The sequence below is a fragment of the Streptomyces albidoflavus genome (genome assembly GCF_000719955.1).
Lineage (GTDB): Bacteria > Actinomycetota > Actinomycetes > Streptomycetales > Streptomycetaceae > Streptomyces > Streptomyces albidoflavus.
In genome coordinates this window covers 1-86,038 of sequence record NZ_JOII01000028.1, presented here as the reverse complement: position 1 = coordinate 86,038, position 86,038 = coordinate 1, and the positions used below count along the sequence as shown (strand labels likewise).

Here is an 86,038-nt window from a genome sequence, read left to right as displayed (position 1 = left end):
TCAAAATCCGCGGCTACCGCATCGAACTCGGCGAAATCGAAACCGCCCTCACCACCCACCCCCACATCCACGAAACCCTCGTCACCACCCACCAGGACCACGACGGCCACCGCCGCCTCCTCGCCTACCTCGTCACCGACACCCCCCTCACCCCCTCCCAACTCCGCACCCACCTCACCACCACCCTCCCCGACCACATGATCCCCGCCCTCTACATCCCCCTCGACCACCTCCCCCTCACCCCCAGCGGCAAAGTCGACCGACGAGCCCTCCCCCAACCGGACACCCAAACCGAACCCACCAACACCACAGAACACACACCACCCCGCACCCCCACCGAACACCTCCTCGCCACCACCTGGGCCACAGTCCTCGGAACCGAAGAAATCGGCATCCACGACAACTTCTTCGACCTCGGCGGCGACTCCATCCTCTCCATCCAGGTCATCTCACACGCCCGGCGGGCGGGTCTCCAGCTCACGTCGAAGCTGATGTTCACCCACCAGACGATCGCCGAACTGGCCTCGGTGGTACGGCATGCCGAGCCGGAGACGAGCGGCGGCGACGTGGCGGAGGCGGTGGCCGGGAGCGTCGAACTCACCCCGGTCCAGCGGTGGTTCTTCGACGGACACACCACGGACCCCGACCGGTACGCGATGTCCGTGCACGTCGCCCTGGCGCCGGACACCGACCCGGGGGTGCTGGCACGCGCGCTGGAGGCGATCGTCGACCACCACGACGCCCTGCGCATGCGGTATTCGCCCGACGGCGAGGGCGGCTGGGCGCAGGAGTACGGCGAGCGCCCTGACGGCCTGCTCACCGTGCGGGACATCCCGGCCGACGGCGCGGAAGCCGCCCTGCACGACGCGGCCGACGAGGCCCAGCGCGCCCTGGACCTGCGCGGCGGGGCCCTGGTGAAGGGCGTCTTCCTGCGCACGGCTGGGGCGGACAGGCCGCCCGGGCTGTTCCTGGCCGTCCACCACCTGGTGATGGACGGGGTCTCCTGGCGCATCCTCCTGGAGGACCTCGCCACCGCCTACGCCCAGCTCGCCGAGGGGCGCCCCGCCGATCTGGGCGCCCGGACCAGCAGCTACCAGCACTGGGCGCGGCGGCTCACCGATCACGTGCGCTCCGGCGCGCTCGACCACGAGACCGGCTACTGGCGCAAGGCGTCGGCCGGCGCCGTGGACCTGCCCTGCGACGGGCCCGCGTCAAGCACGTACGGGGAGGTCGCGGCCGAGTCCGTCGTGCTGGACCGGGAGACGACCGAGGCCCTGCTGCACCGGGCGCCGGCCGCGTTCCGTACCCAGATCAACGATGTGCTGCTGGGCGCGCTGGGGCGGGTCCTGAACACCTGGGCGGGCGGGCCGGTCACGGTCGCGCTGGAGGGCCACGGCCGGGAGGAGCTCTTCGACGACGTCGACCTCTCCCGCACGGTCGGCTGGTTCACCACCATCTATCCCGTCACCCTCGTCGTACCGGACGGCCCCTGGGGCACGGCGCTGAAGGCGGTCAGGAAGACCCTGCGCAAGGTGCCCGTGCGTGGCATCGGCTACGGCGCCCTGCGGTACCTGCGGGAGCCGGACCACCCGGACCGCGTCGCGCTCGCGGCGGCCCCGCCTCCGCGGATCAGCTTCAACTACCTGGGCCAGTGGGACAGCGCCGACGGTGGCGGCGGACTCGTCCGGGACCGCCTCGACGCCCTCGGCGCCGACCAGGCGCCCGGGGAGAGCCGCCCCCATCTGATCGACGTGGTCGCCGCCGTCAGCGACGGCCAGCTGCGGATCGAGTGGATGCACGCCCCCTCGGCCCACGCCCCCTCCACCGTCCGCCGCCTCGCGGACGACTTCGCCACCGCCCTGCGGCAGATCGCCGCAGCGGCCGGAAACTGACCGACCTACCGGAAGGCTGCTGTTGTGGCTCGCTACGTCTTGACTGACGCCGAGAAGAACGAACTGGCACGGATAGCGGACGAGTTCCTCGCCGCGCACCCCGTCTGGGCCCCCCTGGAGTACGTGGACGACATCCGTGTCGAGGCCGAACGGCTGCCGGTCGGCGTGCGCCGGTTCCTGGCGGGCGCCCGTACCGCCGAGGACGCCATCGTCGTGGTCTCCAACCTGCCGGTCGACGAGGACCTGGTCCCGACCCCGTCGAGCTGGCAGGTCGCGGAGAAGGAGGGAGCGGCGGTCCGCGAGGAACTGGTGCTGCTGCTGGTCGGTTCCGTACTGGGCGACGCGTTCGGCTGGAACAACCAGCAGAACGGCCGGCTGGTGCACGACGTCTGCCCGTCCAAGGGCCAGGAGAACTCCCTGACCAGCGCGAGCAGTCAGCAGCAACTGACGCTGCACACGGAGGACGTGTTCCACTCCTGCCGGGGCGACTACGTGGCCCTGATGTGCCTGCGCAACCCCGACGCGGTGGGCACCACGGTGGCACTGGTCGAGTCGGTGGAGTTCGAGGAGCCGCTGCGCGAGGTGCTGCACCAGAACCGGTTCCGGTTCTTCCCCGACGACTCCCACCAGGTGGTGCCGCTGCACACCGCCGAGGCCCCCTCGGCGCTGGAGGAGCGCCCGCACGAGGTCGCCTCCGTCCTCTTCGGCCCCGAGGACGCGCCCTACCTGCGGATCGACGCCGACTTCACCAGCCCGGTCCCCGGCGACCGTGAGGCCGAGCAGGTCATGGTGCAGGCCGCCGAACTGCTCGCCGACGCCGCCGAGCGGGTGGTGCTCGCTCCCGGGGAGGCCGTCTTCGTCGACAACTACAAGGTGATCCACGGCCGGGACACGTTCACCCCCCGGTACGACGGCACGGACCGCTGGCTCAAGCGCACCAGCCTGGTGCGGGACATCCGGCGCACCTACGTGCGGTCGAAGTCGCGCTCCCGGCTGCTCGGCTGATGCCGGGCGGGACCGCGGAGGGGAGCCGCAAGGGCGGCTTCACCCTGCTGTGGGTGAGTTCGGCGTTCGCCGAGTTCGCCTACAGCACCTCCCTGATCGTGCTGCCGCTGATCGTCCTGGCGCTCACCGGCTCGCCCTCGCAGGCCGGGATCATCGGTTTCGTGGACGCGGCGGCGATGCTCCTGGCGGGGCTGCCCGCCGGGGCCGTCGCCGACCGGTTCGACCGCAGGACCGTGATGCTGTGGTGCCAGGCCGCGCTCGTCGCGGTCTTCGGCTCCCTGGCCCTGCTGCTGTGGGCGGACGCCGTCTCGCTGCCGGCACTGATCGGCCTCGCCCTGGTCAACGGCGCGGCCACCGCCCTGACGATGGCGGCGGGCGACGCCATGATCCCGAGCCTGGTGGCCCCCGAACGGCTCTCCGACGCCGTCGCGATGAACGCGGCCCGGACGTACGCGGGTCAGCTCGCCGGTACCTCGGCGGGCGGGTTCCTGCTGGCGCTGAAGAACGCCTTCCCCTTCGTCGTGGGGTGCCTGGCGCACCTCGCCGGTCTGGTGCTGCTGCTGTTCCTGAAGCGGCAGCCGCCGGCCCGCCCGGACGGCGACCGGGACCAGACGGACGGGCGGGGACTGCTCGAAGGGGTCCGCTGGATCATGCGCCATCCGTTCCTGCGGGTGGGACTGGCCTGTGCCACGGCGACCAACTTCTTCTTCGGCGTCATCTACTTCATCGTGATCGCGTCGGCGCAGACCAGCGGGATGAACACCGGCCTCATCGGCCTCATGGCGGGGCTGCTGGGCGTAGGCGGCCTGCTGGGCGCCCTGGCGGCCCCGCTGCTCCAGCGCCTGCTGAGCGGCGCCCGCCCGGTCTACGTGGTGCTGTGGGCGTTCGCCGTGCTCACCGTGGGGATCGCGGTGCTGCCCGGCAGCTGGACGCCGGGAGTGCTGCTCGGGGCCGTGGCCTTCGCCGCGCCCACCGCCAACGCGTTCTTCACCACGCAGCAGTTGGCGCTCACCCCGGACAGCCACCGGGGCCGCGTGGTCAGCGCCGCCGCCGTCGCGAGCGGGGGCGGCGGCGCGATCGCCCCGCTGGCGGGCGGCATCGTGCTGGACCTGGCCGGCCGCTCGGCCGGGCTGCTGGGCTGCGCGGCCGTGATGGCGGTCATCGCCCTGGTGACCACGCTCAGCCCGGCCCTGCGCGACGTACCGGACCCGGTGGCCGTCGATCCTCCCTCGAACCCCCGGCCGGACTCCCAAGTGGAACCTGGCCCGGGTCCGGGCCGCGGCCCCGGGAACGAGCCGGAATCGGATGCGTACGCCGATTCGGGGACGGAAACGGAATCCGCGCCGGAATGCGGTGCCCGATCAGCGCGTGAAGTAAGCCCTGTCCCCGGAACGGGACGGGGCTCAGAACAGCGGCAGGAAACATCACCGGAACCGGCACCCGACAAGGTGTGACCTCGCGGTCCGCCGGTTCCTCCCTCCCCTCCCCCGGACGAACAGGTAAAGACAGCTCACCATGACCATTGATCTGGCCAATCCCGACCTCTACACGACGGACGCCCGTTTCGAGATGTGGGAGGAGTACATCCGCTCGGACGCGAAAGTCTGGAGCGATCCCGGAATTTCCCCGTCCGGTTTTTGGTCCGTCTTCTCCCACCGCGACGTCTCCGCCGTCCTCTCCCCGAAGGCGCCTTTCACCTCCGAGTACGGCATGATGATCGGATTCGACGCCGAGCACGCCGATCATTCCGGCGGGCGCATGCTGGTGGTGAGCGAGGGCAACTGGCACTCCGTCCTGAAGAGGCTCATCGGCCCGTTCCTCTCCCGGCTGCGCGCCCCCGAGCTGCGCTCCGTGCTCCACGAGGAGGTGCGCGAGATCGTCGAGCGGCTCCGCTCGCAGGAGACCACCGACATCGCGCTGACGGTGGGACCCCGGCTGCCCGCCGCCATCGTCTGCGAGGTGATCGGTGTCCCGCTCAGCGAGCGCGAGCACCTGATCCAGCTCACCAACCACGCCTTCGGCGGCGAGGAGAGCAGCTTCGACAAGATGACGCCCGCCGAGGCGCACACGGAGATCCTCTTCTACTTCCACGAACTGATCGAGCGCCGCCAGAAGGAGCCCGGCACCGACCTGGTCAGCGCGCTGCTCGCGGACGGGCGGCTCAGCACCGAGGACGTGCTGATCAACTGCGACAACGTGCTGATCGGCGGCAACGAGACCACCCGGCACTCGATCACCGGTGCCTTCCACGCCTTCCAGGCGTTCCCGGGCGCCCTCGACACGCTGCGCGCCGACCCGGAACTGGCCGACCGCGCGGTCGAGGAGGTGGTCCGCTGGACCTCCCCCGCCGCGCACGTGCTGCGGGTGGCCACCGAGGACTGCGAGATCGGCGGCCAGCAGATCCGCGAGGGGCAGGCGGTGGTGGCCTGGCTGGCGGCGGCCAACCGCGACGAGCGGCTCTTCGCCCACCCGCACCGCTTCGTGGTGGACCGCGCCCCCAACCGCCATCTGGGGTTCGGCACCGGCCCGCACCACTGCCTGGGCGCGGCGCTGGCCCGGCTCGAACTGAAGGAACTGCTGACCCAGCTCGCCGCCGAGGCGAAGGCCGTCGAACCGCGCGAAGAGGTGCGCTGGATGCGTTCGAACCTGGTGCAGGGATACAGCGGTCTGGAGGTCTCCATGCGGTGGCGCTGACACTACGCGCGTCGATATAGTCTCGGACCGATCACTGGGGGGAGTGCTTCGTCATGCTGGAGATATGCCTGGGCGTCGAGGATCTGGCGCGTATTCGCATCATCGGAACTCTGGGTACCGCCTTCGAGACTCATCTGGCCTGGGGGCAGTTGGGAAAACAGCAGCGGGACGCCCTTTCCGAGTGGCGCCGCACCGCGCGGATCCGATTGCGAAGAGCGGGCGCCACCATGGCGAAGGCGCGTTCCGCCTCTCTGGTGGAAACGCTGACCTCGCCCCTTCCGCACGAGGGGGACGTGTTCCACAAGATGGCGGTCGAGCCGTTCTGGGACAGAATTCAGCGGTTATTGAAAGCTGAACGAGATTCCTGCGGCCGGGAGATGCTGGCCGGAGGTGTCGAGCACGTCCTCAACAATCGCCACAGCGCCATCCGGTGGGAGGCCCCCGTGCTCCGCGTCGCCAACGGACGGCCGCCCCGGCGCACCTCCCTGACCGGCCAGGGCCTGACGCTCGTCCCCTCCCTCTTCGCTCCGCACCCGTTCCTGCTCGACGACAGCGTGGGCTGGCACGGACTGCCGATCCTGGTCTACAACATCGCCCCCGACACGGAGCCGGCCGCCGCGCTGTGGCAGAGCCAGGAGGGCGAGTCGGCCCTTCCCGCCCTGCTCGGCCGGACCAGGGCGGACGTCCTGGAGGCCCTGCGCGAGACCCGCTCCACGGGCCAGGTCGCCGACCGGGTCCACATCTCCAGCCCCTCCGCCAGCAAACACCTCACGATCCTGCGCCGCGCCGGCTTCGTGTCCACGGAGCGCCGCCAGAACCTCGCGGTCCACAGCCTCACCCCGCTGGGCGAGGCCATCCTCGGCTGAAGAAACGGAAGCTCCGGCATGCCCACATCCGCCCTCACCCGGTACACCAAGCCCCTCGCCCCCACCCGCCGCCTGGTCTGCTTCCCCCACGCGGGCGGCGCGGCCAGTTTCTACCGTGACTGGCGCCGGTGCGCCCCGCCGGAGGTGGAGCTGATCGCCGTGCAGTACCCGGGCCGCGAGAACCGCGTGCGCGAGCCGCTGGTCGCGACGATGGAGGAGCTGGCGACGGCGCTCGCCGAGGAGTTGCTGGCCCTCCCGCCGCTGCCCACCGTCTTCTTCGGCCACAGCATGGGCGCCGCCGTCGCACACGAGACGCTGCTGCGCGTCGAGCGTTCGGGTGCCACCCACGTCACTCGTCTGTGTGTTTCCGGGCGGGCCCCGCGGCGCTCCCCACGCACCTCCGCACGGACGGACGAGGAGGTCGTGGCGGCCGTCCTGGCGCTGGGCGGCACCCACGCGACGGTCTTCGAGGACCCGGAGCTGCGCGAACTGCTCCTGCCCATCATCGCCAACGACTACCGCCTCATCGACGCCTACCGCCCGGCCGCCGGAACACCCCAGCTGCGCGCGGCCATTCACGCTCTGACCGGCGCCGACGACCCTCAGGTCACCCCGGAGGAGGCCGGACAGTGGCGCGCCGTGACCTCGGGCCGCTTCGCCCTCACCGTCCTGGACGGCGACCACTTCTACCTGGTCCCGGAGGCCGAGCGGGTCGCCCGCGCCGCCCTGGACCCGGAACTGCACGTACCGGTTTAGCGGAACGGGGATGGTCGGGAGAAGCTCCGGGCCATTCGGAGGGGTGCCGGATGTCCTGATGAGCACCGGAACCGGAACCTTGTCCCATGGCCCGGAACCGATGCGTCCTCATCCTGACCCTGCTCCTGTGCACCCTCGGCCTCGTCGCGGCCACGCTCCCGCCACCCGAGGAACAGGCCCGGCAGGGGGCGGCCCGCCACGCCCACGCGCTGCGCACCACCGACCCGGCCGGCGACCTGGCCGACCTGCGTCCCCTCGGGCGGATGGTGGGCGACGCGAAGGTGGTGGGTCTCGGCGAGGCCACGCACAGCTCGCACGAGTTCTTCACCATGAAGCACCGGGTGCTGCGCTACCTGGTCGAGGAGAAGGGCTTCCGCGCCTTCGCCCTGGAGACGGCCTGGAGCACCGGCCTGCGGCTGGACGCGTACGTACGCACCGGCGAGGGCGACCCGCGCCGCATCATGCGCGAGGAGTTCCAGGACACGTACGCCTGGTGGAACACGAAGGAGTACCTCGCCCTCGTCGAGTGGATCCGGGAGTGGAACACCGACCATCCGAAGGACCAGGTCCGTTTCCTCGGCGACGACTTCGCCTACGCCGGCCCCGAGCTGTACGACCGCGTCCTGCGCTACGCCGCCCTCCACCAGCCCCGCCTGCTGCCCCGTCTCGCCGAGCTGTACCGCGGCCTGCGCCCCACCACCTCGTCGGGCACCTACATGAAGGAGTACCTGACCCGCCCCCTCCCGGAACGCCGGGCCCTCGCCACCCGCACCACCGCGGCCCTCGCCCTCCTCACCCGCAACGCGCCGTCCTCCGGCCCGGCCGCCGAGGCGCGCGCCTGGGCCCTCCAGCACGCCCGCGCCATCGACCAGACCGCCCGCGGCTACGCCTTCGACTTCGAGGACCCCGAGGACCTGCGCGCCTCGATGGGCTACCGCGACCAGCTCATGGCGGACAACGTCGCCTGGTGGCACGAGCAGACCGGCGACAAGATCCTCCTCTCCGCCCACAACAGCCATCTCGCCTACCGCTCCGCCGACCCCCGCTACCCCAAGATGCAGGGCGCCTTCCTCCGCGACCGGCTCGGCACCGCCTACCTCAGCGCCGCCATGACCTTCGGCACCGGCTCCTTCAACGCCACGGGCCGCGACGGCGCCACCACCCTCCACACCCTGAAGGCCCCCGCCCGGAACACCACCGAACACTTCCTGAACAGCGTCACCCCCACCGACTACTACCTCGACCTCCGCACCGCCCCCACCCCCACCCGCACCTGGCTCTCCACCCCCCGCCCCACCCGCAACATCGGCACCGCCTACCCCGAACCGCCCCAGAAGGTCGCCCCGGCCCACTCCCACGACGTGGTGATGCACCTGCACCGGGTCACGGGGGCGGGGTTGCTGGCCACACCTGAGTGAACGGAGGGGGGAGGGCGGTGACACGGAAGGTGTTCCAGACGGAGTTCACGCCCCGGCTCCACGTTCCCGGAGTGATCCGACCACCTCGAGGACCCTTCGGTCAGGAGTTCTTGGCCGCAGGCTCCAGAATCGCCACGCACTCCACATGATGCGTCATGGAAAACATGTAGAGCCAAAAGCAGGTTAATGAAAACCGCAGGTCAGAGACACGTGGTGCGCAAAACGGACTCAAGATCCATGTGCACTACGTGCGCCATGGGCGCTACGCGCGGCCTTTCGACGCACGCGTACTGCCCCTCGACGGCCCGGATGCCGCCACCAAGCGGGGCGAGCTCGCGAGCGTGATCTTTTCGCCGGACGGCGAAGGCTCGCCGAGACTGCACAACGCGACCACGAGGTCCGCAAGCCGCTTGTGACGCCGGCCTTCAAGTGATCGCCTCGGCCGCCTGCCCGCCAAACGGTCACGCCCGGCTCGCCCTGGCCCGCACCGACGACCTCCGTGTGATCACCTCGGCAGCCGCCTTGGTCGAAGTGGCCCGCCCCCGCATCAACCGCCCGGCCCCGGAGTGGACACTCTCCCGCCTGGTCGTGGAACCGATCACCGAGCCGATCGCCCGCCACGCCGCCATCCTGCTCGCGCCGGCCCGCACGGCCACAAGTACGCCATCGACGCCATACTCGCCGCCACCGCACTGGCCTCACCAGGGCCGGCCACGATCCTTGCTTCCGATCCTGAGGACCTCACAGCGCTGTGCCGCGGGCACGCCACCGTCATGAAGGTCTGAATCCCACCGCCGCTCACGTTCCTGCACAAGCGGATGACTTCCGTCCCAGATGAACACGTTGACGACGTCAACGCCCAACACTTACCGCGTGTCTGCAATGGCGTGTACGGTTTCCGTATGAGGGATGACGCGGATGCAGTAGACCCTTTGATCACCGGGGCCGAGATCGCTCGCATCGCGGGCGTGACACGAGCCGCTGTGTCGAACTGGAGACGCCGCCACAAGGACTTCCCCGCCCCGGCGGGAGGCAGTTCAGGCACACCTCTGTTTTCCCTTACCGATGTACGGGCATGGCTCGCGAACCAGCGGAAGAGCCATGACGTGTCCGACGAAGTCCGGCTCTGGCAGGCGCTCCGCGCGTCGTTCGGCGATGACATGATCAGCGGCCTGTCTTCGGTCGCAGCTTTCCTTTCGACGGGAAATCCGTCTGGTCTCGACTCCGCAGCGGCTGCGATCGTCGCCTCGTCAGCACAGAGCGCCACACCAACCGACGTGGCCGACGGACTCGTCGAACGCTTTCAGGATTCGGCGCGTCGCAGCGGCTCGGATCAGGTGACCTCGGCGAGGATCGCCCGGGCGGTCGCTCACTTTGTGGGCCCTTTACCCAAGGGCACCACCGTCTTCGATCCCGCCTGCGGGATCGGGGTCCTTCTCATGGTTGCGGGGGACGACGGCAGTACGGTCATTCGCGGGCAGGAGATCGACCCCGCAGCAGCACGGTTCGCGGAACTCCGAGCCAAGTTGAGCGGCCGAGCCGATGCGGTGATCCAAGCGGGTGACTCGCTGCGGGCGGATGCCTGGCCCTCGCTCCGCGCCGACCTCGTCGTGTGCGAGCCTCCCGCCGTCGGCCCGGACTGGGGGCGCGAGGAACTGCTCCTCGACGCACGATGGGAGCTTGGCACCCCCTCCAAGGCGGAGGGGGAGCTCGCCTGGCTCCAGCACTGTTACGCCCACACCGCCCCTGGCGGCCGCACGGTGATCGTCATGCCGTCATCCGTGGCCTACCGCAAGGCTGGACGCCGGATCCGGGCGGAACTCGTACGGCGGGGAATCCTCGCCCACGTCATCGCGCTACCGGGTGGAGTCGCCTCCTCGCACTCCGTCCCCGTACTGCTCTGGATCCTCCGCCGCCCGAAACCGGACGACACGGCTCCGTCACACGTCCGCATGGTCGACCTGACGGGCAACGATCCGGACGGACCACTGGAACCCACCAGCGACCAGGTCGCCGACATCCCCCTCATCGACCTCCTCGACGAGACCGTGGACCTCACGCCGAACCTTCACATCCACCGTTCCACCCAGGACTTCCGGGCGGAGTACTGGTCCCTGCGCGAAGAGATCGAGCAGCAGCTCCAAGCGCTGGGCGCACTCCTGCCGGCCTTGCGGGAAACGGCGGGAGAAGACTCTCTGGACACAGCCACGGTCAGCCTCGCGGATCTGTCCCGAGCGGGACTGATCGAGGCGGGCGCCGGCGGCCCCCAATCCCTGAGTCCTCAACTCGATACGGACTACCTGCGCGGCTTTCTTCAGAGCGCGTCCAACGTCCGCCGCTCGACCAGTACCAGCGGAACGCACCGTGTGGACGCGCGGGCGGCCCGCATCCCGCAGATGGCGGTCGCCGACCAGCGTCGCTACGGAGCCGTCTTCCGTTCTCTCCAAGAGTTCGAGGAACGCGTCGCGAGTCTGGCCGAACTGGGGAAGGAGGCAGCCGCTCTGGCCCGGGAGGGGCTGACCAACGGAGCCCTTGCACCTCCTGCGGACGATTCCGGCGAGTGACCCGTCGGCCGGTCAGGGGAGTTCGGAAGGCAGGGGCACGAACGGGCTGGGCTTTCCGCTCCAGGACACGTGCAATGCTTCCCTGGCCCGTGTGCAGGCGACGAAGAGCAGGCACCGCTCACGCAGCAGATCGGCCTCGTTCTGCAGCCTGTCCGTCGCGGCCGCGGTGACCTCACGGGCGAACGGGAGTGCGCCGTCCGAAACCCCGAGTACACCGACGCCACGAAACTCCAGCCCCTTCATCGCGTGCATCGTCGCGAGGCGCACCCCTGCCGTTCCCGCCCCCGGTCCCTCCTTGACCCGGACCACGGGAATGCCCCGAGCCGCGAGCCTGTCGTACACCTTGTCCAGGAGCAGGTGGAAGCGGGCGCACACCCCGATCTCCTCGGGGCGCATGCCTTGGCCGATCCACTCCTCGATCCGCTCGACGATCGCGTCCACTTCGACCTGCTCGGAAGCATGACCTCTGGCGTGAGGGCGTCCTCCGTGGAGCAGTGAGCGGTAACCGAGGAGGCTGTCCGCACCGTCGCCCCCGAGATCCTCGACGTCCATCTCCTTCAGAATGCCGGTGGACCAGCCGAGGATCTCCTCCGTACTGCGGTAGTTGATCCGCAGCCGACCGCTCCGGCCGGTCACCGTGATGCCCAGTGAGGCCAGGGAGACCCTGGAATCGTAGATCCGCTGATGGGGGTCACCGGTGATGAAGAGGTCGTCGGGTCCACGGCCCACAGCTGCCCGCAGCACCCGCCATTGGGCTGGATGCAGGTCCTGCGCCTCATCGACGACCACGTGGTCGTAGTCGTGGCCGTCCGAAGCGACCTTCCCTTCCAGCAGCCGTGCCGCCTGGGCGCAGACATCGAGGTGGGTGCGGCCGCCTCGGGCAGCAAGTTCGGCCCGGAAGAGCTCGACCGCCTCCCAGACGCGCTCTCGCTGGGCTACGGGCAGCGCCGAGCCGCGCCCTCTGCGCACCGCGCCCCGGTAGGCGTCGAGCGTGCCGATGCCCTGGGCGAGTACGACGTGGCGATATTCCTGGGCGAGGAACTGCTCCGGCCACGGAAGGCCGAGGCGTTTGCCGACCCGCTGCCAGATCTGCCGCTCCTCACGGTCTCCGACAAGGGACGGCGTCCGGCCGCCGGCTGTCTGAAGGGCTCGGTGCGCGTAGGCGTTCACTGTCGTCACGTCGACCCTGCGAAGCTGCGCCTCATCGCCGTCGAGCAGCAGGGCGAGGTTCTCGCGCAGGCTCGCCGCGAGAGCGTTGGTGTACGTGGTGAGCAGGACCCGGCTGTCCTCGGAGCGGGACAACAGGTGCTTGACGCGATGCAGGGCGACGACAGTCTTGCCCGTGCCCGGGCCTCCGGTCACCTGCGCCGGTCCGCCGTAGGACACGCGGTAGGCGACGCGACGCTGGGAGGGGTGGAGGAAGACCCGCCAGGCCGCGAAGGGCTTCTCCAGGATCTCGGCCAGCTCGTCCGGCCCGGTCACGAGTGTGATGCGGCTTGTGGTGTGGAGGATCGCCGACGCGAGGTCGTCCGCGGGGTCCCCAGGAGCGTCGGCGGGCCGCCGTGCGGTGACGACGTCGCGGTAGACCTCTTCGGGGCTGAAGCCCTCCGCGAGGTACTGGAGGACTTCGAACTGGTCCTCGGGAAGCAGGGTGCCGAACGCGTCCAGCTGGGCCTGGTCCGTGATGGTACGCACCGCCCGCAACACCTGCGCGTCGATGCCGAGTTCCCGCAGCACGGTGTCCGAATGGGAGGCGAAGAGCAGAGTGGGGGCCACTGCCGCCGCCTTCTCCAGGGCCGGCGTCAGTTGCTCGATGGCGACGACGTTGCGGACCTCCAGGCCGCGGGTGGCGGTGTTGACCGTGTAGAGCCGCTTGGCCGCCCAGCTGTAGGCGTCGTCGTGCGGCACGACGTTGACGAGGAGGAAGACATCGCTGCCGTCGTTCGGGGCGAGGACCACTCCGCGCCAGAAGTCGTTGATCCGGATGGTCCTCATCCGTGGATCGCGCGCCTTGTCCACCGACTCCAGGTGAAGCCCCTTGTCGGCGTGCAGTTCCGCGACGGTGAGCTGTTGGAACTTGGTCATCGCCTTGCGCACTCCGGCTTTGACGGGCTTCTCCAGCACGTCGTAGCTCTCCCAGAAGCTGTTCGCGAAGGCGAGCTGGGGCACGGTGGGCTCCTTACCTCGTGGCGTGCGGCGCGGCCGAAACGATCTTAGGGGGATGCGAGGCCCGCGCCCTCGGCCATCAGGTGGGCAAGGTCCCGGACCGTCCCGAGCAGTTCCGCCGGCGTCCCTTCCAGGTCCAGGACGTGCTGGTGGATGACGATCCCCGCGTTCCGGACACGGTGGGAAGCGTGAAGCGCGCCGCCCCTGGCGTAGATCAGATGCCCCTCGGGAAGACCCAGCGCCGTGCAGTAGGCGAGCATCTGGTAGAGGTCGGCGTCGGGAAGACCGTCGGGCTTCTGCGCCTTGTACTTGGCGTCGGCCACGTTCAACGGGCGGCCGTCGTCCCCGTACCGGAGGAGATCCGGCCTCATGCGGATGGTCCCGTCCGCGTCGAGATGCACTCCCTTGGCCTGGAGCGCGCAGTGTCCGCCATGCGCTGTGAGGGCCTCACGCAGGGCCACGCAGACGAAGTCCTCGAAGAGTTTGTTCATGTCGAGCAGGAATCCGTCGACGGTGACGTCACCCGGCAGGTGCTCGGGCGACTCGCGGCGCAGGACGGTCTCCGCCAGCCGCAGCGCGGGCTGGTAGCGGAGGTTCAGTCGACTCGGCCGCCACCGGGGCGGAGCGGCGCCGCGCAGCAGGGGCTCGGCGTCGATGAGCCGGGCCCGTTGGTGCTGGAGGGACCGCCGTACTCCGGCCGGGACGCGGGGCAGGCTCAGCAGCCGCTCGGTCGCCGCCCGCAGCAGCCGGTTCTCGGGTATGTCGGTGGTGTACTCGTCATAGGCCACTTCCAGGGGAAAGAGCCGTCCGTGGTGACGGCGCACCTGGTCGGTCTCCCTGAGCCGACCGCGAAGGACAGGGGACGCCTCTTCCGTGTGCCGGTACCCCTGCAGCACTCCTTGCCTCAGGGCTCGCTCCTGCGCCCTCTCGTAGGTCTGGGCGAAGAAGGGAACCAGTTCCGTGTGCGCCGACACCTCCACCGTGCCCTCTTGGTGGATCCGCGGGTTCAGGGCGTACCCCAGGAGGAAGAACAGATGGGCGATCGGCACCTTCGGGGTGATCCTCAGGGTGACGGGGTCCTCCCCCGGGGCCCTGACCACGAAGGCTCCGACCTTGCTCCCCGCGCGCAGCCGCCATCCCCCGGTCCGGTACGGGTCGGGCGCCGCGTCCACGATCCGGGAGGCGGCGAGTGCCCGGCCGATGGCCGCCGGCAGGTCATGGGTGGTGTGCGGGGCGTGTTCGACGAGCTGGATGCCAGTCACGCGTCGGTCTCACCCGGGCCGGCAGCCGGTGCAATGTTCGCGCGAAGGGCTTCGAGACCGTAGGTCTTGGCAATGTCGATTCCCTCTCCGTAGTGATGCTCCTCCAGGAGCGGAAGGATCTTGGTGCGCCAGGTGCGGTCGAGGCCGCCTTCCCGGTAGACCGCCTTCTTCATCAGGTACGAGGGGCCGATACGGAAATCGGGGTCGTCGATGCGGGAGTTGAGCGCGTCCAGCAGGTCCGCCGGCTCGGGGCCGCGGTCCTGGGCGGCGAGCCAGCGGCGCAGCAGCCCCTGGGTGGGCTCGGTACGCGGCGAGAGCTCCACGAAGGCGAAGCGCCGTCGCATGGCCGCGTCGACAAGGGCGATGGAGCGGTCGGCGGTGTTCATCGTGCCGATGACGAAGAGATTGGACGGGAGGGCGAAGTCGTCGCCCGAGTAAGTCAGGCGGACCGACTTGTTCCGGTACTCCAGGAGGAAGTAGAGCTCTCCGAAGACCTTGGCCAGATTCGCACGATTGATCTCGTCGATGATCAGGAAGTGCGGGATGTGGCGGTTTCCTTCGCGGGAGGCGAGGTCGGCGAGCTCCCGCAGCGGGCCCGCCGTCAGCCGGAAGGCGACCTCCCGGGTGTCGGGGTCCTCCTTCGGCCGGAAGCCTTCGAAGAAGTCCTCGTACGCGTACGACGGATGGAACTGCACCAGCTTGACCCGTTCGGGCCCGCCTCCGAGGAACTCGGCGAGTTTGAGGGCCAGGTGGGTCTTGCCCGTGCCCGGCGGTCCGTACAGCACCAGCTGCCGTTCGTCCCAGAGGAGGTCCTTCACCTCGCGCAGCCACTCCACGTCGTGGACGAGCAGTTCGTCGGCGAGGGCCTGGCCCGGCTCGGGAAGCTCCAGCTCACGCCGGGCCGCGAGGGCCGGGACGGTCTCGCTCGGGTCGCGTTCCCGGGACACGGCCTCGTCGGCGAGCTCCTCGTCGGTACGGCCGAGTCCGTCGATGAGGGCCTGCACGGAGGTGAGGTCGACGACGTCGTGCTGCGCCGAGAGCTTCTGCTGGAGTTCCTCGGGAAGCTCGTCGTAGGCGTACCCGCTGCTCTGCCAGTCGACGGGGCGGCGCAGGTTGGAGCGGCCGCCTTCGGAGGCGGTCTGCTCGACCGTTCCGGTGATCTCACCCACGTACAGGCGGCCCCCGGAGATGCCGCACACCGTGTCGCCCGGCTTCATCCAGGAGAGGAACGCGTACAGCTCGTCGACGAGCTCCAGCTTCTGGTTGTAGGTCGCCGTCGTCCCGTAGTCCTCCTCGACGAACGCTCTCAGCCGCTCCTTGCTCGCCCCCTGCGCCACTCCCTGGCGCAGCCGCGAGGCCGACAGCGTGACCCTGCCCTCGGGAAGCCAGAGCCGGTGGACGAGGTCACTGCCCGCCACGTTCGAGCCGCGCACGAGCCAGGCCCGGTTGGGCCCGGAACGCATGCCCTCCATGAAGTCGGACAGCGGTGTGCCCGCCTCGGTGCGCCACTCCTCCCAGCCGTTGCGCGGGGCGCCGACGAGTATCTCGGCGGCGGCGGACGGCGATCCGCACTCGACGTCAGCGGTCAGCTCCAGCCATCCGGGCCAGCGGTCGGACGGCGCGAGGACTCCGGCGGCTCTCAGCTCCTCGCGCCGCTTGAACGTGCCGCTGAAGTGCTTGGGGAACGACGGCATGACGTGCTCCCGGGCCGGCGAACCGGTCCGGACCAGGAACTTGCGGCTCCCGTTGGTGCCGACGGCGTCGAGGAGGACGCCGACCGCCCGCCCGATGCCGTCCCCGCCGGGCAGCCGCAGCCGGAACTCCGGGTACTCGGCGGGGTTGCCGCTGTCCTCGTTCACGCACACTCCTGGTTCACGTACGTTCCTCGTTCCCGTGAGTCCTTGGACACGGGCAGGGCATATGCCCGAAGGCCGGTGCCGAGAAGGACCTTAGCCCCGCTCCGTACCTCAGGTGAGGGTGTTGGTGAGGTGCGGCCCGATGTATCCGATGAAGATCCCGTGCTCGGCGCGGGCGGCGTCGTGGTAGTGCAGGCGTGGAGCGACGGTGTTGCCGCCGCCGATCCTCACGTGCGCGCCCATGAACAGCCGGCAGGCGGGATCCACGTATTCCGGGACGGGGAAGGTCCGTTCCTTGCGCCAGACGGTGTTCGTCTTCACCGTCCTGGACTCGTCGCGCACGACCTTACGGGGCGATATCGCGTGCCTGCCGCCCGGAGCGTCCTCGCACCACTGCTTGAAGTCACGGAAGGCCGCGCCGTCGGCGGGGGCGTCGACCGAGACGTCGGCGTAGTCCCGAAGCGCCAGCAGTGCGTCCCAGGCCATACGGACCCAGGAGGAACCGTACGCCTGGTCGTCCAGTTCCAGGGTGATCTTCCTGGCTCCGGTGAAGTGCACGCGAGGCATCTCCTCGATCCGTTCCAGGATCTCCGCGAAGGACTCGGGGACAGCGGGACCGCCGTCGTCCGGGGCGTACGCGGCTTCGGCGGCGCCGAGGGCGAGCAGGCGCTTCTGCACGGTGACGAGCTGGACCCGGGTCTCATGCAGTTCCCGGTACTGCTCGTCGTACTCGGCGATCAGCGTGATCTCGTCGCTCCTGGCGCGCTGGAGTTCGTTCTTCAGGTCCCTGATCTCGTCGGCCCGTACCCGCTGCTCGCGCCCGGCTTCCTCGAGGATCTCGAAGAGGGCGTGGTTCTCGTCCCTCAGCCGCTCCAGCTCGGAGCTGCCCGAGCTCTCCTTGGTACGCGCGCGCAACACGGGTACCGCGTCCAGCTCGGGCGGCAGTGGCGCCCGGGTGGCGAGGCCCTGGGGAAGCTGGGCGAGCAGGCGGCGGGCCCGGGCCGGGTTCTCGGCGACGACCCGGTGCGACATGACGCGGTGGCGCTGGCCGTCGGCCGCCCAGGCCGGGTCCACACCGGGAAGGAAGGTCCGGATGCCGCCGCCGTACACCCGGTGGTACTCCATGAGCCGGTTGAAGCGGTTGTCCGCCCCGGGCGCGAGGGCGTAGAGGATGGCGAGGCCGGCCAGGGGACGGACCAGCGGGTCCAGGGTCCGCTCCAGCCAGACATCGAAGTCGGCCCCGTTCGGGGCGGTGGCCATGACGATCGGCAGACGGCGCTCCGCGTCGCACAACTCGTCGATGACGGAGTCGATGTCGGCCGCCTCGACGACCTGTGGCATCCGGGTCACGTCCGCGAGCCCGTCGCGGGCCTGGAGGACGTCCAGCAGGCTTGCCGCGAGGCGGGGGGTCTTTGCGGGCGTCGGCAACGTGTCCGGATCGTCGGGAAGGTGCTCCACGTCCAGCTGTACGCGGGTCGGCCGGCTCTCCGTCTGCCTGATCACCAGGGTCGTCTGCCAGGTGCCGTCCGGGGCGGTCTCCCGGAGGCGCCAACGCCCGTACGCCCCGCCGGTGCCGGTCGCCGAGTCGTGGTCGAGCGTGACTCCCCGGGCTATCTCGTTGCGTCCCTCCGCGAACGCCTGGATGTCGTAGTTCTTGGGCGGTTCACGCAGCCAGTCCCGGAGCCGGGCGTCGACCTGCGCACCGGTGCTGACGTAGTCGAGGCCGCTGGTGACGACCATGCGGTAGCGGCGTGTGTCCATGCCGTGGTCCTTTCGGTGCACCGGTCAGGCTTCGGTCCGCTCGGGTCCTTGGCGGAGGGCGGCGAGCAGTTCGACGACGTCGTCGTGCCAGGCCCTGACCTCGCCCGGGGTGGGCGGGAGTTCGTACGTGTGGTGGTGGCAGGCCGCGCTGAGCGCGGACCACACGGCGTACCACTGGCGGGCCACGGAGCACGGGGCGTACCACTCCAGACAGAGCGCCTTGGTACGGCCACGGCTGTGCGCCATGGCGGGACTGACCCGCCGCCAGAAGCCGTCCATGGCCTCGTCCAGGGCCAGCCGGAGCAGGGCGGCGGCGGCTCGGGCGCGGAGTCCCGGCGCGAGGGTGTGGGGAACACCGGGGGGAGGGAGGAGCAGATGACGGGCGGCCGCGGCCAGGTCGTCGGGGGTAAGGGTCATCGGCCGCGCACCGCCTTCGCAAGGCGCTCGGTGTCCCGGACCAGGTCCATGCGGTCGCCGATCGGGGTGAGGAGCTGGTGGGCGCCGGCGTTGCACCGTTCGATGAGCGCGCGGGCCCAGGGGCCGTGGTCCTGGGCGACGGCGGCGAGGACCTGGGCGGGTTCCATGGTGCTGTCGTAGAAGGCGAGCGCGGCGAGTTCGGTGAGCTTGTGCGCCTTGCCGATCCTGGCCTCGATGTCGGCGTGGCCGTGGCCTTCGGCCCGCAGGCGGCGCCGTGCGGGTTCCAGGCAGGCGGCCTCCAGGGCGCCACGGCACATCTGGGGCAGGACCCGGTCGGCGACGTCCTGCGGCACGTTCGGGTCCTTGGCGACGGCCCGGGCCTCGCTCAGCGCGAGGGAGACCGGGTCGTCGGTGCGGGTGACCTTGACGACGGAGTCGGTCTGCCGGGAGACCTGCATGATCGTCGCGGGGATGCGCAGGTGGCGGATGGCCTGCTGGAGGCGGGTGTCGTGAGTGAAGACGATCACCTGGCGGCGCTGGGCACAGGCGTGGAGGACCCGCGCGAGCCCCTCGACCTTCTCCGGGTCCATGGACTGCACCGGGTCGTCGATCACCAGGAACCCGAAGGGGCTGTCGGGGTGGGTGGCGCGGGGGAGGAACAGCGAGAGGGCGAGCGAGTGCAGTTCACCCTGGCTCATCACGCCGAAGGCGGGCGCGTCCATGGCGTCCACGGACACGTCGAGCTTCACCTTGCGCTGGTTGGCCGTCCCCGTGAGGCCGATCGAGCCGAGCGTGACGCTGCTGCGCTCGCAGAGCAGCTTCCAGATGGTCTGCGACTGGTCGGCGAACGGGCGCAGCCGCTCCTCGCGGAGTTCGTCGGTGACCTTCTTGAGCCAGGTCTGCGCGTCCTTGAGTCGCTTGCCGAGCGATGCGGCCTCGGCGGCCCGGTCGGCGACGGCCAGCCATTCGGCGAGGCGCACCCCGAGCGGCCGCCAGCCGGCGTCCTGCTCGGCGAGCAGGCGGGCCGCCTTCTCGCTCTCCTGCCGGCAGGCGTCGGCGAGGGCGGCCGAAAGGCGCTCGACCTGATCCGCCAGCGGGCGGGGGTCGGTCGCGCTCCGGCACAGGGACCATTCCCGCCAGAGGGCGGCGAGCGGCGAGTCCTCCGGCCGGAGCCATACGGGGACGGGCTGGACGAGATCGTGGACGGCGCGGATGGCGCCGCGCAGGTCGTCGCGCGCGGACTGCGCTTCCGCGGCTTCGTGCTGGAGCCGTTCGACCTGCTCCCGGGCGCGCACCGCCCAGTCGTCGTCGAGCAGTCCGGGCGTGTCGCAGACGGGGCAGTCGGCGGTCCGCGCCCGCCGCCGGTGGTCGAGCGCCCGCTCCAGGAGGTCGGAGAGACGACGGGCGTCCTCGGCGGAGCCGGACCGCGCGTCATCGGCCCGGGCCGCGGCTTCCCGCAGCCGCGTCACGGCACCGCTGATGTCGCTCAGATCAGGCCCTTCGAGGGTGGAGAGCCCGCGCAGCCTTTCGAGTTCGGCGGTGTCGCCCTCGGGCCGTGCGGCAAGGAGGGTGCGAACGCGTTCGCGGTCCGGGCGGCGTGCGGAGAGAACCTCCACGGCCGCGACGGCCCTCGGGTCGCCGGAGCCCCGCAGTTCGGTGAGGACCGCGGCTGCCAGATCGGTGGCCTTCTTCTCGCCGTCCTTGATCGCCTTGAGGCGGGCTCCCGCCTCCTTGTAGGCCTCGGAGAGCTGCTCCAGGCCGAGGATCTGGGCGAGTCCGTCATGGAGGGCGGTCATGGGGCCGTTGATCACGGCGCCGAGTTCGCTGTACGAGAGGAACGGCCGGTACAGCGCGAGCTCCTCCGCGCCGACGACCTCGCCCAACTCTCCGCCGGGCAGGCCTGGCCGGTGGACCGCCACCCGTGCGTCGCCCAGCCCGTCGCCGTGCCAGCTCCTGCGGACGGTGACGGGCGTGTCGGCACCGTCACGGCGGCACTCCACCTCCACGCGGGGAGCCGCCGGATCGTGCAGATTCCGCCACCCCTGCCGCCAGATCTGAGTACGGTCCTGCCAGCGGAAGTTGTCGCCCGTCAGTGCCATCTCGGCGGCCTCGGCGAAGCTGGACTTACCGGAGCCGTTGCGTCCGGCGACCACGGTGAGACCCGGTGCGGGGGTGAGGCCGAGCATGGTCTCCGGGCCGATGCCTCGCCACCCGGCGGCCGTGATGGAGCGGAGGAAGAGAGGACCGGTTCGGGAGGCGCTTCCGGCCCGAGTCCCGGGGAAGAGGTCGCGCAGCAGATCCGCCGTCTCCGGCTCCAGGCCGGCGGCGGCCAGGCGCTGGAGGACGAGGTCACGGAGGGAGGGGTGGGGCTGGTCGCTCACGGTGTGGCTCCATGCACGGGAGGCGGCGGGTGTGACGGCGAAGTCCGAACCCGGGAGCCCCAGAGTGGCGCAGATACGTTGACGTCGTCAACGGATATTTCCCGCCAGACTTCATGCGAATCTGTGTACGATTGCGGATCCGGGCGGCATGAGTGACAGTCAGACGGCCGCACGGCCCCACCTCTTGAGGAGAAGCTCAACCGTCATGAGACTTACGGACCAGCTGACCCTGCGGCGGTCAGGCACCCGCGCAACGCGCCACGGAGCCACCTGCTCCGGATCCACGGAGAACGGGACCGCCGTGGAATGGCGTCTCGTCCTGCCCGGTCGCCCTCAACTCACCCTGCACGACACCCGCTGGGACAACGGTGAGCGGGACCTGGTCCTCCACCAGCCGTCGGTGGTTCCCGAGATGCCCGCCCTCCTGGCCAATCTGCACGGCCGCCGCCGCGCAGGCATCGAGGCCGTGCCCGCCGGAAGGGGTCGCCTGCGCCTCATGGCCTGGACCGTCATACCGAGGACCGGCTCGGACCGGGCCGGCTTCAAGAAGTCCCTCACCACCGCGCAACTCGCCACGCAGTGCGGGCTGTCGCTCCTGCGGACGCTGACGAGCCGTCCCGGCGTCACGCTGGAACCCGCCTTCGACCGGGAGGACCTCCCCCTGGTCGATCTGGAGCACCCTCAGGATGTGAAGCCCCTCCAGCACGCGCTGTACTTCCCCGTGGACGACGACGAGACGCCGGTCATGGCGTACGCCATCACCCGGGTCATGCCGACGCTCCGCGCGGTGGACTGGCTGCCGCCGTCGCCCGCCTTCTGACGTCTCGGGCCTCGCCCCCACATGTCAGTGCCACCCTCTAGCGTAGGAGTCCGAGCACCACCCCTGTCGACGTGCACTCGGGTGGAGACGGCAGGGGAGGACGACATGGCGCGACGGATGGCGGACGAGACGTTCCGTACCGACCAGGAGCGGAACCGGTACGCGGCGCACGTCCGCGCGATCAACGAGCTGGTCGACGGCCTGCGGGACCAGGACGGCAGGGGCTGGATGCCGTACGTCGCTCCTTGGCACGGCGGAACCGAGGCGCGCGTGCTGTCCGTGCTGCGCGATCCGGGGCCCAAGACCCAGGACGGCACCGGCTCGGGCTTCCTGTGCACGGAGAACGACGACCCGACCGCCGAGCGTCAGTGCCGGGCCTTCGAGCAGGCCGGCATCGACGCCCGCGACGTCACGCCCTGGAACGCCTACCCCTGGTACATCAACCGAAAGCCCGACGCCTCCGAACAGAAGGCCGGCGCCGAGGCCCTCGTGCGCCTCCTCGGACTGATGCCGGACCTCCGCGTCGTCCTGCTCCAGGGCGGCGACGCGCAGGCCACCTGGCGGCGGCTGGAGAAGGCGTACCCGACCCTCGCCGCCCAGGAGCGCTTCCGGGTGGTGCGTACGTACCACCCGGGCCGGCAGGCACTGTGGTCGCCCGACCCCGAGGTCCGCGCGGCGCGCGAACAGCACCGCGAGGACGCGCTCCACCAGGTGGCCGACATACTCCGGGCCTGACAGCGCCGAAAGACGGTCTCCCGTCCGCCTCGGTCGGCTCACGGCCCGCACCGGCTGGAACCACGACGGGGACGACGCCATCGGCTGTGAGTCGGCATGGACGCGCGGCGCACCGCCCGGCGTGGGGGCGGCCACCCGGAGGGGGTGGCGGGGGCGGTGCGAGAGTCAAGGCCAGGTGCGCTCGATACGGTCCGCTCGGACGGCATAGGCGGCGGGGCCGCCCCTTTCGACCGCCCGGTGGATCGCCTCGCGGCAGATGTGGAGACGCTCGACCATCTCCAGGCTGCGGAGCTGTTGGTTGTCCAGATAGAAGAGTACGGCCGCGTGCTCGTGGACCGGCCGAATCTCGCGGTCGCGTGTCTTGATCCGCCCGTCTTTCGACAGAGGCACCCACCCCTGGGCGAGCCCGTGGAGGATCCACTCCTCGTCCGGTACGTCCTGGGCGTCGCCCACGAAGACCTCGCCGATCCTGTGCACGGTCCATCCACGGGCACGCAGTTCCTCGGCGACGCGCCGTCCGAGGTTGCGGTCGAGGAAGAACTCAGGCGGCAAGGCGCACCACAGCCTGGCGGACCGCGTCCACCTGCTCCGGCTCCATGTCGTACTCGTACGCGATGTCCTCGACGGACTCGCCGGCTTCCCACAGGTCGGTCAGCGCCTTCACCGGCACCCGGTTGGCCTCGATCACCGGCAGGCCGTGCCCGAACCGGGGGTCGATCACGACCGGCACGGAGGCCGGGTACTGCCGCAGCCGGAGACTGGACGGGAAATCGTCCCCCGCGTCCCAGGACAGGTAGCGCAGGTAGTCCGCGACGACCTCCCGGATCGGCGCCTGCCCGTCACGGGCCCTGCGCAGGTCGTCGGGGGCGTGCTCGATGAAGATGTCCACGCCGTCCGTGGCGATGCGCCGGGAGACAAGGCCATACGGCGTGTCGAAGGCCGCCCGCACCGCCCCGGCAGCCTCCCTGATCTCGCTCATCCTGAGCCCGAGGTCCCGCAGCGACCGCAGGACGTACGCCTCGGCCACCGCCACGAACGGCACCGAGGGCTGTCCTCGACGCACGGGCTCGACACTGTGGACGAGCGGCGCTCCGGCCGCCCTCCCCTGGAGCCAGCTGTGCAGGGTGGAGGAGGGAATCTGGAGGTAGGACGACGTCTCGGCGGGTGTGAGAAGCCCGTCCGTGAACCTGTCGATCATGGCTGCCCTCCTCCCGGCCGTCCTCGGATACTCGAATCCTTCCACACCGAGCCTGCCCGCGCGGCTCTGTGCGCACCCTCCCCCGGGCTGCTCGTCGGTGGTCGGCTGTCGGAGTACACCGGACGGCCACGGTCGAGGCGATCAACGGGTTGGGGGTCCGGGTTCGTGACTTCGGGCGGCACCGCCCGGCCCGATCTCGGCCCACGCCGTCTTGCCGCTCGGCGGGTACGGCTCCACGCCCCAACGGTCGGCCAGGGCGGCGACCAGGAGGAGCCCTCGGCCCGACGCGGTGTCGGAGGGGATGCCTCCGGCGCCTGGCGATGGGGTGGGAAGCCGTTCGCCGCGCGGGTCGGTGACCTCGATGCGGACACCGCCGGACGCCGCCGCGCAGGTGAGGGCGACCCGGAAGTCACGGCCCTGGACACGGCCGTGCAGGACGGCGTTGGCCGCGAGTTCGGCGGTGATCTGTACCGCCCGTTCGGCCACGCTGGGTGACACCTCCCAGGCCGTCAGCCGCTCGGCGACGAGCAGGCGGGCGAGGCGGGCACCGCGACGGGTCGAGGACAGCTGCTGGGCGAACGTCCGTACGGTGGAGTGCTGGTGGGGCGTGATCGCGTACATGAGGCCAGCGTGGCGGGGGCGCGGGAGCACGCGCCAGGAGCGAGACCCGTACGCTGCGTCAGCGTACGGGCACATGCGGTAGACGGTACGGGGGCGTACGCGTCACGCTGAGTGCTGTCGATCGCCGGGTCGGCGGTCGAGGTACAGGTGCGTCGGGAGGTGGCCGCGGGTGGCTGAGGACGTCGAGATCGTGACGGACGGGGCGGACGAGACGGACGAGCAGGGCCGGGAGCCCGATCCGTCGGACAGCCTGCGGACCTTCGGGGCCGTCGTCCAGGCCCTGCGGGAGCACTCGGGGCTCAGCAGGGCCGAGTTCGCGGAGATCGTCCGGTTCTCCAAGCACACGGTGGAATCGGTGGAGTTGGGGCGGCGGATGCCGGACGAGGCGTTCGTCGAGCGAGGGGAAGGGGCCCTGGGGAACACGGGGGCGCTGCGGAGGTCCGCCCCGTTCCTCACTCGCGCCGAGGCGGGTCTCGCGGTGTGGTTCCGGCGATGGGCACGCCTTGAGAAGGTGGCGGTCAGCCTGTACACGTACGAGTGTCGGCTCGTGCCGGGGCTGCTGCAGTCGGAGGCGTACGCGCGGGCGGTGTTCGAGGGCACCATCCCGTTGCTGACCGATCGAAAGCTGGACGTACAGCTCGCCGCGCGGCAGAAACGCCAGAGGATGTTGCGGGAGCGGCCGACTGTGCCGTTCAGTTTCATCGTGGAAGAGCACGTCTTCCGGCGCCGGTTCGGCGACACGGAGGAGATGCGGGAGCTTCTGGATCACGTGTTGGAGGCGAGCGCGCCGCGCAACGTGACGTTGCAGGTCATCCCCCTGGACGCGGGTTTGCACGCGTGCCTGGACGGGCCTGTGCGGCTTCTCGAGACCCCGGATGGGCGGCGGCTCGGGTACTCCGAGGGGCAGCAGAACGGGCGGCTGATCTCCGACCCGAAAGAGGTGAGTCTGCTCCACCAGCGCTATGACACACTGCGCTCACAGGCCCTCAACCCCAAGGAGTCGCGGGGCCTGTTGGAGCGTCTGCGAGGAGAGCTATGAGTACGACCGGACTCGCCTGGTTCAAGTCCAGCTACAGCGGCAGCCAGGGCGACGACTGCGTCGAGGTCGCCGTCACCCCGCGGGCCGTCCATATCCGGGACTCCAAGGACGTGGAGCGCCGGCCGTTCGCGGTCGGCCGTGAGGGCTGGACGCGGTTCGTGCGGTACGCGGCGGAGGACTGAGCGGCACGCCCGCCCGGTGTCACGCGGGAGCCGCCCGTCGCCGTACGCGGCGGGCGGCTCTTCGGCTCAGAACAGTCCCAGGCCCTCGCCGCCGGGGTCCACGACGACCGGCCGGGGCTGGGCGGGGAGGCCGTCCAGGCGGTCGGGGCCGGACGCGGCGGCCACGGCGGGGGCCGTCTCGGCGAGCCAGCCACGGAACCGCTCGGCGGCCTCACGGTAGGGGACCCGCGCCAGGACACGGTGCTCGCCGGCGGGGCAGAAATCGACCGTGACCGTGAACAGGCAGGACCGGGGCGCATTCTGACTACCCGCCCAGGACACGCGCAGGGTGCCGCAGGGCTCGCGCCCGCGCGGGGCCCGGTGGGTCGGGCGCAGCGGCCGGCAGGCTATGAAAGCGGTCCACGCGGCGAGGTGCGGCAGCGGCAGGGTGGTACGCGCGCGGCAGCCGGTGCAGCGGTGCCAGTGGCGAAGCCAGTCGTCGGCGTCGGTGTGGAAGAGGCGGGTGTAGCGGTTCGCGACGCGGACGTCGTTGGCGTACAGATGATCGGGGCGTTCCCGCGTGTTGCAGGACTGGCAGACGGGGGCGCGGACGTAGCCGTGCTCGTGGCAGTGGTCGAGCACTGCGGCGGGCGCGCCGCCGCAGACGGCGCACACCCACTCGGCCACCTTCCTGGCGATGCCAGGCTTCCTGCTGAGCACCGAGTACAACTGGCCTTCGAATTCCTTACCGTACGGGCGCGGTGAGGCGGCGGGGCCCTCAGGGCTCGTCGCGCGCCGCCCGTCTGCGTCCCCGGCCCGCCGAGGGCGGGAGGGCGGCTCGGCCACGGCCGTACCCGTCTCACGGGTCCGCGCGGCTCGCAGCCACCGCGTCTCGGCGTGCTCGGCCGCGTCGAGCAGCCTCACCACCCCGCGCGGCAGCCACACGTCCGCCGGGTCCCGTCGGGAGCGTGCTCCACGAGTAGCCGTCGCCAGTCGATCCCCGCCAGATGACACGGCCGGCCGTCCTCGTGCCGTGTCCCGCGCCCGGAGCCGCCCGGCTCCCCCAGTTCCCCCGCGACGCGCCACCGCCAGCGCAACGGCGTCTCCTCGTCGCGCTCCGGCTCCGGCGCTCCGCGGAACGGGCCGACGCGGACCAGGTCCCGCCGATCCATGACCACCGCGTTCAGTTCCGCGGCCGCCCGGCGCACCTCGCGCTCCGCGACGCCCCACCGACCGCCGCCCACCCTGACCGTCGCGACCACGCGGCTCCCGAGCAGGACGTACCCCGTCCGGGCACGGGCGGGCGAGCGGGTGAACGCCCCGGAAGCCGTCGGCACGGCACCGCCGGCCGTCAGCCCGACCCACAGCGCGTCGGCGGCGTCCAGGGTGATCAGGCTGTCCGTACGGCCGGGCACGACACGCTCCGTCATACCGACAGGCTAACGGCGCCAACACGCCGACGGGTCCGAGCGCCCCGGCCGGGACACCTGGTCGCGGTCAGCGGGGTTCGCATCGGAACCTGAGCGCCTGTCCCGGCGGCCGTGGTCACGGGGCGCGTTCACCGCCGGGACCACGGTCCGTCAGGTCAGCGGGTCGGCCCGACCAGCTTCTCGGCCTCGTCGCGGAGGCCCTTGATCGCCGTCAGGGCCGCTTCACGCTCGGCTTTGATGTCCGAGCCCCGCTTCGTGAGACCGCTGAGCGACCGTTCCACCTCGGTGATCCACTCGCTCAGGTACCGCTCACCGGCATCGGTGAGAGCGGTCCGCTGTTCGCGCGCTTTCTCGTCGAAGTGATCCTTGATCTGCTTCCGCCGTTTGTTGAGCGCCATCCACTTGCTCTGGTCCTGCGCGACGCTCGTCAGGTCCATCAACGGCCCCGTGACTGCCAGCACCCACTGCACCTTGCGGGCCGTACCGGCTACCTTGCCGGCCGCCTTGGTCTTGCCCCACGGTTTGAACTTCTCCGCGCCGTTGGTGACTTTCCCTCCGGCGTCGAGAATCTTCCGGCCCACCCGGTTCTTGCTGAGCTTTTCCACGACGGCGGAGGCCGCGCTTCCCGGCCCGATACCGCCGTCCGCGATCTTCCCGATCCACTCGCCCGCCTTCTCGGTACCCACCTTCGCGGCCTTCTTCGCCGCTTCCTTGACCCCCTGTGTCAACGGTGGCGTGCCATCCGGGGACCCGTCGAACGTCGTCTCGCGTGCTTCGAGGTCGTTCCCCCAGGATTCAGGCTCGGGCACACCGGTTCCGTACTCGGCGACCAGCGCGTCGAACGCCGTCCTCACCGACGAAGAGAAGCTCGCGTCGAACTCATTGCTCGCACGCTCCAGTTGCTCCTGGACGGCACGAGTGACGCGGTCGGGGACGACCCCGTCCTTCTCCGAGACGCCGGCAGCGGCCCGGTCTCCGGCCGTCGTGATTCTGGAAGCGACGACTTCACTACCTCTCAACAGGGCGCTCAGCGCACGCTCCTTCGTCCGGTAGATCGACTCCTCGACCTTCTTCGCGCTCTCCGCGGCATCGAGTTCCTCGCCGTCCAGCACCCACTGCCGCTCGGCGTCCGCCAGCACTCGAAGGAGTTCGAAGGCCTGAGCCTCGGGCCGGACACCGCTGACACCTGGCGCGGTCATTCTCCGCAACTCGGCCGCCAGAGCGTCGATACCGCTCTCCGCGACAAGCCACTGTCGCTGATCGGGCGGGAGAGTGGGGTCATGGAGCGCGTCGATGTAGTCGCGTGCGTCGGTGGGGACGATCGGGACGCGGTCGGCGAAAGGCCCGAGGCGCCCGCGGATCTCGTCGAGGACGACATCGCGATCGCTGTTCTCGGCGTTCATCTTGTTGACGACGACCACACTCCGGTCAGCGAACCCGTCAGCGTCGAGAGCCCGCAGAATCGTCCTGGTCTCTGCTTCGCCCGGCAGTTCGCTCGTTGTCACGATCATCAGCGCGTCCGCACCACGAACGCCGCCCCGCGCCGCATCGGCGTGCCCGTCGACACCCGACAGCGTCCCGGGCAGGTCGACCAGCGTCGCTCCGTTCCACTCGTACGACGTCGCCTCGTGCGTCTTGGGCGCCGCGTCGACGAGATCGACGATGTCGGCCGACGGGAGCCGGAGCAGTGCCGCGACGAGCGTGGACTTCCCCGCGCTGTACGGGCCCAGCAGTGCGATCCGCAGCGGGCTCGTGTCCGCACGAGGCAGGCTCGTGGTCAGGGCGCGAGTGCGAGGGTGAGCGCCCAGGACCTCTTCGGCACGTGCGGCCAGCGCGAGTACGAGAGCGCTTCGGCGCCCGTCGATCGTGGGCGCGTCGACCGGACCACCGTCAGCCATCTGTGTTCCCTTCGGTTCCTTCGAGGGTGCCGAGCCATCCGAGATCCGCGCGGATCTCGATCCGTTCGGTGAGGACGTCCACGAACTGGTCCCGCAGACACGACCGCACGCCCGCGACGCGGGACGCGTCGGCCCAGACACGAAGTTCGACTCCCGGTGTCCGACGTGCCCGACGGATCGCCGCCGGGTCCCCTCCCGCGAGAGCCAGGAGCCGGCGCGCCAGGACGAGGTCGATCGCGTCGAGGGCGGACCGCACGGCCGTCCGCAGCCCGCAGAGTCGCTCGAACCGCTCCCGCGTGACCCTGATGTCTGCGGACCGCGCCTCGAACCGGGCATCGATCTGAGCCGTCGCGTCATCGGTGATACGAGCCGACCATGCCACAAGTCCGTCGAACAGGTCATCGAGGCAGGCCTCAGCCTCGGTCGTGGTCGTGCTGGTCCACCCGTCCTTCGCCCGCCGCGCGCGGGCAACCTCACCGCTCACCGCTTTCGCCGCTCCGGCCAGGCCCTCCACCGCGTAGACCAACGTCGCCGCGGGAGGAGGGACCGCGAGCTTCTTAGGGATCCCCTTGGCGGCGACGGAGCTCAGAAGGGCCGTCGCCGCCCCCTTGACGGCCGCCGCGCCCAGGCTCGCGGCCTGCTCCTTCAGATCAGGACGCGGTCGTACACGCGGCTGCGCGTCGTCCTGATGGTCCGTGGCGCTCGCCCGCACGCGCAGAAGCATCCCCCGTTTCCGCGCCTCCTGCTCGAACGTGTCCCCGAGACCGGAGAGAAGACCCTCCAGGTCCAAACCGGTGACGAAGTCGCTCCACCGCTGCGCGTCAGCCACGCCGCCCAGGTCCCGAACCACCTCCGACACCCGCTCCTTGGCGCGGTGGCGCTCGGCTTCGAGTAGGTCACGCGTGTCCCGGCCCGCTGTCCGGAAGGCTTCCAGCGACTCTGCCCGGTCACGCGGCGTCGAGCATGCGAGTTCGGCAAGCGCGAGATCGATCCCGGGGAGTTCCTCGATCAGCCGGTCGTGGAACGCCGCGAGCGGCGCCCGCACGTCCTCGGCCAGGCGAACCGCACGAAGCGGAATCGCACGCTCGGCCAGGAGCCGGGTGAGGGACTGCTCCAGCTCGGGCAACCTGCTCGCCCGAAGGGCCCTGTCCCCCAGCTCGCGGTCCGCTGTGGACAACGCTTCGTGCGCGGCACCGGAGTGGACCGGGAGGACGACGGGCGACGTGACGCCGACCGCTGCGGAGACCTGCTCGATCCGAACCGTGTGACCCGTCGCCGACGCGAACTCTCTCTCCGGATCCTTGGCGAAGCGTTCAAGACGGTGCGGTTCGTCGACCTTTCCCTTCACATTGACGACAGCGAGCAGAGGTTTGCCCGTGAGGAGGAGTCGCTGGAGCTCGGCGGACTCCTCCTCACGTAGCGTGTCGGCGTAGTTCCATATCACCGCGTCGGCGCTGTCGCACGCGGCCCGAGCACGCGTGGCGTCGAGGTCGTCGTCCTTCGCGGCGACGCCGGGCGTGTCAAGGTACGTCACAGAGCCGACGTGGAACGCGGAGGTCTCCCGCGTGGTGCGGTGCGCCCCTCGCCCGATCCCGGTCCGGTCCGCCTCACGGGTCAGCGCTTTGCGCAGCGTGGTCTTCCCGGACTTGGTCCTTCCGGCGATGGCCACGCGCAGCCTGCCTCTCGCCGTGGGCATGACCCGTACGGCATCGCGCAGTTCGCGTTCGAGCGCTCCGATGCGGCGGATGACCCCGACGAGGTCCTCGCTCTCGATCGCGTGCGCGGAGTACGGCGCTCGCGAAGGACGGGCCTCGGCCTCCTCCCGGAGAGCGGTCTGGATGTCGCGGTAGGCCGACCGGCTCGTGTCCACCGCCCCGGACGCGAGTTCGCCGACCAGGGCCCCGAGGGCCTCGCGGAGATTCGGTTCGGTTCGCCACAGGTCCATGGCCGCCGCCACGCGGTCGAACGACTCGACGTTCTTCGTGTACCAGGACTCGAACGCCCGCAGTTCGTTGACGTCGGTCCGGGAGGCGACCGCCAGCAGCCCCGCCGTGAGCCGTGCGGCCGAGCTCGCGGCGGGCGCGGCCGGAGACACGGCCGTGTTCACGGGCGCCGTCGCGAGCCCGTGCTCGATCACCGCCCGCACGCTGTCGTCCGCGAGCATGTCCACCGTACTTCCGGACACGGCACCGGTGTCACGGGCCTCGATCGCCCAGAGCAGGGCGGCGCGCCGCTCCGATCTGAACCCGAACCGCGCGTCCGGTGCGAGCCAGCGCCACCACTGCGGCCGCTCGGACAGGACCGCCTCGTACGACTCCTCCGCTGCGACGAAGTCCCGCGCCTTCTCCAGCAGCGGCACCAGATCCCCGTTCCGTAGATCCCGGGCCGCCGCGGCACTGTGCCTGAGCACGAGCTCGCGCGCCTCCGCCGCCTTCCGGCCTCCTCGTCGACGGCTCAGGTCGGCCAGCGCGGGTTCGATGTCGATCTCACGGATCGAGCGCCAGATCTCCTCCGGCCATTCCCGGTCCGCACGACGGCACGGCTCCAGGACTTCGGGCAGCAGCCGTTCCGCGGCCGCCACCGCCGCGGCGTCCGCCCGAAGCGCTTCCACCGGCACGCCCTCCAGCGCCTGGAGATGAGTCCGCAACCCTTCCAGCCGCTTCAGTTCCCGGAGAGATCTGCCCCCGTCCGGCGCCGGAGCCCGGCCCCCAGCCATTGTCAGGCGGGCCAGCTCGTGCTCCTCGACGCACGCCGCCACCGCGTCGGACACCCACGGAAGCGTGCTCCCGGACGGCGGCAGGCCGGCACACCCGCGCGCCTGGGCGACCGCGTCCACCTCCTTGGCGAATCGCTGGAGTGCGGCCGGTCCGACCATGGCATCCACCCCCAACGGCTCGAGCAGCAGCGCCAGCATCTCGGCTCTGAGGCTCGTCCTGTCGTTCACCGCCCCGCCAGTCATCACTACTCCTCGTGAGGGCGGTGGTACCTGAACTCGGGCAGTGGATGTGGGCTCGGAGGAATCAGGGCCCGCGACTGCTGGAACGTCTCCGCTCGTACGATCCGATGACGGGGTGGTACGCAGGTGCGCGGCGTGAACACCCACATGACCTGGGTCAGGGTGGCCCCGAGCACCCGCTCCTTGTCCCGCAACCAGGGGTACCTGCCTTGCAGTTCGGTGTAGTTGTCGTTGGTGACGACGATTCCGTCCGTGTCCTGCGCGATCGCCGTGACCAGCGCGTCGCCCTTGCCCTCGGTTCCGGCCGGGGGCTGGATGAGGTTCCCTGTGGCGAGCGCCGAGTCCACCGCGGCGCGTTCCTCCTCCGCGACCTTGTGCCGGAAGGTGGCGTCGACGACCACGTGGAGCACGGCATCGGGATACCGCGATGCCAGGGCGTCGCGCGCGGACAGCAGTTGGGCGTAGGACGGCCGGTCGTCCCTGCCGTATACACCGGGTCGTCGGGGCGACCTGCCGATCCACGCCAGGTTGGAGCCGTCGACCACGAGCGCCTTGGAAGCCGAGCCCGCGGATCGCCTCCGCGTCTGCGTCGGCAGGAGCGTGGTGACCGTGTTGCCCGCGAGCAGATCATCGAGTTCCTTGCGCACGGCCGGCGTCGGACCACCGGAGCTGAAGCTCTTGATCTCCTCGTTCAGCACTTCCTCGCCGGTGCGCTCAAGGGTCGCCTTGACGTGCAGGAGCCCGTTGGTGTCGTACGTGTACTCCAGCAGGAAGCGGGAGTCCTCGCGGGCCCGGGGATTCTGGTAGGTGAGGCGGAGGTCCGTCAGCTGCACGTTGTCAGCGTGGTCGAGGGGACGGTCGGGGTCTCCTTCCCAGATCTCCACGGCAAGGCTGCGTGCGTTGTCCCGGCGAGGCGTGTAGCTCTTGCGCTCCTTCCACGGCAGGGGTGAGTTGCGCGGGATGATCTGGCTGAACGCCCGCTGTCCGGTGTCGTCCGTGACGACCGTGCCCAGGGCGTGACTCGTCGCCACCTGGATCACGCCATCAGCCTCCCCCGACAGCACGGCTGCCGCGATGGAGGCGCCGCGGGCGACCGCAGTCATGGGATCGCACAGATCGACCTCGACGGGCTGCTGCTGCATGACCTCGGCGACCGCGGCCCGCACACTCGGGATCTGGCTCGTGCCACCGATCATCAGCACCGCGTCCACGTCCAGAGGAGCCATGTGGAGGTCGGTGAGACACTGCTGAACCGGCGCGAGAGCGCGGTCCACGAGGTCGGTGATTGCGTCCTCCAACTCCCCCTGCCACACCTCGACGGTGTCGCCGTCCGGAGTCCTGATGGTGACGGACTCCTCGGAGGACAGGCGGATCTTGCTGCGCTCCACGTCCAGCCCGAACTGCCGCTCCTGCGCGGGCGTCCACGCCGATCGCGCCGGAGCCCGTTCGAGGACGAGGTCACGCAGGCGACGATCGATCTCCAGGCCCCCCAGCTCGGTCACGCCCCGTGAAGCGAGCTCCTCGAAGAACCCGTCCTGGTAGTCGAGCACGGTGACGTCGATGGTGCCGCCACCCCAGTCGAAGACCAGGATGGTTCGAGCCTCTCGCAGCTCGTGCACGTACGAGATCGCTGCCGCCGTCGGCTCGTTGAGCAGCGCCAGGACCTCGATGCCGGCGAACCGCGCGGCGGCGCGCGTGCGGTAGCGGGCGGCGCCCGTGGCGTTGGCGGGCACGGTGATCACGGCCTGGTCGATGGCGGTGAGGTTGTGCTCCGCTCCCTTGCGCATGGCCTGGAAGACACCGGCCGCCACCGTCGTGGCCGCGAACCTGCGGCCGTGGATCGTGACGTACTCGTCGCTCTTGAGCAGTCGTTTGCAGGCCTCGGCCGCCTCTTCGGAGCGGAGCTTGGCCTCCCAGCCGAACAACGCTCCCCGGCGCAGTGAGCTCATGCCCACCACCGACGGGAAGAGGTACTCGAAGCCGGGGTGACGCCAGTCGGCGTCGATGTGGTGGGCGTCCAGTGACAGCACGTCGACGTCATCGCCCAGCCATTGGGCCACCACGGAGTTGGTGGTACCGAAATCGATCCCGGTCGCGGTCACACGCCCTCCCCGTTCGCGGCGTCGTCGCCCCCGGCTGAGTAGCCTGCTCCGTCCGGGCCGGGCAGGCGGCGCAGCTGCCCGGCGAGCACCAGTTTCCCGGTGGCCTGGTCCACATAGGCCGGGCGCAGCACCTCGAACGCCTCACCGTCGCCTTCCACCACCACGAAGAGCTCGTGCTCGCCGTCAGGCGCGTCCACGCACCGCACTCCCTGGTCCAGCAGGGCGGCACGGATGCCCCTCCGCAGCGAGTTGGCGTTCTGCTTGGGCGCGCCGGCGAGCAGATCGACCTCGACCATCCGGGCCACGTACTCCTCCCGGGAGCGGAACGCCTCCAGAACAGCCTGGCGCAGGGCAGCCGCCACAGCGGTCTGCGTCGGCCTCTCCTCTTCCGGGACAGCGGCCAGGAGCTCGGTCGCCCGCTCGGTGAAACGTGCGAGCAGCATGTGGGGGCTGAGCAGTTCCTCGGGGCGGTAGGTGCGCGGGGAGTCCGCGGAATGTTGCTGGGAAGCCCGGGGAGAAGCGACAGGGGCGTCCGCCTCCGCTCGCCGCTTCTCTTTACGATGCTTGAGGCCGTTGTTTCCCTTGGGAGGAACCCGCTTGGGGCTCACCAGGGTCTTCCGCTGGCTGCGGGGCACCTTCTTCACGGTGTGTGCGTCCTTGCGTTGCGATCGGGGCGCCGGGGCGCGTTGAGTAGGTGGGGCAGCAGATCCGCCACCGCCCGCTGCCGCACGAGCCCCAGGCCTTCGGGAGAGTGAGATGCCGTTCGCCTGGTCAGGGGGGTCAGGGGCGGGACCAACGTGACCGGCACCTCGTCCGGAAGCTCGAACACGTCCAGGTCGAGCGGCAGCACGAAGAAGCCAGACCAGTCCTCGTCACGCTCGGCGTCCCTGATGCGTTTCATCGCGCTGTTGAGCTGCGCGCTCATGTCCACATCACGCACATGCTCCCGGCGGAGGTCCCGGTACCGGGTCGTCCAGCTCGGTGCGCCGTGCGGCAGCCCGAGGTCGAGATAGGGGTTGGAGGCCGCCGGTCTGTCGTTGCGCTGAACCGCTTGACGCCGGCGGAGCATACGAAGGTTGGACTCGGCCCGCTCGTGCGCGTCGCGGATGCCCTCCAGGACCAGGGCCGCCGCATCGAGTTCCTCTTGGAGCAGCAGCGTGTACGCGTGGAAGTTGAGGGCCTCGGCCCGGCAGGCCGGGTCGGCGGCCTCGTACGTCACCAGCTTGTCGATCTGAGCGGAGGCACGTGCGAGGTCGTTCATGCACAGCAGGTCGTAGGCCTGACGCAGGGCCATGAGTGCGTGCAGCGGCGAGCGCGACGGGTTGACGGCCGCCTTGGGCTCCCACAGAGCGAAAATGAGCCGCCACAACCCCTGGTCCTCCCATATGTCCCGGTCCCAGTTGCCGACCGCGACCCCGTCCAGGAGCCGGCGCAGTCGGAGCACCAGGTCACGTGGCAGCTCCCGTTCCAGCTCCTTCACGACCGAGGCGTCGCCGTCGGCGACCCGCTCCAGGAGGTCGTAGACGTCACCGGCCGAGGGCAGCGGCTCACCCCCGGCGAGGAAGGCGTTCCGCCGCTCCCGGGCCGTCCATTCCAGCGCGGTCGCCTGCTCGGCGGTCACCTGGTCGGGGACCAGCCGGGCCTTGAGGTACGCGTGATCCGTCTCCTCGGCCCGGTACTGCCAGGGCTGGTGCTCGGGGCCGACCACTCCGGCGTCGATCAGGTCGTCGAGGACGCTCAGCGGTATCCAGGGGAGCACCCGCGGCAGCATCCGGGACGGGAAGGCGGCCGTACTCTCCGCCGCGAACGCGGCGAGGAGAGCGAACGCCCCGGAGGGGTCCTCGCTCCCGGGGACAGTGAGCCTGTCATCGCCAGCCGTCAGCGCGGTGAGCCGTTGCTCCCCGACTTCGGACAGCCAGAGGAAGCCGCCCGCGTGAACCTCCGTGAGCGTCGCGGCGACCGCGGCCGGGTCGGCCCGTTCAAGGACGGCCCGGACAGCGGGCAGCAGCCGGTCGTCCGGCTCGTCGCGCAGCGCGTCGGCGAGTGCGTCGTGCGCGGCTTCGTGGGCGAGGTCGGCGAGTTGCCGGAGCATGGTGTGGGCTCGCGTCACCGCCTGGGCTCCGAGCACCCCCACCTTCCGCCATCTGCGTACGGTGAACCCGTCGATCCCCGAGTCCGCGCTCTGGGCATCTCTGCGCTCCCTGAGCGCCCTCAGCCGCTCCCGCTCCCGTGCGACCGCCGCGGTCCGCGACCTGGGCACCGACTGCCCTGCGCCGCCGGCCGGCGGCGGACTCGTCACTCTCCGGTTCCTTCGTGGCGGGGGCCATGGCCCGGGGGCGGGGTGAGGGTGGAGGTGTAGTTCTCGCCGTCCACGAGGGGCGTGGTCAGGCTGACGCCGGCCGCCGCCATACGGTCGTACTCGGCGAGGATGAGGTCCTTGGTGCGGTAGGTGCCGTACTTGGCCTCGTCCTTCCGCTTGACGATGGGGAAGGTGTCGAGGATGTAGTCGACGTCGTCCCGGTTGATCCCGTAGAGGTGGAAGAAGAGGGCGTCGAGCTCGGCTCGGATGACGGTGCGGCGGTCTTCGTTCCAGATGAAGGGGGCGCCGATGTCGCCGAGGTCGCGGGCGAAAGGAGTCAGGTCGTCGGCGGTGCAGGTGAGCTCAGCCACTCGCTGCCTGATGAACGCCGCGTGCTCAACCAGATCCCCTGGAGCAAGGACGGGGAACTGGTTACAGATGAAGAAGTTCAGGTGGACACCGCCGACCTTGAGTCGAGCCGCGTAGTCCAGAACATACGAACTGAGGCAGGCGAGAAGTTCCGCCACTCGACTCGTCAGCCCCTCACTGACGATGGACACGGGAAGGCTATTGGCAGCGGCCGAATCAGGGATAACGCTCACAATGACAGTGCGCTCGTTAGTGGAGCTCGTCACGTCTCTCCACCCCAGATGCCACTTCTGGCGCCATCCCCTGTTGTCTAGCTTGTCTCGAACCTCAGGCTCGGCAACCCAGTTGTTGGGAATGACGGAGCGCATGCGATCCTTCCACGCTTCCTCGTTCAAGTACTCCGGCTGGTTCTGGCGCTGGGCAGCCGTTTCGCTTCTCACGACGTCTGCCGCGCGATGGTTGTAGAAGTCAACCATCTTGGCTTCGTACAGGGGCAGCATCCTGGCTTCCCTCTTGGCGAAGACGTTGCCGCTGAGGTGCCACTCCTCAGACTCCAGGTCCTCGCGGGTGTGGAAGAGGTGCGAGTCGTGGGACATGTCGAACATCCTCAGGAACGACACGCCCCACGGGTTACCCTTCGGGTCGTCTCCCTTGATCAGGATCGGGACACGGCGGTAGATACCCAAGGTGATCTCGGCGTCGCGGCGGGAGCGGAACACCGGGCACGTGCCCGTGTTCGGGTTGAGAAGGGTGATCTCCTCCGGTGTGAGCGTGAACGCCTTGTCCGCCTCGTCCAACTCCGCCGGGTCGTGGAGGAAGAAGGCGAACCGAGCGGCAGGCTCGCGCAGTGCCCGGCCCGTCAGGGACAGGATGCTGAACTTCATACGGGAGTCCACGTCCGGGAACAGGCCGGCCCTGTTCTCGAAGTCGTACAGCGCCGCAATCGAGCCCTTCTGCACCAGGTTCTTGAAGAAGTACTGCGTCCGCGCGTCCGTCGCGATGCCCGTCGGCACGATGACGCCGACGCGGCCCCGCTCCCCCATCAGTATCCGGTCCGTCTCCGCGAACACCGCGTACAGGTTCAGGTTGCCCTGGCCCGTCAGCGGCACCCGCTTCGACCGGCGCAGGAAGTGGCTCTCCGCGTAGACGGCCCGCTTCGCCGCCGCGTACTCGCCGTACAGCTCCAGCGTGTCCGGGTCGTCCTGGAGCTTGGTGATCTGCTTCTTGCGGGCGCTCGCGTTCGAGATGGCGGCGATCTCCGGGGCGCGCTGCGCGAAGAACTCCTGTTCCTTCAGCTCCACGCTGTCCCACGGCGGATTCCCGAGCACGCAGTCGAAGCCGCCCGCCCAGCCCGTCGCCTCGTCCACCGTCCCCGTGACAACCCCGTCCGGAACGGAGAACACCTCCGGGAACTCCAGGTGCCAGTGGAAGAAGTGGTACTGCTCCCGCAGGCGCACGATCTCGTCGTGGGTGGCCTTCGAGGCGCTGGACGCGTCCGGGTCCTCCAGGGAGCGGAAGACACCGTGGGTGACCGCCCTGGGAGCCTCCGGGGTCTTCAGCCACATGAAGGCCGCGCACCAGGCGTCGGCGAGGTGGAGGGCGTTGAGGTAGTCGGAGGACTTCTCCCACTGTTCGTAGGCCGCTGCCTGGCCCCGGACCTCACGCAGGTTGCCTGAGGGGGCATGGGTGATCCGGCGCATGCCGGCCGCGAGGGTCGTGTTCGCGACCTTCACGCCCTCGTCCTCCATGTCAAAGAGGGTGAACTGGCCCTTCCGCTCCTCGGCGTTCATCTTCTCCAGCGACTTGGCCTGCTTCTTGTCGTCGCCCTCCGTCGCGATGAACGCCTCGTCCGGAATCCCGCCACGCAGCAGCTTCGGCGTCGCTCCGATCAGCGCGTTGCCGTGCTTCACGTGGGCGTCCAGGAAGCCCAGCGGCTTGCCCGGTTCCAGGGCCTCCAGCCACAGCGACACCTTGGCCAATTCGACGGCCATCGGGTTGAGGTCGACGCCGTAGACACATCGCGCCACGACCTCGTGCAGCGCGTGGCGGACGGCCTCAAGCGTGGGCTCCGGGTTACGTTCCCGTACCGCCGCCACCCGCTTCGCGATCCGCCGCGACGCCGCCACCAGGAAGTGGCCCGAGCCGCAGGCCGGGTCGCAGACCGTGAGGGAAAGGAGTTCGCGGACGATCGCGTCCGACGGGTCCGGGTCACCCGCCGCGCTCGCCGTCTGCTCGCCGCGCTTGACCGCGTCGTCCAGGACCGGGTCCAGGGCGGAGTCCAACAGGCACTCGATGAGCGAGGACGGGGTGTAGTACGAGCCCGTCGTCTTCCTCGTGTTGCCGGCCAGCTCCACCAGTTCGAAGTTGCGGTCGGCCGCGCTGTGCTGCGGGACCAGTTCGAGCAGGGACTCGTAGATCGAGCCCAGTTCCTCGGCGTCCAGGTGGCGGTAGTCGACCGTGCGCCACCGCCGCGAGCCCGCGTCCCGGACCTGGGAGAGGTGGCGTACGGCCGTGAGGAGGTACTCGTTCGAGAGGGACAGGCCCTTCAGTGGGGCGTCCGTCTCCGTCTCGTCGAAGATGCCGCCGAGGCCCGGCAGGCCCAGTTCCGGGCGGCCGTTCTCGTCGCCGAGGGCGTCCAGGACGATCCGGAGGGCCTGGTAGAGGTCGCCGTGGGCGGTGCCCCGGCGGCGACGGGCGTGGGCGCGCAGGCGAGCCGAGGAGAAGTACGACGCATAACGCTCCCGCGCCTGCTCCGTCGCCTCCTTGCCGTGCAGGACATCGCGGTCTTCCGCCACGAAGACGAACAGCAGGCGATAAACGAGCCGCAGCAGCGCGCCGTGGAGGGCCTTGACGTCCGTGTCCTCGCGCAGGGCCGTGTTCGCCGGATGGCGCAGGAAGCCCGTGCCCAGGGTGGTGATGGCCTCCTGGACGCCCTTGCGGAGCTGGTCCAGGGCCCGCGTGCCCGACGCGATCGCCTCCGTACGCCACTTCTCCAGCCAGCAGGCGGACGGCGCCGCGCCCTCCGCCACCGCGAAGCGGGAGACGTGCAACAGGCGGTACAGGAGCACGAAGTCGCTGAAGAGTTCGCCGTCGAAGATGGCTTCGAGGTCGAACTCGACGTACGAAGCGGTGGCGAGCGCGCTGGAGTCGCGCAGGATCCGGAGCCGGCGGCCGTTGGTGAGGACGCCCCACAGGTGGGCCTCGGTGCGGTTCAGGCACTCCTGGACGAGGGACTGGGGCGGGACCGTGCCCGCGCCGCCGGTGCGCTTGTCCAGGTCGGCGTTCCAGGCCGTCATGTGGAGGAGGGCATGGTTCCAGCGGTGGCTGATGGGGAAGACGCGGTCGGGGTCGCTGTCCGCCGGGATGCCGGTGGCACCGATCGGGGTCAGGCGGCCGAAGCCCAGCTCGGCGAAGAGCGGTTCCAGCCACTGGGAGACGGCCAGGCCGGTCGGGTCGGCAGGGGTCTCGGCGTCCGGGGCGACCGGCAGTTTCTCGCGCAGTTCGCGCCAGACGGACTTCAGGTAGTCCCAGTGGCGTTCGGCCTCGTCGCGTACGGAGCGGGCGCCGATGACCTGGTAGTCGGCGGGAGCGGAGCCCTTGACGTCCTTGCCGTCGGCGATGCGGAGCAGCATGTCAGCGGGGAGCAGGCCGCCGACGGTGTGGACGGCGGAGAAGACCTGGTTGCGGGTGGTGGCGGACATCAGACGGCGGCCTCTCCGGACGCGGCGGGCAGGTAGACGTAGACGCCGAGGACGTCGGCCGGCTTCTGGGCGGTGACCCGCAGGCCCCGGACGATCTCGTCGGAGGCGCGGCGGACGCGCCGGTGGGACTCGTGGAGTTCGGTGGCGAGGGTGCCGCCGAACTGCTCGAGGTGGTCGGTGACGGCGGGGAGCTGGCCGAGGACGCGGGTCACCATGGCCTCGCCGTGGTCGGGGTCGACGCTGTCGGCGGCCTGGGCAGTGAGGAGGGCATGGGCCTGGTCCTCGGGCAGCCACACGGCGTTCTTCGGGGAGCCCTGGAAGGCGAGGAGGCGGGCGTCCTCGGCGACGAGCTGCTTCTCCCCCTGCCGGGAGGGCAGCGTGAGGTGGAAGCGGTAGCGGACGAGGAGCAGGGTCGTGCGGGTGTCGACGGCGCGGGTGGCGACGACACCACAGCGGCGGGCCGGGCGGCGGCCGTCGGCCTGGCTGTCGAGGGCGGAGTTCAGGACGTGGGCGGCGATGGCACCGACGACGGGGTCGGTGCGGACGAGGGCGGCCTCGCCCCGGGCCACGGCCGAGGTCGTACGGAACGGGATGGGGCGGGCGCCTTCGACGGCGGTGGCTCCGACGACGGGGGCGAGGGCGTCGCGCAGGCCGGCGGAGGTGCCGCTGACCTCGGCGGTGAAGTCGCCGGAGCCGTCGCCCGCCTCCACCAGGTGGGCTTCCAGGGCCGCGAGGGAGGTCCGTACGAAGTCGTTCACCTCGTCGGCGCGGCCGAGGGTGTCGCGGATGGCGAGGACCTCGCGGGCGACCTCCTCCGGGTGGATGGAGCGCTGGGCGAACCGGGAGCGGGAGCGGGTCTCGCGTTCGGCGGCGGACTTCCAGTCGGCCTCCAGGTCGGCGAAGCTCTGCTGGAAGGAGTCTGCCTCGAAGAGGGTGCCCTGCTCGCCCTCCCGGCCGCGCAGCAGCAGCCACTCCACGATGGCGTCGGTGACGCCGGAGGAGGTCTCGTCGGGGACGGAGACGGAGATGCCGAGGTCCTTCTTGATCTGGCGGTGCTTCTTGATGAGGACGTCGAGGACCTTGCCGTCGATGCCGTTGTCGCTGCCGTACAGGGTGATGACCCGGACCTCGTCGCGCTGCTGCCCGTAGCGGTCGACGCGGCCCTCGCGCTGGTCGTGGCGGGTGGGGTTCCAGGCGAGGTCGTAGTGGACGACGGCGTCGAAGTGGTGCTGGAGGTTGACGCCCTCGGAGAGGCAGTCGGTGGCGACGAGGACGCGGCGGGCGGCGGGGTCCTGCCCGGCCTCCTCCGCCAGCTCCTCGATCCGCTCGATGCGCTGCTGGGGCGAGAGGGTGCCGGTGACGGCGCGGAAGACGGTCTTCTTGCCGAGCTTGCCGCCCAGGTGCTCGGCGACGTACTCGGCGGTGGGGATGTAGCGGCAGAAGACGATCGGGTGGTAGCCGTCGGCGAGCAGCGCCTTGAGGTGCTTGACCAGGGCCTTCAGCTTGAGGTCGCCTTCCGGGCCCTCCAGGGCGGCGGCCCGGTCGGCGAGTTCGGCGAGGCGGGCGCCCGCGTCGTCGGTCTCGGCGCCGGGGGCCACGTCCATGCCCTCCAGGCTGTCGCTGTCGGCCGCGTCACGGGTGAGGGGCGCGCCGAAGCGGTCGGCTTCCTCGGCGCTGGCGGCGGCCGCGGCGGCGGAGCGCGTACGGAGGGTCTGGGCGGCGGCGCGCGGGGAGGAGACGAGGGAGCGGAGCAGGGCGATCGCGGACCACCAGGCGATACGGGCCTCGCGCTTGCCCTGGCTGCCGGCGGCCTCGACGCGCTCGCTCGCATAGGCGATGGCGTCGTCGAGGAGGGCGCGGTAGGCCGGTGAAAGCTTGTAGGTCTCGTCCTTGAAGAAGCGGTCGGACGGGAACGCGGTCCGCTCGGCCAGGCTGTCGTCGCCGAGGCCGTCCTCGGTCGTCAGGTACTGGCGTACGTCGGCGCGCTTGCGCTGGACGAAGTGCTGGGCGAGGAGTCGTCGGCCCCGGTCGGAGTCCAGGTCCGTGCCTGCCAGTTCGGGCCTGACCAGGCCGAGAAGGTTGCGGAAGGCGGACTCCTTGCCGCTGTGCGGGGTGGCGGTCACGAGGAGCAGGTGACGCTCGGCGTCCTCGGCTACGCGGCGCAGCAGCTCGTAGCGGAGCTGGTTCTGCGTGGAGGTGGTGTCGTCGGCGACGACGCAGGTGTGAGCCTCGTCGACGATCACCAGGTCGGGGCAGTGCTTGACGAAGTCGTCGCGGTGGCGGGTGGACTTGATGAAGTCGGTGGAGACGATGACGTGGGGGTACTTGTCGAAGAGCGACTGCCCCAGGTCCAGGCCGCGCTCCAGGCGGGAGACGGTGGAGGCGAGGACGAGTTCGGCATCGAGGCCGAACTTGGTGCGCAGCTCCTCCTGCCACTGCTCGGCGAGGGCCGGTGAGCAAAGGACGGCAAGGCCGCGTGCCTCGCCCTGGGCGAGGAGTTCGCTCGCGATGAGGCCGGCCTCGACGGTCTTGCCGATACCGACGTCGTCGGAGATGAGGAGCCGTACGGTGCTCTGCCGCAGCGCCATGAGGAGCGGGACGAGCTGGTAGGCGCGGGGTTCGACGGCGATGCCGGCGAGGGAACGGAAGGGGCCGGCTCCGGAGCGGAAGCCGATGCGGAGGGCGGAGCGCAGCAGCCCGGCGGCGCGGTGGTCGCCGAGGTCGGCGGCGGACGGCGGGGCGAACTCGGCGCCTCTGACGTCCTCGAAGGCGGGGAAGACGGCGGCGATGTCGTCGTCGGAACCGCCGAGCGGGCGCAGGACGAGCATGTCGGGGGCGCTCTCGGGGAGCACGACCCATTCGCGGCCTCGGGCGGTGACCAGGGAACCGGCGGAGTAGGTGAGCGTCATCGGGTGAGTCCTCGGGGTCCTCGGGTGGTCGGTCGGTTCCGTGGTCAGGAGGCGGCGGGGCCGCCGAAGTAGCGGGCGTGGCGGGCGACGACGGCGTCCCAGTCGGCGGGGTCGGCTGGGAAGCGGACGACGCCCCAGCCGGCGTCGTAGAGGCGCTCCTCGGCGTCCTCGTCCCGGGTGGCGTCCTCCTCCCTGTCCGGCCCGTCGACGAAGACGGCGAGGTTGACTCCGGGCAGGTGGTAGACGAAGTCGGGGAGGGCGGTGCCGACGAGGGTCTGGCCCTCGTCGGGCAGGCGCAGGCCATGGTCCCTGAGCCAGTTGACGAGGGTCTGCTCCAGGGGAGTGTGCGCCATGTCGTCGGCGTCGTCGGCCGGCGTGTCGGCGAGCTTCGGGGCCGTTCGCCCCAGCTCCTCGACGAGCCGCCGGTGCTGCTCCGTCGGGGACTCGCCCCGCCCTTCGGGCTCGGACACGGCGGAGGCGAGGCGGCGCAGCAGGTGGACGACGGTGTGGCGGTCGATGGCCGCGTGGTCGAGCTGGTTGCCGTAGGTGAGCAGGCAGTCGTAGCAGCCGCGGGCGCAGTGCTGCTTGGCCTGGTCCACTCCGTGCTCGTCGAAGTGGCAGATCTCCAGGGCGCGGAGGGCGGCGACGGCGAGCGCTCCGGGCTCGGCCTGGAGGCGGCGCAGGACTCCGGCGCCGCCCTCCGCGGCCTCGGTGAGCAGGAAGCGGTTGCGGGGACCGTCGTCGGGCGGGAGCAGTTCGCTGGTGAGCTCGGAGTCCTCCAGCTCGAACGCCGCCTCGACGCCCCGCTCCAGGGCGTACATGAGAGTGAGGGCGATGGGTTCGGGCAGCGGCTCGTCGAGGGTGACGACGAGGATGTTGCGGCGGTCCTCGACGAAGGGGACGACTCGCTTCCTGCGGCGCTTCTCGTTGCCGTCCGGGTCGATGACCGGCATCTCGCTGGAGTCGCCGGACGCCTCGGCGGCATCGCGTTCGTTCATCCAGTGGCCGCTTGCGGGGTCGAGCCAGTAGCCGTCCTGCTCGTTCTCCTTGGCGCGCAGCCGTCCCTTGTTGGTGATGCGGACGGTGGCCGAGTCGCCGTACGAGATCGTGGCGAGACTGCCCGCCGGGTCCGAGACGTGGGCGTCCTGGCGGCCCTTGCGGATGCCGTGGTCCTGGAAGCGGTACGAGATCTCCAGCCGGAATCCGGCCCTGCGGCGCTCCTCCTCGTCGGAGGAGATCCGCTCCCGGCGCTGGGTGTAGACGGTGTGCAGGTGCAGCAGGTTGTAGGCGGCGGCGCCGAGCGGCTCCTTGCACATGTCGCAGACGTCGGCGCGCTGCTCGGGATCGTGGTGGTAGCCGCAGTGCTTGCAGCGGGTGGCCGCGGTGGTGGCGATGTCACCGGAGGAGTCCGGGGGCAGCTGGACGCGGGTCACCTGGTAGCGAGCGCCCTCGTGGTAGATCAGCGCGCCGGGGCCGAACTCGCGGATGGCGAGGAAACGGGGGCGCTGGAGGTAGTCGCCGTCGCCGTGGCGACGGCCGGTGGTCGGGATGTAGGCGGCCAGCGGCAGGCGGGGGAAGGAGTAGCCGGGCAGGAAGCCCTCGGAGGCGAGGTAGCGGTAGGGGTTGAAGTCGGAGAGGACGGACCGGCTGTCCGGGGTCTCGTTCTTCAGGAGGTTGAGCTGGGTCTCGGCCTCCTTGCGGCGGGCGACGGCGCGCCGCCGGTCGCCTTCCGTGAGGGTGTGGTCGAGGACCCGCTTGTTCTGGACGTACTGGTCGACGAGGGCGGCCCGGAAGAGGTCTCGCCAGCGGTCGAAGGCGCGGTCGAAGCGGTCGGGGGCGGTGCGGACACGGTCCTCGATCCAGCGCTCGTCCCACCAGACGGTCCTGGCGAAGTCGGCAAGCAACGGGCCGAGGACCCGGTGGGCCGCCGCCACCGTGCGGGCCTGCGCGTCGGCGTCGCGGGAGGCCGCGTACAGGTCGTCGTGGAGGTGGAGCGCCGGGTTCGGGCGGCCCAGGCTCTCGTCGTACGCGATGTCGATGATCTGCGGAATGGCCCGGCCGAGCTTCAGCCCGGCCTCGGCGAGCCAGATGCCCTGGAGGTGGGAGAGGACGAGGTCTTCGTTGGCGAGGTCGAGGCGCGGCGGGGCGACGGCACCCGCCACCATGCGCTCGGAGCGACGGAAGTAGTACTGGTCGTGGCTGTTGCCGGTGGCGCAGTACGTGGTGACGAGGGCGGGCTGGCCGCTCCGGCCGGCGCGTCCGCTGCGCTGTGCGTAGTTGGCCGGGGTGGGCGGCACGTTGCGCATCATGACCGCGTTGAGGGACGAGATGTCGACGCCCAGCTCCATGGTCGGGGAGCAGTAGAGAAGCTTCAGTTCGGCCTTGCTGAAGGCTTCTTCGCGGCGCTCACGCTCGGCGGGGTCGACCTGGGCGGTGTGCTCACGGGCGAACAGGCCGGACAGTTCGGCGGCGGCGTTGCGGTAGAGGTCACGGAAGAAGGTGTTGACGCGCGGCCCGTCGCCGCTGGCGTAGGTGCGGGTGAGGGGGTCGTGGGCGCCGGACTCGCCGGGGCCGGCCCGCCAGATGAGGGAGGCGGCGGAGATCCGGTAGCCGGTGGCGGCGGGACCGGTCGGCGCGCGGAAGCGGCCGGCGCGCTGGGGGGCGGCACTGACCTCGGTGACCAGGCCGGCCTTCGCGAGCACCTTCAGCAGGTCCACGATGACCTTCTGGAGGTCGGTGTTGTCCAGCTTCACGCCGTCGCGCACGTCGAAGACCGTGGGTGCGGTGCGGCGCAGGTACTTGCCGAACTTGCCGCGGGCCGAGAGGAAGTGCCCGGACCGGTCCATGCCGGGGCTGGAGGGCTGCGGGTAGGCGGTCTTGACCCTGGGCGCGTCGGACCTGCCGAGGACCCACGGGTCGATGAGGCGTTCCTCGCTGGCACGCTGGAGGGCGTCGAAGTCGTCGCGGAAGTACTGGACGTCGATGGCGAGTTCGCGGCGCATGTCGTCCAGGAGCGTCCGCGTGATCTCGGCGCGCAGGGCGGGGTCGGCGCCGCGGAGCGCCGCATGCGTGTCCTGCCAGCGCTCGTCACGCTCGGCGACCCACTGGAGGTCCGCGTAGTCGATCGTCAGCAGACCTGTCCGCTCCAGGTTCGGCATGGTGATGCGCCAGCCGCTCTCCAGGTCGAGGTAGAGACGGAAGGCGATGACGTCACGCAGGGTCTTGGCCGCGTTGCGGGCGAGGGCGGGCGGCAGGTCCGACTGGCCGGTGTACTCGACGGGGTCCAGGGCGAGGGCGTTCGCCACGCGGGTGGCCAGCTCCTCGTGGTGGATGCCTTCTTCCCCGGCGTCCAGGGCGGCCCGGTAGAGCGCGCCGCGCAGCTGGGTGATCTGGACGAAGTCGTTGAAGTGGCCGGCCTGGAGGGAGGCGTCCTGGCGGTTGTCGACGAAGGTGAGGAGCTTGCGCGCCTCCTTGTCGAGGGCTTCCTCGGGCACGGCCTTGAGGGAGCGGACGACGGCCGCCGACACCAGGGAGGTGGCGGAGGACCGGCCTTCCTGGTCGAGGGTCGCGAGCTTCGCGAAGTCCTTGCCACGCGGCTGCTCGTAGGACACCGAGCACTGGATGCAGAAGCGGAACGGGGCCGGGATGAAGGCGGCGTCCAGGTCGCCCCGTCCCTCGTACCCATAGGGGTCGACGGTCACGGCGCGGGGCGCGCGCTCGCGGTACGACTTCCTGACGACTTCCTGACCACGGTCGTCGAGCTCCAGCCACGACTCCGGCAGCTTGCGCTCGGCGACGGCCTCGTCGAGCGAGCGGGGCCACGGGCGGCCGACGTAGAGGTAGCCGTCGCCGGCCCTGCCGCCCGTGGCGGAGGTGTCGCGGCGGGACTCGTAGCGGACCTCTCCGTCCCTCTCGGTGCGCCACACCGTCAGGTACTCCTGGCCGCACTCCCGGCAGAAGGCGAGCGGGATGAGGAGCTTGCCGTCGGTGCCGGGCTGCACCTGCTGGTAGTCACGGGTGAGGTGGCGGCTTTCCGGGTCCTCCAGGGTGACGTAGACGGTGTCGCCCTTGGAGAGGAACTGGTGGAGGCGGAAGGCGAAGAGGGGGCGTTCCGTGACGGGGTGACGGGCCTGCGAGCCGGCCTCCAGGGTGGCGCGCAGAGCCGCGGCGCAGTCCTCGACGGACACGCCGCTCTCCCGGGCGAGGTCCTCGGCCGCGTCCTCGATCTTGGCGGGCTTCTGGCGGACGAGGCGGTCGGTGAGGGTGTCGGTGGCCAGGCCGAAGCGGGTCTCGATCCAGCGGGCGAGCGGGTCGCGGACCAGGTCCGCGTACGCACGGGGCGCGTCGGTGGTGCGCAGCCGCTCGGCAGGGACGGTGTCGGGGGCCGGGTCGGTGGCGCGGACCAGGGTCTCGCCGATGACGTGCTCGGTGCGGATCCTCGTGCCGAAGAGCTTGGAGGCGACGCCCGCGACCACGCTCTTCTGCTCGTCGATCGTGCCCTCGGTGGACATGGTGGCGGAGGTTCCGACGCACTGGAGACGGTCGGCCTGGCACGCCTCGCGGACACGGCGGATGAGCAGGGCGACGTCGGCGCCCTGGCGGCCTCGGTAGGTGTGGAGTTCGTCGAAGACGAGGAATTCGAGGCCCTTGGCCATCCGGACGAGGCTGTCGCGGTCGTCGGGGCGGGTGAGCATCAGCTCCAGCATCACGTAGTTGGTGAGCAGGATGTCCGGCGGGTTGTCACGGATCTCCCTGCGGGCGGCGTCGTCCTCCTGGCCGGTGTAGCGGGCGAAGGTGACGGGCTCGCGTCCTGCGCCGTAGCCGTCCCTCAGGTACTTCTCCAGCTCCTTGAGCTGGCTGTTGGCCAGGGCGTTCATGGGGTAGACGATGATCGCGCGGACTCTCTTGGCCGTCCCTCTCGGCTCCGTCTCCCGGTCCCTGAGGACCTTGTCGACGATGGGCACGATGTAGGAGAGGGACTTGCCCGAGCCGGTGCCGGTGGTGAGGACGTAGGACGCCCCGGACCGGGCGGCGTCGACGGCTTCGCGCTGGTGCTGGTGGAGGGTGAGCGGGCGGCCGTCGCAGACGGTGCCGCCCCTGGCCTTCTTCGCCTGGAAGATCCGCGCGCACTCGGGGTGGAGGACGCCCTGCGAAGCGAGCTCGGCAACGGTGCCGGCGGAGTCGAAGAAGGGGTTGAGGGAGATCCACGGGTTGGGCCACTGGGACTTGGCGTCGAGGTCGCGCCGGACGAAGTCGGCGACGCGTTCGTCACGGATGATCGTGCCGCCCTGGGTGAAGGCGCGGTACTCGTCGATCAGGTCCCTGTGGACGCCGAAGACGTCCATACCGGACGTGTGTGGGCGGGTCTGGGCGGGCGGCTGGTCGTCCGGAGCCTGCCGCGCCGTGGGCGTGGAGAGCGCGGACCGGTCCTGGAGGAGGCGGCCCACCGGGTCGAACTCGCGCCAGGCGGGCAGCGGTTCGGCGGGCGCGACGAACGGCAGCAGGGCGTCCCGTACGGCGGCGGCGCTCTCGGGGCGGTCCGCCGGGTCCTTGGCGAGGAGGCGGTCGACGAGGCGGGCGAGCGCCTCGGGGATGTCGTGCCGGACCAGCCGGACCGGGTTCGGTGCCTGACGGACGTGCTTCTCGCCGAGTTCGTACGCGGAGGTGCCGACGAACGGCGGTACGCCGAGGAGCATCTCGTACAGGACGCAGCCGAGGGCGTAGAGGTCCGCCGCCGGGGTTACGGCTCCGCCCTGGAACTGTTCGGGTGCCATGTAGCGGGCGGTGCCGACGGTGACGCCCGTGCTGGTGAGCTTGGTGCCGTCCGGGTCGTCGACGATCCGGCCCATGCCGAAGTCGAGGACCTTCACGAGGCCACCGCGGGTGAGCATGACGTTGCGGGGCTTGAGGTCGCGGTGCACGACGCCCTCGACGTGTGCGGCCTTGAGCCCCTCCGCCATCTGCGCGGCGATGGCGGCGGCCCAGGAGATCGGCAGCTGCGGCTCGTCGGCGACCAGGTCTGCGAGGGGGTGGCCGTCGAGGAACTCCATCGCGAGGTAGGGCAGGCCGCCGTTCGTCTCGTCCACACCCCCGGCGATCGTGCGCGGGAGGTTGGGGTGCCGGCCGAAGGTCTGCATGATCCGCACCTCGCGGGCGAACCGTTCCACGGTCTTGGTGTCGCCGTGCGTGTCGATCCGCAGGCCGGACCGGCGCCGGAGGATCAGCTTGACCGCCACGACGCGGTCGGCGTCGCCCGGGGCGGCATCAAGATCCTCGGCTCTGTGGACCTCACCCATGTTGCCCGAGTCCACAGCCCCCAGAAGCCGGAACCGCCCTGCGATCATCTCCGTCGCCACAGCCCATTCCCTTGCATCTTCGCGTGGCCCTGCGAGCACACGACTCCCCACGGGAGAATGCCGCGGAATGCGACACGGACAGACTCCCAGCCCCACAGGCAGCGTACACGATACTTCTATCGTAAACAACACTTCAATGCGTTGACGGCGTCAACACGCCTTACTGGTAGGTCACAGGTCGTGTTCGTCCATCAGGCGCATCAGGTTCCGTTTGCGCTTCTGGGTGGCGCGCAGGTCGGTGACGTACGTGGTGAAGTCGTCCGGCGTGCCGAGGTGACGGTGGCAGTCGCGGATGCCCAGGAGCAGGCTGACGAGCTGTTCGTAGGCGTGGTTGCCGGTCTGGCAGGTGAGCGGGGCGGCCAGGCGGTGGTAGACGGCGAGGGCACCGGCGGGGCGGGTGGTGCGAGATCGGTCGGCGAGGGTGAGCCACTGGCCGTCGTGGGCGCCGTGCTCCGTGGCCGCGCACCAGGCGGCATCCGTGTCCTCGTCGTCCAGGAAGACGTCGACGAGGACGCGCCCACCGCAGCCTTTCGCCCGTTCCGCGTCGGTGCGCAACAAGGCCAGAGCCTTCTCGCGCTCGGGCGGCCAACATGCGGCGGCCCTGGCTGCGGCGCGCAGCTGCTGGTAGGCAAGCAGGCTGCGGCGGGCGGCGAAGTGGTCACGGCGCAGGGTGACGGCGTCGGCGAGCCGGCCGGTTCGGGTGTAGCGGTCGGTGAGGTGGTCGACCAGGGCGGTGTCGACAGTGGCGAGGTCCTCAGCGTCGCGGATGCCGCGCTCGGCCCACTCCAGGGCTTCGGCGGGGCGACCGGCGGTGTCCAGTTCGCGGGCGATGAGCAGGTGGGTGTGACCATTCGGCGCGAGGTCGGCGGCGTGCACGGCGATCACCGTGTCGACGTCCCGGCCCGACTTCGCCAGGCGCTGCAGCAGGTGCCTCTCGGCCCAGCCGGTGCGGTTGGCCGTCCATGCTTCCGTCGCGTACCGGCGCAGGGCGATCAGTCCCTGCTCGCCGAGCAGGTCTTCGTAGTCGAGCGGGTCGATGTCCGTCAGGTCGGCCGCTTCGTCGAGCGCGTGGGTCACCAGCCAGTGCGCGAGTTCCTCGGGCTCGGGCGTGGCTTCATAGCAGGCGTCGCGGTGGGCGTCGGCGAGGCCGGCGCCGATCTGGCCGAGCCAGCCGTCGGAGTCGTCGACGCTCTCGGCCACCCCGGCCAGCAGCCCGATCGCCTCCCGCGACAGCGCTATCGCGTCGGAGGCCCGGCCGGAGCCGGTCAGCGAGCGGATCGCGGACACCGCCTGCCCGGCCTGGTCGGCGTAGGCGCGGGCGTCGGCGTACTCGACGTAGCCGTACTGGGCGAACGGGCCGATGTCGAGCAGCTCACGGATGCGGAACCGGATCCCGGCCAGGTCTCCGCGAGCACTCGCCGCCCGCAGCTCCAGGCGGCGCCCAAGCTGCCGGTCCTCGGCGATCTCGTCTCGTACGAGAGTGAGCAGTTCCTCCCGCGACAGGGCGGACAGCCAGGTATCGAGGCCGCGCGCCCGGTCCCGGGCCGACTCCCGCAGACGCGGGAGGTCCGCCTCCTGGGCGATCACGGTCAGGCCGAGAGCGACCAGGTGCTTGCAGAAGTTGCCCTCCTGGCCGTACGGGCAGTCACACGTGCCCGCCGGCCCCTTCCCCTTGCGCCCACCCAGGACGAGCTCCGTCTCGTACCGTTCCGTTCCGTGCACCGACGCCCTGATCCAGCCGTCACCGAACTCCACACCGGACACCTCGTCGACGTAACCGAGCCCGCGCCCGAACGAACGCTCGCCGGCCAGCACCCTCAGCTTCGCCTCCGTAAGACCGCCCAAAACTCTCCGCGCTCCGCTCCGGCTCGGACTCCCCCACCAACTGCGCTCACACTAACGGCCGCCGGATCGAACAACCCCAGGGATCAGTACGGCGCCACCTCCGCGCGTCGCTGCTGCTTCCAGCAACTCGCACGCCCTCCAAGTCCCGCCGGCTCCGCCGCCCGGCCGACGGATCCTCCTCGCACCAGACCGTCAACGACTGATTCCCTGCGGCGCCTCACGCCCCGCCTGTATGGTCGTCGACCACCCCGGCTCCCCGGGCCTTCCCCGAAAGGCGCCGCATGACCCAGCCCGCCACTGTGAACCTGACGAAGGCCTCGCCCACGGTCTCCCTGGACAAGCACGGCGTGACCTCGGGACTGGTCAAGGTCAACCTCAACTGGACCTCACCGCAGGCCGCCGCCCAGCGGGCGGCCGGCGAGGCCCATGGCCTGTTCGGCCGGATACGGGCATCGCTGCGGTCGGCCGCGGCCAGGCATATGGATCTCGACCTCGGCTGCATGATCCGCTGCACCGACGGCTCCAAGACCGTGGTGCAGGCACTGGGCAACGCGTTCGGCACGGTGGACCGCTTCCCGTACGTCGCCCTCGACGCGGACGACCGGACCGGCGCCCGTGAGACGGGAGAGAACCTCGTCATCAACTTGGACCACCAGGCCGAGTTCCAGAAGCTCCTACTCTTCGTCTACATCTACGAAGGGTCCGGCGACTTCCGCGGCCTCGACGCCGTGGTGACGCTGACCTCCGACCGCGGTGACCGCTTCCGGGTGGTTCTGGACGAGTGCCCGCCGCAGGCACACGCCTGCGCCATCGCCCTCATCAAGCGGCAGAAGGGCGAACTCGTCATCGGCCGCGAGGTGCGCTGGTTCACTCCGCAGGACGGCCCCGGTGTCCAGGACGTGATCTCCCGCGCCTACCGGCTCGGCATGAAATGGACCCCCGGTCGGAAGTGACGCCCCCTGCCACGGACAGACCGCGTACGCCCTCAGGCGCACTCGACACTCGACCGGCATACGACCTTGCGGTTACCGGGAGCCGCCGCATTCCCTGCGGTCAGGCACACTCGGCCATCCATGCACGCGACCACCCACTCGTTCGAATCGAGGGCCGGTGCACGCACCCCTACACCCACCAACGCCCCACGGCATCCGCCACGTTGCACCAGACTTTCAAAACAAGCCGGAAAGCATGCAATGGCAACCAAGCAGAACGTTTTGTTTTCGCGGAACATGCGTGAGGCTGGGCCACTAACATAGAATCAGATGCTCTGATGACCTGGTAAAACATCGGAAAACGACGGCCTCCGGAGTCATGTGCGCGGTTTCGAATCCCGCCGGCGGAAAAGGCGACACTGGCTACCTCTTCAGGCGAACCCTCCACGCAGCACCCACCCTGCACCACGATCACTGACAGCATCCGCCCGTCACGCAGCCATAATCCGAGGGCAGACCATTGGAACGGCCGGTCAATGAACGTCAGCTTGCGGTTCTTGAGTGGGTGGAAGCCGGGTGTCCTGCCAGCGTATGGGAGACCAGCTCCTACAAAACCACCTGTCAGGCACTGCAGAACCGGGGCCTGGTCACGGTCTCCCGCAAGGGTGGGCAGTGGAGCGTCGCTCTGACGAGCGCCGGTCGGCACTACCTGGCACACGGCACGTACCCTCCCCGCAGGCCTCGCCCACGGAAGGCCCAGGCCGCCACTCCGCAACCGCCGCCCACCCGAGCGCAGGAAATTCCGGCAGCTGGGCGAAAGCCCAGCCCTCCTCCACGGCCTCGCGTGACCTTCACGGAGCAGTTGTTACAGGAGCTCGCGGGGGCGGGCGGCCGACTCGTCAAATGCGGCAGCGGTCCGGAGTTGGAGAAGTGGCCGTCGCGTGTAGCTGCGGCGCGCAGATCCGGAAGGATCCCGGAGACGAAGGAGCTCTATGGAGGTTGGTGCCGTGGCGGGTACGAGATCAAGCTCGTCAACATGCCAGCCTGGCGCCTCGCGCCCCTCGAACCCGTCCCTGTGCCCTCGCGACTCGTGCGGCCGCACACCGTGGTCCGGGCCATGCAGAACGAGTCCCAGCCGCTAGGCCTGACCAAGCCCGTCCAGGGACGTGCCCTCCGGCTCATCCAGGCACTGATCAGCGCCACCGAGAACGAAGGGCACTCCAGTTCAGCCGGACAGACCGGCTCCGCTCCCCCGCCCCATCGCCGCCGCAGGGCGTCTCCCCACTTCACCATCACCGCGCAGGGCCAGACCGTGGAGTTCCTCGTCCTTCAGGAGCAGGACCGGACTGAGCACGTCGCCACCGAGAAGGAACTCGCCGAGGCCAAGAAGAACTCCTGGATCAGGATCCCCGCTATGACTACACCCCGTCCGAACGCCTCCGCTTCGTCCTCAGCGGCGGCCAGCCGCACCGGGCGAGCGAATGGTCCGACACCCCAGGGCGCTCCCTAGAGAACCAGCTCGCCGAGATCGTGCAGGAGGTCACGCTTCGCGGCGAAGCCGCTGAACGCAGACGTCTCGACGAGATCGAAGCAGCGCGCCAGAAGCGCATCCGCTGGGAAGCCGCCATGGACGAAGCGCGCGTCCAGTACGCAGAGGCGTATCGGGTCAGGCATTTCGAGGCGCAGGAAGCGGCATGGCGTCACGCCACCGGACTCGCGGAGTACGTCAGCGCCGTACGCACCCGAGTCGACGCCATGCCCCCAGGCCAGACCAGGACCGAAGCCGAAACGTGGATCGACTGGGCAGCAACACGCGTGGAGCGCCTCGACCCTCTGAACACACCGCCCCGACTGCCCGACATCCCCGAACCACGAGCCGACGATCTCAGGCCCTTTCTCGGGCACTGGAGCCCATACGGCCCCTGACACGACACGGACCGGACACCTCATCTAGCGTCACAGAACGTCACTACCGAGAAGGGATGGGCAGGGGCGGCCAACAGCTCAGCAGCCAGCGCCCCGGCCACCTCAGCGTGCCTGAGAGCAGACAGCTGAGGGCTCCACTCGATGGTCGGCAAGCCTGCATGACGACCCATCAGAAACCGTGCCGTCCGTGCGTCAAACGTGCGTCACGTGCGTCAGATATGCGTCAAGATATCGCACCTAACGCACGTAACGCCCATAACGCACACTCGGAGAAACAGCAGGTCAGGAGCCCTTTGAGGCGGGCTCAAGGATCGCGACACACTCCACATGATGCGTCATCGGAAACAGATCGAACGCCCGCATCACCCGCACCCGGTATCCGCCCTCGCGGAAGTACCCCAAGTCCCGGGCCAGTGCCGCCGGGTCGCAGGCCACGTACGCGATCCGCCGGGCTCCCAGCGAGCACAGCCGGGCCACGGTCTGCTTGCCGGCGCCTGCCCTCGGGGGGTCGAGGACGATGAGGTCGGTCTCGGTGATGCCGGTGCGGGGGAGGACCTGTTCGACCTTGCCCTGTTCGATGCGGACGCGGTCGAAGCCCTTGAGGTTGTGGCGGGCGTCCTCGACGGCGCGTTTGGTGACCTCGATGCCGAGGACGGCGCCCTTGTCGCCGACGCGGTCGGCCAGGGCGCCGGCGAAGAGGCCGACGCCGCAGTAGAGGTCGAGGGCGGTGTCGCCCTTGCGCGGGAGGAGGCCCTGCATGACGGCCTCGACGAGGGTGTCGGCGGCCTTGGGGTGGACCTGCCAGAAGCCGCCGTTGCCGACGCGCCAGGTGTGGTCGTCGGCGCGTTCGCGGACGAAGGCGCGGCCGTGGACGCGGTGGACGCCGCCGTCGCGCTCGTCGACGCGGAGGACCGAGACCGGGCGGTCCAGCTCGACCAGGGGGAGGCGGGCGCCGGGGCGCGGGGTGAGGACGACCTGGCGGTCGCCGGAGCCGGAGGCGGCGATGGCCTCGACCGACTCCATGCCGCTCCAGTCGCGCTGCTCGATGCCGAGTTCGCTGACGCCCTCTGCGGCGATCATGCAGTGCTCGACGGGCTCGACCTCGTGCGAGCGGTGGCGGCGCAGTCCGGCGCGGCCGTCGGCGTCGATCGCGTACTGGACGCGGGTGCGCCAGGCCGGGACCTCGCCGGCAGGGAGCTTGTCGCCGGGGGCGGGGGCGACGGTGCCGTCCCAGCCGGCCTGTTCGGGGGTGAGCCCGGCCAGGTGCTGGAGCTGCTCGGCGATGACCTCGCCCTTGAGGCGGCGCTGGGCGCCGGGCTTGGCGTGCTGCCAGTCGCAGCCGCCGCAGCGGCCGGGGCCGGCGTACGGGCAGGGGGCCGGGACGCGGTCCTTGGCGGCGTCGAGGATCTCGACGGCGTCGGCGCGCAGGAAGCGGGAGGTCTCGTCGCCGTGGGTGACCCGGGCGACGACGCGCTCGCCGGGCAGGGTGTGGCGGACGAAGAGGACGCGTCCGGCCTCGGTGCGGGCGACGCAATGCCCGCCGTGGGCGACGGGCCCGACCTCGACCTCGTACTCCTCCCCCACGAGCGACCCCGGTGACGTCTGCGGTTCTTGCGGCATGAGGGGGTGACTCCAAAGGAAGGGGAGAGCGAGGGGCACGAGGTTGCGGCGGCGGGCGCAGCCGCAACCTCCCAGTGTACGGGCGCCGGGCGGCCCGGCGTCACGGGCGGCGGTCGCCCTCCCGGCGGCCGCCGGTGCCCTTCTTCTCCACGGGGCCGCGGCGGACGTCGCCGGGGGCGGACCAGTTGGCGCGGCGGCGGGCGCGGACCTTGGCCGCCTCGGAGGATTCCAGCTGGTAGGGGACGGAGGTGACCATGACGCCGGGGGTGAAGTGCAGGCGCCCCTTGAGCCGCAGCGCGGACTGGTTGTGCAGCAGGTGCTCGTACCAGTGGCCGACCACGTACTCCGGGATGATCAGGCTGACCACGTCGCGCGGGTGCTCCTTGCGCAGGCGCTTGACGTACTCGATGACCGGGCGGGTGATCTCGCGGTACGGGGAGTTGATGATCTTCAGGGGGACCTCGATGCCGCGGCGCTCCCACTCCTCGCGCAGGGCGCGGGTGTCCTCGGTGTCGACGTTGATGGTGAGCGCCTCCAGGCTGTCGGCGCGCATCAGCTTGGCGTAGGCGAGGGCCCGCAGGGTGGGGCGGTGGAGCTTGGAGACGAGGACGATCGAGTGCATGCGCGAGGGGCGCAGGGTCTCGTCCTCGCGGTCGTCGGCGGGGGCCGCGATCTCCTCGGCGACCTTGTCGTAGTGCCGGCGGATGGAGGTCATGACGGCGTAGAAGAGGACCATGCCGAGGACGGCGACCCAGGCGCCGTGGCTGAACTTGGTCACCAGGACGACGATCAGGACCAGGCAGGTGATGACGGCGCCGAAGGCGTTGATCGAGCGGACCCGGTGGATGTGGAGGCGCTTGCGCGGGTCCTCCTCGGTGGGCAGCTCCTTGTTCCAGTGCCGGACCATGCCGATCTGGCTGAGGGTGAAGGAGACGAAGACGCCGACGATGTACAGCTGGATGAGCCGGGTGGAGTCGGCGCCGTAGACGACGACCAGCAGGGCGGCGGCGCCGGACAGCAGGATGATGCCGTTGGAGAAGGCGAGGCGGTCGCCGCGGGTGTGGAGCTGGCGCGGCAGGTACGAGTCGCGGGCGAGGATCGAGCCCAGCAGCGGGAAGCCGTTGAACGCAGTGTTGGCCGCCAGGAAGAGGACCAGCGCGGTGGCGACGGCGAGCAGGACGAAGAGGAAGGTGCCGTCGCCGAAGACCGCGGCGGCGACCTGGGTGATCACCGGCTGCTGGACGTAGTCGGGGCCGACCGGCACCCCGTTGTCGTACAGGTCCTTGGCCGGGTACTCGGCCATGCGGACGCCGGTCTCGCGGGCCAGGGCGATGATGCCGCAGAACATGGTGGCGGCGAGCAGGCCCATCAGCGCCAGCGTGGTGGCGGCGTTGCGGCTCTTGGGGCGGCGGAAGGCGGGGACGCCGTTGCTGATCGCCTCGACACCGGTGAGCGCGGCGCAGCCGGAGGAGAAGGCGCGCAGCAGCAGGAAGACGAGGGCGAAGCCGGCGAGGCCCGGGTGCTCCGGCTTGATCTCGAACTCCGCGGTGGGCGCGGACATGGACTCGCCGAGGATCAGACCCCGGACGACGCCCCAGATCAGCATGAGGAAGACGCCGCCGACGAAGACGTAGGTGGGGATGGCGAAGAGCTTGCCCGACTCCCGGACGCCGCGCAGGTTCATCACCGAGAGCAGGGCGATGGCGACGATCGCGCAGAGCGTCTTGTGCTCGACGACGAAGGGGATGGCCGATCCGAGGTTCTCGATGCCGGCGGAGACCGACACGGCCACGGTCAGCACGTAGTCGACGAGGAGGGCGCTGGCGACGGTGCGTCCCGCCCGCGGGCCCAGGTTGGCCTTGGCCACCTCGTAGGTGCCGCCGCCGTTGGGGTAGGCGTGCACGGTCTGCCGGTAGGAGGTGACCACGGTGGCCATCAGGACCACCACCGCCAGCGCGATCCAGGGGCTGAAGTGGTACGCCGACGCGCCCGCCAGCGAAAGGATCAGCAGCACCTCGCCGGGCGCGTAGGCGACCGAGGAGAGCGGGTCGGAGGCGAAGACGGGGAGGGCGATCCGCTTGGGGAGGAGGGTCTCCCCCAGCTTGTCGCTGGGCAGTGCGCGCCCGATGAGGAGCCGTTTGGGCACGTCGGTCAGTTTGGACACGTCGGGGATCGTAAGCGCTCCCCGAGGCCGCCACCGCGCAGCCGGAGCACCGCCCGGCGGGTCGGAGAGCCCTTCCGGAGGCCGCCGGAAAGGTGACGTTACGCACCTTTTGGCGCGCCCGCCTCCTGACGCTCCAGGCTTTTTGTCCGCAATGGGGCCGGAGGCGGCCGTGAGGCGTGCCACAGCCCTCCGGGGGGCGCCACGCCGCGCCTTGACGGCTTCTTGACGAGCCGCTCACACGTTCTTGACGGTGACCCTGACGGCCTCTTGACGCGCCGTCGGCCGGGGCGCCGCGAGGCACGGGCCCGCTGGCCCGGCGGGCGCCCCCGCCCCCTTAAGCTCGTGCCGGGCCCACCGCCGTGGCGGGGGCCCGATCCGGGTGCGGCCGCACGGCTCGCCCGGACCGGCCGAGGAGAAGAGTGAGCAGGGTGTCGTCGCAGATCAGCCCGAAGACCAGGAGTGCGGGGTAAGGATCGGTGCACATCGTCATCATGGGCTGCGGCCGGGTGGGTTCCACGCTGGCGCAGACCCTGGAGCAGCAGGGGCACACGGTCGCCGTGGTGGACCAGGACCCCACCGCGTTCCGGCGCCTCGGCGCGGGGTTCGGCGGGCGCCGGGTCACCGGGGTCGGCTTCGACCAGGACACGCTGCGTGAGGCCGGGATCGAGGAGGCGGGCGCGTTCGCCGCGGTGAGCAGCGGCGACAACTCCAACATCATCGCCGCCCGGGTCGCCCGCGAGACCTTCGGCATCGAGAACGTCGCCGCCCGCATCTACGACCCGCGCCGCGCCGAGGTCTACCAGCGGCTCGGCATCCCCACCGTCGCCACCGTCCGCTGGACCGCCGACCAGATGCTGCGCCGGCTGCTGCCCTCGGGCGCGGAGCCGCTGTGGCGGGACCCGACGGGCGGCGTGCAGCTCGCCGAGGTGTACACCTCCCCGGTGTGGATCGGCCAGAAGATCAGCCGGCTCCAGGAGGAGACGGGGGTGCGGGTGGCGTTCCTGACCCGGCTGGGCGAGGCGATGCTGCCGACCTCCCAGACGGTGCTCCAGGAGGGCGACCTCGTACACGTGATGATGCGTCCCGAGGACGTCGCCGAGGTCGAGGCGGCGTTCGCCGAGGGGCCCGAGGAGGACGGACAGCGATGAGGGTCGCCATTGCGGGGGCGGGGGCCGTGGGCCGGTCCATCGCCGGTGAGCTGCTGGAGAACGGCCACGAGATCCTGCTGATCGACAAGACGCCGAGCGCGATCTCGGTGGAGCGGGTGCCGCGCGCCGAGTGGCTGCTCGCCGACGCCTGCGAGATCACCTCGCTGGACGAGGCCGCGCTCCAGCGCTGCCACGTGGTGATCGCGGCGACCGGGGACGACAAGGTCAACCTGGTGGTGTCGCTGCTCGCCAAGACGGAGTACGGGGTTCCGCGCGTCGTCTCCCGGGTCAACAACCCGAAGAACGAGTGGCTCTTCAACGAGTCCTGGGGCGTCGACGTCGCCGTCTCCACGCCCCGCCTCATGTCGGCCCTGGTCGAGGAGGCCGTCAGCGTCGGCGACCTGGTCCGGCTGCTGCGGTTCAGCCAGGGTGACGCCAACCTGGTCGAGTTGACGCTGCCGCCGGAGTCGACCCTGGCCGGCATCCGCGTCGGCGACGTCCGCTGGCCCGAGGACACCTCGCTGGTCACCATCATCCGGGGCTCCCGGGTCCTCACCCCCTCCCCGGAGGAGGCGCTGGAGCCCGGCGACGAACTCCTCTTCGTCGCGGCCCAGGCCCAGGAGGAGCGGCTGGAGGAACTCCTCTCCGCCCGCCACGGCCCCGAGCACCGCCCGTCCGCCGGCCGCGAGGACGGCCCCCGGAACACCTGACGGGTACGGCATGGCGAAGGGCCCGGAACCGAGCGGTTCCGGGCCCTTCGCCATGCCGTACGGCGGGGAACGTCAGCTCTCCCCCTGCTCCTTGGCGGCCTTGGCCGCCTTCTCGGCCTTCTCTGCCTCCTCGGCGGCCTCCATCTCGGCGAAGACGTCGATCGGCGCGGGCGCCTTGGCGAGGAAGACCCAGGTCAGCCAGACGGCGAGCAGGAACGGCGGGATCTTCAGCGAGACCAGGACCCAGCCGAGCTGCGTGGTGTCGGCCCACCAGTAGAGCGGGAAGAGGATCGCGCACTTGGCCAGCAGGATGAAGCCCCAGGCGTAGCTGGCCCGGGTGTACGCCTTCTTGCGGCCGGGGTTGCGGGTCCGCCAGGAGAGGTTCTCCTTGAAGATCGGGCCGAGGATGAGGCCGATCAGGGGGACGCCGGCGACGGCGGTGAGGATGTACGCGAGCGAGAGGCCCAGCGTGTACAGCATGCCGGGCAGGTAGAAGTCCTTGGCGTTGCCCGTCATCATCGCGAAGACGACACCGAAGGCGACGCCGAAGACGCCGCTGAAGGCGTGCTTGACGGTGTCCCGCCGCACCAGCCGGGCGACGCCCAGCACCAGCGAGACGGCGAGCGCCGCGATGGCGGAGACGTGCAGGTCCGCGTTGATCGTGTAGATGGTCACGAAGAGCAGGCCCGGCAGGACCGTCTCGACCATGCCGCGCACGCCGCCGAACGCCTCGAAGAGGGCGGCCTCGGTGACGGCGCGGGCGTCGGCGTCGGTGGTGCTGTGGGGGGCGTCGGCGTCGGGCGCCGCACTCCGGTGGTCGGTCGGCTTGTCGATGGACGTCACCGGTCACTCCCGTCCGAGCGGTCTCAGTTCGTACTTCGGGTTGAACAGCGTGCGGCGGCCGTGGCTCATGGCGACCCGGCCCGAGGCGATCAGTTTGCGGCCCGGTTCGATGCCGGTGATGGAGCGCCGGCCGAGCCAGACCACGTCGAGCGAGCCGGAGCCGTCGAACAGCTCGGCCTCCAGCGCGGGCACCCCCGCCCGGGGGCGGAGGGTGACCGTCCGCAAGGTACCAGTAACGGTGACCATCTCCCGGTCGCCGCAGGTGTCGATGCGGGCGCAGCCGCTGGTCGCGGCCTCCTCACGGAGTTCGTCGGACTCCAGCCGCTCCTGCGGGGCGGAGATGTCCGACAGCCGGTCCAGCATGCGCCGGAACCGGCCGGCGGGCTTCTCGGGACGCGGGGCTGCACTCATGGATGCAGCCTACCCAAGCACGGGTGCCCGGCGCGGGTCACGCCGTCGTCACCCCTGCGGGCGGCGCTCGAACCGGTATCCCATTCCGGGCTCGGTGATGAAGTGGCGCGGGTGGGCCGGGTCGGTCTCCAGCTTGCGGCGGAGCTGGGCCATGTAGACCCGCAGGTAGTTGGACTCGGTGCCGTACGAGGGGCCCCAGACCTCCTGGAGGAGCTGCTTCTGGCTGACCAGGCGGCCGGTGTTGCGGACCAGCACCTCCAGGAGGTGCCACTCGGTGGGGGTGAGCCGGACGTCGCGGCCCTGGCGGTGGACGCGCTTGGCGGCGAGGTCGACGGTGAAGTCGGCGGCGTCCACCACCTCGGCCTCCTCGTCGGGGGCGGCGGGCTCGGTGCGGCGGACGGCGGCGCGCAGCCGGGCCAGCAGCTCGTCCATGCCGAACGGCTTGGTGACGTAGTCGTCGGCCCCGGCGTCGAGGGCCTGCACCTTCTCGTCGGAGCTCTGCCGGGCGGAGAGCACCAGCACCGGGACGCGGGACCAGGAGCGCAGCCCGCGCAGGACGTCCACGCCGTCCATGTCGGGCAGGCCGAGGTCGAGGACGATCACGTCGGGGTGGCGCTCGGCGGCGAGCCGGAGCGCGGTGGTGCCGTCGCCGGCGGAGTCGACCTCGTACTGGCGGGCCCGGAGGTTCAGCTCCAGGGCACGGACGATCTGGGGTTCGTCGTCGACCACGAGGACCCGGGTCATCTCGGGGTGCCTTTCTGTCCGGTCGCGGGTCATGACGTGACCTGCGCGGGAAGTACGGTACGGGCCCCGGCGCGGGGGCCGGTGACCGCCCTCAGGGTGAGGACCATGGTGAGGCCGCCGCCCGGGGTGTCCTCGGCGTTGAGGGTGCCGCCCATGGCCTCGGCGAAGCCCCGGGCGACCGCGAGGCCGAGGCCCACCCCCGCGCCGCGCGGAGCGTCACCGTACCGCTGGAAGGGGGCGAAGATGCGGTCCTTGGCGTCATCGGGGACCCCGGGGCCGCGGTCCATGACGCGCAGTTCCACCCGGTCACCCAGGGCGCTGGCGGCGACCAGCACGGGGGCGCCCTCGGGCGCGTACTTGACGGCGTTCTCGACGACGTTGGCGACAGAGCGTTCCAGCAGGCCGGGGTCGACGGCGACCATCGGGAGCGTCTCGGGGATGTCGAGCTGGGCGCTGCCCTCGGGGACGCCGCCGAGCGCCATCGGGACCACCTCGTCGAGGTCGATCTCGCGGATCAGCGGGGTGACGGTGCCGGTCTGGAGGCGGGACATGTCCAGGAGGTTGCCGACCAGGTGGTCGAGGCGGTCGGCGCCGTGCTCGATGGACTCCAGCAGCTCGGCCTCGTCCTGCTCGGACCAGGCCACGTCGTCGGAGCGCAGCGAGGTGACCGAGGCCTTGATCGCGGCGAGCGGGGTGCGCAGGTCGTGGCTGACGGCGGCGAGCAGGGCGGTGCGGATGCGGTTGCCCTCGGCGAGGCGGCGGGCCTGGTCGGCCTCGTCCTGGAGCCGCTGGCGGTCCAGGACGACGGCGGCCTGGGCGGCGAAGGCGGCCAGCACGCGGCGGTCCTCGGCGGGCAGCACCCGGCCGCAGAGGGCGAGCGCCATGTGGTCGCCGACCGGCATGTCCACGTCGGCGTCCTCGGGCCGCTCCAGCGGACGCGGGCCGACGCTGCCGGCGCAGGTCCAGGGGGTGCGGTCGTCCTCGCGCTCCAGCAGGGCGACGGACTCCATGGCGAAGGTCTCCCGTACCCGCTCCAGCAGGGCGTCGAGGGTGGTGGCGCCGCGCAACACGCTGCCGGCGAGGAAGGAGAGGATCTCCGACTCGGCGCGCAGCCGGGCCGCCTGGTGGGTACGGCGGGCTGCGAGGTCGACCACCGAGGCGACGGAGACGGCGACCGCGAAGGAGATCACGATCGCGACGATGTTCTCCGGGTCGGAGATGGTCAGGGTGCGGGTGGGCGGGGTGAAGTAGAAGTTCAGCAGGGCCGAGCAGAGCGCGGCCGAGGCCAGCGCCGGGAGCAGCCCGCCGACCAGGGCGGCGCCGACGGTCAGCGAGAGGAAGAGCAGCACGTCGTTGGCGAGCCCGGGGCCGTGGTCCAGGGAGGAGAGCACGATGGCGAGCAGGGCGGGGCCGCAGACCGCGATGAACCAGCCCCACAGGATGCGCGAGCGGCCGAGCCGGGCGCCCCGGGCCACCGGCAGGCCCCGGCCCTGCCCGACCTCCTCGTGGGTGACGATGTGCACGTCGAGGTCGGGGGTGGACTCGCGGGCCACCGTGGCGCCGACGCCGGGCCCGAAGACGTACTGCCAGCTCTTGCGGCGGGAGGAGCCGAGGACGATCTGGGTGGCGTTGACGCCGCGGGCGAACTCCAGCAGGGCGGAGGGGATGTCGTCGCCGATGACGTGGTGGAAGGTGCCGCCGAGGTCCTCGACCAGGGTGCGCTGGAGGGCCAGCTCCTTGGGGGAGGCGGTGGTCAGGCCGCCGTCGCGGCGGGCGATGTAGACGGCGAGTATCTCGCTGCCGGAGCCCTTGGCGGCCATCCGCGCGGCGCGCCGGATCAGGGTGCGGCCCTCGGGCCCGCCGGTGAGGCCGACCACGATGCGTTCGCGGGCCTGCCAGGTGGAGCGGATGTTGTGCTCGCCCCGGTACTTCTGGAGGTACTCGTCGGCGCGGTCGGCGGTCCAGAGCAGGGCCAGCTCGCGCAGGGCGGTGAGGTTGCCGGGGCGGAAGTAGTTGGAGAGGGCGGCGTCGACCTTGTCGGACTGGTAGACGTTGCCGTGGGCGAGGCGGCGGCGGAGCGCCTGGGGCGACATGTCGACCAGCTCGATCTGGTCGGCGCGGCGGACCACCTCGTCGGGGACGGTCTCCTGCTGCCGTACGCCGGTTATCGCCTCGACCACGTCGCCGAGTGACTCCAGGTGCTGGATGTTGACGGTGGAGATCACCGAGATCCCGGCGGCCAGCAGCTCCTCGACGTCCTGCCAGCGCTTGGCGTTGCGGGCGCCGGGGGCGTTGGTGTGGGCCAGCTCGTCGACGAGGGCGACGGCGGGGCGCCGGGCGAGGACCGCCTCGACGTCCATCTCGGGCGTCTGCGGGGTCCCCCCGTCGCCGTCGGGGCCGCCCAGCGGCTCGATCAGCTCCAGCCCTTCGAGGAGGGCCAGGGTGCGGGGCCGGTCGTGGTGGGCGACGAAGCCGATGACGCAGTCGGTGCCGCGCCCGACCCGCCGGTGCGCCTCGGAGAGCATGGCGTACGTCTTGCCGACGCCCGGTGCGGCGCCCAGGTATATGCGCAGTGTGCCTCGTCCCATGGGCCCATTGTCCGCCAGCGCGCTACTGCTCGGTCAGCTCGCCGTCCGAGAGTTCCAGCACGCGGTCGGCGAGGCCGAGGAGGGTGGTGTCGTGGGTGGCGACCAGCACGGTGACCCGCTCGCTGCGGACCACGGCGCGCAGCAGTTCCATGACGGCGAGGCCGGTCTCCGCGTCGAGCTGGCCGGTGGGCTCGTCGGCGATGAGCAGGGCCGGGCGGTTGGCGAGGGCGCGGGCGACGGCCACGCGCTGCTGCTGGCCGCCGGAGAGCTCGCCGGGGCGCTGGCGGGCGTGGTCGGCCAGGCCCACCAGGGAGAGCAGCAGGGCGACGCGTTCCTCGCGCTCGGCGGCCTCGGCGCGGCGCAGCCGCAGCGGGACGCCGACGTTCTCGGCGGCGCTCAGGACGGGGATCAGGCCGAACGACTGGAAGATGAAGCCGATCCGGTCGCGGCGCAGCTCCAGCAGCCCCTTCTCGCCGAGGCCGCTCAGCTCGCGCCCGTCCACGACGACGGAGCCGCCGTCGGGCTCGTCGAGGCCGCCGACCAGGTTGAGCAGGGTGGTCTTGCCGGAGCCGGAGCGGCCCTTGAGGGCGACCAGCTCGCCGCGGGGGATGTCGAAGGAGACCCCGCGCAGCGCGTGCACGGCGCCCTCCCCGGTGCCGTACGAGCGGCGCAGCCCGCGGACCTTGACCATCGGCTCCTCGCCGGTGCCCGCCGCCGCGCCCGCGTCCTCGGTGAGCGTGCCGCCCCCTGCTGTCCGCCCTGCCATGTCCCACTCCCCCGTCGTGCCGTGCCGGGCGCCAGTATCGGTGGGCGGCGCCCGGCCGGGCAAGGGGTTCAGCGGGCGGTGTAGGCGCCGTCGACCAGGTGGTAGCTGCCGTGCACGAAGGACGCGCGGTCGGAGAGGAGGAAGGCGATGACCTCGGCGACCTCCTCGGAGCGGCCGAGCCGGCCCGCCGGGTGGAGCTGGACGAGGCCGTCGTACGCCTGCTTGTCCATGCCCTGGAGGAGCGGGGTGTCGATGAAGCCGGGGCCGACCGCGTTGATCCGGACGCCCTGGGCGGCGTACTCGGTGGCGGCGGTCTTGGTCAGGCCGACGACGCCGTGCTTGGCGGCGACGTAGGCGGGCGAGCCGGCGAAGCCGACCGAGCCGAGGATGGAGGCGGTGTTGACGATGGCGCCGCCGCCGGCCGCGAGCAGGGCCGGGATCTCGTACCGCATCGAGTAGAAGACGCCGTCGAGGTTGGTGCGGACGACGCGGTTCCAGACGTCGATGTCGTAGTCGCCGGTGGGGGCGGACTCGCCGCCGATCCCGGCGTTGTTGACGGCCAGGTGGAGGGCGCCGTACGTGTCCTGGGCGAAGCGGACGGCGGCCTCCACGGAGGCGGGGTCGGTCACGTCGACGGTGACGGCGGACGCCTCTACGGACTCGTCGCGCAGCGCGGCGGCGGCGGAGGCGGCGCCCTCGGCGTTGTAGTCGGCGATGACGACGCGGGCGCCGCCCTGGCCGAGCCGGCGGGCGGTGGCCAGGCCGATGCCGGAGGCGGCGCCGGTGACGAGGGCGGTGCGGCCGGCGAACTCGTCGGGGGAGACGGGCGTGGCGGAGGGAAGGGGTGCGCTGGTGCTCATGGTGCTGTCCTTCTGTTCACGGTGCGTGGGGGGCCGCCAGGGCGACCTCCCCGAGGAGCACGTCGAAGCTCTGCTCGACCAGGTCGGGCAGGCGCTCGGCGCTTTCGGGGCCGCCCCGCCACCACTGGCGCAGGGCGGCCGTCAGGACGCCGGCCGCGGCGCCGACCACGACGCCGGGACCGGGGTCCTCGGCCGGGTCGGTGCCGAGCCGCTCGGCGATGATCCGGACCGACTCCTCCTGGGCGTCGGCGCGGATGCGTTCGAAGGCGGCGAAGAGCGTGGGTTCGTCGTCGACGAGGGCCAGCAGGGACCGCACCCGGGGCAGCTGGTGCCAGCCGGGGGCGCGGGTGTCGGCCAGCCAGTCGCGTACGGCGCGCCGGTAGGCGACGAGCGGGGGCTCGCAGGCCGGGCGGGCGCGGAGTGCGGCGTTGATGGCGGCGCCGTCGTCGCGGGTGAAGTCGAGCGCCGCGTCCTCCTTGCCGCCGAAGTGGCGGCTGAAGGTGCGGCGCGTGACGTCCGCGCGCTGGGCGACGGCCTCGACGGTCACGGCGTTCAGGCCGCGTTCGAGGATGAGATCGAGGGCGGCAGCGGCGAGCGCGGTCCGGGTCTGCCGGGCCTTGAGCCGTCTGCGGTCCTCCCCCGAAGTCTCCGTCGCCTTCATGTTTCCGACGGTACTCCTGAGGCGTCCGCAAGGGACATGTGTCCCGGTGGGACGTACCTCTCAGCCCCGGGCGGCCATGATCGGGAACAAATCCGGGGTGCGGGTGCGGGTGCGGCAACGCGACGGGCCGCACCCCTGACGAGGGTGCGGCCCGTGCGGCGGCGGTGCGGGTGGAGCGGGTGCGGTCAGCGGATCTCGGTGATCTCCGGACCGCGTGCGAGCTGGCCCATGCCGCCGGAGAAGCGGGAGGTCTGCTGGTTCTCCTGCTGGACGCCCTCGGGCACCATCTGGGCGTCGTCGGGGAGCTTCAGGACGATCGGGTCGCGGGGCGCCATCGGGCCCTCACCGCGGACCACGACGGTGTCCTGGAAGATCTGCTCCAGCAGCCCGGCCGCCTGCGGCTGCACCGCGCCCTGGCCGGAGATGACCCCGCGCAGGAACCAGCGGGGCCCGTCGATGCCGACGAAGCGGACGACCTGGTAGCCGCTCTTGCCGTCGGGGAGCTGGACGGGAACCTGCGCGCGCAGCTCCCAGCCGAGCGGGCCCTCGACCTCCTCGATGATGCCGCCCTGCTGGGTGATGCCCGAGCCGATCTCCTCGCGGACCTCGCCCCAGATGCCCTCCTTCTTGGGCGCGGCGAAACCCTGGAGCTGGATGGCGCTGTCCCGCAGGACGACGGTGGCGGCGACGATCGCGTCCCCGGCCACCTCCACGCGCAGCTCCATGCCCTCCACCCCGGGCACGAACAGACCGCCGAGGTCGACGCGGCCCTCACCGGGCTCGCGGACCTCCGAGGCGTCCCAGGGGCCGTCGGGGCGCGGGGCCGGCGGCAGCGCCGTCCGGCGCGTCGCCGACTCCTCGGCGTCCGCGCTCTCCTCGGCCTGCCCGGTCTCCCCGGTCACGCCCGCCGTGTCCTCGGCGGAGTCGGTCTTCTTGCGACGTCCGAACACGTCACTGTCCTTCCCGGTCGGCTACGACCGAAGCGTAATGGTTCCCACCCTCGCCGCCGCCCACGGCGGAATGCCCGCCGGTGGACCCGAAGCCCCCTTCGGCCCGTACCGAGCCGGGAAGCTCCGACACTTCGTGAAAGCGCACCGTCTCGACCTGCTGGACGACCAGTTGGGCGATCCGGTCGAAGCGCTCGAACCGCACCTTCTCGCGCGGGTCGAGGTTGACCACGATCACCTTGATCTCCCCACGGTACCCGGCATCAATCGTCCCGGGGGCATTCACCAGCGCCAGACCGCAGCGGGCCGCGAGGCCCGAACGGGGGTGGACGAAGGCGGCGTACCCCTCGGGCAGCGCGATCGCGATCCCGGTCGGCAGCACTGCCCGCTCCCCCGGGGCCAGCACGGCCGGCTCGGTGGTGCACAGGTCGGCGCCGGCGTCGCCCGGGTTGCCGTAGGCGGGCAGCGGCACCTCGGGGTGCAGCCGCCGCACGCGCAGGTCCAGCGGGGGGCGCGTCACGGGTTCACCTCGAAGGCGCGGACCCGGCGGATCTGGTCGGGGTCGTCCATGGCGGCCTGGATCTCCTCCGGACGGCCGTTGTCGGTGAAGTGCTCGACCTTGACCTCGACGAAGAGCGCGTCGGCGCGGACCGCGACCGGCCCGTCGGGGGCGTTGAGGCGGCCCTCGGCGGTGGCGTAGATCTTGCGCCCGTCGACGGCGGTCACCTCGGCGGACAGGTGCAGCACGGTGCCGACCGGCACGGGCCGCAGGTAGTCGGTCTCCAGACGGCCGGTGACCGAGATGACCCGCAGCAGCCAGTTGAGGGCACCCAGCGTGTCGTCGAGCGCGGTGGCCAGCAGTCCGCCGTGGGCGAGGCCGGGGGCGCCCTGGTGCTCGGGGCGTACCAGGAACTCGGCGGTCACCGAGACGCCCTCACCGGCCTTCGCCGCGAGGTGCAGTCCGTGCGGCTGCTCGCCGCCACAGCCGAAACAGTGCTCGTAGTGCGTACCGATGGGCTCGCCGGGGGCCGGGGCATCGGGGTGCCGCACCGGCGCCAGGGCGCTGTCCGGGGGCGTCAACGCAGGTGTTCGTCCACTCACAGGCGCAGACCTTACCCGTGCGTCGGCTTCCGGCAGGCACCGTGCCAAGCTGATCCCATGCATCCCAACACTCCGCAGTACGCCGAGCGCCTCACCGCGCCCCGCGCCTGGTGGGCCCTGGTGGCGATCGCCGGGCTCACCTCGGGCCTGATCGTCATGCCGCTCGGCGTGCTGGCGATGCTCATCGGTCTGGTCGTCGGTGCGGCGGCGGGCGCGGCGGGACTGAGCACGTACGGCTCGGCGCAGATCCGCGTGGTGGGGGACGCGCTGGTCGCGGGCGACGCGCGCATCCCGCTGTCGGCGCTCGGGGCGGCGGAGCCGCTGGACGCCGAGGAGACAGTGGCCTGGCGCAGCCACAAGGCCGACTCGCGCGCCTTCATGCTCCTGCGCAGCTACATCCCGACGGCCGTACGCGTCGAGGTCACCGACCCGGCCGACCCCACCCCGTACCTGTACCTGTCCACGCGTGACCCCGAGCGCCTGGCGGCGGCGCTCTCCCCTGTCCGCGAAGGATGACGCGGCGGGGCGCGCCGGATTCACAGGGTTCGGCGTAGCTGGGCTCCGTCGTTCCGCCTCGGCGCCGTCCCGGTACCGGTGAGGTGGCCTCAGACGCCGGCCGGGCTTGATTGGGCCGGGCTCCCGGCGATTGGGCCGGCCTCCCGGCGCGAGGAGCCGAAACCCCGCCCACCGGCACCGAGGCCATGCGGCAGCGAACGCCCCAGCGAGCAACCGCCAACCGAAGCCCGGCCGGCGATTGAGGCCACCCACAGGCACCGAAGACGTGCGGCAGCAAACGCAGCAGCTCGCCCGAATCAAGCCCGGCCGGCGATTGAGGCCACCCGGGCGTGCCCGGTGGGGCCGTCAGGTGGGCCGGTTGTCGTCGCGGGGCGCGGGCGGGAGTGCGTGCGGGAGGGTGGCAGGGGGCAGCTCGGGCCTGTCCAGGGGCGGGAGGGACGTGAGCTGGTCCCAGGGGACCTGGGCGGCACGCAGGTCCTGCCGGACGCGCTCGGCGAGCTTGCGGGTGTCACGGCGGTTCATGACCGCGCCGACGGCCGCGCCCACCAGGAAGGGGACGAGGTTCGGCAGGTTGCGGATCATGCGCTTGGTGATCTGCTGGCGCAGGTCGCGCTTGAGGGGCCCGCTGAGCGCCGCGGTGATGGTGAGCGGGCGGACGACGTCGATCCCCCGCTCGTTGGTCCAGGAGGTCAGATAGGCCGTCGCCCGGCGCGTGGCCCCGCCTTCGGGCCGCTGCCCGTAGACCTCGTGGAGTTCGGCGATGAGCTTCAGCTCTATCGCGGCCACGGCGGTGATCTCCGCGGCCAGTTCGGCCGGCATGGCCGGCGGCACCGGGAGCATGGCGGCAGCGCCCACCGAGGCCCCCACCGTGGAGGTGCCGTGGGCGGCGCCGCTGATGAGTTTGTCCGCGAGCTGTTCGGGGCCGAGGCCCGGGAACTGCGCGCGGAGGGTGTGGAGGTCGCGCACCGGGATGCGCGGGGCGATCTCGATGACACGGTCGGCGAGAACGCCGAGTCCGGCCTTGGCGTTGCGCCCCTGCCGGAGCAGTCCGTCCCGTACGGCCGCCACGCGGCCGGGAGCGGGTGTGGCGGGCTCGGTGGCCGCAGGGCCTTCCCCCGTGCCCGTACCGCCGCTGTGGGGCCCTGGGGCCCCGTCCGTGGCGTCGGCTGCCTCGAGCGAGGCCCCAAGGCCCCGCTCGCCGTCAGATTCCGCCGGGGACGGCGCGCCGTCCCCCCGCCGCTTCAGGAAGGGAAACTTCCGCGGCGGTGTCGTGCCTGTCACGGCCGGCCTGCCTCAGTCGCAGTCGCGGCAGATGGGCTGGCCGTTCTTCTCGCGTGCGAGCTGGCTCCGGTGGTGCACCAGGAAGCAGCTCATGCAGGTGAACTCGTCCTGCTGCTTGGGCAGCACCCGGACGGCCAGCTCCTCGTTGGAGAGGTCCGCTCCGGGAAGTTCGAGGCCCTCTGCGGCCTCGAACTCGTCGACGTCGACCGTGGAGGTGGACTTGTCGTTCCTCCGGGCCTTCAGTTCCTCGATGCTGTCCTCGTTGAGGTCGTCATCGGTCTTACGTGGGGTGTCGTAGTCCGTTGCCATGTCAGCTCTCCCCCTCTGGGTGTCTGTGATATCTCCAGCGCGGTAACGCCTGGGAGGCCGGACTTGTGCCCGACCTGAGGCGGAGATTTTGCCTCACATCAAGGTCTGTTACTCAATCGACACCCAAACGCACCTCGGAAGAGGTGATCGTCTTGGATGGCGAAGGGGACCGTACACGGTCCGGGCGCCCCGCCCCGCACGGGCCACCTTGTGCACTTCCCGTGATCGGGACCCCGGAAAACCCGCATTTTGCAGGGTTTTCAAGGGCCTTTACGGTCACGGAGAGTAGAAGGACGATCATTCGATCCTGTGATCGATCACACAGCGGAGAACCAGTTCCAGGCCGGGAAAATTCCGCTCAAAGCGAACACGGAAACGAATGCCCCGCAGGACGTTACAACGGAAGTGTGACACGCATCACGAGCCCTCCGCCTTCCCTCGGCTCCGCGGTGATCCTTCCGCCGTGCGCGCGGGTCACCGACCGGACGATCGACAGGCCGAGCCCGACCCCCTTGTCACTCCCGGTCCGCTCGGTCCGCAGCCGCCGGAACGGCTCGAAGAGCTGATCGATCTCGTACGCGGGGACGACCGGTCCGGTGTTGGTCACGACCAGCACCGCCTGCCCGTGCTGGAGCTCGGTGGAGACCTCCACCCAGCCGCCCTCGCCCGGGGGCAGGTTGTAGCGCACGGCGTTCTGCGTGAGGTTCAGGGCGATCCGCTCCAGCAGGACGCCGTTGCCCTGGACGACCGCCTCGGCGATGTCCGCGCGCAGCTCCACCTCCCGCTGCTCGGCCTCGCCGCGCACCTGCTCGACGGCGCGGGTGGCGACCTCGCCGAGGTCCACCGGCTTGCGCTCGACGATCTGGTTGTCGCTGCGGGCCAGCAGGAGCAGGCCCTCGACCAGCTGCTCGCTCCGCTCGTTGGTGGCGAGCAGGGTCTTGCCGAGCTGCTGGAGCTCGGGGGGCGCGCCCGGGTCGGAGAGCTGCACCTCCAGCAGGGTGCGGTTGATCGCCAGCGGCGTGCGCAGCTCGTGCGAGGCGTTGGCGACGAACCGCTGCTGGGCGGTGAAGGCCCGCTCCAGGCGGTCCAGCATGTCGTCGAAGGTGTCGGCCAGCTCCTTCAGCTCGTCGTCCGGGCCGTCCAGCTCGATCCGCCGGGAGAGGTCGGAGCCGGCCACGCTGCGCGCGGTCCGGGTGATCCGGCCCAGCGGCGCGAGGACCCGCCCGGCCATGGCGTAGCCGAAGGCGAAGGCGATCACGCTGAGGCCGACCAGGGCCAGCAGCGAGCGGCTCAGCAGGTCGTCCAGGGCCTGCTGGCGCTGGTGGTCGATGCAGAGCTTCATCGCGTCGTTGAACGCGCCCGAGCTGGTGAAGCGGCGGCCGGAGAGGGCCGGGCAGGCGTCGCTGTAGATCGTGAAGGTGCCGCTGGTGACCTGGAACGGCAGCTCGTTGCCGACGTGCACCGCCTGGGCGGCGAGCAGGTAGATGATCGACAGCAGCAGGATGCCCGCGATGAGGAACATCCCGCCGTAGAGCAGGGTGAGCCGTATCCGGATGGTGGGCCGCAGCCACGCCTGCTGCGGCGGGCGGCGCGGGTCCCAGGTGGGCCTGGGCGGCGCGGAGGTGGGTTTGGGGGGCGCGGGGCGCGGCGCCGGGCTCGCGGCCACGCCGGTCAGATCCGGTAGCCCGAGCCGGGCACGGTGACGATGACCGCGGGCTCGCCCAGCTTGCGGCGGAGCGTCATGACGGTGACCCGCACGACGTTGGTGAACGGGTCGGTGTTCTCGTCCCAGGCCTTCTCCAGCAACTGCTCGGCGGAGACCACGGCGCCCTCGCTGCGCAGCAGCACCTCCAGGACGGCGAACTCCTTGGGAGCGAGCTGGATCTCCCGGCCGTCGCGGAAGACCTCGCGGCGGTTGGGGTCGAGCTTGATCCCGGCGCGCTCCAGGACCGGCGGCAGCGGCACGCTGGTACGCCGGCCGAGCGCGCGGACCCGGGCGATCAGCTCGGTGAAGGCGAAGGGCTTGGGGAGGTAGTCGTCGGCGCCGATCTCCAGCCCCTCGACCCGGTCGCTGACGTCGCCGGAGGCCGTGAGCATCAGGACCCGGGTGGGCATCTGGAGCTCGACCACCCTGCGGCAGACGTCGTCCCCGTGGACCAGGGGGAGGTCCCGGTCGAGGACGATCACGTCGTAGTCGTTGACGCCCACGCGTTCCAGCGCGGCGGCCCCGTCGTACACGACGTCGACGGCCATGGCCTCCCGGCGCAGTCCGGTGGCCACCGCATCGGCGAGCAGCTGCTCGTCCTCGACGACGAGTACACGCACGTCGCTGATCCTTTCGCAGGGCACCCCGAGGGGGCGCCGGTCCTTCTGATGAGGCTCCATCCTGCCCCTTTCGGCCATAAACCGGCGGTAAGGCGGGAGCCACCCGGACGGGAAGGAAGGATTCCGCAAGTCGGCCGAACCCCGAGGTTTCCGGCGTCCGGGGCGCGGGGAGGACGACTGCACACCCGCGATCACCCTCGGCATGTGGCTCATGCCACGTCCGGCATTTCCCCGACGGAGCCGCCCCCGGGGCGTGGTCACCCCTTTTTCGAGGCACACCCCCGTGCCGCCGACCCACCCACACCTTGACGAGGGGGCGCATCATGGACGCTTTCACCGCAGGTCTGCTTCAGCGCATAGAGGCCACCGAGTCGGATCTGACCCGGGCCCAGGAGACCGGGGACGAGTTCCTGGCCGAGGTCGAGCAGGGCGAGCTGGAGGATCTCCAGCGGCTGGCCGCCGAGCACGGCGTCCAGGTCCACACGGCTTCCACCGCCTGACCACACCCACCCGCACCGCCGTCACCGCAGGCGCGCACGCGACCGGGCCCCGGCCCCTCTGCCGAGAGGGGGCCGGGGCCCGGTCGTGTGCCCGGGGTCAGGCCAGGGTGCCGTCGTGCCAGGCCCCGTACTCCTCCAGGCGCTCCTGGAGCGGCTCGAAGAGGCCGGGCGGGGCCGCCACCGTCAGTTCGGTGGAGGCGGGGGCTCCGGGGCGTCCGCCGGTGAGGGCGCCGGCCTCGCGGGCGATCAGTTCCCCGGCCGCGTAGTCCCAGGGGTTGAGGCCGCGCTCGTAGTACGCGTCGAGGCGGCCGGTGGCGACGTCGCACAGGTCGATCGCGGCGGAGCCGCCCCGGCGGATGTCGCGGACCTCGGGGATGATCCGGGCGGCGACGGCGGCCTGGTGGGCCTTGCGGCCGGCGAGGTAGCCGAAGCCGGTGCCGACCAGGGCGCGGTCGAGCGATGGCGCGGTGTTGACCTGGATCGGGGTGTCGTCCAGGTGAGCGCCGCCGCCGAGGACGGCCCGGCAGGTCTCGCCGCGCATCGGCGCGTGGACGACGCCGACGACGGTGACCCCGTCGCGTTCGGCGGCGATGGAGACGGCCCAGGCGGGGCGGCCGTAGAGGTAGTTCACCGTGCCGTCGAGCGGGTCGATGATCCACCTCACGCCGCTGGTGCCCTCGGTGCTGGCACCCTCCTCGCCGAGGAAGCCGTCCTCGGGGCGGCGGTCGGCGAGGAAGCCGGTGATCATCTTCTCGGAGGCGATGTCCATCTCGGTCACCACGTCGATGGCGCTGGTCTTGGTGGCGGCCACCGCGAGGTCGGCGGGGCGCCCGTCGCGCAGGAAGTCCCCGGCGCGGCGGGCGGCCTCCAGGGCGAGGGCGAGCAGTCCGGTGTTGGGGTCGGTCACGGGCTGGTGCTCCTAGGTCGGGGGCGGGGCGGGTCAGTCCAGTCCGGCGGCGGCGGGGCGCGGCGAGCGGGCGGGGCAGCAGCCGACCGGGCAGACGTCGTGGCTGGGGCCGAGCGCGCCGAGGGCGCAGCGGGCCGGGTGCTCGCCGCGTTCGGTGGCGGCCCGCTCCAGCAGCAGGTCGCGGACGGCGGCGGCGAACCGCGGGTCGGCGCCGACGGTGGCCGAGCGGCGTACGGGCAGGCCCAGTTCGGCGGCCTTGGCGGTGGCCTCGGTGTCGAGGTCGTAGCGGACCTCCATGTGGTCCGAGACGAAGCCGATCGGGGCCATGACGACCGCCGGGGCGCCGGCCGCGTGCCGCTCCTCCAGGTGGTCGCAGATGTCCGGCTCCAGCCACGGGATGTGCGGGGAGCCGCTGCGCGACTGGTAGACGAGGGACCAGGGGCGGTCGACGCCGGTCCGCTCGCGGACCGCGTCGGCGATCACCCGGGCGGTGTCGAGGTGCTGCGCCACGTAGGCGCCGCCGTCGCCGTGGACCTCGCGGGGTCCGGAGGTGTCGGCGGCGGCGTCCGGGATGGAGTGCGTGGTGAAGGCGATCTCGGCGCCGTCGCGCACCTCATCGGGGAGGTCGGCGAGGGAGGCGAGGACGCCGTCGATCATCGGCTCCAGGAAGCCCGGGTGGTTGAAGTAGTGCCGGAGCTTGTCGACCCGGGGCACGGGCAGCCCCTCGGTCTGAAGCGCGGCCAGCGCGTCGGCGAGGTTCTCGCGGTACTGGCGGCACCCCGAGTACGAGGCGTACGCGCTGGTGGCGAGGACGGCGATGCGGCGGTGCCCCTCCTTGGCCATCTCCCGCAGGGTGTCGGGGAGGTAGGGGCTCCAGTTGCGGTTGCCCCAGAAGACGGGCAGCTCGACGCCGTGCTCCGCGAAGTCGGCGCGCAGGGCGGCGAGGAGGTCGCGGTTCTGGGCGTTGATGGGGCTGATCCCGTCGAAGAGGTAGTAGTGCTGCCCCACCTCCTTCAGCCGCTCTTCGGGGATTCCGCGGCCGTGCGTCACGTTCCGCAGGAAGGGGACGACGTCGTCGGGTCCCTCGGGGCCGCCGAAGGAGAGCAGCAGGAGGGCGTCGTAGGGGGTGGCATCGCGCACATCGGACATGTCTCGATCCTGCCACCCGGCGGCCCGGGCGAGGAATCGGGGCTGCGGTCGCGCCCCGGCGGCCCGTAAGCTGTATGAGCCCCTCTCACACCTTACGTTCAGCCTGCCCGGAGCCCGCCTTGCCCAGCCCGTACCGCGCCATCTTCTCCGCCCCGGGCAGCAGGGGTTTCTCCGCCGCCGGATTCGTGGGGCGGCTGCCGCTGTCCATGATGGGCATCGGCATCGTCACGATGATCTCGCAGCTCACCGGCAGGTACGGGCTGGCCGGGGCGCTCTCGGCGATGGTGGCGCTCTCGGCGGCGCTGATCGGCCCGCAGATCTCCCGCCTGGTCGACCTGCACGGCCAGCGGCGGGTGCTGCGGCCGGCCACCCTGGTGGCGCTGGCGGCGGTGGCGGGGCTGCTGCTCTCGGCGCAGTTCTCGCTGCCGGACTGGACGCTCTTCCTCTTCGCCGCCGGGATCGGCGCGGTGCCCTCGATCGGCTCGATGGTCCGCGCCCGCTGGGCGGCGCTCTACCGGGACCAGCCGCGCCAGCTGCACACCGCGTACTCCTTCGAGTCTGTGGTCGACGAGGCGTGCTTCATCTTCGGCCCGATCGTCTCCATCGGCCTGTCGACGACCTGGTTCCCGGAGGCGGGCCCGCTGCTGGCGGCGGTCTTCCTGGCGGCGGGCGTCTTCTCGCTCACCGCCCAGCGCTCCACCGAACCGGTCCCCCACCCGCGCGAGCACCACACCAAGGGCTCCGCCCTGCGCTCGACCGGGCTCCAGGTCCTGGTCGGCACCTTCGTGGCGACCGGGGCGATCTTCGGCGCGATCGACGTGGTCACCGTCGCCTTCGCCGAGGAGCAGGGCCACAAGGGCGCGGCCAGCCTGGTGCTGGCCACCTACGCCGCCGGGTCGTGCCTGGCGGGCGTCGTCTTCGGCCTACTGCACTTCGGCGGGGCGCCGGCCCGCAGGTGGCTGCTGGGGGTCGTCGCGATGGGCGTGAGTATGATCCCCCTCCAACTGGTCGGGAACCTGCCGTTTCTGGCCGTGGCACTGTTCGTGGCGGGCCTGTGCATCGCGCCGACGATGATCACGACGATGGCCCTCGTCGAGCAGCACGTGCCCCGCGCGAAGCTGACCGAAGGCATGACCTGGGTGAGTACGGGTCTGGCGGTCGGCGTCGCTCTCGGCTCGTCGGTCTCCGGCTGGGTGATCGACGCGGCGGGGGCGAAGGCGGGGTACTGGGTTCCGGCGGCCGCCGGGGCCGCCGCGGTCCTCGTCGGGTTCCTGGGGTACCGCCGGCTGAGCAGCCCGGCGCCGCAGCGGGAGGGACCTGATGGACGAGCAGCAGACGCTGGGCAGCACCAGGACGGCGAGTCCGGTACGCACCCGGAACGGGACCTGGCGTAACTGGGCGGGGACGGTCGCGGCCCGCCCGGCCCGCGAGACCGTCCCCGCCTCGGCCGCCGAACTGGCCGGCGCGGTACGCGACGCGGCGGCGCGCGGGATGCGGGTGAAGGCGGTCGGCACCGGCCACTCCTTCACCGCGGCGGCCGCCACCGACGGCCTGCTGATACGCCCCGACCTGCTGACCGGCATCCAGATCGACCACGAGGCCGGGACCGTCACGGTCGCCGCCGGCACCCCGCTGAAGCGGCTCAACGTGGCCCTGGCCCGCGAGGGCCTGTCGCTGACCAACATGGGCGACATCATGGAGCAGACGGTGGCCGGGGCGACCAGCACCGGCACCCACGGCACCGGACGCGCCTCGGCCTCCCTCTCCGCGCAGATCACCGCGCTGGAGCTGGTCACCGCCGACGGCTCCCTCCTCAGCTGCTCCCGCGAGCAGAACCCGGAACTCTTCGCCGCCGCCCGGATCGGGCTCGGCGCGCTCGGCGTGATCACCTCGCTGACCTTCGCCGTCGAGCCGGTCTTCCTGCTGCGGGCCCGCGAGGAGCCCATGGGGTTCGACCAGGTCACCGCCGAGTTCGACCAGCTCGTCGCGGAGAACGAGCACTTCGAGTTCTACTGGTTCCCGCACACCGGCAACTGCTCCACCAAGCGGAACAACCGCACCGCGGGTCCCGCCGCCCCCGTGGGCCGCCTCAGCGGCTGGTTCGAGGACGAGTTCCTCTCCAACGGCGTCTTCCAGGCCGCCAACACCCTGGGCCGCGCGGTCCCGGCGACCATCCCCTCCCTGGCCCGCCTCTCCAGCCGCGCCCTCTCCGCCCGCACCTACACGGACATCCCCTACAAGGTCTTCACCTCCCCGCGCCGCGTCCGCTTCGTGGAGATGGAGTACGCCGTGCCGCGCGAGGCCCTGGTCCCCGCGCTGCGCGAACTGCGCGCGATGGTGGACCGCTCCCCGCTGCGGGTGAGCTTCCCGGTGGAGGTGCGGACGGCCCCCGCCGACGACATCGCCCTCTCCACCGCCTCCGGCCGGGAGACCGCCTACATCGCCGTCCACCTCTACAAGGGGACGCCGTACCAGGCGTACTTCACCGCCGCCGAGCGGATCTTCACCGCCCACGAGGGCCGGCCGCACTGGGGCAAGATCCACACCAGGGACGCGGAGTACTTCGCCGAGGTCTACCCCCGCTTCGCCGAGTTCACGGCGCTGCGCGACCGCCTCGACCCCGACCGGCTCTTCGGCAACGACTACCTGCGGCGCGTGCTGGGCGACTGACCCCGCTCCCCCGCGCCGGTCACCCGGCGGGGGCGCCCTCCTCGGGCGCGGCCCCGGAGGGCACGCCCCCGGACGGCTGGCCGGTCGGCTGCTCCGGCTCCCCGGCCGAGGGGGTCGGGGTGGGCGTGGGGCTCCGGTCGCCGGTGGAGTCGTCCGGGGTCCCGGGCTGCTGCCCGGGCCGGGTGGGCGCCGGGCTCGTCCCCTCCTCGGGCGTGCCGGTGGAGGAGGTGCCGTCCTCCGGGTCCTGGGTGGACGGGGCGCCCGAGCCGCCGTCCGAGGGCGCCTCGCCGGAGGGTGTCTCCTCGGGCGCGGGCGCCTTCTCCTCCTCCTGGTCGCCGGAGGGCTGGGAGCGGTTGCCGGTGAGGTGGCTGATGGTGGGACCCGAGTCGCCGCTCAGGGCGTGGCCGGAGACCAGCTCCCAGCCGGTGATCCCGCCCATCGCCAGGACGAAGACGGCGGCCGCGCTGATCAGCGACCGCTTCCAGCGGCCGGTCCGCGCCTGGTGGGTGGTGGCCTCCCCGAACTCCCCGGTCTCCGGTCCGGACGGCTCGGGTACGGCGCGCAGGAGACGGGTGGCCTGGTCGGCCTCGGCGGGATCGGCGGCCGGGACACGGAGAGCACGGGTGGCGTCGGGGCCGGCCTGGCCGAGGAGCTGGGTCGCCCCGGGGTCTGCCTGACTCAGGAGCTGGGTCGCCTCCGGGTCGGCCTGGCCCAGGAGCTGGGTGGCCTCGGCGTCGGCGGGGCGCGGGGCGGCGGGATCGATCCGGCCCAGGAGCTGGGTGGCCTCGACCGGAGCCGGGGGGTCGCCCGGGACCGTGTGGGCGGTGGCGGGGTCGGCGGAGGCGACGCGGCCGGGGGCGGGGTCGGTGAGCGGGTCCGGCTCCGGGTCGGCGCGGAAGGTGTCGGGGACGTCGGGGCCCGGCTCGCCCTTGGGGCGGACGTGCGCGACGTCTCGTATCTGCTCGCCGGTGCGGCGGAAGAGGTGCTGGAAGACGCTGCCTCCGGTGGTGGCGACCACACTCATCACGCCGGCGCCGATGACGGTGCCGTAGACACCGAGCTGGGAGGCGGCGACGGCGCCCGCGACCGCGGCCACGGCGGAGCCCGCGACCTGGGGGACACTCAGATCGATGCGCTTCGCTTCCTCTTGCGGCTCCTCACCGCTCCGGGTGCCGACTTCCTTCACCTGCGTGGTCTCGCGCATCTCCCGCCTCGTTTTCGCCCTTCTCGTTCACCCTGCACCACAAAACGACAATTGGGCGAATCGAATGGTTCCGCTTCTGGGGGTTTTGTGAAGCAGGCCACCTCGCGGAGGCGCCGGACGACAAAGGCGTCGACCAACTCCCGCTCCCTGTGAGAAGTTCAGCGGCGTGCCGGTCCACCCCCGTGGCCCGAATGGAGTACTGTTGCGAGCCCTGGGTCCGGTCTCCCACCTGGGTTTCCTTCAGGCCCCGAGGGGTCGGCCGGAGCCGCGGGAGAGGGCTTCACGGCACCGGGTGAGCAGCGCGGGCACGCCGCGCGGCTTCAGTCAGGAACGGTGACATCACGGTGGCGCGGGACTCACATCCGGCCCACCGAACAACTCGGCAAGGTTGTGGTCGGCTGCACCCGGGCAGACCACACACGACTAGCGGAAGCAGCGACGCACGTGACGTCGGCAGGCACCACCCGGGAGGTCCCCATGCCCGAACTGCGTGTCGTGGCCGTCAGCAACGACGGCACACGGCTGGTGCTCAAAGCTGCGGACAGTACGGAGTACACGCTTCCGATCGATGAGCGGCTCCGGGCCGCCGTCCGCGGTGACCGGCCCCGTCTCGGCCAGATCGAGATCGAGGTCGAGAGTCACCTGCGCCCGCGCGACATCCAGGCGCGGATAAGGGCCGGTGCCTCCGCCGAGGAGGTCGCCTCGCTCGCCGGAATCCCCGTGGACCGCGTCCGCCGCTTCGAGGGCCCCGTCCTCGCCGAGCGCGCCTTCATGGCCGAGCGCGCCCGCAAGACTCCCGTCCGCCGGCCCGGCGAGAACACCGGCCCCCAGCTCGGCGAGGCCGTCCGCGAGCGCCTGCTGCTGCGCGGCGCCGACCGCGACACCGTGCAGTGGGACTCCTGGCGCCGCGACGACGGCACCTGGGAAGTCCTGCTGGTCTACGGCGTCGCGGGTGAGCGGCACTCGGCGAGCTGGAGCTACGACCCGCCGCGCCGCCTCGTGCAGGCCGTGGACGACGAGGCCCGTTCGCTGATCGGCGAGTCCGACGACGTGTCGGCGCCCGAGCCCAGCTTCCCCTTCGTGCCCCGGATCGCCCGGCTGCCGAGGGAGCGTCCGGAGCGCCCCGAGCGCGGCCCGCACGCGGTGGAGCCGGAGACCGAGGAGCTGCCCGCCACCGCCGAGCAGGGCGGCCGGGACTCGCTGACCAGCCTGCTGGAGGCGGTGCCGAGCTTCCGTGGCGACATGGTGGTGCCCGAGCGCCCGGCGGCCGAGCGTCCGCTGGAGGAGCCCGAGCAGGAGGCCGAGGAGCCCCCGGCGCCCGCCGCCTCGGCCGGTTCGGCCTACGCGGACGTGCTCATGCCACGGGCGGTGGCGGCCCACCGCGACCGGCTGATCGGTTCCACCGACCGGCAGGCCGAGGCGGACGGCGTCCGGCCCGGCCGCCGGGCCGCCGTGCCGAGCTGGGACGAGATCGTCTTCGGCACCCGCCGCAAGAACAAGGAGTAGCGGTTCTCCGGACCCGCTGAACAGCACGGCCCGTACACCGGCGAGGTGTGCGGGCCGTCCTGCTGTGCGGTGCGGGTCAGCCCGGCTGCGGGCCGGTGGCGACGGGGCGGTCGGGGTCGGCGGACCAGTCGGACCAGGAGCCGACGTAGAGGGCGGCGTCGACGCCGGCCACCGCCAGGGCCAGCACCTCGTGGGCGCCGGAGACGCCGGACCCGCAGTAGACACCGACCTTCCTGCCGGGGTTCGCGCCCAGGGCGGCGAAGCGGCCGGCGAGTTCGGCGGCGGGGAGCAGGCGGCCGTCCTCGCCGGTGTTCTCGGTGGTCGGGGCGGAGACGGCGCCCGGGATGTGGCCGCCGACCCGGTCGATGGGCTCGACGTCGCCCCGGTACCGCTCGGCGGCGCGGGCGTCCAGGAGCACCCCGGAGGCGGCGAGCGCGGCGGCGCCGTCGGCGTCCAGCAGCTCCAACCGGCCCGGTTCCGGGGTGAAGTCACCCGGCTCCGGCGTGACTTCACCCTCCTCCAGCGGCCCGTCCCAGGCGGCGAGCCCGCCGTCGAGGACGCGTACCTCGGGGTGGCCGGCCCAGCGCAGCAGCCACCAGGCGCGGGCCGCCGCCCAGCCCTGGCCGCCGTCGTAGGTGACGACCGGGCGGCCGGCGTCCACCCCGGCCGCGCGCATCGCGGCGCCGAACGCCTCGACGTCCGGCAGCGGGTGGCGCCCGCCCTTCCCCGGGCCGCCGGCCAACTCGCCGTCCAGGTCCACGTGGACGGCGCCGGGCAGGTGACCCGCCAGGTAGGCGGGGCGCTGGTCGGGGCCGCCGAGCTGCCAGCGGACGTCGAGCAGGACGGGCGGGCGGGGGCCCTGGAGCTCCCCGGCGAGTGCGGTGGCGGAGATGATCGCGTTCATGGGGCCATCCTCGCGCACCGGCGCCGCCAGGCCGGCTTCACCGGAGAAGGTGACCGGATCGCCCGCACGGCGTACCGTCTGTACGGACTCACGTACACCGGGTGATCCCGGACTGTGACCTCAAGGCCATGGCGTGGCAACGGGTGAGAAACAACGGATCGGGCAGGCTGCGCTTACGCGTGGTGCGGTCCGGGTGCGGGCCCGGCGCGTGCCCGACGACGGACGGTCCGAGGAGAGAGTGGCAGATGAGTGTGGTGCGTGGGCAGACGGTGGATCAGAGAACTGAGCGGCCGGTGCCCGGCACACCCTGCTGGGTGAGCCTGATGGCCGACGACCCGGTGGCGAGCCAGGAGTTCTACGGACGGCTCTTCGGCTGGGAGTTCCGGCCCGGACCGGAGCAACTCGGGCCGTACGCGCGGGCGTTGCTGGACGGCCGGGTGGTGGCCGGGATCGGGCGGATGCCCGAGGGGCAGTCGCTGCCGGTCGCGTGGACGCCCTATCTGGCGGCGGACGACGTGGACGAGACGGCCGGGACCGTGCGGCACTGCGGCGGCACGGTCGGGGTGGGCCCGCTGGACGCGGAGGAGGCCGGGCGGATGGCCCTGGCGGCCGACCCCTCGGGTGCCACCTTCGGGATCTGGCAGGGCCGCGAGCACCGGGGCGCCGCCGTCGAGGGGGTCCCCGGGTCGGTGCTGTGGAACGAGCTGGTGACCCGGGAGACCGCCGGTGTCCTGCCGTTCTACCGGGCGGCGTTCGGTTTCGAGGCCGAGCGGGAGGAGGGGGCGGAGGACGCCGCGACGCTGCTGCTCGACGGGCGCCCGGTGGCCTCCGTCCTGGGGGTCGGGCAGGCGCTCGGCGAGCTGGGGGCGGCGCACTGGCACACGCACTTCGCGGTCGAGGACCCGGACGAGACGGTCAACCGGGTCATCGAGCTGGGCGGGCGGGTGCAGCGGCCGCCGCGTGACGGGTCGCACGGCCGGACCGCCACGGTGGCCGACCCCTGGGGCGCGGTCTTCACGGTGGCCCGGCCGGACACCCCGGCCTGACGCCGCCGAGGGCCCGGGCGGTACGCCGCCCGGGCCGCGGGCGTCAGGTACGGACCTCCAGCAGCGGGACCAGCTGCTCGGCCGGGGTCATCGAGCCGTGCATCCCGGTCAGGGCCGACTCGTTGGGCTCGCGGCGGGTGGCGGTGATCGCCACGTCGTCCCGGGCGGCGACGATGACGTCGCCGAGCCGGTCACGGACCCGCTTCTCGACGTGCGGGCCGAACCAGCCGGCCTCGATCGCCTCGTCCCTGCCCGCCACCCAGCACTGCTCCCCCAGCACCTCGCGCCAGACGGTGCGCACGTCGCGGGCGGCGCCCGGGACGGCGTAGAGGTGGCGGGCGCGGCCCTCGCCGCCGAGGAGGCGGATGCCGGCGTTCAGCTCCCAGTCCTCGTCGACGTCGAAGCGGTGGCGGTCGTCGAAGGGGATGTCGACCATGCCGTGGTCGGCGGTGATGTAGAGGGCGCTGCGCGGGGGCAGCTGCTCGGCGAGGCGCCGGGCGAGCCCGTCGACGTACATCAGCTGGCCGCGCCAGGCGTCGGAGTCGACGCCGAAGCGGTGGCCCTTGCCGTCGACCTCGCTGTAGTACGTGTAGACCAGCGCGCGGTCCCCGGCGGCGAGCTGGGCGGCGGCCAGGTCCATCCGCTCCTCGCCGGAGAGACGGCCGTGGAAGGTGCCGCCGCTGAGGGCGACCTGGGTGAGCGGGGTGTGGTGGAAGCCGGGGGCGGAGACCTGCGCGGTGTGGACGCCTGCCGCGTCGGCGAGGGAGAAGACCGTGGGGTGCGGCTGCCAGGCGTGCGGGTCGGTCCAGGGCTTCCAGCGGAGCTGGTTCATCAGCTCGCCGCTGTCCGGGTTGAGTGCGGTGTACCCGGGCAGGCCGTGCTCGCCGGGGGTGCGGCCGGTGCCGACGGAGGCGAGCGAGGTGGCGGTGGTGGCGGGGAAACCCGCGGTGAGCGGCTGCCCCGTGCCACCGCGCGAGGTGGCGATGAGCGAGGAGAGGAACGGCGCCTCGGCCGGGTGGGCGAGCAGCTGGTGCCAGCCGAGCCCGTCGATGAGGAACACGCAGTTGCGGTCGGCGGGCGGCAGCTCGGTGAGGGTCGCCGTCATGCCCGGTACGCCGGAGCCGGCGGCCAGCGTGGGCAGCAGGTCGGCGAGCGAGCCGCTGCCGTAGGCCGGGACGGGGGCGGAGGCGAGGGGAAGGGGCTCGGGCCAGGCGGAAGAGGGCATCAGCGGCCGGCCGGCGTGGCGGTGGCGGCCGTCGCCTCCGAGAGCGCCTGGGCGAAGGCGAGCGCCTGCCGCACGGTGTCGGGGCCGTCGCCGGCCTCGCTGACGCGCAGGCTCAGGTCGTCGGCGGTGGAGCTGCCGGTGTAGCCGTGGTCGGCCTCGCAGTTGGGGTCGCCGCAGGCGGCGGGCTCCAGGTCGATGCGGGAGACCGCGCCCCAGCCGATGGTCAGGACGACCTCGCGGGGCAGGGTGCCCGGGGTGTACGACTCCGGGTTGGCCACGACGCGGCTGAGGACCACCGAGGAGATCCGGCCGGTCTTCACCGATTCGGTGGAGGTGGTGGCGAGCGCGGTCGGCGAGCCGGAGTCGGCGGCCTGCTCGTCGGTGTGGCTGACGATGAACCGGGTGGGGGTGAGGACCAGGACCGTGACGTGCCGGCGGACCTCGTTCGCGTCGAAGGTGGTCTCCTGATGGACCAGGTACGACGCGACGGGCTCGCCCCCCACGGCGGCCTCCACCGCCTCGGCCACGAGGGCCGGGTAGTAGCCGCTGCGCTCGATCGCCGCGCGCAGCCCCTGGGTCGTCGTACCGGTCTTAGCCATGCGGACCATCCTACGGGGGCGCACCGGCCGCTGGGGACGGGCCGGGCGAGGGGGACGGGGCGGCGGGGCCGCTCAGTAGGCGGGCAGGGTGCGCGGGCCGAGGTCGTCGCGGGCGGGGGGCGGGGCGAGGCGGACCGAGGCGCCGAGGACGCTGACGCCGCGCGGGGCGACCACCACCGGCTCCAGCTGCACGTCGACGACCTCGGGGTGGTCGTCGACCAGCCGCGAGACGCGTTGCAGCAGTTCCTCCAGGGCAGGGGTGTCGACCGGGGCGGAGCCGCGCCAGCCGAAGAGGAGCGGGGCGGTGCGGATGGAGCGGACCATCGCGGTGGCGTCCCGGTCGGTGACGGGGACGAGGCGGTGGGCGGTGTCGCCGAGGAGTTCGGAGGGGGCGCCGGCCAGGCCGAAGGTGAGGACGGCGCCGACCGCCGGGTCGATGACGGTGCGCACCACGGTGTCGACGCCGCGCGGCGCCATCGGCTGCACCACGGGCCGCAGCTCGGCCGGGGTGCCGAAGAGGCCGGTCAGCTCGGCGTACGCCTGGCGCAGCTGGGCCTCGTCGGCGAGGTCGAGGCGGACCCCGCCGAGGTCGGCGCGGTGGCGCAGGTGGGGCGCGGTGGTCTTGAGGGCGACCGGGTAGCCCAGCTCGGCGGCGGCGCGGACGGCGGTGTCCGGGTCCGGCGCGGGGAGCGTGGGGCGGACCTCGATGCCGTAGCGGGCGAGGAGGGCCCGGGTGTCCTCGGCGCCGAGGGTGTGGGCGCGCGGCGCGGCGCCCTCCTCCCCGGGAGCGGCGGCGGCCAGCAGCCGGGTGATGTCGGCGGCCGCGCCCCGCTCGTCGATGGACTCGTACTCCGGTACGCCGCCGGGGCGCTGGGCCTCGCGGCGCCACTGGGCGTACCGGACGGCCTCGCCGAGGGCGCGGACGGCACGTTCGGCGGCCGGGTAGGCGGGGATGCGGCGGGTGCGCGGGACGGGGGGTGCCTCGTCGGGGGCGGGGGC

At 71.6% G+C, this 86,038-nt stretch carries 66 protein-coding genes and 1 pseudogene; 24 read left to right on the top strand and 43 right to left on the bottom strand.

What is annotated here, in order from left to right:
* From IF45_RS0124415 to IF45_RS0124375, 9 genes and pseudogenes are all read left to right on the top strand, one after another.
* A partial coding sequence (locus IF45_RS0124415) for a condensation domain-containing protein (protein ID WP_030309598.1) occupies positions 1 to 1,892 on the top strand: 1,892 nt, incomplete at its 5' end.
* Positions 1,893 to 1,931: 39 nt separating this feature from the next.
* A complete protein-coding gene (locus tag IF45_RS0124410; protein WP_018469385.1) occupies positions 1,932 to 2,897 on the top strand; it encodes a TauD/TfdA family dioxygenase in 966 nt (321 codons plus the stop codon).
* The gene (locus tag IF45_RS0124405; protein WP_030309596.1) at positions 2,897 to 4,351 is read left to right on the top strand and encodes an MFS transporter; all 1,455 of its coding nucleotides are present in this window, start codon (positions 2,897 to 2,899) and stop codon (positions 4,349 to 4,351) included. The genes IF45_RS0124410 and IF45_RS0124405 overlap by 1 nt, the downstream gene beginning before the upstream one ends.
* Before the next feature lie 61 nt (positions 4,352 to 4,412).
* Positions 4,413 to 5,591, top strand: a complete 1,179-nt coding sequence (locus IF45_RS0124400; RefSeq protein ID WP_003951357.1) for a cytochrome P450 — start codon at positions 4,413 to 4,415, stop codon at positions 5,589 to 5,591.
* Between the two features lie 53 nt (positions 5,592 to 5,644).
* Complete coding sequence (locus IF45_RS31585; RefSeq protein WP_003951356.1) at positions 5,645 to 6,457, top strand: winged helix-turn-helix domain-containing protein; 813 nt, start codon at positions 5,645 to 5,647, stop codon at positions 6,455 to 6,457.
* A gap of 18 nt (positions 6,458 to 6,475) precedes the next feature.
* Complete coding sequence (locus IF45_RS0124390) at positions 6,476 to 7,213, top strand: thioesterase II family protein (RefSeq protein ID WP_030309594.1); 738 nt, start codon at positions 6,476 to 6,478, stop codon at positions 7,211 to 7,213.
* An 86-nt stretch (positions 7,214 to 7,299) separates the two neighbouring features.
* A complete protein-coding gene (locus IF45_RS0124385) occupies positions 7,300 to 8,631 on the top strand; it encodes an erythromycin esterase family protein (protein ID WP_030309592.1) in 1,332 nt (443 codons plus the stop codon).
* Positions 8,632 to 9,060: 429 nt separating this feature from the next.
* A pseudogene (locus IF45_RS34065) lies at positions 9,061 to 9,416 on the top strand (DNA-binding protein).
* A 117-nt stretch (positions 9,417 to 9,533) separates the two neighbouring features.
* Positions 9,534 to 11,195: an N-6 DNA methylase gene (locus IF45_RS0124375; protein WP_030309588.1), complete on the top strand. Its 1,662-nt coding sequence runs from the start codon at positions 9,534 to 9,536 to the stop codon at positions 11,193 to 11,195.
* Positions 11,196 to 11,207: 12 nt separating this feature from the next.
* On the opposite strand, the gene IF45_RS0124370 is transcribed toward IF45_RS0124375, so the two are convergent.
* From IF45_RS0124370 to IF45_RS0124345, 6 genes are all read right to left on the bottom strand, one after another.
* Positions 11,208 to 13,364, bottom strand: a complete 2,157-nt coding sequence (locus IF45_RS0124370; protein ID WP_030309581.1) for a UvrD-helicase domain-containing protein — start codon at positions 13,362 to 13,364, stop codon at positions 11,208 to 11,210.
* Positions 13,365 to 13,408: 44 nt separating this feature from the next.
* Positions 13,409 to 14,623, bottom strand: a complete 1,215-nt coding sequence (locus IF45_RS0124365; RefSeq protein ID WP_030309580.1) for an McrC family protein — start codon at positions 14,621 to 14,623, stop codon at positions 13,409 to 13,411.
* Positions 14,620 to 16,482, bottom strand: coding sequence for a DUF4357 domain-containing protein (locus IF45_RS0124360; RefSeq protein ID WP_037638481.1), 1,863 nt, complete (start codon positions 16,480 to 16,482; stop codon positions 14,620 to 14,622). The genes IF45_RS0124365 and IF45_RS0124360 overlap by 4 nt, the downstream gene beginning before the upstream one ends.
* 108 nt (positions 16,483 to 16,590) lie before the next feature.
* Positions 16,591 to 18,240 (bottom strand): hypothetical protein, encoded by a 1,650-nt coding sequence (locus IF45_RS0124355; protein ID WP_051720734.1) that lies wholly within the window; start codon positions 18,238 to 18,240, stop codon positions 16,591 to 16,593.
* A gap of 24 nt (positions 18,241 to 18,264) precedes the next feature.
* On the bottom strand, positions 18,265 to 18,657 hold the full coding sequence (locus tag IF45_RS31580) for a hypothetical protein (RefSeq protein ID WP_051720733.1): 393 nt from the start codon (positions 18,655 to 18,657) through the stop codon (positions 18,265 to 18,267).
* On the bottom strand, positions 18,654 to 21,038 hold the full coding sequence (locus IF45_RS0124345; protein WP_030309573.1) for an ATP-binding protein: 2,385 nt from the start codon (positions 21,036 to 21,038) through the stop codon (positions 18,654 to 18,656). The genes IF45_RS31580 and IF45_RS0124345 overlap by 4 nt, the downstream gene beginning before the upstream one ends.
* A 301-nt stretch (positions 21,039 to 21,339) precedes the next feature.
* Between IF45_RS0124345 and IF45_RS0124340 the strand changes: the two genes are divergently transcribed.
* Both IF45_RS0124340 and IF45_RS0124335 read left to right on the top strand, forming a co-directional pair.
* Positions 21,340 to 21,858 (top strand): hypothetical protein, encoded by a 519-nt coding sequence (locus IF45_RS0124340; RefSeq protein WP_242534251.1) that lies wholly within the window; start codon positions 21,340 to 21,342, stop codon positions 21,856 to 21,858.
* Between the two features lie 105 nt (positions 21,859 to 21,963).
* A complete protein-coding gene (locus IF45_RS0124335) occupies positions 21,964 to 22,593 on the top strand; it encodes a uracil-DNA glycosylase (protein ID WP_030309571.1) in 630 nt (209 codons plus the stop codon).
* Positions 22,594 to 22,758: 165 nt separating this feature from the next.
* Here the strand turns inward: IF45_RS0124335 and IF45_RS0124330 are convergent, their stop codons facing one another.
* The 3 genes from IF45_RS0124330 to IF45_RS0124320 all read right to left on the bottom strand — a co-directional run bounded on the left by IF45_RS0124330 (position 22,759) and on the right by IF45_RS0124320 (position 24,412).
* On the bottom strand, positions 22,759 to 23,145 hold the full coding sequence (locus IF45_RS0124330) for a PIN-like domain-containing protein (RefSeq protein WP_030309566.1): 387 nt from the start codon (positions 23,143 to 23,145) through the stop codon (positions 22,759 to 22,761).
* Entirely contained in the window at positions 23,135 to 23,791 is a 657-nt protein-coding gene (locus tag IF45_RS0124325; RefSeq protein ID WP_030026458.1) for a DUF433 domain-containing protein, read from the bottom strand. The genes IF45_RS0124330 and IF45_RS0124325 overlap by 11 nt, the downstream gene beginning before the upstream one ends.
* A gap of 141 nt (positions 23,792 to 23,932) precedes the next feature.
* Positions 23,933 to 24,412, bottom strand: coding sequence for an ATP-binding protein (locus IF45_RS0124320; RefSeq protein ID WP_037638478.1), 480 nt, complete (start codon positions 24,410 to 24,412; stop codon positions 23,933 to 23,935).
* Positions 24,413 to 24,581: 169 nt separating this feature from the next.
* Between IF45_RS0124320 and IF45_RS0124315 the strand changes: the two genes are divergently transcribed.
* Entirely contained in the window at positions 24,582 to 25,451 is an 870-nt protein-coding gene (locus IF45_RS0124315; protein WP_107048051.1) for a helix-turn-helix domain-containing protein, read from the top strand.
* Positions 25,448 to 25,633 (top strand): DUF397 domain-containing protein, encoded by a 186-nt coding sequence (locus IF45_RS0124310; protein WP_030309559.1) that lies wholly within the window; start codon positions 25,448 to 25,450, stop codon positions 25,631 to 25,633. Before IF45_RS0124315 ends, IF45_RS0124310 begins: the two co-directional genes overlap by 4 nt.
* A 66-nt stretch (positions 25,634 to 25,699) precedes the next feature.
* Here the strand turns inward: IF45_RS0124310 and IF45_RS34060 are convergent, their stop codons facing one another.
* The 11 genes from IF45_RS34060 to IF45_RS0124260 form a co-directional block, all read right to left on the bottom strand.
* Positions 25,700 to 26,332: an endonuclease domain-containing protein gene (locus IF45_RS34060; RefSeq protein WP_242534253.1), complete on the bottom strand. Its 633-nt coding sequence runs from the start codon at positions 26,330 to 26,332 to the stop codon at positions 25,700 to 25,702.
* Positions 26,333 to 26,532: 200 nt separating this feature from the next.
* Positions 26,533 to 27,042, bottom strand: coding sequence for a hypothetical protein (locus IF45_RS34055; RefSeq protein ID WP_242534254.1), 510 nt, complete (start codon positions 27,040 to 27,042; stop codon positions 26,533 to 26,535).
* Between the two features lie 155 nt (positions 27,043 to 27,197).
* Complete coding sequence (locus IF45_RS0124300) at positions 27,198 to 28,940, bottom strand: GTPase (RefSeq protein WP_030309557.1); 1,743 nt, start codon at positions 28,938 to 28,940, stop codon at positions 27,198 to 27,200.
* A complete protein-coding gene (locus IF45_RS0124295) occupies positions 28,933 to 31,899 on the bottom strand; it encodes a GTPase (RefSeq protein ID WP_030309555.1) in 2,967 nt (988 codons plus the stop codon). Before IF45_RS0124295 ends, IF45_RS0124300 begins: the two co-directional genes overlap by 8 nt.
* Before the next feature lie 2 nt (positions 31,900 to 31,901).
* The gene (locus tag IF45_RS0124290; RefSeq protein WP_037638474.1) at positions 31,902 to 33,998 is read right to left on the bottom strand and encodes an Hsp70 family protein; all 2,097 of its coding nucleotides are present in this window, start codon (positions 33,996 to 33,998) and stop codon (positions 31,902 to 31,904) included.
* Positions 33,995 to 34,642, bottom strand: coding sequence for a hypothetical protein (locus IF45_RS0124285; RefSeq protein ID WP_129805411.1), 648 nt, complete (start codon positions 34,640 to 34,642; stop codon positions 33,995 to 33,997). Before IF45_RS0124285 ends, IF45_RS0124290 begins: the two co-directional genes overlap by 4 nt.
* Positions 34,639 to 36,108, bottom strand: coding sequence for a hypothetical protein (locus tag IF45_RS0124280; RefSeq protein WP_129805412.1), 1,470 nt, complete (start codon positions 36,106 to 36,108; stop codon positions 34,639 to 34,641). Before IF45_RS0124280 ends, IF45_RS0124285 begins: the two co-directional genes overlap by 4 nt.
* Positions 36,109 to 36,293: 185 nt before the next feature.
* Complete coding sequence (locus IF45_RS0124275; protein ID WP_030309547.1) at positions 36,294 to 40,367, bottom strand: Eco57I restriction-modification methylase domain-containing protein; 4,074 nt, start codon at positions 40,365 to 40,367, stop codon at positions 36,294 to 36,296.
* The gene (locus tag IF45_RS0124270; RefSeq protein WP_030309544.1) at positions 40,367 to 43,276 is read right to left on the bottom strand and encodes a DEAD/DEAH box helicase; all 2,910 of its coding nucleotides are present in this window, start codon (positions 43,274 to 43,276) and stop codon (positions 40,367 to 40,369) included. The genes IF45_RS0124275 and IF45_RS0124270 overlap by 1 nt, the downstream gene beginning before the upstream one ends.
* 44 nt (positions 43,277 to 43,320) lie before the next feature.
* Positions 43,321 to 49,572, bottom strand: a complete 6,252-nt coding sequence (locus tag IF45_RS0124265) for a protein kinase domain-containing protein (RefSeq protein ID WP_078842924.1) — start codon at positions 49,570 to 49,572, stop codon at positions 43,321 to 43,323.
* Positions 49,573 to 49,803: 231 nt separating this feature from the next.
* Positions 49,804 to 51,477, bottom strand: coding sequence for an SWIM zinc finger family protein (locus tag IF45_RS0124260; RefSeq protein WP_030309540.1), 1,674 nt, complete (start codon positions 51,475 to 51,477; stop codon positions 49,804 to 49,806).
* A gap of 299 nt (positions 51,478 to 51,776) precedes the next feature.
* Here IF45_RS0124260 and IF45_RS0124255 point away from each other — a divergent pair, with 299 nt between their 5' ends.
* From IF45_RS0124255 to IF45_RS34045, 3 genes are all read left to right on the top strand, one after another.
* A complete protein-coding gene (locus IF45_RS0124255) occupies positions 51,777 to 52,430 on the top strand; it encodes a hypothetical protein (protein ID WP_242534256.1) in 654 nt (217 codons plus the stop codon).
* 1,096 nt (positions 52,431 to 53,526) lie between these two features.
* On the top strand, positions 53,527 to 53,919 hold the full coding sequence (locus IF45_RS34050) for a hypothetical protein (RefSeq protein WP_157846487.1): 393 nt from the start codon (positions 53,527 to 53,529) through the stop codon (positions 53,917 to 53,919).
* Positions 53,920 to 53,939: 20 nt separating this feature from the next.
* Entirely contained in the window at positions 53,940 to 54,335 is a 396-nt protein-coding gene (locus tag IF45_RS34045; protein ID WP_078842921.1) for a hypothetical protein, read from the top strand.
* A 282-nt stretch (positions 54,336 to 54,617) separates the two neighbouring features.
* Here the strand turns inward: IF45_RS34045 and IF45_RS0124245 are convergent, their stop codons facing one another.
* Positions 54,618 to 55,955 carry a class I SAM-dependent RNA methyltransferase gene (locus IF45_RS0124245; protein WP_030309537.1) on the bottom strand — a complete coding sequence of 446 codons (1,338 nt, stop codon included), beginning with the start codon at positions 55,953 to 55,955 and terminating at the stop codon, positions 54,618 to 54,620.
* Positions 55,956 to 56,055: 100 nt separating this feature from the next.
* Positions 56,056 to 58,119, bottom strand: coding sequence for an APC family permease (locus IF45_RS0124240; RefSeq protein WP_003951352.1), 2,064 nt, complete (start codon positions 58,117 to 58,119; stop codon positions 56,056 to 56,058).
* A gap of 476 nt (positions 58,120 to 58,595) precedes the next feature.
* On the opposite strand from IF45_RS0124240, the gene IF45_RS0124235 reads away from it, so the two are divergent.
* Positions 58,596 to 59,267, top strand: coding sequence for a potassium channel family protein (locus IF45_RS0124235; protein ID WP_003951351.1), 672 nt, complete (start codon positions 58,596 to 58,598; stop codon positions 59,265 to 59,267).
* Positions 59,264 to 59,977, top strand: a complete 714-nt coding sequence (locus tag IF45_RS0124230; RefSeq protein ID WP_015506972.1) for a potassium channel family protein — start codon at positions 59,264 to 59,266, stop codon at positions 59,975 to 59,977. Before IF45_RS0124235 ends, IF45_RS0124230 begins: the two co-directional genes overlap by 4 nt.
* Before the next feature lie 72 nt (positions 59,978 to 60,049).
* Here IF45_RS0124230 and IF45_RS0124225 read toward each other — a convergent pair whose 3' ends face one another.
* The 10 genes from IF45_RS0124225 to IF45_RS0124180 all read right to left on the bottom strand — a co-directional run bounded on the left by IF45_RS0124225 (position 60,050) and on the right by IF45_RS0124180 (position 68,898).
* A complete protein-coding gene (locus IF45_RS0124225) occupies positions 60,050 to 60,820 on the bottom strand; it encodes a DUF3159 domain-containing protein (RefSeq protein ID WP_003951349.1) in 771 nt (256 codons plus the stop codon).
* Between the two features lie 3 nt (positions 60,821 to 60,823).
* On the bottom strand, positions 60,824 to 61,231 hold the full coding sequence (locus IF45_RS0124220; protein WP_003951348.1) for an OB-fold nucleic acid binding domain-containing protein: 408 nt from the start codon (positions 61,229 to 61,231) through the stop codon (positions 60,824 to 60,826).
* 48 nt (positions 61,232 to 61,279) lie between these two features.
* Entirely contained in the window at positions 61,280 to 61,975 is a 696-nt protein-coding gene (locus IF45_RS0124215) for a response regulator (RefSeq protein WP_003951347.1), read from the bottom strand.
* A gap of 29 nt (positions 61,976 to 62,004) precedes the next feature.
* On the bottom strand, positions 62,005 to 64,563 hold the full coding sequence (locus tag IF45_RS0124210; protein ID WP_030309534.1) for an ATP-binding protein: 2,559 nt from the start codon (positions 64,561 to 64,563) through the stop codon (positions 62,005 to 62,007).
* Positions 64,564 to 64,585: 22 nt separating this feature from the next.
* The gene (locus tag IF45_RS0124205) at positions 64,586 to 65,329 is read right to left on the bottom strand and encodes an ABC transporter ATP-binding protein (protein WP_018895959.1); all 744 of its coding nucleotides are present in this window, start codon (positions 65,327 to 65,329) and stop codon (positions 64,586 to 64,588) included.
* A 68-nt stretch (positions 65,330 to 65,397) separates the two neighbouring features.
* Entirely contained in the window at positions 65,398 to 66,189 is a 792-nt protein-coding gene (locus IF45_RS0124200) for an SDR family NAD(P)-dependent oxidoreductase (protein ID WP_003951344.1), read from the bottom strand.
* 16 nt (positions 66,190 to 66,205) lie between these two features.
* On the bottom strand, positions 66,206 to 66,850 hold the full coding sequence (locus IF45_RS0124195; protein WP_003951343.1) for a TetR/AcrR family transcriptional regulator: 645 nt from the start codon (positions 66,848 to 66,850) through the stop codon (positions 66,206 to 66,208).
* Positions 66,851 to 67,035: 185 nt separating this feature from the next.
* A complete protein-coding gene (locus IF45_RS0124190; RefSeq protein WP_003951342.1) occupies positions 67,036 to 67,800 on the bottom strand; it encodes a DUF3710 domain-containing protein in 765 nt (254 codons plus the stop codon).
* A gap of 1 nt (position 67,801) precedes the next feature.
* Positions 67,802 to 68,317 carry a dUTP diphosphatase gene (gene dut / locus IF45_RS0124185; RefSeq protein WP_003951341.1) on the bottom strand — a complete coding sequence of 172 codons (516 nt, stop codon included), beginning with the start codon at positions 68,315 to 68,317 and terminating at the stop codon, positions 67,802 to 67,804.
* Positions 68,314 to 68,898, bottom strand: coding sequence for a PaaI family thioesterase (locus IF45_RS0124180; RefSeq protein ID WP_003951340.1), 585 nt, complete (start codon positions 68,896 to 68,898; stop codon positions 68,314 to 68,316). The genes dut and IF45_RS0124180 overlap by 4 nt, the downstream gene beginning before the upstream one ends.
* 57 nt (positions 68,899 to 68,955) lie before the next feature.
* On the opposite strand from IF45_RS0124180, the gene IF45_RS0124175 reads away from it, so the two are divergent.
* Entirely contained in the window at positions 68,956 to 69,414 is a 459-nt protein-coding gene (locus tag IF45_RS0124175) for a DUF3093 domain-containing protein (RefSeq protein WP_003951339.1), read from the top strand.
* A gap of 345 nt (positions 69,415 to 69,759) precedes the next feature.
* Here the strand turns inward: IF45_RS0124175 and IF45_RS31565 are convergent, their stop codons facing one another.
* The 4 genes from IF45_RS31565 to IF45_RS0124155 all read right to left on the bottom strand — a co-directional run bounded on the left by IF45_RS31565 (position 69,760) and on the right by IF45_RS0124155 (position 73,329).
* Positions 69,760 to 70,695, bottom strand: a complete 936-nt coding sequence (locus tag IF45_RS31565) for a hypothetical protein (protein WP_003951338.1) — start codon at positions 70,693 to 70,695, stop codon at positions 69,760 to 69,762.
* A gap of 12 nt (positions 70,696 to 70,707) precedes the next feature.
* Positions 70,708 to 71,004 (bottom strand): DUF4193 domain-containing protein, encoded by a 297-nt coding sequence (locus IF45_RS0124165; protein ID WP_003951337.1) that lies wholly within the window; start codon positions 71,002 to 71,004, stop codon positions 70,708 to 70,710.
* A 394-nt stretch (positions 71,005 to 71,398) separates the two neighbouring features.
* Entirely contained in the window at positions 71,399 to 72,670 is a 1,272-nt protein-coding gene (locus IF45_RS0124160) for a sensor histidine kinase (RefSeq protein ID WP_003951336.1), read from the bottom strand.
* 5 nt (positions 72,671 to 72,675) lie between these two features.
* Positions 72,676 to 73,329, bottom strand: a complete 654-nt coding sequence (locus tag IF45_RS0124155) for a response regulator transcription factor (RefSeq protein WP_003951335.1) — start codon at positions 73,327 to 73,329, stop codon at positions 72,676 to 72,678.
* A gap of 323 nt (positions 73,330 to 73,652) precedes the next feature.
* On the opposite strand from IF45_RS0124155, the gene IF45_RS33430 reads away from it, so the two are divergent.
* Entirely contained in the window at positions 73,653 to 73,829 is a 177-nt protein-coding gene (locus IF45_RS33430) for a hypothetical protein (protein ID WP_008406641.1), read from the top strand.
* Positions 73,830 to 73,926: 97 nt separating this feature from the next.
* On the opposite strand, the gene IF45_RS0124145 is transcribed toward IF45_RS33430, so the two are convergent.
* Complete coding sequence (locus tag IF45_RS0124145; RefSeq protein ID WP_015506974.1) at positions 73,927 to 74,736, bottom strand: inositol monophosphatase family protein; 810 nt, start codon at positions 74,734 to 74,736, stop codon at positions 73,927 to 73,929.
* 33 nt (positions 74,737 to 74,769) lie between these two features.
* Entirely contained in the window at positions 74,770 to 75,885 is a 1,116-nt protein-coding gene (locus IF45_RS0124140; RefSeq protein ID WP_003951333.1) for a ferrochelatase, read from the bottom strand.
* Between the two features lie 119 nt (positions 75,886 to 76,004).
* Between IF45_RS0124140 and IF45_RS0124135 the strand changes: the two genes are divergently transcribed.
* Positions 76,005 to 77,279 carry an MFS transporter gene (locus IF45_RS0124135; RefSeq protein ID WP_030309528.1) on the top strand — a complete coding sequence of 425 codons (1,275 nt, stop codon included), beginning with the start codon at positions 76,005 to 76,007 and terminating at the stop codon, positions 77,277 to 77,279.
* A complete protein-coding gene (locus IF45_RS0124130; RefSeq protein ID WP_030309527.1) occupies positions 77,206 to 78,555 on the top strand; it encodes a D-arabinono-1,4-lactone oxidase in 1,350 nt (449 codons plus the stop codon). The genes IF45_RS0124135 and IF45_RS0124130 overlap by 74 nt, the downstream gene beginning before the upstream one ends.
* Before the next feature lie 19 nt (positions 78,556 to 78,574).
* On the opposite strand, the gene IF45_RS0124125 is transcribed toward IF45_RS0124130, so the two are convergent.
* Positions 78,575 to 79,759, bottom strand: a complete 1,185-nt coding sequence (locus IF45_RS0124125; protein ID WP_030309526.1) for a hypothetical protein — start codon at positions 79,757 to 79,759, stop codon at positions 78,575 to 78,577.
* A 477-nt stretch (positions 79,760 to 80,236) separates the two neighbouring features.
* Between IF45_RS0124125 and sepH the strand changes: the two genes are divergently transcribed.
* Positions 80,237 to 81,265, top strand: coding sequence for a septation protein SepH (sepH, locus tag IF45_RS0124120; RefSeq protein WP_030309525.1), 1,029 nt, complete (start codon positions 80,237 to 80,239; stop codon positions 81,263 to 81,265).
* A gap of 76 nt (positions 81,266 to 81,341) precedes the next feature.
* Here the strand turns inward: sepH and IF45_RS0124115 are convergent, their stop codons facing one another.
* A complete protein-coding gene (locus IF45_RS0124115; RefSeq protein WP_008406655.1) occupies positions 81,342 to 82,169 on the bottom strand; it encodes a sulfurtransferase in 828 nt (275 codons plus the stop codon).
* Positions 82,170 to 82,492: 323 nt separating this feature from the next.
* Between IF45_RS0124115 and IF45_RS0124110 the strand changes: the two genes are divergently transcribed.
* Positions 82,493 to 83,215, top strand: a complete 723-nt coding sequence (locus IF45_RS0124110; protein ID WP_030309524.1) for a VOC family protein — start codon at positions 82,493 to 82,495, stop codon at positions 83,213 to 83,215.
* A gap of 43 nt (positions 83,216 to 83,258) precedes the next feature.
* Here the strand turns inward: IF45_RS0124110 and IF45_RS0124105 are convergent, their stop codons facing one another.
* The 3 genes from IF45_RS0124105 to IF45_RS0124095 all read right to left on the bottom strand — a co-directional run.
* Positions 83,259 to 84,440, bottom strand: a complete 1,182-nt coding sequence (locus tag IF45_RS0124105; RefSeq protein ID WP_003951326.1) for an alkaline phosphatase family protein — start codon at positions 84,438 to 84,440, stop codon at positions 83,259 to 83,261.
* Entirely contained in the window at positions 84,440 to 85,039 is a 600-nt protein-coding gene (locus tag IF45_RS0124100; protein ID WP_003951325.1) for a DUF5998 family protein, read from the bottom strand. The genes IF45_RS0124105 and IF45_RS0124100 overlap by 1 nt, the downstream gene beginning before the upstream one ends.
* A 72-nt stretch (positions 85,040 to 85,111) precedes the next feature.
* A partial coding sequence (locus IF45_RS0124095; RefSeq protein ID WP_030309522.1) for an acetate--CoA ligase family protein occupies positions 85,112 to 86,038 on the bottom strand: 927 nt, incomplete at its 5' end.

What these genes read in the sequence shown, in the direction of transcription:
- IF45_RS0124130 (WP_030309527.1), top strand. Translation starts at nt 77,206, where the DNA reads ATGGACGAGCAGCAGACGCTGGGCAGCACCAGGACGGCGAGTCCGGTA.
- sepH (WP_030309525.1), top strand. Translation starts at nt 80,237, where the DNA reads ATGCCCGAACTGCGTGTCGTGGCCGTCAGCAACGACGGCACACGGCTG.
- IF45_RS0124200 (WP_003951344.1), bottom strand. Translation starts at nt 66,189, where the DNA reads ATGAGCACCAGCGCACCCCTTCCCTCCGCCACGCCCGTCTCCCCCGAC.
- IF45_RS33430 (WP_008406641.1), top strand. Translation starts at nt 73,653, where the DNA reads ATGGACGCTTTCACCGCAGGTCTGCTTCAGCGCATAGAGGCCACCGAG.
- IF45_RS0124335 (WP_030309571.1), top strand. Translation starts at nt 21,964, where the DNA reads ATGGCGCGACGGATGGCGGACGAGACGTTCCGTACCGACCAGGAGCGG.
- IF45_RS0124195 (WP_003951343.1), bottom strand. Translation starts at nt 66,850, where the DNA reads ATGAAGGCGACGGAGACTTCGGGGGAGGACCGCAGACGGCTCAAGGCC.
- IF45_RS31585 (WP_003951356.1), top strand. Translation starts at nt 5,645, where the DNA reads ATGCTGGAGATATGCCTGGGCGTCGAGGATCTGGCGCGTATTCGCATC.
- IF45_RS0124175 (WP_003951339.1), top strand. Translation starts at nt 68,956, where the DNA reads ATGCATCCCAACACTCCGCAGTACGCCGAGCGCCTCACCGCGCCCCGC.
- IF45_RS0124115 (WP_008406655.1), bottom strand. Translation starts at nt 82,169, where the DNA reads ATGAACGCGATCATCTCCGCCACCGCACTCGCCGGGGAGCTCCAGGGC.
- IF45_RS0124220 (WP_003951348.1), bottom strand. Translation starts at nt 61,231, where the DNA reads ATGAGTGCAGCCCCGCGTCCCGAGAAGCCCGCCGGCCGGTTCCGGCGC.
- IF45_RS0124105 (WP_003951326.1), bottom strand. Translation starts at nt 84,440, where the DNA reads ATGCCCTCTTCCGCCTGGCCCGAGCCCCTTCCCCTCGCCTCCGCCCCC.
- IF45_RS0124230 (WP_015506972.1), top strand. Translation starts at nt 59,264, where the DNA reads ATGAGGGTCGCCATTGCGGGGGCGGGGGCCGTGGGCCGGTCCATCGCC.
- IF45_RS0124110 (WP_030309524.1), top strand. Translation starts at nt 82,493, where the DNA reads ATGGCCGACGACCCGGTGGCGAGCCAGGAGTTCTACGGACGGCTCTTC.
- IF45_RS0124245 (WP_030309537.1), bottom strand. Translation starts at nt 55,955, where the DNA reads ATGCCGCAAGAACCGCAGACGTCACCGGGGTCGCTCGTGGGGGAGGAG.
- IF45_RS0124295 (WP_030309555.1), bottom strand. Translation starts at nt 31,899, where the DNA reads ATGACTGGCGGGGCGGTGAACGACAGGACGAGCCTCAGAGCCGAGATG.
- IF45_RS0124205 (WP_018895959.1), bottom strand. Translation starts at nt 65,329, where the DNA reads ATGGCAGGGCGGACAGCAGGGGGCGGCACGCTCACCGAGGACGCGGGC.
- IF45_RS0124215 (WP_003951347.1), bottom strand. Translation starts at nt 61,975, where the DNA reads ATGACCCGGGTCCTCGTGGTCGACGACGAACCCCAGATCGTCCGTGCC.
- IF45_RS0124265 (WP_078842924.1), bottom strand. Translation starts at nt 49,572, where the DNA reads ATGGGTGAGGTCCACAGAGCCGAGGATCTTGATGCCGCCCCGGGCGAC.
- IF45_RS0124275 (WP_030309547.1), bottom strand. Translation starts at nt 40,367, where the DNA reads ATGTCCGCCACCACCCGCAACCAGGTCTTCTCCGCCGTCCACACCGTC.
- IF45_RS34055 (WP_242534254.1), bottom strand. Translation starts at nt 27,042, where the DNA reads ATGACGGAGCGTGTCGTGCCCGGCCGTACGGACAGCCTGATCACCCTG.
- IF45_RS31580 (WP_051720733.1), bottom strand. Translation starts at nt 18,657, where the DNA reads ATGACCCTTACCCCCGACGACCTGGCCGCGGCCGCCCGTCATCTGCTC.
- IF45_RS0124355 (WP_051720734.1), bottom strand. Translation starts at nt 18,240, where the DNA reads ATGGACACACGCCGCTACCGCATGGTCGTCACCAGCGGCCTCGACTAC.
- IF45_RS34050 (WP_157846487.1), top strand. Translation starts at nt 53,527, where the DNA reads ATGCAGAACGAGTCCCAGCCGCTAGGCCTGACCAAGCCCGTCCAGGGA.
- IF45_RS0124320 (WP_037638478.1), bottom strand. Translation starts at nt 24,412, where the DNA reads ATGTACGCGATCACGCCCCACCAGCACTCCACCGTACGGACGTTCGCC.
- IF45_RS0124100 (WP_003951325.1), bottom strand. Translation starts at nt 85,039, where the DNA reads ATGGCTAAGACCGGTACGACGACCCAGGGGCTGCGCGCGGCGATCGAG.
- IF45_RS0124310 (WP_030309559.1), top strand. Translation starts at nt 25,448, where the DNA reads ATGAGTACGACCGGACTCGCCTGGTTCAAGTCCAGCTACAGCGGCAGC.
- IF45_RS0124390 (WP_030309594.1), top strand. Translation starts at nt 6,476, where the DNA reads ATGCCCACATCCGCCCTCACCCGGTACACCAAGCCCCTCGCCCCCACC.
- IF45_RS0124140 (WP_003951333.1), bottom strand. Translation starts at nt 75,885, where the DNA reads ATGTCCGATGTGCGCGATGCCACCCCCTACGACGCCCTCCTGCTGCTC.
- IF45_RS0124405 (WP_030309596.1), top strand. Translation starts at nt 2,897, where the DNA reads ATGCCGGGCGGGACCGCGGAGGGGAGCCGCAAGGGCGGCTTCACCCTG.
- IF45_RS0124210 (WP_030309534.1), bottom strand. Translation starts at nt 64,563, where the DNA reads ATGGGACGAGGCACACTGCGCATATACCTGGGCGCCGCACCGGGCGTC.
- IF45_RS0124300 (WP_030309557.1), bottom strand. Translation starts at nt 28,940, where the DNA reads ATGGCTGACGGTGGTCCGGTCGACGCGCCCACGATCGACGGGCGCCGA.
- IF45_RS0124165 (WP_003951337.1), bottom strand. Translation starts at nt 71,004, where the DNA reads ATGGCAACGGACTACGACACCCCACGTAAGACCGATGACGACCTCAAC.
- IF45_RS0124125 (WP_030309526.1), bottom strand. Translation starts at nt 79,759, where the DNA reads ATGCGCGAGACCACGCAGGTGAAGGAAGTCGGCACCCGGAGCGGTGAG.
- IF45_RS0124385 (WP_030309592.1), top strand. Translation starts at nt 7,300, where the DNA reads ATGGCCCGGAACCGATGCGTCCTCATCCTGACCCTGCTCCTGTGCACC.
- IF45_RS0124400 (WP_003951357.1), top strand. Translation starts at nt 4,413, where the DNA reads ATGACCATTGATCTGGCCAATCCCGACCTCTACACGACGGACGCCCGT.
- IF45_RS0124325 (WP_030026458.1), bottom strand. Translation starts at nt 23,791, where the DNA reads ATGATCGACAGGTTCACGGACGGGCTTCTCACACCCGCCGAGACGTCG.
- IF45_RS0124270 (WP_030309544.1), bottom strand. Translation starts at nt 43,276, where the DNA reads ATGACGCTCACCTACTCCGCCGGTTCCCTGGTCACCGCCCGAGGCCGC.
- IF45_RS0124375 (WP_030309588.1), top strand. Translation starts at nt 9,534, where the DNA reads ATGAGGGATGACGCGGATGCAGTAGACCCTTTGATCACCGGGGCCGAG.